At 46.8% G+C, this 92,084-nt stretch carries 85 protein-coding genes, 7 pseudogenes and 1 riboswitch; of the genes and pseudogenes, 83 read left to right on the forward strand and 9 right to left on the reverse strand.

From position 1 onward, the window contains the following. The 4 genes and pseudogenes from D5281_RS26930 to mobQ (D5281_RS11895) form a co-directional block, all read left to right on the forward strand. A pseudogene (locus D5281_RS26930) lies at positions 1 to 168 on the forward strand (DUF4368 domain-containing protein); the annotation flags it as partial. 98 nt (positions 169 to 266) lie between these two features. Continuing rightward, a complete protein-coding gene (locus tag D5281_RS11885; protein WP_120400136.1) occupies positions 267 to 434 on the forward strand; it encodes a transposon-encoded TnpW family protein in 168 nt (55 codons plus the stop codon). An 88-nt stretch (positions 435 to 522) separates the two neighbouring features. Beyond that, positions 523 to 918 carry a DUF3847 domain-containing protein gene (locus tag D5281_RS11890; protein ID WP_330584989.1) on the forward strand — a complete coding sequence of 132 codons (396 nt, stop codon included), beginning with the start codon at positions 523 to 525 and terminating at the stop codon, positions 916 to 918. 146 nt (positions 919 to 1,064) lie between these two features. Further along, positions 1,065 to 2,489, forward strand: coding sequence for a MobQ family relaxase (mobQ, locus tag D5281_RS11895; RefSeq protein WP_330584990.1), 1,425 nt, complete (start codon positions 1,065 to 1,067; stop codon positions 2,487 to 2,489). Positions 2,490 to 2,574: 85 nt separating this feature from the next. Here mobQ (D5281_RS11895) and D5281_RS11900 read toward each other — a convergent pair whose 3' ends face one another. Further along, positions 2,575 to 3,360, reverse strand: coding sequence for a CPBP family intramembrane glutamic endopeptidase (locus tag D5281_RS11900; RefSeq protein ID WP_160560421.1), 786 nt, complete (start codon positions 3,358 to 3,360; stop codon positions 2,575 to 2,577). Positions 3,361 to 4,291: 931 nt separating this feature from the next. On the opposite strand from D5281_RS11900, the pseudogene D5281_RS11905 reads away from it, so the two are divergent. The 9 genes and pseudogenes from D5281_RS11905 to D5281_RS11950 all read left to right on the forward strand — a co-directional run. Next, positions 4,292 to 4,693, forward strand: a pseudogene (locus D5281_RS11905) (VirD4-like conjugal transfer protein, CD1115 family); the annotation flags it as partial. A 693-nt stretch (positions 4,694 to 5,386) separates the two neighbouring features. Then, on the forward strand, positions 5,387 to 7,255 hold the full coding sequence (ltrA, locus tag D5281_RS11910; protein ID WP_160560422.1) for a group II intron reverse transcriptase/maturase: 1,869 nt from the start codon (positions 5,387 to 5,389) through the stop codon (positions 7,253 to 7,255). 152 nt (positions 7,256 to 7,407) lie between these two features. Continuing rightward, positions 7,408 to 8,589: pseudogene (locus D5281_RS11915) on the forward strand (VirD4-like conjugal transfer protein, CD1115 family); the annotation flags it as partial. Between the two features lie 117 nt (positions 8,590 to 8,706). After that, positions 8,707 to 9,069, forward strand: a complete 363-nt coding sequence (locus D5281_RS11920; RefSeq protein WP_160560423.1) for a hypothetical protein — start codon at positions 8,707 to 8,709, stop codon at positions 9,067 to 9,069. Between the two features lie 178 nt (positions 9,070 to 9,247). Further along, positions 9,248 to 10,321 (forward strand): DNA cytosine methyltransferase, encoded by a 1,074-nt coding sequence (locus D5281_RS11925; RefSeq protein ID WP_160560424.1) that lies wholly within the window; start codon positions 9,248 to 9,250, stop codon positions 10,319 to 10,321. 340 nt (positions 10,322 to 10,661) lie between these two features. Further along, positions 10,662 to 10,790, forward strand: a pseudogene (locus D5281_RS11930) (Maff2 family mobile element protein); the annotation flags it as partial. Positions 10,791 to 11,933: 1,143 nt separating this feature from the next. After that, positions 11,934 to 12,206, forward strand: a complete 273-nt coding sequence (locus D5281_RS11940; protein WP_160560427.1) for a helix-turn-helix domain-containing protein — start codon at positions 11,934 to 11,936, stop codon at positions 12,204 to 12,206. After that, positions 12,166 to 12,543 (forward strand): TnpV protein, encoded by a 378-nt coding sequence (locus D5281_RS11945; RefSeq protein ID WP_016317502.1) that lies wholly within the window; start codon positions 12,166 to 12,168, stop codon positions 12,541 to 12,543. The genes D5281_RS11940 and D5281_RS11945 overlap by 41 nt, the downstream gene beginning before the upstream one ends. Positions 12,544 to 12,592: 49 nt before the next feature. Further along, positions 12,593 to 12,928 carry a DUF523 domain-containing protein gene (locus D5281_RS11950; RefSeq protein WP_330584991.1) on the forward strand — a complete coding sequence of 112 codons (336 nt, stop codon included), beginning with the start codon at positions 12,593 to 12,595 and terminating at the stop codon, positions 12,926 to 12,928. Between the two features lie 170 nt (positions 12,929 to 13,098). Here D5281_RS11950 and D5281_RS11955 read toward each other — a convergent pair whose 3' ends face one another. After that, entirely contained in the window at positions 13,099 to 13,905 is an 807-nt protein-coding gene (locus D5281_RS11955; RefSeq protein WP_160560428.1) for a helix-turn-helix domain-containing protein, read from the reverse strand. A gap of 483 nt (positions 13,906 to 14,388) precedes the next feature. Between D5281_RS11955 and D5281_RS11960 the strand changes: the two genes are divergently transcribed. The 8 genes from D5281_RS11960 to D5281_RS11995 all read left to right on the forward strand — a co-directional run bounded on the left by D5281_RS11960 (position 14,389) and on the right by D5281_RS11995 (position 20,151). Further along, positions 14,389 to 14,577, forward strand: a complete 189-nt coding sequence (locus D5281_RS11960; RefSeq protein WP_020989947.1) for a hypothetical protein — start codon at positions 14,389 to 14,391, stop codon at positions 14,575 to 14,577. Further along, positions 14,574 to 14,915, forward strand: coding sequence for a DeoR family transcriptional regulator (locus D5281_RS11965; RefSeq protein WP_016317500.1), 342 nt, complete (start codon positions 14,574 to 14,576; stop codon positions 14,913 to 14,915). Before D5281_RS11960 ends, D5281_RS11965 begins: the two co-directional genes overlap by 4 nt. Next, a complete protein-coding gene (locus tag D5281_RS11970) occupies positions 14,908 to 15,195 on the forward strand; it encodes a DUF3847 domain-containing protein (protein WP_016317499.1) in 288 nt (95 codons plus the stop codon). Before D5281_RS11965 ends, D5281_RS11970 begins: the two co-directional genes overlap by 8 nt. A 303-nt stretch (positions 15,196 to 15,498) precedes the next feature. After that, positions 15,499 to 15,819: a TfoX/Sxy family protein gene (locus D5281_RS11975; protein ID WP_016289930.1), complete on the forward strand. Its 321-nt coding sequence runs from the start codon at positions 15,499 to 15,501 to the stop codon at positions 15,817 to 15,819. 31 nt (positions 15,820 to 15,850) lie between these two features. Continuing rightward, positions 15,851 to 16,369 carry a signal peptidase II gene (locus D5281_RS11980; RefSeq protein WP_016218015.1) on the forward strand — a complete coding sequence of 173 codons (519 nt, stop codon included), beginning with the start codon at positions 15,851 to 15,853 and terminating at the stop codon, positions 16,367 to 16,369. A 185-nt stretch (positions 16,370 to 16,554) separates the two neighbouring features. Continuing rightward, the gene (gene mobQ, locus D5281_RS11985) at positions 16,555 to 18,135 is read left to right on the forward strand and encodes a MobQ family relaxase (RefSeq protein WP_160560429.1); all 1,581 of its coding nucleotides are present in this window, start codon (positions 16,555 to 16,557) and stop codon (positions 18,133 to 18,135) included. A 65-nt stretch (positions 18,136 to 18,200) separates the two neighbouring features. Beyond that, positions 18,201 to 18,845 (forward strand): CHC2 zinc finger domain-containing protein, encoded by a 645-nt coding sequence (locus D5281_RS11990; RefSeq protein WP_160560430.1) that lies wholly within the window; start codon positions 18,201 to 18,203, stop codon positions 18,843 to 18,845. Beyond that, positions 18,814 to 20,151: a virulence-associated E family protein gene (locus D5281_RS11995; protein WP_160560457.1), complete on the forward strand. Its 1,338-nt coding sequence runs from the start codon at positions 18,814 to 18,816 to the stop codon at positions 20,149 to 20,151. The genes D5281_RS11990 and D5281_RS11995 overlap by 32 nt, the downstream gene beginning before the upstream one ends. Before the next feature lie 28 nt (positions 20,152 to 20,179). On the opposite strand, the gene D5281_RS26570 is transcribed toward D5281_RS11995, so the two are convergent. Continuing rightward, positions 20,180 to 20,419: a tweety protein gene (locus D5281_RS26570; protein ID WP_081645077.1), complete on the reverse strand. Its 240-nt coding sequence runs from the start codon at positions 20,417 to 20,419 to the stop codon at positions 20,180 to 20,182. Between D5281_RS26570 and D5281_RS12005 the strand changes: the two genes are divergently transcribed. The 29 genes and pseudogenes from D5281_RS12005 (at position 20,393) to D5281_RS12145 (ending at position 52,910) form a co-directional block, all read left to right on the forward strand. Continuing rightward, positions 20,393 to 20,590, forward strand: coding sequence for a hypothetical protein (locus D5281_RS12005; protein WP_009251541.1), 198 nt, complete (start codon positions 20,393 to 20,395; stop codon positions 20,588 to 20,590). The genes D5281_RS26570 and D5281_RS12005 overlap by 27 nt on opposite strands. Then, the gene (locus D5281_RS12010; RefSeq protein ID WP_009251540.1) at positions 20,591 to 22,261 is read left to right on the forward strand and encodes a recombinase family protein; all 1,671 of its coding nucleotides are present in this window, start codon (positions 20,591 to 20,593) and stop codon (positions 22,259 to 22,261) included. 91 nt (positions 22,262 to 22,352) lie between these two features. Further along, positions 22,353 to 22,436, forward strand: a pseudogene (locus D5281_RS12015) (Maff2 family mobile element protein); the annotation flags it as partial. Positions 22,437 to 22,457: 21 nt separating this feature from the next. Beyond that, on the forward strand, positions 22,458 to 23,330 hold the full coding sequence (locus D5281_RS12020) for a VirB6/TrbL-like conjugal transfer protein, CD1112 family (protein WP_160276365.1): 873 nt from the start codon (positions 22,458 to 22,460) through the stop codon (positions 23,328 to 23,330). Positions 23,331 to 23,406: 76 nt separating this feature from the next. After that, a complete protein-coding gene (locus D5281_RS12025; protein ID WP_160560431.1) occupies positions 23,407 to 23,772 on the forward strand; it encodes a PrgI family protein in 366 nt (121 codons plus the stop codon). Positions 23,773 to 23,900: 128 nt separating this feature from the next. Further along, positions 23,901 to 26,327, forward strand: a complete 2,427-nt coding sequence (locus D5281_RS12030; protein ID WP_160560432.1) for a VirB4-like conjugal transfer ATPase, CD1110 family — start codon at positions 23,901 to 23,903, stop codon at positions 26,325 to 26,327. Next, entirely contained in the window at positions 26,324 to 27,118 is a 795-nt protein-coding gene (locus D5281_RS12035; RefSeq protein ID WP_277935331.1) for a DNA-methyltransferase, read from the forward strand. The genes D5281_RS12030 and D5281_RS12035 overlap by 4 nt, the downstream gene beginning before the upstream one ends. Beyond that, a complete protein-coding gene (locus D5281_RS12040; RefSeq protein ID WP_129178886.1) occupies positions 27,108 to 27,725 on the forward strand; it encodes a hypothetical protein in 618 nt (205 codons plus the stop codon). The genes D5281_RS12035 and D5281_RS12040 overlap by 11 nt, the downstream gene beginning before the upstream one ends. Positions 27,726 to 27,761: 36 nt before the next feature. Continuing rightward, positions 27,762 to 30,206 (forward strand): C40 family peptidase, encoded by a 2,445-nt coding sequence (locus tag D5281_RS12045; protein ID WP_277935332.1) that lies wholly within the window; start codon positions 27,762 to 27,764, stop codon positions 30,204 to 30,206. 79 nt (positions 30,207 to 30,285) lie between these two features. Further along, complete coding sequence (locus D5281_RS12050) at positions 30,286 to 30,816, forward strand: sugar-phospahte nucleotidyltransferase (RefSeq protein ID WP_129178888.1); 531 nt, start codon at positions 30,286 to 30,288, stop codon at positions 30,814 to 30,816. An 82-nt stretch (positions 30,817 to 30,898) separates the two neighbouring features. After that, on the forward strand, positions 30,899 to 31,231 hold the full coding sequence (locus tag D5281_RS12055; RefSeq protein WP_160560433.1) for a DUF4315 family protein: 333 nt from the start codon (positions 30,899 to 30,901) through the stop codon (positions 31,229 to 31,231). Next, on the forward strand, positions 31,215 to 31,868 hold the full coding sequence (locus tag D5281_RS12060; RefSeq protein ID WP_160275474.1) for a CD1107 family mobile element protein: 654 nt from the start codon (positions 31,215 to 31,217) through the stop codon (positions 31,866 to 31,868). The genes D5281_RS12055 and D5281_RS12060 overlap by 17 nt, the downstream gene beginning before the upstream one ends. Positions 31,869 to 32,013: 145 nt before the next feature. After that, positions 32,014 to 32,600: pseudogene (locus tag D5281_RS12065) on the forward strand (DUF4317 family protein); the annotation flags it as partial. A 135-nt stretch (positions 32,601 to 32,735) separates the two neighbouring features. Next, positions 32,736 to 33,131, forward strand: a complete 396-nt coding sequence (locus D5281_RS26935; RefSeq protein ID WP_129178892.1) for an iron chaperone — start codon at positions 32,736 to 32,738, stop codon at positions 33,129 to 33,131. Between the two features lie 59 nt (positions 33,132 to 33,190). After that, the gene (locus D5281_RS12075; RefSeq protein WP_160560434.1) at positions 33,191 to 33,649 is read left to right on the forward strand and encodes a hypothetical protein; all 459 of its coding nucleotides are present in this window, start codon (positions 33,191 to 33,193) and stop codon (positions 33,647 to 33,649) included. Further along, positions 33,634 to 33,966, forward strand: a complete 333-nt coding sequence (locus tag D5281_RS12080; protein WP_160560435.1) for an antibiotic biosynthesis monooxygenase family protein — start codon at positions 33,634 to 33,636, stop codon at positions 33,964 to 33,966. The genes D5281_RS12075 and D5281_RS12080 overlap by 16 nt, the downstream gene beginning before the upstream one ends. Before the next feature lie 122 nt (positions 33,967 to 34,088). Beyond that, positions 34,089 to 34,403 (forward strand): annotated as a pseudogene (locus D5281_RS12085) (toprim domain-containing protein); the annotation flags it as partial. A 255-nt stretch (positions 34,404 to 34,658) separates the two neighbouring features. Continuing rightward, the gene (locus D5281_RS12090; protein ID WP_160560436.1) at positions 34,659 to 35,267 is read left to right on the forward strand and encodes a transposon-transfer assisting family protein; all 609 of its coding nucleotides are present in this window, start codon (positions 34,659 to 34,661) and stop codon (positions 35,265 to 35,267) included. Next, entirely contained in the window at positions 35,264 to 35,545 is a 282-nt protein-coding gene (locus D5281_RS12095; RefSeq protein WP_160560437.1) for a hypothetical protein, read from the forward strand. Before D5281_RS12090 ends, D5281_RS12095 begins: the two co-directional genes overlap by 4 nt. A gap of 151 nt (positions 35,546 to 35,696) precedes the next feature. Next, a complete protein-coding gene (locus tag D5281_RS12100) occupies positions 35,697 to 36,296 on the forward strand; it encodes a helix-turn-helix domain-containing protein (RefSeq protein ID WP_160560438.1) in 600 nt (199 codons plus the stop codon). A 15-nt stretch (positions 36,297 to 36,311) separates the two neighbouring features. Beyond that, positions 36,312 to 36,749 carry a pyridoxamine 5'-phosphate oxidase family protein gene (locus tag D5281_RS12105; protein ID WP_160560439.1) on the forward strand — a complete coding sequence of 146 codons (438 nt, stop codon included), beginning with the start codon at positions 36,312 to 36,314 and terminating at the stop codon, positions 36,747 to 36,749. 131 nt (positions 36,750 to 36,880) lie between these two features. Then, the gene (locus D5281_RS12110) at positions 36,881 to 37,222 is read left to right on the forward strand and encodes a hypothetical protein (RefSeq protein ID WP_160560440.1); all 342 of its coding nucleotides are present in this window, start codon (positions 36,881 to 36,883) and stop codon (positions 37,220 to 37,222) included. A 306-nt stretch (positions 37,223 to 37,528) separates the two neighbouring features. Beyond that, positions 37,529 to 39,103, forward strand: coding sequence for a MobA/MobL family protein (locus tag D5281_RS12120; protein ID WP_160560442.1), 1,575 nt, complete (start codon positions 37,529 to 37,531; stop codon positions 39,101 to 39,103). A 78-nt stretch (positions 39,104 to 39,181) separates the two neighbouring features. Then, the gene (locus D5281_RS12125) at positions 39,182 to 39,529 is read left to right on the forward strand and encodes a cupin domain-containing protein (protein ID WP_160560443.1); all 348 of its coding nucleotides are present in this window, start codon (positions 39,182 to 39,184) and stop codon (positions 39,527 to 39,529) included. Positions 39,530 to 39,659: 130 nt separating this feature from the next. Further along, on the forward strand, positions 39,660 to 39,833 hold the full coding sequence (locus tag D5281_RS25690; RefSeq protein ID WP_277935333.1) for a hypothetical protein: 174 nt from the start codon (positions 39,660 to 39,662) through the stop codon (positions 39,831 to 39,833). A gap of 72 nt (positions 39,834 to 39,905) precedes the next feature. Continuing rightward, positions 39,906 to 41,543, forward strand: coding sequence for a recombinase family protein (locus D5281_RS12130; RefSeq protein WP_160560444.1), 1,638 nt, complete (start codon positions 39,906 to 39,908; stop codon positions 41,541 to 41,543). Between the two features lie 128 nt (positions 41,544 to 41,671). After that, positions 41,672 to 43,423, forward strand: a complete 1,752-nt coding sequence (locus D5281_RS12135) for a DNA topoisomerase (RefSeq protein ID WP_160560445.1) — start codon at positions 41,672 to 41,674, stop codon at positions 43,421 to 43,423. Between the two features lie 38 nt (positions 43,424 to 43,461). After that, positions 43,462 to 51,951 carry an LPD16 domain-containing protein gene (locus D5281_RS12140; protein ID WP_160560446.1) on the forward strand — a complete coding sequence of 2,830 codons (8,490 nt, stop codon included), beginning with the start codon at positions 43,462 to 43,464 and terminating at the stop codon, positions 51,949 to 51,951. Continuing rightward, entirely contained in the window at positions 51,948 to 52,910 is a 963-nt protein-coding gene (locus D5281_RS12145; RefSeq protein WP_277935334.1) for a YodL domain-containing protein, read from the forward strand. Before D5281_RS12140 ends, D5281_RS12145 begins: the two co-directional genes overlap by 4 nt. Before the next feature lie 237 nt (positions 52,911 to 53,147). On the opposite strand, the gene D5281_RS12150 is transcribed toward D5281_RS12145, so the two are convergent. Next, positions 53,148 to 53,813, reverse strand: a complete 666-nt coding sequence (locus D5281_RS12150; RefSeq protein ID WP_120472213.1) for a hypothetical protein — start codon at positions 53,811 to 53,813, stop codon at positions 53,148 to 53,150. 117 nt (positions 53,814 to 53,930) lie between these two features. Between D5281_RS12150 and D5281_RS12155 the strand changes: the two genes are divergently transcribed. Beyond that, complete coding sequence (locus D5281_RS12155; RefSeq protein ID WP_160556036.1) at positions 53,931 to 54,095, forward strand: hypothetical protein; 165 nt, start codon at positions 53,931 to 53,933, stop codon at positions 54,093 to 54,095. Positions 54,096 to 54,108: 13 nt separating this feature from the next. Further along, a complete protein-coding gene (locus D5281_RS12160) occupies positions 54,109 to 54,300 on the forward strand; it encodes a hypothetical protein (protein ID WP_129178908.1) in 192 nt (63 codons plus the stop codon). 178 nt (positions 54,301 to 54,478) lie between these two features. Here D5281_RS12160 and D5281_RS12165 read toward each other — a convergent pair whose 3' ends face one another. From D5281_RS12165 to D5281_RS12180, 4 genes are all read right to left on the reverse strand, one after another. Then, positions 54,479 to 54,829 carry a DUF2200 domain-containing protein gene (locus D5281_RS12165; RefSeq protein WP_120472215.1) on the reverse strand — a complete coding sequence of 117 codons (351 nt, stop codon included), beginning with the start codon at positions 54,827 to 54,829 and terminating at the stop codon, positions 54,479 to 54,481. Between the two features lie 15 nt (positions 54,830 to 54,844). Then, positions 54,845 to 55,438, reverse strand: coding sequence for a hypothetical protein (locus D5281_RS12170; protein ID WP_160560447.1), 594 nt, complete (start codon positions 55,436 to 55,438; stop codon positions 54,845 to 54,847). A gap of 78 nt (positions 55,439 to 55,516) precedes the next feature. Next, positions 55,517 to 57,184 (reverse strand): relaxase/mobilization nuclease domain-containing protein, encoded by a 1,668-nt coding sequence (locus D5281_RS12175; protein ID WP_120472217.1) that lies wholly within the window; start codon positions 57,182 to 57,184, stop codon positions 55,517 to 55,519. Beyond that, complete coding sequence (locus tag D5281_RS12180) at positions 57,156 to 57,548, reverse strand: plasmid mobilization protein (RefSeq protein ID WP_120472228.1); 393 nt, start codon at positions 57,546 to 57,548, stop codon at positions 57,156 to 57,158. The genes D5281_RS12175 and D5281_RS12180 overlap by 29 nt, the downstream gene beginning before the upstream one ends. Positions 57,549 to 58,281: 733 nt before the next feature. Here D5281_RS12180 and D5281_RS12185 point away from each other — a divergent pair. From D5281_RS12185 to D5281_RS12295, 23 genes are all read left to right on the forward strand, one after another. After that, positions 58,282 to 58,809 carry a cob(I)yrinic acid a,c-diamide adenosyltransferase gene (locus tag D5281_RS12185; protein ID WP_277935335.1) on the forward strand — a complete coding sequence of 176 codons (528 nt, stop codon included), beginning with the start codon at positions 58,282 to 58,284 and terminating at the stop codon, positions 58,807 to 58,809. A 21-nt stretch (positions 58,810 to 58,830) separates the two neighbouring features. After that, positions 58,831 to 59,523 (forward strand): hypothetical protein, encoded by a 693-nt coding sequence (locus D5281_RS12190; RefSeq protein ID WP_129178911.1) that lies wholly within the window; start codon positions 58,831 to 58,833, stop codon positions 59,521 to 59,523. 50 nt (positions 59,524 to 59,573) lie between these two features. Then, positions 59,574 to 59,782: riboswitch (cobalamin riboswitch) on the forward strand. 200 nt (positions 59,783 to 59,982) lie between these two features. After that, entirely contained in the window at positions 59,983 to 61,272 is a 1,290-nt protein-coding gene (locus tag D5281_RS12195; protein ID WP_277935336.1) for a sirohydrochlorin cobaltochelatase, read from the forward strand. 19 nt (positions 61,273 to 61,291) lie between these two features. Next, complete coding sequence (locus D5281_RS12200; protein WP_160560448.1) at positions 61,292 to 62,254, forward strand: iron transporter; 963 nt, start codon at positions 61,292 to 61,294, stop codon at positions 62,252 to 62,254. A gap of 73 nt (positions 62,255 to 62,327) precedes the next feature. Beyond that, positions 62,328 to 63,530 (forward strand): ABC transporter substrate-binding protein, encoded by a 1,203-nt coding sequence (locus tag D5281_RS12205; protein ID WP_129178913.1) that lies wholly within the window; start codon positions 62,328 to 62,330, stop codon positions 63,528 to 63,530. Between the two features lie 25 nt (positions 63,531 to 63,555). Next, a complete protein-coding gene (locus D5281_RS12210) occupies positions 63,556 to 64,560 on the forward strand; it encodes a FecCD family ABC transporter permease (protein ID WP_129178914.1) in 1,005 nt (334 codons plus the stop codon). Positions 64,561 to 64,664: 104 nt separating this feature from the next. Then, positions 64,665 to 65,456, forward strand: a complete 792-nt coding sequence (locus D5281_RS12215; protein ID WP_129178915.1) for an ABC transporter ATP-binding protein — start codon at positions 64,665 to 64,667, stop codon at positions 65,454 to 65,456. 2 nt (positions 65,457 to 65,458) lie between these two features. Next, on the forward strand, positions 65,459 to 66,931 hold the full coding sequence (locus D5281_RS12220) for a cobyric acid synthase (protein ID WP_129178916.1): 1,473 nt from the start codon (positions 65,459 to 65,461) through the stop codon (positions 66,929 to 66,931). Beyond that, positions 66,900 to 67,991: a nicotinate-nucleotide--dimethylbenzimidazole phosphoribosyltransferase gene (gene cobT / locus D5281_RS12225; RefSeq protein ID WP_129178917.1), complete on the forward strand. Its 1,092-nt coding sequence runs from the start codon at positions 66,900 to 66,902 to the stop codon at positions 67,989 to 67,991. Before D5281_RS12220 ends, cobT begins: the two co-directional genes overlap by 32 nt. Before the next feature lie 5 nt (positions 67,992 to 67,996). After that, positions 67,997 to 68,527: a bifunctional adenosylcobinamide kinase/adenosylcobinamide-phosphate guanylyltransferase gene (locus D5281_RS12230; RefSeq protein WP_160560449.1), complete on the forward strand. Its 531-nt coding sequence runs from the start codon at positions 67,997 to 67,999 to the stop codon at positions 68,525 to 68,527. Positions 68,528 to 68,583: 56 nt separating this feature from the next. Next, the gene (locus tag D5281_RS12235; protein ID WP_129178919.1) at positions 68,584 to 69,354 is read left to right on the forward strand and encodes an adenosylcobinamide-GDP ribazoletransferase; all 771 of its coding nucleotides are present in this window, start codon (positions 68,584 to 68,586) and stop codon (positions 69,352 to 69,354) included. Then, positions 69,351 to 69,734 (forward strand): bifunctional adenosylcobinamide kinase/adenosylcobinamide-phosphate guanylyltransferase, encoded by a 384-nt coding sequence (locus D5281_RS12240; RefSeq protein WP_129178920.1) that lies wholly within the window; start codon positions 69,351 to 69,353, stop codon positions 69,732 to 69,734. Before D5281_RS12235 ends, D5281_RS12240 begins: the two co-directional genes overlap by 4 nt. Next, the gene (locus D5281_RS12245) at positions 69,707 to 70,354 is read left to right on the forward strand and encodes a histidine phosphatase family protein (RefSeq protein ID WP_160560450.1); all 648 of its coding nucleotides are present in this window, start codon (positions 69,707 to 69,709) and stop codon (positions 70,352 to 70,354) included. Before D5281_RS12240 ends, D5281_RS12245 begins: the two co-directional genes overlap by 28 nt. Next, on the forward strand, positions 70,351 to 71,331 hold the full coding sequence (cbiB, locus tag D5281_RS12250) for an adenosylcobinamide-phosphate synthase CbiB (RefSeq protein WP_160560451.1): 981 nt from the start codon (positions 70,351 to 70,353) through the stop codon (positions 71,329 to 71,331). The genes D5281_RS12245 and cbiB overlap by 4 nt, the downstream gene beginning before the upstream one ends. 141 nt (positions 71,332 to 71,472) lie before the next feature. Beyond that, on the forward strand, positions 71,473 to 72,501 hold the full coding sequence (locus D5281_RS12255; protein ID WP_160560452.1) for a pyridoxal phosphate-dependent aminotransferase: 1,029 nt from the start codon (positions 71,473 to 71,475) through the stop codon (positions 72,499 to 72,501). A 5-nt stretch (positions 72,502 to 72,506) separates the two neighbouring features. Next, positions 72,507 to 73,151 (forward strand): precorrin-8X methylmutase, encoded by a 645-nt coding sequence (locus tag D5281_RS12260; RefSeq protein WP_129178924.1) that lies wholly within the window; start codon positions 72,507 to 72,509, stop codon positions 73,149 to 73,151. 15 nt (positions 73,152 to 73,166) lie between these two features. Then, entirely contained in the window at positions 73,167 to 74,300 is a 1,134-nt protein-coding gene (cbiD, locus tag D5281_RS12265; protein WP_129178925.1) for a cobalt-precorrin-5B (C(1))-methyltransferase CbiD, read from the forward strand. After that, on the forward strand, positions 74,264 to 75,043 hold the full coding sequence (gene cobM / locus D5281_RS12270) for a precorrin-4 C(11)-methyltransferase (RefSeq protein ID WP_129178926.1): 780 nt from the start codon (positions 74,264 to 74,266) through the stop codon (positions 75,041 to 75,043). Before cbiD ends, cobM begins: the two co-directional genes overlap by 37 nt. 11 nt (positions 75,044 to 75,054) lie before the next feature. After that, a complete protein-coding gene (locus D5281_RS12275) occupies positions 75,055 to 76,128 on the forward strand; it encodes a cobalt-precorrin 5A hydrolase (protein ID WP_129178927.1) in 1,074 nt (357 codons plus the stop codon). Then, positions 76,118 to 76,879, forward strand: coding sequence for a precorrin-3B C(17)-methyltransferase (gene cobJ, locus D5281_RS12280; RefSeq protein WP_129178928.1), 762 nt, complete (start codon positions 76,118 to 76,120; stop codon positions 76,877 to 76,879). The genes D5281_RS12275 and cobJ overlap by 11 nt, the downstream gene beginning before the upstream one ends. After that, positions 76,845 to 78,902 carry a precorrin-6A reductase gene (gene cobK / locus D5281_RS12285; protein WP_129178929.1) on the forward strand — a complete coding sequence of 686 codons (2,058 nt, stop codon included), beginning with the start codon at positions 76,845 to 76,847 and terminating at the stop codon, positions 78,900 to 78,902. Before cobJ ends, cobK begins: the two co-directional genes overlap by 35 nt. Continuing rightward, positions 78,893 to 80,299, forward strand: a complete 1,407-nt coding sequence (locus D5281_RS12290) for a cobyrinate a,c-diamide synthase (RefSeq protein ID WP_129178930.1) — start codon at positions 78,893 to 78,895, stop codon at positions 80,297 to 80,299. The genes cobK and D5281_RS12290 overlap by 10 nt, the downstream gene beginning before the upstream one ends. A 427-nt stretch (positions 80,300 to 80,726) precedes the next feature. Further along, the gene (locus D5281_RS12295) at positions 80,727 to 81,062 is read left to right on the forward strand and encodes a helix-turn-helix domain-containing protein (protein ID WP_160556035.1); all 336 of its coding nucleotides are present in this window, start codon (positions 80,727 to 80,729) and stop codon (positions 81,060 to 81,062) included. Between the two features lie 263 nt (positions 81,063 to 81,325). Here the strand turns inward: D5281_RS12295 and D5281_RS12300 are convergent, their stop codons facing one another. Then, positions 81,326 to 82,564, reverse strand: coding sequence for an IS110 family RNA-guided transposase (locus D5281_RS12300; protein WP_160560453.1), 1,239 nt, complete (start codon positions 82,562 to 82,564; stop codon positions 81,326 to 81,328). A gap of 442 nt (positions 82,565 to 83,006) precedes the next feature. Between D5281_RS12300 and D5281_RS12305 the strand changes: the two genes are divergently transcribed. The 8 genes from D5281_RS12305 to D5281_RS12340 all read left to right on the forward strand — a co-directional run bounded on the left by D5281_RS12305 (position 83,007) and on the right by D5281_RS12340 (position 91,737). Further along, on the forward strand, positions 83,007 to 83,267 hold the full coding sequence (locus D5281_RS12305; RefSeq protein ID WP_129178931.1) for a hypothetical protein: 261 nt from the start codon (positions 83,007 to 83,009) through the stop codon (positions 83,265 to 83,267). Positions 83,268 to 83,568: 301 nt separating this feature from the next. Further along, entirely contained in the window at positions 83,569 to 83,817 is a 249-nt protein-coding gene (locus D5281_RS12310; RefSeq protein ID WP_129178932.1) for a DUF6870 family protein, read from the forward strand. Between the two features lie 197 nt (positions 83,818 to 84,014). Further along, on the forward strand, positions 84,015 to 85,703 hold the full coding sequence (locus D5281_RS12315; protein WP_160560454.1) for a recombinase family protein: 1,689 nt from the start codon (positions 84,015 to 84,017) through the stop codon (positions 85,701 to 85,703). A 1-nt stretch (position 85,704) separates the two neighbouring features. Continuing rightward, a complete protein-coding gene (locus tag D5281_RS12320) occupies positions 85,705 to 87,402 on the forward strand; it encodes a recombinase family protein (RefSeq protein WP_129178934.1) in 1,698 nt (565 codons plus the stop codon). After that, complete coding sequence (locus D5281_RS12325) at positions 87,392 to 88,987, forward strand: recombinase family protein (RefSeq protein ID WP_160560455.1); 1,596 nt, start codon at positions 87,392 to 87,394, stop codon at positions 88,985 to 88,987. Before D5281_RS12320 ends, D5281_RS12325 begins: the two co-directional genes overlap by 11 nt. Positions 88,988 to 89,082: 95 nt before the next feature. Continuing rightward, positions 89,083 to 89,610: a site-specific integrase gene (locus tag D5281_RS12330; protein WP_330584995.1), complete on the forward strand. Its 528-nt coding sequence runs from the start codon at positions 89,083 to 89,085 to the stop codon at positions 89,608 to 89,610. 152 nt (positions 89,611 to 89,762) lie between these two features. After that, positions 89,763 to 90,446, forward strand: coding sequence for a CHC2 zinc finger domain-containing protein (locus D5281_RS12335; protein ID WP_160560456.1), 684 nt, complete (start codon positions 89,763 to 89,765; stop codon positions 90,444 to 90,446). Then, complete coding sequence (locus tag D5281_RS12340) at positions 90,418 to 91,737, forward strand: VapE domain-containing protein (RefSeq protein ID WP_160560461.1); 1,320 nt, start codon at positions 90,418 to 90,420, stop codon at positions 91,735 to 91,737. The genes D5281_RS12335 and D5281_RS12340 overlap by 29 nt, the downstream gene beginning before the upstream one ends. Positions 91,738 to 92,084 lie beyond the last annotated feature (347 nt).

Below are 92,084 nucleotides of genomic sequence, written 5' to 3' on the forward strand. Positions count from 1 at the left end.
CGGGAGGAAATCGAAGAAGCGAAAAAGGAAAAGAGCCGCGCCTACCACCGGGAATATTCCAGAGCCTACCGCGCTAAAAATATTGAAAAGCAACGGGAGTATGACCGTATCAAAGCGCGGGAATACAGAGCGAGAAAAAAGGCGCAAGCCGCCGCAACCGCACAGTAAAACCAAACAGCCAACAGCTAAGAGGGATTTTCCAATTACGGGAAATCCCTTTTCCCATGTCTGCAAAGCAGACATTGCCCAAAGAAAGGAGCGACCTATTGACAGAAAAGAACAAAACCCCCACCCCGCCCCGAAAGCCGGACGGTATCATCACAACGCAGAGGAACGGGCAGACCATTGTTGCGGAGTTGTTTTTCAACCACAGCGGCACAGAAACATTCCGCGACAAGATTTTGAAAATGATACTTGCCGACAAGCAGGAATAAAACGGGAAAACGGTTATCTGTAAAAATCCATTCCCATCCAATCCTATCCCATCCAATCCATACCAGACATGAAAGGAGCGATTGACCCGTGGCAAAGACCAAAGCCGAAAAAATCACGAGCATTGAGGAAGAAATCCGACAGCTTGAAAACAGGCGCAGACAGCTTGTGCAGGAGCAAAAGGCGCAGGAGCGCAAGGACAGGACAAAACGCCTATGCCGCCGCATGGGGCTTTTTGAAAGCCTTGTCCCCGACACAATACCGCTGACAGAGGAACAATTCAAGACCTTCCTTGAAAAAACTGTAATGACCGACCACGCCCGCCGCATACTGGACGGACTGACCGCCCAGAACGCCCCCACAGCCCCCATACAGGGCGCAGAAACGGCGGCGCAGGGTAACACGCCGCCCACCGCCCATACAGCCCATACAGCCCACGAGGGCGGCGCAGGCGGGAGCATGAACGGGGGCGGCTTGCAAGGGTAACGGCTTATGCCCCTACCCTTGCTTAAAAGCAAGGGCGCACTTATATACCACATGAGATGTGGTATGTGCGGTCTTGCAGACGGCGTTTTGTGCCTGTCGGCACAAAAGAGAACGGCGGGAGTTACCCGCAGAAAGGAGCGCGGCGCGTGGCAATCTACCATTGCAGTATCAAAGTCATATCCCGCGGCAAGGGCAAATCCGCTGTTGCCGCCGCCGCTTACCGGGCGGGGGAAAAAATCACAAATGAGTTTGACGGAATGACCCACGACTACACCCACAAGGGCGGTGTCGTCCACACCGAGATTTTACTCCCCGACCACGCCCCCACCGAGTATGCGGACAGGGCGGTTTTGTGGAACGAAGTGGAGAAAATCGAGAAAGCGAAGAACGCCCAGCTTGCGCGGGAGATTGAAATTTCCTTACCCCGCGAACTGACGAGGGAGCAGAGCATTTCCCTTGTCCGCGAGTATGTGAAACGGCATTTTGTGGCGGCGGGAATGTGCGCCGATGTATGTTTACATGACACAGGCGGCGGCAACCCCCACGCCCATATCATGCTGACAATGCGACCTTTTGACGAGGGCGGCGAGTGGGGAGCGAAGCAGAAAAAGGAGTACATTCTTGATAAAGACGGTAGTAAAATCTATGACCCGAAAAAGCGGCAGTACAAATGCAAATCCATTCCCGCCACCAACTGGAACGAGCAGACCAAAGCGGAGGAATGGAGAGCGGCATGGGCGGGGCTTTGCAATCAGGCATTGGAGCAGTACGGACACGCGGAGCGTATCGACCACCGCAGTTATGAACGGCAAAGGGAAAGCGGCAATCCTGCCGCCGACCAGATACCCACCGTCCATTTAGGCGTTGCCGCTTCCGCTATGGAGAAGCGCGGCATCCGCACCGAGCGCGGCGACCTTAACCGCGAAATCGAAGTTACAAACCAGAAGTTGCGGCAGTTAAAGGCGCGTATCTCCAAACTGCAAAACTGGTTGAAAGAAGAAAGCGAGAACACCGAGCCGACTACCCTTGCCGACTACATTCAAGGCATACTGTCACGCAAGGCACAGACGGAAAAATCGGGATATTCACAATCGCTGTATAACCTCAAAGACGCGGCAAATATGCTGAATTTCCTGCAAGCCAACAACATCATGGATATGACGGGGCTTGATGAAAAATTTAAGACTATGATAGGGGAACAACTGGATATTCAAGGCAAGCTGAAACCCGTTGAACGGCGGTTAGGCACTCTGAAAAAGCACTTAGAGCAAGCCGACATTTATTTCAAGTACAAAGGAAAGAAGCCGCTGACCGAAGCCGAGCAAATCCTATTCACAACGGCGAACGATTATCTTAAAGGCGTGATGAACGGCAAGACCACAATCCCGACAAAGACATGGAAAGAAGAATACACCAAGCTGACCGCCGAGAGAAAAACACTCAATCGGCGGTATCTTGCATTGAAAGAGGAAGTGAAAGAAGCGGAGAAAATCAGAAAGAGCGTTTACAGTATCTTGCGACAGGAACAGCGGGAACAACAGCCCCACAGAAAACAGGATATGGAACGATAACAGACGGGGCGGCGGGATAGTCAATACCTATTACCGCCGCCCTGTTTTGGACTTTTATTAGAGGGATAAACTGGAAGTAGTCACCTCATGTCGAAAATACAGTGCCGAGAGCCATAATAGCCGCATTGTAGAAAGCATGCAAAATGATATTGCTCCACAGGTTTTTATTAGATTTATAGTAGAGAAAGCCATAAGCGCAGCCAGTAAGAACATGTTCCGTCATAATCATTTTGAGTGAATTTATAACGCTCCCTGCCGTATTGCCCCATAGATAATATGCAAACGGAAAATGGTACAACCCAAACAGAATGCCAGTAAGCAGTATGACCAGATATGGCTTTTTTAGTGAATCCATCATAGTTCTTTGCAGAATGCCCCTGAAGAAAAATTCTTCCGTAAATGCTGCTGTAAGTATCATCAGGCAAAAAAATACTGGAAGTTTTACTAATATGTGGAGAATATTCGTTATATTAAAACAAAATCCCCCTAAACCAAAGACAAGGATAATAACACCTTGGTATGCAGCACAAATCAATAGTATCCTTAATACGGTTTTTCTGTCAAAATGTCTTAAGCCTGATTCTTTCAAGGCTTGTATTATTTTCTCTTTTCTGAAAACAGCGATAATCAGGAGGGGAAAGAGAACCAGAAACAACCAGTTTGATAATTCATTTATGATATCGACCTGAAAAGCACAGCTTATGTAAGACAGCATAAAATAGAATACATACCATGCTAAGCCGAGAATGAGTTCCTTTTTATTTTTAGACAAATATTCTATTTCATCCGATTTCTGTTGTCCTGTTTTGTCCATTTTCCGTTTTCTGAATACAATGGCTATCAACAAAATTAATATTACTGAAAATAACATAAAAATTCCTCCGAAAATTTGTATCAGGAACGTGTATAAATCCCGAGTGTCTGTATCGAAAAAATTATACCACTTCCAATCATGAAAAGCAATCTGAACTTTACTCCCGGGAGTTTGACAGTTAGATTTTTAATAAAGCCGTTAAACCCCTTATAATATCTACATTCTCTTCGTCAAGCATTTTGTTTTGTTATATAGTAATGTCTGTTATCTCTTGATATTTTCCTGTTATAGATGTAATATACTCATATACATACAACATGAATGCTTTATCTCAAAACTCCGCATAATATCAGTGTTTCGTAAAAATTCACAAAATAGGAAAAATTACCATATATTAAAACTTGGGCTCAAACTGCTACAATGCTTATAAATCAAGAGTTGTAGCAGTTTTATTTTTTTCAAAGTGTCAAAGATGGGATTATACCACTTCCAATCATGAAAAGCAATCTGAACTTTACTCCGTTCCGACTATCCAGATGGTCAAGGGACGAGTAGTATTTTTTCGCAAAGAGCGCGAAAAAAATCTCCACTCTTAAACCCTTGACCGTCTGGATTTTTGCCGTTTCCATTTCGCCGCCGAAAACGGGGAACAGGATAAAAAAATCCTGCCCCCGTTTTCGTCCGCTTCATTCTAACGGCAAAACCGTCTGCACTACTGCGGCGGCGGGCGGTAGGTTATGCGGTGGCTCTGCCCCCGCGCCCCCGACCTCTCCCAAAGAACAGAATGGAATGTTACGCAATAGGGCTTGAAAAGGCTTTATTTTTAAGGCGTTTCAGACACGAAAAACCACCGGGCAAGGGTTTTATACTACCCACACGCAAAAACAGCTTCTAACCGTCCACAAGCGCATTTTGCGCCCATTCTTCCTGCCCGTTTCCCGCCGCGCTGAAAAGTTTTGCGTCAATAACTCAAAAAAGCACTTGACAAAACGCTTCATGGGGAAATGGGAAAGATATCGCACCGTTTATCGATCCGGTGTTCGACAACAATATCCTTTTTACCCAGACGGAGCGGCTCACCATGAATGGAAGGCCGAAAAAGCCAAAGTACGCAAGGAATAAGAACGTGGTGGTGATTGGCGGCTCCGGTTCCGGCAAGACCCGGTTCTATGTTAAGCCCCAGCTCATGCAGATGCCCTCAAATGTCAGCTTCGTGACCACTGATCCGAAAGGTACCATCCTGCTCGAATGCGGAAAAATGTTAAGCAGGGGCACGCCGAAGATGAAAAACGGGAAACCGGTCAGGGATAAAAACGGGAGGGTGGTTTACGAACCTTACCGGATCAAGGTGCTGAATACCATTAATTTCAAGAAAAGCATGCACTATAACCGTGCGACTTGTTCGTCGCTGAAAAGGCGGCGCACAGCGCTGTTTTTAATCAGTTCTGTGAACTGATAATTCGAGAGGTGGAATGATAGGGTAACGCCTTGAAACGCCTCCCCTGATACTCCGGCATGCGTCATCACTCTGTGATGAGGTGTGAAGCCCGGTAAAGTCGGCAGAAAGGTGCCGTAACAGATAACGCTGACGAAACCTGTCCAGAGGTGGACAGCGCACCCCATATGCCGGGGGTCTATAAAATACCTATGGTTAGAATGGCAGCAATGCCTGACGAAACTCCCGAATGTAAAGGTCTAAAAGTGCCACATACAGAAATGTATGTGTGGGTTCATGCCCAGACAGTGCGGTTTAGTAGGAATGGTTGTTACGAACTACCGTGATGTGTTACAGGCACATGCAAGCTGTCAGGCTTAGAGGGAACACCTAAGGGTATATATGCACAGATAGAATTATCGGAACAAGGAAAGGCAGAGAATCCTATGGATAATCCGGCGAAGAATAATAAGCGGATGAATCTCTGCTGAAAGGTCGTGGTCGAACTGTCGATGTTGCCTGCGAAAAAGAGGGTGACGGAGGAATGGCCACAAGTCAGGCAGAAAATCAGCAGTACACTCTCTCTAATCATGCAGTCGAGTAAGAATAAGAAATTGTCACTCGAATCAATGAAACGGGGTGATGTACATGACACGGAAAGCTAAAAAAAGAAGTAAACTGCGCCATGCGGAATACTATGACATGCAGAACATCTTTGATGAACTGTATGCAAAAAGCAGAGATGGAGAGATATTTAATAATCTCGTAGAAATCATAGTGGCACCAAATAACATCATGCTTGCTTTCAGAAATATTAAAAGCAATGATGGGAGCCATACCGCCGGTACAGACGGGAGAACGATAGAATCCCTGGCAGATATGCCGGAAGAAGATTTTGTCTCCCTTATTCAAAAACAGTTTACAAGGTATGTGCCAAAAACAGTAAGGAGGGTAGAGATTCCCAAACCAAACGGGAAATTAAGACCGTTAGGTATACCGTGTATCATAGACCGGATTGTACAGCAATGCATATTACAAGTCATGGAGCCAATCTGTGAAGCAAAGTTCTATGAACATTCATACGGCTTCAGACCTTGCAGGAGCGCTGAAAACGCTGTCTCCTACGCTTATGGACTGGCTCAAAGGAATAAACTCCACTATGTGGTGGACGTGGATATAAAGGGTTTCTTTGACAACGTAAATCATAGAAAGCTGTTACAGCAGATATGGACGCTGGGTATACGGGATACCAAACTGATTCAGATAATCAAAGCAATGCTGAAAGCGCCAATTCAAATGCCAGATGGAGAAATCCTACACCCAGATAGGGGAACCCCTCAGGGCGGCATACTTTCCCCGCTGTTAGCCAACATTGTCCTGAACGAACTGGACTGGTGGATAGCGTCACAGTGGGAGGGTATGGCAGACCATATGAAGTCTCCTTGTAAGGTCACATATTATCCGAACGGGGCAGAAAAAAAGTGCAACAGCCACACGGCGCTCAAAAAGAGCAACCTCAAGGAAATGCGTATAGTCCGGTATGCAGATGATTTTAAAATCTTTTGCAGGAACCGTAAGGACGCTGACAGAACATACCATGCGGTTGAGGACTGGCTGCTAAAGCGGCTCAAACTGGAAATTTCAGATGAAAAATCAAAGGTCACAAATCTCAGGAAAAGAGATAGTGAATTTCTGGGGTTCCGTATGAGGCTGATAAAGAAACGCAGGACATGGGTAATCAGTTCAAATGTCTGTGACAAGGCAATGTCGCATATGCAGAAAGAACTCTCAAAAGCAATTATAGAGATTCAAAACAGCAAGACAGCAAGCGACATAAAGAGCAACATTCACGAATACAACGCCAAAGTCATAGGTATGCAGAACTATTATTGTATTGCTACGAGGATAAATCTGAATTTTAGCCGAATGGCTCATGTGAATAATGGTCGCTTTCTCCATCGGATAGATGGGTATAAAAAGCAGGGCGAATTAAACAACAAATATATAAAAAAACGGTATGGAAAATCGAAACAAATGCGCTGGATTGGAGATACACCAGTAGTACCTCTGGCATATGTGCAGTTTAAAATACCAATGCGCAAGAGCAGGAAAATCAACCTATATACTCTAGACGGAAGAATGGAAATCCACAGCAATCTGAAACTGAATGTTGAAGATATGCTCTGGCTCATGCGCCACCCGGTAACAGGAGAAACGGTACAGTTCAATGATAACCGAATCTCTCTCTATGCCGGGCAGGAAGGTAAATGTGCAATCACTGGAGAACAACTGGAAGTGATTCACTGTATTTGTTACAGGAAATCAAATGAGTGTAAAAATGGCAGAGACAGTTACCGTAATCTGTTGCTTTTATCGCCTGCCGGATATGAATTTATCTCAACAACAGACAGTATAAAGTTCGCTACACTGACAAAGAAGTATGAATTGAATAAGGCACAAATTACTAAGGTAAACAAACTGCGTGTTACCGCAGGGTTGGCAGAAATGTCAATGTAAATCGTAACAAACTGATTTAGCTAATGTGAAAAAGTGAGTGTGTATCACTGCTGAAACTATGCTTGATGGGGCGCCGGATGCGGTGAAAGTCGCATGTCCGGTGCTAGCCGGGGGAAAAGCTGGAGATAACATCAAAGGCTTACCTATCGGAACCCTTCCGGTATATCCGTTCCGAAAAGGATATTTTAAAGCTGGTGAATACCATTATCGCCAACACGAAAGGGGAAGGGGAAAAATCCGCCGAAGATTTCTGGGTCAAATCCGAAAGGCTCTTATACTGTGCGCTGATCGGGTATATCTACTATGAAGCACCGGAAGAAGAGCAGAATTTCTCTACCCTGCTGGAATTCATTAACGCCTCGGAGACAAGGGAAGATGACGAGGAATTTAAAAATGCGGTGGATGAGCTGTTTGAGGAACTGGAACAGGAGAAGCCGGAACACTTTGCGGTACGCCAATATAAAAAATTTAAGCTTGCGGCGGGCAAAACTTCAAAATCGATCTTAATTAGCTGCGGTGCAAGGCTTGCGCCATTTGACATCGCAGAGCTTCGGGAATTGACTTCCTATGATGAGATGGAGTTGGATATGCTGGGCGACCAAAGGACAGCCATGTTTGTCATTATCTCCGACACGGATGACACTTTCAACTTTATCGTGGCGGTGATGTACAGCCAGCTTTTCAACCTTTTATGCGACAGGGCGGATGACGTACATGGGGGCAGGCTCCCGTACCATGTAAGGCTTTTACTCGATGAATTTGCGAATATCGGGCAGATACCAAAGTTTGACAAGCTGATCGCCACCATCAGGAGCAGGGAAATCTCTGCCTCTATTATTCTGCAGTCGCAGAGCCAGCTAAAGACGATCTACAAGGATGCCAGCGAGACTATTTTAGGGAATTGTGACAGCATGTTATTCCTTGGCGGGAAGGAGAGCACCACCCTGAAGGAGATTTCAGAGACTTTAGGGCGTGAGACCATTGACTTGTACAATACTTCCGACACCAGGGGGCAGAGCCGCTCTTATGGCATAAATTTTCAAAAGGTCGGAAAGGAACTTATGAGCAGGGATGAGCTTGCAGTCATGGACGGGGATAAATGTATCCTGCAGCTCCGCGGGGTGCGTCCATTTTTGAGCAATAAGTTCGACATCACCAGCCACAAGCGGTATAAGGAACTGTCAGACTATGACAGGAAGAACACCTTTGACGTGGAAGGGTACCTGGAACACAGGCTGAAATTGCGGGTAGATGAGGAGTTTGAACTGATTGAGGTGGAAGAAACCGCAGGGGATACGGAAAATACAGGAAATGCGGCGAAAACAGAAGGATAAGGCGGCATGACAGGGCACTCACTGTACAGGAAACAGCGCCCTTTTTTAATGCCGCAAAATAAAATTAATATGAGCAGGGGGTGAGGCAGAATTTTTTTTGCAGACAGGAGGGAGATTATGGCAGGAAACAATGCAAAAAAGGAAAGGGCAGGCACAAAGGGTTTGACTTTTACAGTGGCAGAATGTGGGGAGTTCCACAGCCTTGGGGAATGCCATGAGGGGATCGGTACACTGGAAGAGGCGGTTTCCATCTACCGGAATATCCCGCCGGGGCGTATGAACGGGGTCCCGTCCATTGGAATCAGGATTCATAAGGCGGGGGAGCCGGAAAGTGAGGACTTGGTGCTTGACCTTGTTTCGGGCAGGGCGATTAATACCGGGCTGATCCGCTATGTGCCGGAAGCTGACAGCAATCCTTTCGTGTGGGAGGCGGTACGGGAACTGATAAAAATATTCCCGGAAAAAGAGGTTTTTGACTGAAACATAAAAGACATGACGGTGAAGGGGTGGAAAATGGTAAGGGATAATACTTTTAACCGGATACGCGCGCCTGACAGGGGCGGATGGATAAAGCGTAACTGGATATTGTGTGCTGTAAAAGCAATACAGCATGACAGGCTGCGGCAGGATACCTGCTGCTTTTTTACGGGAGGTGGTTATGGGAGGGATTACATTAGGCTCCCTTTTTGACGGTATAGGGGGCTTCCCTTATGCCGCATCTTTTTATGGCATCCGCACGTTGTGGGCCAGTGAGGTCATGCCGGACTGTGTGTCGGTCACAAGGCGGCATTTCCCGGATATGGAGCATATGGGGGATATTACCTGTCTCCGCGGCGGGAAGCTCCCGCCCGTGGATATTATCACGTTCGGCTCACCCTGCCAGGGGCTGTCCATTGCGGGGCAGCGACGGGGGCTTGCCGACGGGCGGAGCGGATTGTTTAAAGAGGCGGTAAGAATCATTGATGAAATGAGGGAGGCGACAGATGGGAGATACCCGAAATTTGCATTGTGGGAGAACGTCCCCGGCGCATTTTCATCCGCCGGAGGGCGTGACTTTAGGGCGGTGCTCGAAGCGCTCACAGCGGGCGAAGTTCCAATGCCTTGCTCCGGGAAGTGGGCAAACGCCGGGATGGTGCGAGGCGGAGCAGCTGACCTCGCTTGGTGCGTGTACGATGCCCAATATTTCGGAACAGCACAGCGGCGCAGGCGCGTGTTCCTTGTCACAGATTTTAGAGGAAGGAGCGCCGGGGAAATATTATTTGTCCCCAAAAGCCTGCGGGAGTATTTTGAGGCGGGCGGCACTCCTCGGCAGGGCGTTTCCGCCTTTGGTGGAGATGATCCTGAAAAGGCAGGCGGCGGAGATAACGGAGGGCTGACGGGAAACGGTATGCCGGACAAGGAGGTGTACTGCATTGCCGGGAATACCATAGGCCGCAAGCCCGGAAACGGAGGGCATGGCATAGGCTGTCAGAGAGAACTCTCCTATACATTGACAACAGCAGACCGCCATGTGGTGGCAATACCGGAAAACGGACAAAAAATGGCTGGACGGGGGAAAGCTGCGATACTGAATGACCAAGGCGGGAGTTACCTGGCTGTGGAACATTCCGGGCTTTCCCCGACACTGCGGGGCCAGCCCCATGGCAACCTGCCGGTGGTGGCTTTTGACGGTATGGCGCGCCGCCTTACGCCGCTGGAATGTGAGCGTCTGCAGGGGTTCCCGGACGGGTGAACCAGATACCGGCATGACGGGAAAGAGATTGGGGATACAAGACGCTATGAGATGCTGGGGAACAGCATTGCGGTTCCCTGTGCAGCTTATATCATGCAGGGAATGCGTCAGGTACTTGACGGTACATTTTGAAAAACAACTGAATATGGAACTTAAAACCAGAGGCTTTTCGTATATATGGACGCTTCCCAAAGCGGTTCCGGATACAGAGGCTCTCTTTTTTTATCTCAAAAATAAAATAAAAACTTAAGAAAGGAAAAGAACCCGTATCCTGAGATACACAGTTTGTGGTGAAACGACAAAATAGGGCGTTTCGGGGGTTTGGGTTTCGGAGAAAAATATGGCATTTTTTACTTCAGCGATCACAATCTTACAGACACTGGTAGTTGCCCTTGGCGCTGGCCTTGCGGTGTGGGGTGTCATCAACCTGCTTGAGGGTTATGGGAATGATAACCGTGCGACACGTTCGTAACTGAAAAGGTTACGCACTAAGTCGAAAGGCTAAACAGCCTGAAATCTTAGGAGAACTGACAATCCGATGGGTGGAATGACAGGGTAACGCCTTGAAACGCCCACACTGATACTCCGATTGGCGGCGGTATGCAACTGCCTAACCGTCAAAAGCTCGGTGAAGTCGGCAGAGAGTGACCGTAAACGGGATATTCCCGCACGAAACCTGTCCAGAGGTGGATGGCGTCATCTATATGCCGGGTGTCGGATACTCATGGTGAGAATGTATGAAAATACTGGCGTACTTCCGAATGTACGGGTCTAAACGTTTGGATTTGTCGAAAGGCATTTCCCCATTAAATTGGGGTGTCCGTGGATTAGTAAGACTGGTTGTTATGAACGTCCACATACCGTTACAGGCGGTAAGATTCTTTGAATTGGACACAGGCTTAGAGGAAGCACCTAAAAGTATTCAATGATAGGATTGTTGGAACGTGGTAAACCGGGATGTGAATGATAAGGCTGTTGCAGGCTGATGTCACGCTGATAAGGAAAAGCGAAAACCAGCAGGGAATGCTGGTATATCAGTTATGATATTCCACTATCGCTATAACTTATCTTAATCCCGGCGAAAGTGGTGGCACAGTACCTATGAAGCGGGAATAAAAAGCCCGTGGAGGGATAGCCACCAGTCGGATTTAGAAACAAAAACTGAAAACATAACAAACACAGCTTCGAGTATGACAAAGAAAATCCTAACCGAAAGGGGTGGGTGCCTGTGTTGACTTCGGAGCAGCAAAAGCACAAACAATTTTTTAATGCTGTAACGAAGTGTGTAAGTTATGTTTAAAACGTAAAATTTCTAAATTCGATGGGGCGCCGTGTGCGGTGAAAGTCGCACGCACGGTGCTAAGCGGGGGAAAAGCCGGAAACATTTGAAACTGTAGGCTTACCTATCGCAATCGGGCGCAAAATCACAAGGGATCAAGCAGTTCATGGCTAATTAAAGGGAACAAAAAGAAAGGAAAAGCACAATCCAGACGGTATCAGCGGCAAGATACAAGAATAAATTGTGATTACACAAGATTGGTGTTATAATAAGAGAAAAGTTCCTGCCGGGGCAGCCGCCCCGGTGGTATGGGTAGAAAGGCAGGAAAACAATATGCACATCAGCTATAAACCACTCTGGCACACACTGTTAGAGCGTGATATGAGAAAAGAGGATTTAAGGCTTGCCGCTGGTATGACAACAAATATGATTGCCAACATGAGTAAAGAGGGAAAGCACATCAGTATGGATACATTAGCCCGTATCTGCGAAACGCTGAATTGTGAGATTACCGATGTGATTGAGTTAGTACCAGACGAGCCTGCTTCCACAGGAGATAAGGAACATGAGCGAATTGAAACCAAGAATAACGGAAAACGGAATTGATTATATCCTTGTTGGAGATTACTATATCCCGGATTTGAAGCTGCCGGAGGAACACCGCCCTATCGGAAAGTACGGACGGATACACCGGGAATATTTAAGAGAAGCCCACCCAGCCAGATTGAACACATTGATACTGACCGGAGAATTGTGGACATATCTTGCAGACCTGAACGAACAGGCACAGGAACGGTTAGACACTATCATGGAACAGCTGAAAGCTACCGAGGGCGTGACAGAGGAATTAAAGCGTACCTGTCAAATGGAATGGGTACAACGATGTAATAACATCCATAACCGGGCAGAAGAAATTGTTTTGCATGAGATGATTTATTCATAACGGTGTGGTAGAATGATTATGTAAATAAATTTGATTTGGGGTGATAAATATGAAGGTATTAGTTAGTGCCTGTATTATGGGAACAAACTGTAAATATAACGGAAAAAACAATAAAAATTTAGCAGTTATCAATTTCTTAAAGGATAAAGAAGTTATTTCTATTTGCCCAGAAATATTAGCTGGCATGAAAATTCCTAGACCTTGTGCAGAAATTGTGAATGGGATTGTAGTAGATGAAAATGGAAATGATGTTAATTCTGAATATAATAAAGCAGTGTCAATGGCATTATCAAAAATTCAAAATGAAGATATTGATTTGGTTATATTACAATCCAGAAGTCCTACTTGTGGTGTAAATCAAATATACGATGGTAGCTTTACTTGAAAACTAATTTCTGGAATGGGATTTTTTGCGAAGGCATTAAAGCAAAGAGGATATAATGTTATTGATGTTGAAGAAGTTTAAGTTTGTCACTTTGAAATTTTAATTGAATAACCACAGCATAAACCGCTGCTACATGGGAGCCAACAAACCATGCAACAGCGGTTTTTTCTTTACCGTTTTTTCCTCTGGCTGATAGGCGTTCCCATTTTCTTTGATTTTTTGAGAATCCGAATCAGCCAGCGAAATTCTTCGTCTGACAGATTTTTATAGTTGATACCGAGCTGCTTGCAGTAAAGAACAACCAGCTTTTCATCCCGGCTGCCCTTGAAATTTTCGACCGCTTCCAGATTTTCTTTCAGTTCATCGGCAACGGTGGTCTGGGGAGCACTTTCGCTGTCTTTTTTGTGAGCTTCCCGAATATCCCGGATAATGAGGTTGAGGTCATCCAGAACCATGTGACTGAAATATTCATCATCGCTGATATGGGCGGCTTGCAGCACTTTCAAATGCGGGTCATCTTCGCCGGGGCGATACCGTTCAATGATTTCATGCCGGACGGTATCGACAAGAGCGTTGAGATTTTGAATCTGCATGGTGGCAATCCCGTCCACATAAATCTCAATGTCTGCAAGAAACTTGATAAAATCTTTATGTGTGGCAAGTTCGCAGAGCAGACGGTTGTTAATCCGACCGCTTTTCAGAAGTGCAACCATTTCATCGTTTAAATGCAGTTCCGTCAATGGCGTGTTGATCTGCTCCTTGTTCTCTGTCCGGCATAGCAGATAATCGACGGAAACCTCATAGAAGTCTGCCAGCGTGATAAGGTTGCCATGATTGATTTCCTTATAATCCTCTTTTTCATAACTTCCAAGAGCTGATTTGGAAATGCCCGTCAGCCTTGATAGTTCTTCCAGATTTAAGCCTTTGTCCTTGCGGAGTTCCCAAAGGCGTTCCTGTATGCTTGTTGCTCCTTTCATGGGCACACGCTCCTTTCCGGCGGTTTCATTACTGCCGTTTAACTGGATTATATCATACTTTCCGCAATCGTGGAAATTTCTGATTTTTACCCCTAATTCCTACTTTGTGGACATACGGCACAGGGCACAAAAATGTTCTATGATACAGGTAGTTCATCGATGGATTATTCCAATCGAATGACCAGCCTGTGTGGGATATGCTTCCCCGGCGATGTAGTGCCATGACTTTTGGCAGGGATGTGGAGGAACCCTGACCGAAACGAGCATACCAAAGGGAGCGATACGCCGCTGTGAGATTCAGGGGAGGAACGACACCGGGGAGAACTGGCGAACTGACACCGAAATGATACCGAAACACGACAATCTGATAGTGGGATAGTCTACCCTATCGCTGATACTTCGGGAGATTTTAAGCGGCTCTATGACCGTAATTTTGCCGAAAATCGCCCCGAAACCATACACTAAAACGGGAGGAAGCGCAATATGCCGAGAATGAGCAAAAAGAGGAAGTATGAGCTTTCCTTTTACCTCAATGACCGGGGGCGTGTCACTTACAACGAATTATGCCGGAAATGCCAGCATGGGTGCAAGCAGAGCTTCCGGGCGGTTGTGATTGACTGCCCCCGTTATTTATCCAAACGAGCAAAGAAAAAGGAGGAACACACCGAATGAATTTTGAATTTATGACGATAGACACACCATTGCCACCCTGTATGCCATTTCCAAGAGCGTTGACAGGATTTCCAGTCAGCAGCACCGCAAAGGTCATGTACTGCCGGATGCTGGATGCTATGCTCTCTAAAGGTCAGGAGGACGAGAACGGAATCCTGTTTGTCTGCTTCCCTGTCACAGCCATTGCCACTGTCCTGTCCCGCAGCCCCATGACGGTCAAGCGTTCTCTGAATGAACTGGAAACCGCCGGACTTATCATGCGGGTGCGTCAGGGCGTGGGAGAACCAAACCGGATTTATGTGCTGATACCGGGAAAGGAGGACGCTGCCCTTGCCTGATACCTCAAAGCTGGAAAAGCTCAACCGGGAGCTGGAAAAAAGCGAAAAGAAACTGCGGAAAGCCATCAATGATGAAAAGGCATTGCAGCACCAGTTAAAGCAGCTTACCCGAAAGGAACGGACACACCGGCTCTGTACTCGTGGCGGCATGCTGGAAAGTTATCTGCAAGAGCCGGAACGCCTGACCGATGATGATGTCATGCTGTTGTTGAAACTCATTTTTCACAGGCAGGACACGCAGGAACTATTGAAAAAACTTCTGGAACGAGAGAAGCCGTAAACCCCTTAGTTTACTAAGGGCGCAATTATACACCACCCAGAGGTTGGTGCATTGCGTTCTCCGAAGGCTCCTCGCCGGAGGGCTGTGATTTTCCGCAGTCAAGGTCTGCTCCAAATCAAACAGGGGACGCTACGCTTCCCCTGCGCTGGCTGCCGCCAGCTACCCTTTTGTGGACTTGCCATCTGGGGACACCTTGCAATGCAAGCTGTTCCCAGCCGACAAGTTTCATAAAATATGCTATCTTTTCGATAAGCAATAAAGTATAATGAAGTCAGTAATAAATTTAGAAATTGAGGTAAAGTTATGGCATCCAGCAAAGAATATTTAGAATTTATTTTAGGTCAGTTATCTGGCTTGAATGAAATTACCTATCGAGCTATGATGGGCGAATTTGTCATTTATTATCGTGGTAAGATTGTAGGCGGTATCTATGATGATAGATTACTTGTTAAACCAGTAAAATCAGCAATAAGTTATATGCCAACGGTTTCGTATGAGTTACCTTACGAGGGAGCAAAAGAAATGTTGTTGGTAGATGAAGTTGATAATAAAGAGTTTTTGACAGGATTGTTTAATGCTATGTATGAGGAATTGCCTACCCCTAAATCGAAAAAGAAGAAATAATAAAATAATAATTTGAGAGGAAGTGTTACTGATGGAAAAGTTTAAGCCGTTTATTATACCTGTGGCATTATTGGTTTTAATTGACCAGACGGTTAAAATAGTAATTTCAAAAGTATTTATGAAATGCGAATTTGATATAATAGCCAAAGTTTTAAGATTTAATCCAGAACTAAATACTCGTTTATCTTATGCTGGAAATTTCTTCGAATTATTATCAAGTCCGTTTGTTACCATTTTATTGAATGTGTTTGTTTTGTTCCTCTTTTTTTCAGGATATATGCTATATCAGGCAAAAAGAGCACATATAAGTTTTTGGGTAAAAATAATAATGATTTGTGGCATATCGGGATGTTTATGTAGCTTGATTGATAAGCTGTTTTGGGGTGGAAGTTTAGATTTTTTGCAGATACCTACCCTTTTTATTTTTGATTTGAAAGACTGCTATCTTACAGTTGCAGAAGTTATATTTGTTGCTATTGGAATTTTGAATAGCAAAGAAATATCGGTTAAAGAGTATTTACATTTTTGTTGTAACAAATTTAGCTTGTAAACTTCTGGTTTATTATTTCTTATACATCGGGTCAACTTGCCCCGAACTTTTACAACTAAATACCCGCCGCCCACACAGCGGCACACCGAGCAGGAAATCTGAAAAGGTCTCCTGCTTTTTTTCTGCCCCAAATGAGGTGGTAAAACGCCACCCCATCCACCAATTACCGAAAGGAGGGACACGAAATGCCCTGTCCACACAACGAAATCACGATTGTTCAGCGCAGCCAGCGGCAGTCTGCGGTTGCCGCCGCTGCTTACCAGAGTGGCGAAAAGCTGTTCTGTGAATACGACCAGCAAGTGAAGCACTACCCAGAAAAGCGTGGTATCGTCCACAATGAAATCCTGCTCCCGGCAAATGCCCCACAGGAATATGCAGACCGCAATACCTTATGGAACGCCGCCGAAGCGGTGGAGAAGCAATGGAACTCTCAGCTTGCAAGGCGGTGGGTGCTTACCATCCCCAGAGAAATACCGCCCGACCAGTACGCTGTCCTTGTCCGGGAGTTTTGCCAGAAGCAGTTTGTTTCCAAAGGCATGATTGCTGATTTTGCTATCCATGACCCCCATCCGCCGGGACATAATCCCCACGCCCATGTCCTGCTGACCATGCGGGCAATGGACGAACATGGGAAATGGCTTCCCAAGAGCCGCAAAGTTTATGACCTTGACGAAAACGGGGAACGGATCAAACTTCCGTCTGGCAGGTGGAAAAGCCACAAGGAGGATACGGTGGACTGGAACGACCAGAAGTATTGCGAAATCTGGCGGCATGAATGGGAGGTCATCCAGAACCGCTATCTGGAAGCCAATGACCGCCCGGAGCGTGTGGACTTGCGTTCCTATGCCAGACAGGGGCTTGATATTATCCCTACTGTCCATGAGGGGGCTGCTGTCCGTCAGATGGAAAAGCGTGGTATTCAGACGAATATCGGCAATCTGAACCGGGAAATCAAAGCCGCCAACAATCTGATGAAGTCTATCCGGCAGCTTATCCAAAACCTCAAAGGCTGGATTACCGAGCTGGGCGAAAAACGGAAAGAGCTGCTTGCACAAAAGGCGGCGGAGGAGGCAACACTTCTTCCCAATCTGCTGATGAAGTATATGGAGATACGAAAGGAAGAACGGAAGGACTGGACAAGGGCTGGACAGAACCGGGGGACTTCACAGGACTTAAAGGCAGTCAGCGAAGCCCTGTCCTATCTCCGGCAAAAGGGGCTTTCCACTGTGGAGGACTTAGAAGCGTTTCTGGAATCTTCCGGGAAATCAGCCGCCGATTACCGCAGTCAGATGAAGCCAAAGGAAGCCCGCAGCAAAGTGATTGATAGGATTCTTGCCAGCCGGACAGACTGCAAGGAATGTAAGCCTGTCTATGAGAAGTACCAGAAGATATTTTTCAAGAAAACAAAGGAGAAATTCAAACAGGAACACCCGGAGGTTGCCCGATATGCGAAAGCCGCCGCCTACCTTGCCAAGCACCCAGACGATAAGGACAGCACCCAAAAGGAGCTGCAACAGGAGCAGGAAACGCTTCTTAGCGAAATCGCAGAGCTGAAAGTACCGCTGACCGAGGTACAGGAGGATTTGAAGAAGCTGCGGGACATCCGCTACTGGGTACGGAAAGCTACCCCCGGCACAGAGGAAAGCAAAGAGCCGCCCAAGAAGCAGCCCATCAAGGAAGTCTTGCAGGATAAGGCAGACGAGAAAAAGGCTCAAAGAACCGCCCCGGCACAGGCGAAACACAGACAACAGGATATGGAACTTTAACAGGCACTTGCCATTTTCAATCAGAGAATGTCAGGTGCTTTTCTTATTTTCAAGGAGGGATAGATTTGAATGTATTTGAAGCTGTGAAGCAGTCCGCCACAACAAGACAGGCTGCGGAGCATTATGGAATCCATGTAGGGCGGAACGGGATGGCTTGCTGCCCGTTTCATAACGATAAAACCCCAAGCATGAAGCTGGATCGGCGTTACCACTGCTTCGGCTGCGGTGCGGATGGGGATGTGATTGATTTTGCCGCCGCCCTGTATGGGCTGGGAAAGAAAGAAGCCGCCGTACAACTGGCACAGAACTTCGGGCTTTCCTATGAGGACTGGAAACCGCCGGGAAAGGCAAAAAAGCCCAAGCCCCGGCAGAAATCCCCGGAGGAACAGTTTCAGGAAGCAAAGAGCCGCTGCTTCCGTACCCTTGCCGATTATCTTCACTTGCTGATGGCATGGAGAATGGACTACGCCCCGCACTCCCCGGAGGAAGCCTTTCATCCCCGGTTTGTGGAAGCCTTACAGAAGCAAGCCCATGTGGAATATCTGCTGGATGTGCTGCTGTTTGGGGAGACGGAGGAAAAAGCGGCTTTGATTACGGACTACGGAAAGGATGTGATACAGCTTGAACAGCGAATGGCAGAGCTTGCAGCCACAGACGCAGCAAGAACTAAAAAACACCATGAACGCCATGCAGCCGCCCCAGAGCATTGAGGAAATCAAGGCGGGGCTGGAAACCACCGAGAAAGGCGGTGTCCGTCAGAGCATACGGAACTGCCTGACCGTATTCCAGCGTGACCCGCTGCTTTCCGGGGCTATCGCATACAACATCCTGACTGACCGCAAGGACATCATAAAGCCTATCGGTTTTCACAGGGAAAGCACCGCCCTGAACGATACGGACATGAAGTATCTGCTTCTTTATCTGGAAGAAACCTACGGGCTTACCAATGAGAAAAAGATTGATAACGCCATTGGGATTGTGGCGAATGAAAACAAGTACCATCCCATCCGGGACTATTTAAGTGCCCTTGTGTGGGACGGGACAGAACGAATCCGTTTCTGCCTGCGGCACTTTCTGGGGGCTGACGCAGACGATTACACCTATGAAGCGTTGAAGCTGTTCCTGCTGGGTGCAATCTCACGAACCTTTCAGCCGGGGTGCAAGTTTGAAATCATGCTTTGTCTGGTAGGCGGTCAGGGGGCGGGAAAGTCCACATTCTTCCGTCTGCTGGCAGTCCGGGACGAGTGGTTCTCCGATGATTTGCGGAAGCTGGACGATGACAATGTGTACCGCAAGCTGCAAGGTCACTGGATTATTGAAATGTCGGAAATGATGGCAACCGCCAACGCCAAGAGCATTGAGGAAATCAAGTCATTTTTAAGCCGGCAGAAAGAGGTTTACAAGATACCCTATGAAACCCATCCGGCAGACCGCCCCCGTCAGTGCGTGTTTGGCGGCACTTCCAATGCCCTTGACTTCCTGCCCCTTGACCGTTCCGGCAACCGCCGCTTTATCCCCGTCATGGTGTACCCAGAGCAAGCCGAGGTTCACATTTTGGAGGACGAAGCCGCTTCCAGAGCCTATATCGAGCAGATGTGGGCGGAAGCGATGGAGATTTACCGAAGCGGCAGGTTCAAGCTGGCTTTCAGCCCCGCCATGCAGCGGTATCTCAAAGAACACCAGCGGGATTTTATGCCGGAGGACACCAAAGCCGGGATGATACAGGCGTATCTTGATAAGTACACCGGGAGCATGGTCTGCTCCAAGCAGCTCTACAAGGAAGCCTTGAACCATGCCTTTGACGAACCGAAGCAATGGGAAATCCGGGAAATCAACGAGATTATGAACCAGTGCATTTCCGGCTGGCGGTACTTCCCGAACCCAAGAATGTTTTCAGAATATGGCAGACAAAAGGGCTGGGAGCGTGAAAACCCGGCAACGGACTCCGGCAACCCGTCTGAAAAAACGATGGACGGTTTTGTGGAGGTCACAGAACAGATGGAGCTTCCATTCTGAGAATGACAGCCCGTTGCACCTCCTGTTGCTATCCCGTTGCCGAGCCGGTTGCCGGGGAAAATCCCTTATTTCCGGGCTTTTCTCCCTTATAACAACCAAAACAACAGAAAAATAAAAGAAAAGTATAAATAGTAAGTAGTGCCAGATTGAGATTGTTTGCAAGGTCTTTTGAAGCCCGTTGCCGGACTTCGTTGCCGACACCCTCTGTCTGGCTATTTTCATGTATGGAGGATAACTGCCTATGGCAAAAAACAAAACAGAGATTCATGTGACTACTGTGTTTGACGGAGAACTGGACGCCACTGATGTGTTCGTCAGCCTGATTTCCCAGAAATACGGAAAGATAAATACGAAAGAATATCTTGCTAAAAAGAAAGATATGGGCTATAATGAAGATGAGGTTCAAAAGAGCCAGATACCGTCTGGATTGTGTGGGTAAATGGCTATGATGAACGAAATGGAATACAGAACAATCGGAAAGGCACTTGCCGGGGGCTATCGTGCGGCGGTCTATTGCAGGCTGTCAAAGGACGATGACCTGCAAGGCGAAAGTGCCAGTATCGCAAACCAGCGTGATATGCTGGAAAAATACTGCGAAAAGCAGGGATGGGAGGTTGTGGCAGTCTATCAGGACGATGGCTTCACAGGTCTTAACATGGAGCGTCCTGATTTACAGAGGATGTTGAGAGCCATTGAGCGCAGGCAAATCAACCTTGTTATCACGAAAGACCTCAGCCGACTGGGGCGGAACTATCTGCAAACCGGGCATTTGATTGAGGACTTTTTCCCAAGAAACGGTGTCCGCTATATCGCCATGAATGATGGTATCGACACCCTGCGGGATAACAACGACATCGCCCCGTTCAAAAATATCCTGAACGAGATGTACAGCAAGGATATTTCCAAGAAAGTCCATTCCTCTTATCTTCTGAAAGCGCAGAAAGGGCAGTTTACCGGGTGTCTTGCCCCGTTTGGGTATCGGAAAGACCCGGAGGACAAAAACCATCTGCTCATTGACGAGGAAACCGCCCCGATTGTGCGGCTGATTTTCGGATATGCCCTGAACGGTCATGGTCCGAACTATATCCGCAGACGGCTGGAGGAAGAAAAAATCCCCTGCCCCACATGGTGGAATCGGGAACGGGGGCTTCGCAATACCCGCACCAAATGGGAAAAGAAAGACCCGGAAAACGGGCGGTATATGTGGGACTTCTCCGTTATCAAAGACCTTTTGATGAATCCCGTCTACACCGGGGCGATTGCTTCCCAGAAAAAAGACTACCGCTTCAAAATCGGCACGATTGGGGAAAAGAAGCCGGAGGACTGGATTGTGGTGGAGGGACAGCATGAACCGCTGATTGACCGCATGAGTTTTGACATTGTGCAGAACAAGCTGAAATCCCGCCAGCGTCCGGGGCAGACCAATGAAATCAGCCTGTTTGCCGGACTGCTAAAATGCGGCGAGTGTGGGAAGTCGCTGACGATACGCTACACAAACGCAAAACATCCCCAGCGGATATACTCCTGCAAGACCTACAATGCCTTTGGAAAGAACCACTGCACCCAGCACCGGATTGATTATGACACCCTTTACAGCCATGTGCTGCGGAAAATACGGGAATGTGCCAGAGCTGCCCTGATGGACGGGGAAGCGGTTGCCGACCGCCTGACCAATACCTGTGAAGCCGAGCAGCGGGAACAGCGGGAAGCAATGGAACGCTCCCTTACAAGGGACGAGGAACGGATTGAGGTTCTGGACAAAATGGTAATGCGGCTTTATGAGGATATGATTGCAGGGCGTATCAGTGAGCAGAACTTCAACACCATGCTGGAAAGGACACAGACCGAGCAGACGGAGCTTAAAACAAAAGTGTCCGAGGGCAGGAAGCGGCTGTCCGATGAAGTCCAGCTTGCCAATGACGCAAAACAATGGGTGGAAGCCATTCAGGAATACGCCAACATCACAGAGCTGGACGCAGCCACCCTCAACCGCTTAATCAAAGAAATCGTCGTGCATGAGCGCATTGACGAAAATAAAACAAGACACATTTCTATCGAAATTCATTTTAATCTCAAACCCATCCCGGAGGTGGAACAGGTCACTGCCTGACCTGTCCCGCCGGGACGGTTCTCTTAACAACACCATATAGATTTTTTGTACGCCGCCGCCCGCCATAGAGCAGAGTTTTTACACCTAATTGGGGATAAAACAGTTAATGGCAGGCGGAGGGGTGGCGCTCATCGGCACCCAGCTTGTGCCGCTCCTTTCGGGCCTGTTTGGATAAGATGGGAAAGGGGGCTTGCCCATGTTTGATAACATTTTCGAGGCGATCGAGCAGTGGATGCGGGAGCTTCTCTCCGGCATGATCAGCTCCAACTTATCTACCATGTTCACGGATGTCAATGAGAAGACTGGGGAGATTGCCGCACAGGTGGGGCAGACGCCGCAGGGGTGGAACGGGAATATTTTCAGCCTGATACGTAACCTGTCGGATTCGGTCATTATGCCCATAGCCGGTATGGTTATCACTTTTGTGCTGTGCTATGAGCTGATTACCATGCTGACGGAGAAAAACAACATGCATGAGATAGATACATGGATGTTCTTCAAATACTTCTTTAAGATGTGGGTGGCGGTCTATCTTGTGGGACATACCTTTGAGATTACCATGGCGGTGTTTGACGTGGGGCAGTATGTGGTCAGTGCCGCCGGCGGGGCGATCAGCGGGCAGACTTCCATCAACGTGGATTCCCTGATAACCCAGATGGATGCCGCCATGGTGTCCATGGGGATCGGGGAACTGGCGGTGCTGGCCCTTGAGACCATGCTGGTGAGCCTTGGCATGAAGATCATGTCAGTGATTATCACGGTCATCCTGTTTGTCAGGATGATTGAGATTTATCTCTATACATCAGTCGCGCCGATTCCTTTTGCAACCCTGTCCAACAGGGAATGGGGGCAGGTGGGGAACAACTACTTCCGGGGGCTTTTTGCCCTCGGGTTCCAGGGCTTTTTTATGATGATATGCATAGGTATCTACAGTGTGCTGGTGTCTTCCATCCAGATATCGGGGGATATGCACTCCGCCCTGTTCGGGGTGGCGGCATATACGGTGGTGCTGTGCTTCGGGCTGACAAAGACAGGGGGACTGTCAAAAGCCATTTTCGGGGCGCATTAAGGGGAAATGGAAAGAAAGGATAAGCGGCGGAAAGGGGCGTTCCCCTGCCGGAAGGGTTTCTGCCGCAGGTATCAAAATGGCATATGTGAGTGTGCCGAAGGACCTGACAAAAGTAAAGAGCAAGGTCATGTTCAACCTGACGAAAAGACAGGCGGTGTGCCTTGGGATTGCGGCGGCCCTGGGGCTGCCTTTTTATTTTTTCACCAAAGGGCATATCGGGACAAGCAATGCGGCGACAGGCATGGTGCTGATCATGCTCCCAGCATTTTTCTTTGCCATGTATGAGAAAGACGGGCTTCCCTTTGAAAAGATACTGATGAACATGGTCAGGGTGAAGCTGCTGCGCCCGGCTATTCGGAGATATGAGGTGGAAAATTTATATGGAGCGGGAGAGGAAATACCGCATTTAAAACCAGGGGAAGGGGGAAAGAAGGTTGAATAAATTCTCTGATGAGCAATTCCTTCAACCAAGAATTTGTGCCGAAGCGTCACAAATTCTGTTGACCGCAGAGCAGAATATGAAATTCTGCTCGCGTCCTCAGCGTAAAACGCTTCGGAATGGAGGTAAAAATGGGAAGAAAAAGCAGAGACAAAAGTAACATCCCGGCGGATACCGGGGATAAAAGCAGGAACGGGCATTACAGCAAAAGAGGCAGGAACGGTCACGGGGCGGAAAAGAAGGAGAAGGAGAAGCGTATCTCCGCCCAGCAGTCCATCCCTTACCGGGAAATGGCAAAGGACGGGATATGCCGGGTGCAGGATAAATATTATTCCAAGACCATCCGTTTTTATGATATCAACTATCAGCTGGCGCAGAATGAGGACAAGAATGCCATTTTCGAGAACTGGTGCGACTTCCTCAATTACTTTGACAGCTCCATCCATTTCCAGCTTTCCTTCATCAACCGAAGGAGCAGTATGGAGGAATATGAATCCGTGATCAGGATCATGCCGCAGAACGATGCTTTTGATGATGTGCGTATGGAGTATGCACAGATGTTAAAGAACCAGCTTGCCAAGGGAAATAACGGGCTGGTACGGACGAAATATATCACTTTCGGCATCGGGGCGGAAAATTTCCGGGAGGCAAAGCCGAAGCTTGAGAGGATTGAGGCGGATATCCTGAATAATTTCAAGGTCCTTGGCGTACAGGCGTACCCTTTAAACGGGGAGGAGCGGCTGCAGATTTTATATGAGACATTCAATCAGGAGGAAAATGAGCCTTTCCGGTTTTCCTATAATCAGGTGCTGCGCTCCGGCATGAACACGAAGGATTTTGTCGCGCCGCCCAGCTTTGTGTTTAAAAGCGGGAAGGATTTCCAGATGGGCAGCACCCTTGGGGCGGTGTCCTACTTACAGATACTTGCGCCGGAGCTGACGGACCGGATGCTTGCAGAATTTCTGGATATGGACAGGAACCTTGTGGTAAACCTGCACGTCCAGTCCTTAGACCAGCTGAAAGCCATTAAAACGGTAAAGGGGAAAGTGACGGACATTGACCGGATGAAGCTGGAAGAGCAGAAAAAAGCGGTAAGGTCAGGGTACGATATGGATATCATCCCTTCTGATTTAAATACTTACGGAGGGGAGGCAAAGCGGCTTTTAGAAGACTTACAGCAGAGGAATGAGCGGCTTTTCCTTGTGACAGCGCTTTTCATGAACACTGCAGGGACGAAACAGGAGCTGGATAATGGGATTTTCCAGACTGCAGGGATCGCGCAGAAGTACAACTGCTCCCTGCGGCGGCTGGACTATATGCAGGAGCAGGGGCTGATGAGCAGCCTGCCTTTAGGCTTAAATTTAATCCCCATCCAGAGGGCGCTCACCACCACTTCAACTGCCATTTTTGTACCGTTCACCACGCAGGAGCTTTTCATGCCGGGAGAATCGCTGTATTACGGGCTGAATGCCTTAAGCAATAACATGATCATGGTAGACAGGAAAAAGCTGAAGAACCCTAACGGCCTGATTCTGGGAACGCCCGGTTCGGGTAAATCTTTTTCCGCAAAGAGGGAGATCACCAACGCTTTCTTTGCCACCCGGGATGACATCATCATCGGAGATCCGGAAGGGGAGTATTATCCACTTGTAAATGCACTTGGCGGGCAGGTGGTCCATATATCTGCCACCAGCCATGACTATATCAACCCCATGGACATCAACATGGACTATTCGGAGGACGACAACCCGCTGGGGGTAAAGAGCGATTTTATCTTATCCCTGTGTGAGCTGATCATGGGGAACAGGAACGGGATTGAGGCGGAGGAAAAATCGGTCATTGACAGGTGCCTTCCCATTGTGTACCGGAAGTATTTTGAGAACCCCGTGCCGGAAAATATGCCGGTGCTCGGGGATTTATACCAGTGCCTGCGGGAGCAGAAGGAAGTACAGGCACAGCGGATCGCCACTGCGCTGGAAATCTATGTGAATGGTTCCCTGAAGGTGTTCAACCACCAGACGAATGTGCAGCTGGACAACCGGATAGTCTGTTTCGACATCAAAGACCTTGGGAAGCAGTTAAAGAAGCTGGGTATGCTCATCGTGCAGGACCAGGTCTGGAACCGGGTGACAATAAACAGGTATTCAAACAAATCAACACGGTATTACATAGATGAATTCCATCTCCTGTTGAAAGAGGAGCAGACGGCAGCCTATTCCGTGGAGATATGGAAGCGTTTCAGAAAATGGGGCGGCATCCCGACCGGGATCACGCAGAATATTAAAGATTTGCTTGCCAGCCGGGAGATAGAGAATATCTTTGAAAATTCGGACTTCATCTATATGCTGAACCAGGCGGCAGGGGACCGGCAGATACTGGCGAAGCAGCTGAACATTTCCCCGCACCAGCTTTCCTATGTGACCAACAGCGGGGAAGGGGAAGGGCTGATTTTTTATGGCAGCACGATTATTCCGTTTAAAGACAAATTTGACCGTTCGCTGCGCCTGTATAAGCTGATGACGACTAAGCCCTCGGAAATGGGGGAAAGGAAGGAATGACAGCAGAAAAACTGTATAACGGGATTTATTGCATGGACTGCATGGAACTTCTCGCGCAGATTCCAGACGGGTATGTATCCATGATACTCACTGACCCGCCCTATGGAATCTCCTACCGGAATAATTTCACTAAGAGAAAACACCGGGTGCTTGCAGGGGATGAAGGGATTGACTATGAAAGGTTTGCAAGGGAGAGCTACCGGATATTGAAGGAGGATTCCCATGCATATTTTTTTACCCGGTTCGATTGTTACCCCTATCATTATGGATGCTTACGCCGGGCAGGGTTCTTCATAAAAAACTGCATGGTGGTGGAGAAAGGGACGGTAGGGGGCATCGGGGACCTGGAAGGCAGCTATGCAGGCAATGCGGAATGGGTAATTTTCTGCCAGAAGGGGCGGCGTCCGTTCAACCATACCACGCTGCTGGAGAACAGGAAAAAAGAGGGCACTGTCTGCTGCGCGGGAAGGAAGCCCGGAAAGAAGTATAAGACAAGGTTCAATGCCTGCTGGTTCGGGCCGGAATACCCAAAGGCGACTTACAATTCCGTCTGGCAGAAACAGCATGGTATCTACCATCCTACCATAAAGAATGTGGAGTTCCTCTCATGGCTCATACAGATTTCCAGCCAGCCGGGGGAGCTTATATTTGACGGTTTTATGGGAAGCGGCAGTACGGCGGCAGCGGCGGCGCTGACGGGAAGGAGATATCTTGGGGCGGAGATTGACAGGGGATATTTTGCCATTGCGGAAAAACGGGCAGGGGAGGCGGTGTCAGTTTATGGAGGGTAGCATGCCCATGGAGGAAGCGCTTATGGCGTTTGCTGAAATTGATATATCCAGAATGAAAAATTTTACTTCAGAAAAAGAAAAAGGGATACCATTTATTTCTTTTGTCATGAAGGAAAAGGAGGGTGCAGTTTTTACAGGGCCGCATCCTCTTTTTATAGCCGACAGCCTTTTAAGGGAACAGAAAGCGGAGGGCAGGGAGATCCTGTACCGGGCAGATTACATACGGAGCGGTACGGATAAATTTGCAACAGGCGTCCTGTCTGCCGGGGAAAAACAGGAAACTTTTCTTAAGCTGCTTAAAAATAACATCAGCTCCGGCAATGCAAAGGCGGACATTATGGGGATTTACAGCTATCTGGAAATCCATTTTACCCTGTGCGGGCTGGAGCGGCTGGCGGAGGAAGAGACTGCATTTACGGGAAAGGAAGAGGCAGGGACGGAAGATTACAGGGAAGCAAACTGTGCCTACTATAAGGAAGTTCTTTCTTATGTGGCGACCTGCCGGAGACATTTAAACAGGGGGGCTTCCGGGATTCTCCTGCCGCCTTTCCCAGAGCGGAATGTATTTATGGCCGGGTGGTATCGGGAGCATAAGGGCGGCCGGTAAGAACGTCTGTGGAACAGGACAGGAAGGAGTTAAAATATGCGTGGACAGCATTACAGGGCAAGGGATAAAACGGTACGGAAGATGAACAGGGACGGGCTTACGGAGGAGAACCTCCGGAGCGGCGAAACAGTCAGGATAAGCAGAAGGGAAGCTGATTGCCAGGCGCCTCCGGCGGCAGCAGATGACTCCATGAATTTTCAGGACAGGCGCAGCCGCAGGGCGGAGGATCAGAAAGCAGGAGACAGACGGAGAAACGGATTTTCACCGGATTTCAAAAGGCCGGATTGCGGAGAAGATGACGGTGCGCAGGCCGGCCTTTACCAGACCGGCGTGGAGAAGGCAGATTTTTATGCAGAAGATACTGTACCGGCAGAGGCTTATGGGGAAAATGTGCAGGGAATCTATCCGGATACGGGAAAAATGCCGGGAACGGACAGTGGGATAAGGAAAGTAAGCATCAGGCAGGTTCCGGCAGATCATTCTTACAGCCATTCCGGAAAAAGGAAAAATTATATCCCGGAGCCTCTGGCGGCACGTTACCGCAGGGACGGGAAAGGAGCGGTGCAGGGAAAAGATTTCCATAGGGAGGCGGGATTCCCGGACAGTCCGGCGGAAAATGCTTCTGGTATGGGAGAAGATACTGTGGTGGGTAACACGCCGGTTTCCGGTAATGCAGATACGGGAGCAATACAGAATCCGCAGGCAGCCCCTTCCCATATGGAGAATATCAGGGCAAAGCCCCTAATGAGTGGGGAGGCTTCCGGTACAGGTACTGCGCCGGATCAGGGCGGAGGCCATAACAGGAAGAAAAAACAGGTGTACGCCCACTGCCAGAGGGAAAAAGAACAGAAGAAAGCGCAGGAGGGAAAGGAAAATACAGCCCACCGGGAAGAGGCAAGACATACAGGGAACCGGCTTTCGGCAGGGGAGGCATTGCAGGTTTCCCAAAAGGACACAGAAAAGAAGAACGGGCATGGGCGTCTGCGCCAGGAACGGAAAGAGAAGGCTTCCCGCCTTTCTTTCGGGGAAGAGAAAGGCATGGCGCGTAGCGCAGGGATGCGGCTGGCAGGAAGGGCGGCATGGAAAGCTACGGGGCTTGCCGCCTCCGCCCTTTCAGATGACGGTGCGGACAGGCAGCAGGAAAATATGGAAGCGGAAGTGCTGTGCGGCATGGAGCAGGCAGGGGAGCGGACGCTTCGTTTTGCCTTGCGCCAGTCCAGCCGCCGGATGCAGAAAAGGGGCCATCCGGAAGGAAATCAGATGCCGGGGGCGGACAGGGAAAAGCTGAGGAAATTTTACCAGAAGCGGCGGATTAAAAAAGCCTGTGCAGAAGCAAAGCGGGGAGGAAAGACATCGGAAGAAGCTGAAAAAGCAGCGAACGGACTTTTTGGGAAAGCGAAAAGCATTGCTGCGGAGATTTTCAGGAATAAAAAAGGCCTGCTGATAGCGGCGTCCTTCCTTCTGATGATATTTTTATTCTTCTCCGCAGGGCTTTCCAGCTGCAGCGCCATGGTGCAGGGGGCGTCTTCCACTTTTATCGGGACTACATACCCCAGCGAGGATGAAGATATCTATGATGCTGAGGCAGGCTACAAGGAACTGGAGGAGGCACTGGACGAACAGATAAATACCATGGAAAGCACCCATCCGGGCTATGACGAATACCGCTATCAGGTAGACGAGATCACTCACAATCCTTACCAGCTTATCTCTTTTCTCACTGTATTATATGAGGAATTTACCTACAATCAGGTAAAAGATATCCTTCCAGAGTTGTTTGAAGAGCAGTACCGGCTTACGGTGGAAGAAATCACGGAGATACGGACGAGGACGGAGACACAGACTGTAACAGATCCCATGACGGGGGAAGAAACGGAAACAGAGGTGGAAGTGGAGTATGAATGGCATGTGCTTTGTATCTGCCTGACCAACAAAGGGTTTGACACGGTGGCAAGGGGGCGTATGACGCAGGAACAGACGGAGCTTTATACCGCCTACAACCTGACTTATGGGAACAGGAGTTATCTGTTTGATATAGCAGGGATTCCGAATGAAAGCATTGGCGGGGCCGGATATGAAATCCCTGAGGAAGCCTTATCGGACGAGCAGTTTGCCCGCATGATACGGGAAGCGGAAAAGTACCTCGGCATGGCTTATGTGTGGGGCGGCGCTTCGCCGGAGACGGGCTTTGACTGCTCCGGTTTTGTGAGCTGGGTCATCAACAACAGCGGGAATGGCTGGGACGTAGGAAGGCAGACTGCGGAAGGGCTTCGGGGAAGCTGTGCGGCAGTGCCTGCTTCGGAGGCAAGGCCGGGAGACCTTGTATTCTTCCAGGGAACCTACAACACCTCCGGTGCAAGCCATGTGGGCATTTATGCCGGGAACGGGATGATGATCCACGCGGGCAATCCGGTGAAATATTCCAACATCAGAACCCCGTACTGGGAGGGGCATCTACTCTCCTATGGGCGGATACCCTGAAAAGCGGTTACGGGAGTGGCAATTATAACTGATAAAGTGACAAAAAAGATTGATAAAAAGTGCAGGGGAGGAGGAATGTATGGCGCAGCTGCAGTACCAGTTCAAAAAAAATGATGAATATTACACGCCGCCTTATGCGGTCTACCCGATCATGGAACGCCTGAGGGCAGGGGCGGCGGTATGGTGCCCTTTTGATACGGAAGAGAGCGCGTTTGTCAGGGTGCTTTCAGAAAATGGCTTCCGCGTCCTGTACGGGCATATCCGGACGGGGCAGGATTTTTTCCATGCGGAAGTGCCGGAATGCGACTATATCGTCAGCAACCCGCCTTACAGCTTAAAGGGCAAAATTTTAAAGCGGCTGTATGAGATCGGGAAGCCTTTCGCCATGCTGGTCAATTTCCAGGGGATTTTCGACAGCAGGGAACGCTTCCGCATGTTCAGGGAAAACAGGGTGGAAATGCTCTGGTTAAGCCCGAGGGTTTATTACATGACCGGGGACGGGAAGCTCCCTATGAGGGCGCCTTTCCAGAGCGGCTACCTGTGCAGCGGGATATGTGAGCGGCAGCTTGAGTTTGCATACCTTGACGTTGATTACAGGCGGGGCAGTTAGGCATACGCTGCCATGTCCTGGCGGATATCCGTAAAGGGTATGGCAGAAAACGGGACTATATTCCACAGATTGGAGGCGTGGCATGAATGCAAAATTAAACAGGGTTTTAGATGAGATTAAGCGGACGGAGGATAAGATTGCCGCATGGCAGGAACATTTGGAGGAACTGAATATCAGGAAAAACCAGCTGGAAGACGCGGAGATCATAAAGAGCATCCGCTCCATGAAGCTGGGCAGCCGGGAGATGCTTGCCTTCCTGGAAAATATCAGGAACGGGGCGGTGCCTGCACAGCAGGGACAGCACATAGGGGAGGCACGGCAGGAAGAAATCATGCCGGGAGAGGCAGAAAATATCAGGGAGCCGGAAGAAGCGCCGGCAGAAAGAGAGGACAGGGAAGATGAAGAAAACGGTTAGGAATTTGGCGGCAATGCTTGTGATGGCTGCGGCAGTCCTTTTATCAGGGAAAATGACAGCATATGCCTATGTGGACGAGACAGCGGAGGCGGTACCGGAGCCGGTCATTTCGGAGGAAACGCCGGAGGAGACGGAGACCACGCCTTTTTCGGTGGCGGGGAACGGGCAGCTTTTAGATGACATCAGCGATGATGAAACGAAGCAGTTCCTTACCGTCCAGACAAAGAACGGGAACACCTTTTTCATGGTCATAGACCGTTCCAGAAATTCGGAGAATGTGTATATGCTCTCCCTGATTGACGAGAATGACCTTGCAGAATTTCTTGGGGAAGATGAAACGGAACTAGAGGAGGAAAAGCCTGCGGTGGCGGTGGAAGAGCCCCGGCTGGAGCCTGTACAGGAAGAACCCCGGACGGAGCCGGAAAAAGGCGGCATGGGAATGGGGGCGGTGCTTACCATGATTCTTCTGGGCGCTGGCAGCATCGGCGCCTATTATTATTTCAAAATATGGAAGCCGAAGCGCGAGGAAGAGGAGGCGGAGAGCGAAGACCTTGAATTTTATGACGGGGGAGCTTATGTCAATGAGGACCGGGAAAACGGAAAGGAAGAGGGGGAAAGCGAAGAACCGGAGGACTGAAAGGGGGTACATATCCGGACAGAGAGTATGGGCAGGCATTGCCCTCCGGCAGAAAATACGCTATAATTTTCCATAGCAGAAAAAAGGGAAGCACTGCCGCATGCCCTTCCGGGGTGCGGCAGTATGCAGCAGAGGGGTAGCGGATATGGGAAAGATCAACCGTGAGGATATGCTGGAGCTGACAAGGCGCATGACATTAAAGCGGAACTGCTTTGACAGGATTGCCGGGGCATATCTGGACGAAGAGGGATTTGTGGACGGGACTTTCAACAAGCATTTCCAGAAACTGTCACAGAAAGACCAGCAGGACAACCTCAATATTGCAAAGGCCATTCCCTTTTCCGATACAAACGTGCAGCTGAAAGAGTATGTTTTCACTGAGACGGACCGGAGGCCGGGGAGCATCTGGCAGCTTCTTATGGCACTGAATGAGTGCGGTCTGAAAAATGACGCGATGCTGGATACCTTTTATGAGGAATTCGGGCAGAGATACCGGAAAGGAAAAGCTATGCCATTTATTTTTTTCATGGCAGCTATGACGTCCCGCTGAAAGCAAACGATAAGGAAAGCCTGTGGGAATCGGAGGAGGTCTACCGGTTCCTGGTCTGTGCGGTCTGCCCGGTGGGCGGCGATTACGAGCCGGGAGAGCCGGAGTGCGGGTTCCTGTTCCCGGCATTCAAGGATAGGAGCAGCGATACGGAGAGGGTCAATGTTTTTGCGGCGGATGGGAATTTCGGGAAAGCCGGGGGAGTGGGGGAAATCCTGTTTTCCGGGGATATAGATGTTTCTCTGATAAACAGGCAGCTGCAGAAGAAAGACTGCGGGGACGGAGAGAGAGGAAAACCGGGATTTACGGAGGAAACGGATATGTGGATATGCCCAAAGTGCGGGAGAGAATTTAAAAGAACCAATCAAGGCCATTACTGCGGGAAAGCACCCGGAACAGTATTGGAATATATAGATTCGCAGCCTATAGAAACACGCCCCCGCTTAACGGAAATGATGGTTTTATTACAAAACAGCGTTCCGTGTGTAAAGGAACGTATATCCTGGAGCATGCCGTATTATGAGAAAGAAGGAAAATCTATCACATTTTCTGCCTGTAAAAAGCACATCAGTTTTTATGCAGGGGCTGAAGCCATTGGAAAATTTGCATCGGAGTTAAACGGATATGCCACTAATAAAAATGCAATATATTTTCCTTATGATAAAGCATTGCCTGCAGAATTGATTGAAAATATCGCAAGATGGTGTTTAAGCTGATCTGACAGCTTTCTGTTCACAGGGAGCGTGATAATGCTCATAACTGTATGGGGGAACCAATGGAGGAACTGTTTGTATATGCATTGCTATATAGTGAAGGCTTTGATGTGTGGCCTTTGTATGTAGATAAACTTGACCGGCTCTTTATGGAAGATATGGAAAATGAGGCCTATCTTACTCTGGAAGGAATGGCACCCAAAGAGGCTGTTTTGCATACCCTCTCTATTATGGAGGGGAGCAGCTTCGACACAGAATATTTCGGGAAGATATTGATGCGGTCACTCCTGCGGATATATGAAGATACGGATATTGCGGTTTTTGCAGGGAAGATGTATTCCCTGTGGAATAAACTGCCACGGGATACAGGGCGGGAGGAACCGTTTTTAACGTTATGTTATGCAGATGACTGTCTGTCTTACCATGATGAGGCGCAGTGCAGGAAGCTATATGAAAAAGCAATGCGTTATTATGACCAGACAATGGATTTACGGAGGGAAACACAATGGCGGTTACAGTGAACATCTATTACAGCGGCGAGAATGGAAATGCAAGGAAATTTGCGGAGGAAATGGTCTCAAGCGGCGTGGCTGATGATATCCGTGCGGAAGCCGGGAACATCAGGTATGAATATTTTTTCCCGATGGAGGATGCAGAGACAGTGCTTTTGATTGACAGCTGGGAAGACCAGCATTCCATAGATGCCCACCATGCATCCCCAATGATGGCAAAGATCATTGGGCTCAGGGAAAAATACGGCCTGCATATGAAAGTGGAGCGGTATGTGTCTGATGAAGACGGAGTCCCGGAAGCAGATAAAGCATTTATAAAAGAATAATCATGCAGGAGATTTTAAAAGAAAGATAAAGATATTTGTGTAACAGGGAACGGAAAGATATTTTATTAACCAGGGCAATCAGGATTGGTTGCTCTTTTTTTGCGCAAAAAAGGAGGAAACATATGTTTTTAGTCATCGGTGAGAAGCCCAGCGTCTCGCAGGCGCTGGCAAAGATATTGAAAGCGGGGAAGAAGGAGGACGGGTACCTTTCCGGGGAAGACTGCCTTGTAAGCTGGTGTTTCGGGCACCTTGCGGAATACGCTCCCCCGGAAAGCTATGACGGGCGGTATGCAAAGTGGACATTTTCGGATTTACCCATTATCCCGGAGGAATGGAAGCTTACTGTGGCAAAGGATAAGAAGGCACAGCTTGCAGTCTTAAAGAAGCTGCTTAACAGGAAGGATTTGGAATACGTGGTCAATGCCTGTGATGTTGGATAGCGCGGAGGGGCGACAAACAAATACAAATAAAAAAGGGACTTCCTCAATCCTTAAAAGGCTATGACAGTGACGGTTATAGTCTTTTTTCATGCGGTAATTACCGTATGAAGTGAACCACTATTCCCCCAAGTGTAGAAATACCCGTCAATGATATTCCGCAATTCAAACTCCCAACAAGTAACGAGAAAAAATCATATATAAACACCGAAACTAATCAATCATATCAATCCATATCACAGGAGGGCAAAGACCATGAATAAAAAGCAGGAACAACAGATTTTGGACTATTACAGTACCGCCGACAAATATATCCGTAGCAAGACACACTCCAATGCGCATCAGACTGTATTTACCAAAGAAAGCGATAAATACCAGTGGCTTGTTTTGGAGCAGAAAAGCCAGTGCGAAGTTGAGGTAAGGCAGACCGACAGTCATGGAACAATCACAGCGAGGGATAATTACGAACTGACAAGAAATCTCCCTAAGTGCGTGGGCGTGGAGCGTTTATGTGAGGGCGCAAATTTTCAGATACCTTTCAACGCTGATGAAATCAATCTAATCTATCAGTTCGGGGAGCAGAGCAAAGCGGAAACGTGCGCTAGTCTGTCCGCTATTCTTCCGCAGATAAAGGACAGCGACACCAAGCAGATAGTAAGCGACACTTTGAAGAAATTAAATGCCCTGTCAGAAGAAACGTGTGCGGAACTGACCGCAACCACCAAAAGACGGAAAATGACCGAGCGTGACCATTCCGTAATGGCAAGGTTAGCCAGAGCAAAGGAACAGGCAAAACAGCCGACAGTTGCCGAGGGAAAAAAGCAAAGAACCCACAGTAAGGGAAAGGGGGATATGGCACTATGAAACTTTCACGATACGAGCAGGAAACGATTGTAAACTACAATGCAGGAGAACAGACCGCCACTGTCTACACAAGGGATAAGACGGTCATGCGGAAACTTGACACGCTTGTTGCCGATTTCCCCGACACATACAAGTTGACAGGACAGGACGAAATATCTAAGACCTATTCCTTTCCAAAATCATACGTCAGCTACCGCAAGCCGAGAGCAGTCAGCATAGAGCAAAAGGAACGGGCAAGGCAGATGATGATTGCAAAGAATAAGACAAAGGGAGATTAAGCAAAATCTAATGGAATTGTGTGTGTGGTTGTGGTAAAATATCCACATTGGGATAGTTTGACAAGTTTATTAAAAAGCACTCAAAAATTTACATTCAGCAATCCTAACTTGCTATACATATTGTTAATAAAAAGATATAATAGGTGAGAAAATGACAACAGGTGAAAAATTAGCATTGCTACGTGAGAAAAAGGGTATTACACAAGAAAAATTGTCTGAAATATTAAATGTGTCTCGTCAGTCTGTTTCAAGATGGGAAACTGATATAAGTTTTCCTGAAACGGATAAACTTATTAAGTTAAGCAAATTATTTGAATGTAGCACTGATTTTCTGTTAAATGAAGATATTCAAGGAAATGAAGAAAGCAGTATTGATGTATCTATTGATAATTGTTATAAGTTTATACGCGAGTGCGGATATTTCTTTTTGGCAACATCATTTAATAATCAACCCAAATTAAGACCTTTTGGTATGATATATTCAAATAAAAAGGCATTATACTTTGCTACGGATAAACGGAAAAATGTTTATTCTGATTTAGTCGGAAATCCACAGATTGAAATGGCAAGCTATAATGTGAACACACGCAAATGGATAAGGGTTAATGGAAAAGCAGAAGTTGAAAATTCCATTATGATTAGGGACGAAATGATAAACAAATACCCTTTGCTAAAACAAAAATTTTTTGATGAAACAGAAATGTTTCTTGTCATTTTCAGATTGCTTATTCACGAAATTAGTATTTATTAAACATGGAGGATTAAAATGGAAAAACTAACTTTGGAAACAGAGAAAATACTGAACGAGCGATTTAACAAGGACAATATAATTGCTCTGGCAACCGTGCAAGACGGTATGCCATATGTCCGTAATGTGAATGGATTTTATGAGGATAGTTCATTCTATGTGATTACATATGCACTTTCCAATAAAATGAAACAAATAGAAAAAAGCCCATATGTGGCAATTAGTGGCGATTGGTTTACGGCACATGGAAAGGGAGTAAACTTAGGTTGGTTTTGTGCAGACAAAAATAGACACATTGCCAAGAAACTAAGAGAGGCTTTTAAGGAGTGGATTGACAATGGACACAACAATTTTGATGATGAAAATACTTGTATTCTTCGCATTGAATTGACGGACGGTGTTTTGTTCTCACATGGAACAAGATACAATATAGATTTTTGTGATAAAAGTTGTTGATGAATTAAGAAACTGTTGTTTGAAAACAGAATATTGCTTATCTATGGTGGCGATTTACCCTAATGGAAAATCAGCCACCTTTTTATTTGCAGAAACTATAAAAACAGCACAGAAAGAATGAGGTATCAGAAATGATTGAAAACAAGAATGACGCAAGCAGAAACTTAGAAAAAGCATTGCAGGCATTGGAACAGGCAAAACAGCGTGTAGCCAATGAGAAGAAAAAACAGAACGAGAAGAAACGCAAAGCCGAGAACCACCACAAGTATATCATGGGCGGTATTATTGTGAAATATTTTCCCGATTGTTACAGCTATGACGAGGGCGAGTTAAACCGTATCTTGTCGGTTGCATTGCAGACAAGGGAATGTCAGCAGATTATCTCTAAAATCAAATCGGAAAGCCGAGAAAGCACTCCCCCACAATCCACTCTCCCCAATGCCGAAAATGAAAGCGAGGGCGATACGGAATGACAAAGGCGAGGACACTGGAAAGCCGAGGTAACCTATCCACCCTGTTTACAGGGTGCGCACAGATATACCACCGGAGGTGGTATGTGCGCTCTCCGAGGGGCAAGTTTCACTTGCATGGACTCCTGCGGAGGGCGTTGTCTGTCTTGCGACAGCCAAAAGGGGAAACGACAATTCCCCTTCGCAAGCTGCGCTTGCTACCCTTTAGTGAACTTTGCGTTCAGACAAAAGCCAAAGTGCGGCTTTTATCTGCCCACAAAGTCTATGGGTGCGCCCCACTACCTTATCGGCAGAATGTAGGTGTTGCGTATGGGTAATGTCACGAAACAGGCAAGCACACGTTTCTCCATAGTTAAGCGGAGCAAGGGGCAGTCGGCAGTTGAAAAAGCGTCCTACATCAGCAGGAGTATTCTTGTCAGCGAATATGACGGGCAGACCTACCGCCCGAAATACCATGAAGATTTAGTCCACAGCGAAATCACTCTCCCACCCAATGCACCTAAAGAATATGCAGACCGAGCCACTTTATGGAACGCTGTTGAACTGTCCGAAAAAGGACAGAAATCACAGCTTGCGAGAATGTTAAAAGCGTCACTCCCCAACGAATGGAGTTATGAACTTGCAGAGGAAGTTGTGAGGGATTACGTTCAGAGGAATTTTGTTGATAAAGGTATGTGCGCTGACTGGGCAATCCATGACAGCGAGAACGATAAAGGACAGCGCAATCTCCATATCCATGTTTTACTCACTATGCGCCCTATCACTGAAAACGGGGAATGGGGAGCAAAACAAAAGAAGATTTATGACCTTGACGAAAACGGCGAAAAGATACCAGTGATTGATAAAAAGACAGGACAGCAGAAAGTTGACAAGCGGAACAGGAAACAGTGGAAATGCCACACCGCCGACAGCACCGACTGGAACAGCAAGGAAAACGCCAAGATGTGGCGTAAGGATTTAGCCGACACAATCAATGCCACCAATGAGCAGTTGGGGATTGCGGTACATTGGGAACACCGCTCTTTTAAGGAACAGGGCATTGATAAAGAGCCGACAATCCATATCGGGGCGGTTGCCAATGCTTTAGAGCGCAAGGGAATACAGACCGAGCGGGGAAATATCAATCGAGAAATCATTAAGAACAATATGCTGTTGGAACAGGCGAAAGAAATGCTCATGCTTGCCAAGCAGGAACTTCACAGCGCACAGTATGCCAAGATTAAGAATACAGCGGTCAGCGTGAAGAATGAAGTCATGGAGATGATTGCAAAAGTGAGGGAGCGCAAAGGCAGATTAGACTTGCCGATTGTCAGCGGAAAACACCTAAGAAGAATATCCGACAGAACCGCCTTGCAGTCAGCCGGCAATGCGGAGAAATTCATCACGACAAGGAAGATAGACAGCTTTGAGAGCCTTGCGAAATTCACAGCAGATAAGGAACAGAGATACCAACAGCTTGAAACGGTACATCTTTCAAAGGGGCAGAAACTAAACCGATTAAAGGAACTGTCAAAAATGTATGCCCTCTATGCGCCAATCCAAGCCACCTATAAGGAGAGCCAATCACTAAAAGGGTATGCGAAAATGAAATACGATAAGGAGCATAAGGACAGCTTATCAAAGTACCCCGAATTAAAAGAGCGTATGCAGAGCCTTTTACAGAATGGCGAGAAGATAACGCCGAAACAGTGGAAAGCGGAAATACAGTCTTTGCAATCGGAGTATGACAGTATCGGCAAAGAGCAGACCAAGACCGCCACAGAATTAGCATACGCCGAGGTAATCAGCTACAACAAAAAGAACTTTGAGAGGGAACTTCAGAACGAGAGCCGACAGCATAACAGACAGCAAAGCAGGACTAAGCGGAGGGAGGAAGAAATTTAATGAAAATGTGATAGAAATATGCGTGTGATTGTGGTATTCTATTGGAGGTACAAATTGAGATTTGAATAGGAGAAACATATGATACAAAAAGTAAATTTGAAAGAGAATGTAAATGCGATTGATGAACTGTTCCTCTATAAGAGAGTGGGTACATTAAATAATCATATGTTAAATGTATTGCAAGCAGAACATAGAACTTTAGATTTTCATATACACGAAAATTCTGATGAACTTTTCTACTGTATTGAGGGAGAATTTGATATTGAGTTTGAGGACGGATTAACACATTTATGTGAGGGAGATTTTATAATAATTCCTAAAGGAACAAAACATCGTCCAATATGTAACGAATTGGTCAAATGCCTGTTGATTGAAGTTGAGGGAACTCTCAATCAAGAAAATACGGGTGGAACATATACAGGGTAAGCAAATATAATAGCGACAAATTTTAGTTTTTTAATAACCATTACAACAATCGCATCTAAATAGGTAACACAGCGTCAGAGCGCATAGAAACCAGTCTATGCGCTCTATTTTCATGTAAAGGAGCAGATTTATGAGCAAAGACAGCAACACACAGCATAGAGCCAGCCGACAGCACCCACCCACAAAAATAATTGTGGAAAGGCATTATGTAGGCACTGAAAAAATGGAAACAGTATTCAAGCGGATAGCCGAGGAACAGATAACAAAAAAGGTTAAGGAAATAGCGGAAAACAGCGTAAATTAGCACTGGAAACGGAAAAGGGAATATAGTATAATATGAGTTGAGAGGAAGTCCCTTTTCATCAAGGAGGACAAAATGAAAAGGGCAAAACTGAATAACGACAAAATCACTGCTTTATATTGCAGGCTTTCCAAAGATGACGGCACGAACAATGAGAGCATGAGTATCAGCACACAGAAAACCATGCTGAAAGATTATGCAAAGCGCAACGGTTTTCTGAACTGCCAGTTCTATGTTGATGACGGTTACAGCGGTACAAACTACGACCGCCCCGCTTTCCGACAGCTTATTGAGGACATACAGGACGGGGAAGTGTCAACGCTCATTACAAAAGACCTGTCACGTTTGGGGAGGAATTATCTTGAAACGGGTACATATATCGAGGTGTTTTTCCCTAACCATAATGTACGTTACATTGCTATCAATGACGGCGTGGACTCCATAGACAACGCACAAATGGACATTACACCGTTCCGCAACATCATCAATGAAATGTACGCAAAGGACACGTCAAGGAAAATCAAGAGCGCACTCCATGCGAGGAGAATGCAGGGCAAGTATATGGCTACTACCGCCCCATTCGGTTATCAGAAAGACGAGAAAGACCATAACCACCTTGTCATTGATGAAGTGACCGCCCCCGTTGTGGAACTGATTTTCTCAATCGCCGAGGAGGGCGTGGGGCTTCACACTATCTGTAACCGCTTGCGTAAGGCGAAAGTTATGAAACCGAGTTTCTACAAGAAAGAACTGTTTGAGCGGTTTATGGACGAGGAAAAAATGTATGACTGGGACACCGCCTATGTCAGCCAAATACTGCACAATCCCGTCTATGCAGGAAACCTTACTGTTGCGGACAAACCAACTAAGACCATGCGTTCCAAGAAAAGACAGTATATCCCGTATGCGGAGCGTGAAATCATCTATGGCACACACGAACCGATTATCGAGCAGAGCCGTTGGAACACAGTTCAGAAGATTTTGCAGAGCAGACCGCCCGTTATCGGGGAAAGTTCAAGCGGATATGATAACATTTTCCGAGGGATTATCAAATGTGCTGATTGTGGGAGTGCCATGCTTGCCAAAGTCGAGCAGAAAAGAAAGCGTAACAACGTATTAGACAAGACTTTCTACTGCTGTACCAAGTACCGTAAGTTTGGGAAAGAGGGTTGTTCATCACACACCATTGAGGCGAGGACGGTTCACGAAGTTGTGCTTGCGGACATTCAGAAACACGCAGGACAGGCACTGACGGACAGGAAAGCAATGGTAACGGATATTGCGGAGCGTCTTAATCTCCAACTGTCAGCGGACAAGGAACAGCAGAAAAAGGAACTAAGGCAATGTAAACAGCGAGTGTCGGAAATAGAAAACCTGTATGCCAAACTGTACGAGGATTTGACAAGGGAACTGATAACGGAAAAGCGTTTCCAAATGTTGTCGGCACGATTTGACAGCGAGCAGGAAGAACTGACAGCCAAGATAAAGGAACTTGAAAAAAGTGCCATAGCAGACAAAGAACAGTTATCTTCCATTGAGCAGTTTGCGGAGCAGATAAGCGGTTATGCAGGAATAACGGAACTCAATTTCAAGATAATCAATCAACTTATAGAAAAAATTCTTGTTTCTGAACCCGTAGAGATAGACGGGCAGAAAATTCAACGACTTACTATCCATTACAAATTCATAGGGGCACTGGAAACCCTTGAATAATGGATATTTTCTAAGTCACCTATTCCAACTATCCAACAGACGCAGGCCGGGAAGGGGAGCTTATATTTAAGCATGTATACGACCTGTCCGGAAGCACCCTCCCAGTAAAGCGTTTGTGGATCAGTTCCATGGAGGATTCCGCAATCCGTGAAGGCTTTACAAACCTGAAGGACGGAAAGGAGTACCGGGATATCTGCGAGGCCTCCGTCTGCCGGGTGAAGGCGGACTGGCTGGTGGGCATGAACGCCACGCGGGCGTATACTACGAAATACTTTAAGAAGCTGGCGGTGGGCAGGGTGCAGACGCCCACCCTCGCCATGCTTGTGGAGCGTGAGGAAAAAATCAGGGGTTTTAAGAAAGAAAAGTATTTTACAGTCCATATTTCCAACGGCGGGATGGAGGCAGTGTCAGGGCGCATGGATAACAGGAAAGAAGCACAGAAAATGCTGGAAGAATGCAACGGCGGGCAGGCACAGATGGTATCCGTGATAAAAGAGGAAAAGACGGTACCGCCGCCAAAACTCTATGACCTTACCACCTTACAGCGCGACGCCAACCGCATTTTCGGCTTTACCGCAAAGGAAACGCTGGAATACCTGCAGGGACTTTATGAGAAAAAGCTGGCGACCTATCCCCGGACGGACAGCCAGTTTTTGTCTGACGACATGGGGCAGACAGTGGGGAAGGTAATAGAAGCAGTCCTCCATTCCGGCTTATTTGGGGAAAATATTTTATCAGGCATGGAGATGCCGGTTCCGGATATTAGCAGGGTGTTGGACAGTAAAAGGGTCACTGACCACCATGCAGTTATCCCCACTGCAAGGATCGGGGAAGCGGACCTTCCAGCCCTGCCGGAAGCGGAGCGGAAAGTGCTGGCGCTTACTGCATGCCGCCTCCTGTGCGCGACAGGGGAGAAGCATATCTATGGAACAGTGAAGGCAGAACTTTCCTGCAGCGGCCATATTTTTGCCGCCTTCGGAAAGACCGTCACACACAATGGCTGGAAAGACTTTGAGGATATGCTGAAAAGCGCTTTTAAGACTGCGGAAGATGCAGGTGACCAGGGACTGCCGGAACCTGCCGGGAGCCGGAAGGAAGGTAAGCTTCCGGAACTGGCAGAGGGGCAGGTATTTGAAAACATTCAGGCAGAAATCAGCGAACATTTTACCTCCGCCCCGAAGCACTTTACGGAAGACCAGCTCCTGCTTTCCATGGAGACAGCGGGCAGGGGGGATTTTGAGCGGGATACGGAGAAAAAAGGCCTTGGCACCCCGGCGACACGGGCGGGGATCATTGAAAAGCTGGTATCCTCCGGCTATGCGGCAAGGAAAGGGCGGCAGATTATCCCCACGCCGGAGGGAATGGAGCTGGTAGCAGTCATGCCGGAATATCTAAAGTCGGCGCTCATGACCGCAGAATGGGAGAATGGCCTGCTGTGCATGGAGAAGGGGGAGCTGGACAGTAAGGATTTTACGGAAGGCATTACGGAACTGGTGGGGGAGATACTGGAAGGGTGCAGGAAAATCCCGGAAAGTGAACTTGGCCGGTTCCGCCGGAAAGAAAGCATAGGCAGCTGCCCCTTATGCGGGGCGGAGGTCTATGAGGGAAAGAAGAACTTTTACTGTAACAACTGCGAGTGTCCGTTTACCCTCTGGAAAGAGAACCGCTACCTTTCCGGCATGAAAAAGAAAATTGAAAAAAAGATGGCAAAAGAGCTTTTAAAAACCGGGCGCAGCCATGCAAAGGATCTGTATTCTGCAAAAAGGGACCAGACTTTTGCGGCGGATATCGTGATGAAGGCGGAGGACGGGCGGATTGATTTCAGCCTTGATTTCCCGAAGGGGGAAGAGGGGAAGCAGGAAGGGAAGAAAGGAAAATAAAAGCCAGATAACAGCATTTCAGAGAGGGGGACTTTACAATGGACAGACTGCAGAAAATCCAGCAGCTTGCCAGGAAGGAGGCAAAAAAGATCAGCAGCTCCCCAAGGGACTGGATGGGGTACCTTGGCACGGCGGCAAAACTGTACCGTTATCCGTTTCCAGACACCATGCTGGTCCATGCCCAGCGCCCGGACGCCACTGCCTGTGTGTCGCTGGAGGACTGGAACGGGAAAGTAGGGCGGTGGGTAAGGAGGGGCGCAAAGGGGATTGCGCTGTTGGATGACAGCAGGGCGAAGATGAAGCTGAAATATGTGTTTGACGTTTCCGATACCCGTCTGGTGCAGGGCGGATGGACGCCTGTCCTCTGGAAGATGGAAGAGCGGCATGAAGCGGAAGTGCTTTCTTATGTGTCGGATACCTACGGGCTCAAGGGGAAGGAAGCGGCAGGCATAGGCCCGGCGCTCATGGCGGTTTCTTCCCGCATTGCGGAAGATAACTTAAAAGAAGCCATGCAGGGGCTGGACTATGAAGTGGAAGGGACATATCTGGAAGGGCTTGGGGAGGATGCTGTCAGGGTAACTTTCAGGGAGCTTTTGAAAAACAGCATCTTTTACGCGGCAGCCCTCCGGTGCGGCTTAGACCCCATGGAATACCTTGAGGAGGGGGATTTTGTGGGGATCACGGACTTCAATACCCCTGCGGCGCTGGCTGTATTGGGAAATGCCATAAGCAGCCTTACGGAGCCGCTCCTTCGGGGCATCGGCCGGACAGTGAAAGAAATTTGTCTGAAAGAAGAACAGAAAGCCCTTGAAAACCGTACAGGAATCGGTTACAATAAATTTAGCACTTTAAAGCATGAAACTGAAAGCGGGAAGGGAGGGAGTGCGGATGGAACTGACATACCACTGGGAGGGGGACTACCTGATCCCGGACCTGACAATAGAGGAGGAGCAGAGGCCCATCGGGAAATACGGGATGCTGCGGAAGACATTCTTAAAGGAGAACCGGGTGGGCTGGTACCAGGGCATGATGCTGGAAGGGAAGCTGGACAGCCACCTGGCGGATATAGAGGAAGCGGCAGCGGAGAGGATGGAAGCCTTAGTGGAAAGGCTTCTGGAGAAATATCCGGCGCCGGACAAGGGGAAGGACCCGCTGGCGTGGGCGGCGCATATGAACAGCCTGACGGCCATGGCGGAGGAGAGCGTCCTGCAGGAACTGGTGTACAGCTAGAGGGAGAAGGAAACGGACAGGATATGGAGAAAGCGGGGGAAACCAAAGCCCCTGCTTTTTCTGCGCATAGCGGAAGGTTCCCTTCCGTGGAGCAGCAGATACGGCAGATTGAGGAGCGTGTGCAGGCGCTGTATGCCGGGGAGATCACTATCCCCGCAGACGTAGTGGACGGGGTGCTCCGGGCAGGCGGGAACCGGAAGGGAAGCCTGCCGCATATTATTTATCATTTCATGGCTTCCCGGACGGAGGAGGAATCTGCGGAATTTATCCGTAAGGAATACGGGACCGGCGGCAGGGGCATTATCGTCGGCGGCAGGAAATATTCCGTCTGGCATGACGAGCTGGGGATGCAGATCGCCGCCGGGGATTCCGTGCATGGGGCGGTGCTGTATAAGGCATTCCTGACATGGGAAGAGGTAAGCGGGCGCATCCACCAGCTCCTTAGGCAGGGGGAATATGCCCCACAGGAGGTATTGGACGCGGCAGGTTCCAATGCAGATACGGAACATACGGACATATCAGCGCCTGTGGAAAAGGATATGGCGGAGGGTGTAGCGGCAGAGGGCAAGGAGTCTTTGCAGGAGGCAGTCCCGTACCGGGCAAGGGAGGGCTTTTCATGGGAGGAATCCCCGGCATTTATTACGCAGGACGAGATTGACGCTTATCTTACAAAGGGAAAAGCCCCAGACTGGCGGCTGGGCATTTATTCTTATTTTCTACAGGACAGGACGGATAAAGAGAAAGCAGCTTTCCTCTGGAAAGAATACGGGATCGGGGGCGGCGGGACTATCTACGATAACGCAGAGGATTCCGGTGTATGGCATGATGGGAAGGGACTGCTCCTCACCAGGGGGAGGCTTGAGGATGTAAAAGCGGAAGCCCTGCTGAAATGGCCGGCCGTGGCGAAGCGGATAAAATATCTGATTGGGCATGACAGATATTTAAGCACGGCGGATATTTCCCGTATGCCGGAGTATGAAAAAGAGAGGATTGTTTCCCAGGCCGCAAATTTTTACAGCCGCATCCCGGCAGCTGTTACACGCCCGTGGGACGGAACGCCGTCCCCGTATGAACACAGGAAAGAGATTGCCGGCCTTTTGGGAACCCCGGAGGGAGGGGATATTCTCGTTAAAAACATGGAACAGGCGCTGGCGGCGCTCCCGGCGGATTTTGAGGGCTATGATGAAAAGGAGCGTCTTCTGGAAAAGGTACGGGGATATGTGGAAGGCACTTATACCATTTTCCCGGAAAAGAAAAAAGGCATACAGGAAGGGATACGGATCGGGGACAGCGTGCAGCTGTCCTTATTTGATTTCATGGATATGAACGCCGCGCCTGTGGAGAAAAAAGCGCCTTCAGAGGAAGCACCAAAAGAATTTCCGCAAAAAGAATTTTTCCAAAACGAGCCTTCACAAAAGGAAAGTACGGGGGAACAGGCAGGAGACGTTTTGCATTCCGAAGATTCACTGGAAGCAGAAGGGACAGCAGAAGGGAAAAATCTTGAAGGACAGGGAAATGCAGAAGGACAGAAACATTCAGGAGAACCGGAAAATCCGGAAGGACAGAAAAACCTCCCCGCTCCGGCCAATTTCCGTATTACCTATGATGACTTGGGCGCAGGCGGGCCAAAGCAGAAATTCCGTGCCAACATGGAAGCTATTATTACTTTGAAAAAGATAGAAGGGGAAAACCGCACAGCCACGCCGGAAGAACGGGATATTTTGTCCCGGTATGTGGGCTGGGGCGGCATCCCGGCAGCTTTCGGGGAAGGTAACGGGGCATGGGCGACGGAATATATGCAGTTAAAACAGGCACTGACAGAGGAGGAATACCGACAGGCAAGGGCTTCCACCTTAAATGCGTTTTATACGCCGCCTGTGGTCATAAAGGCCATGTATGAAGCCCTTGGAAATATGGGATTGAAGCAGGGAAACATATTGGAGCCTTCCTGCGGCACCGGGAACTTCATGGGGCTTGTGCCGGAGGGAATGGGAGGCCTTAAGATGTATGGCGTGGAGCTCGACAGCATTTCCGGCAGGATTGCGGGGCAGCTTTACCCGGAGAACCGTATCTCCATACAAGGGTTTGAACACGCACAGTACCCGGACAGTTTTTTCGACTGCGTAATCGGGAACGTGCCTTTCGGCGCATACAAGGTGGCGGACAGGCGGTATGACCGATTCAATTTCCTGATCCATGACTATTTTATCGCAAAGTCCCTTGACCTTGTGCGCCCCGGCGGGGTGGTGGCGGTGGTCACGTCGAGCGGCACCATGGACAAGCAGAACCCTTCCGTGCGCCAGTATATCGCAAACCGCGCGGATTTATTGGGTGCCATAAGGCTCCCGGAGAATGCGTTCTTAAAAAATGCGGGGACGGAAGTGGTGGCGGATATCCTGTTTTTCCAGAGAAGGGACAGGGCGGCCCTGGAACAGCCAGAATGGGTAAGCCTTGACACTACGCCGGAGGGATATTCTGTAAACAGCTACTTTGCCGCCCACCCGGAAATGGTGCTGGGGAAATTTGCCATGGAAAGCACACAGTTCGGGAAGCAGGCGCTCACAGTAAAGCCCATGGAGGGCACAGCCCTGTCGGAACAGCTGAAGGAGGCAGTAAGCCATATTCAGGGAGATATCACGGACAGGGAGCCGGAGGAACTCCTGCCGGACCAGGCGGGCGCTTCCATACCCGCCGACCCTTCCGTGAAGAATTTCAGTTTTGCGGAAGTAAACGGGAAGGTATATTACCGGGAGAATGCAAGGATGAACCCGGTGGAGATCCCGGCAAAGACCACGGAGCGTGTCCTTGGCATGGTAAAACTGCGGGATATTACGCAGGAACTGATCCGCTGCCAGATGGAAGATAAAAGTGATACGGAAGTGGAAGCACTGCAGAAAAAGCTGGACACAGAGTATGACAGTTTTACTAAGAAATACGGCCTGATCAGCAGCAACGCCAACCGCAGGGCTTTCTCACAGGATTCCAGCTACTGCCTTCTGGCGGCGCTGGAGGTGGTTGACGAGAACGGGAATTTAGAGCGCAAGGCGGATATCTTTACCAAGCGCACCATACGGAAAGCGGAACCCGTCACCAGCGTGGATACCGCCAGTGAAGCCCTTGCGGTCTCCATCGGGGAAAAAGCAAGGGTAGACATACCGTTTATGGCGGAACTATGCGGGAAAACGGAGGAGGAAGCCACAAGGGAACTTACCGGGGTAATCTTTAAAAACCCGGTGACAGAAAAGTGGGAGGCGGCGGACGAATATCTTTCCGGCAATGTAAGGGAAAAGCTGCGCACAGCAGAATATTATGCAGAAAGCCTCCCGGAGTATGCGCCTAACGTGGAGTATCTTAAGAAAGTGCAGCCTAAAGACCTTGACGCTCCGGAGATAGAGGTGCGGCTGGGTGCTGCATGGGTGGAGGATACTTATATTACACAGTTCATGGGGGAACTGTTCCAGACACCGGGGAATTATCTTGGTAGAAAGATTGCGGCAAGGTATGCGAAAGAAACCGGGCGGTGGCATATTTCAGAGAAGAACCTTGATACCCGCGGAAATTTCCTCGTCACTTCCACTTACGGGACGGGCAGGGCAAACGCCTACCGACTTTTGGAAGACGCCCTGAACTTACGGGATACGAAGATATACGACAAGATAACAACGGAAGACGGGAAAGAAAAGCGGGTACTTAACAAGACGGAAACTATGGTCGCCCAGCAGAAGCAGGAGGTGATCCGGGAAGCCTTTAAGGAGTGGGTGTTTAAAGATCTTGATCGGCGGGAGGCATTGTGTCGGACCTATAATGAGCTTTTCAACAGCATCCGCCCCCGTGAGTATGATGGGAGTCATATCCGATTTGTGGGCATGAACCCGGAGATTACCATGATGCAGCACCAGAAAAATGCGGTGGCACATATCCTATATGGGGGAAATACCCTGCTTGCCCACTGCGTGGGTGCGGGGAAGACCTTTGAGATGGTGGCAGCAGGTATGGAGAGCAGGCGGCTGGGGCTTTCCCATAAGAATCTTTATGTTGTGCCTAACCATTTGACAGAGCAGTGGGGCAGTGATTTTCTGCGCCTGTATCCGGGTGCAAATATTCTAGTGGCAACGAAAAAGGATTTTGAGCCTGCAAACAGGAAAAAGTTCTGCTCCCGCATTGCCACCGGGGATTATGACGGTATCATTATCGGCCACAGCCAGTTTGAGAAGATCCCCCTTTCCATAGAGCGCCAGATTGCGGCCATAGAGCGGCAGATTGATGACATCATCCTTGCAATCTCAGACGCAAAGGCGGCGGAGGGGGAGCGCTATACCATTAAAGAAATGGAAAAGACAAAGAAGCTGCTGGACGCAAGGCTGGAAAAATTAAACAAGCAGGAGCGGAAAGACAATGTAGTGACTTTTGAGGAGCTTGGCGTGGATCGGCTGTTTGTGGATGAGAGCCATTTTTATAAAAATCTCTTCTTATACACGAAAATGCGTAATGTTGCAGGAATATCACAGACGGACGCGCAGAAAAGCTCCGATATGTTTATGAAATGTCAGTACATGGACGAAATCACGGGAGGTAGAGGGATCACCTTTGCCACCGGTACGCCCATAACCAACAGTATGGTGGAATTATATACTATTATGCGTTATTTGCAGTATGCCATTTTACAGAAGCTGGGGCTGGTGCATTTTGACGCATGGGCGGCGGCATTCGGGGAGACAGTCACCGGCATAGAGCTTTCTCCGGAAGGGACAGGATACCGGGCAAAGACACGTTTCGCCCGGTTCTATAATCTGCCGGAATTAATGGCTTTGTTTAAGGAATGTGCGGATATCCAGACTGCTGACCTTTTAAATCTGCCCGTGCCGGAGGCGGAATATGTCAATGAAGTGTTAAAGCCAAGCACGGAGCAGCAGGAGATGGTGAAGACGTTTGCACAGCGGGCGGAAGCTGTACGGGCAGGGGGCGTTGATCCGGCTAAGGACAACATGCTGCGGATCACCAATGACGGGAGAAAATGTGCGCTGGACCAGCGGCTCTTAAATGACATGCTGCCGGACGCGGAAGAGAGCAAGGCAAACCGCTGTGTGGAAAATGCTTTTGAAATATGGGAAAGAACCAGGCAGGATAAATCCGCGCAAATGATATTCTGTGACCTTTCCACGCCGAAAGCGGGTGTTTTCAATGTATATGATGACGTGCGGGAGAAGCTTGTGGCGGTGGGGATACCGAAAGAGCAGATTGCTTTTATCCATGAGGCGGCTACAGAGATAAAAAAGGCGGAGCTGTTTGCGAAAGTCCGTTCCGGACAGGTGCGTATCCTGTTAGGCTCTACGCCCAAGTTAGGTGCAGGAACCAACGTGCAGGACCGGCTCATTGCGCTCCACCACCTGGACTGCCCGTGGAAGCCTGCGGAACTGGAACAGCAGGAAGGGCGCATCCTGCGGCAGGGGAACAGGAATAAGAAGGTGTGGATATACCGGTACGTGACGGAATCAACATTTGATGCGTACCTATGGCAGATTTTGGAAAATAAGCAGAAGTTCATCTCCCAGATCATGACCAGCAAATCCCCGGTGCGCTCCTGCGAGGACGTGGACGATACCGCCCTGTCCTATGCGGAGATCAAGTCCCTTGCCACCGGGAATGTTTACATAAAAGAAAAGATGGAGCTGGATATCCAGGTAAGTAAGTTAAAGCTGTTAAAGGCGGAGCATGTCAGCCAGAAATACCGGCTGGAGGCAGATATCGCAAGGAATTACCCGGCGGAGATTGCTGAATTGAAAGAACGTGTCGCCGGGCTTTTGGCGGACGTTAAAATGGCAGCCCCTGTTCTGGAAAAGGCGGAGGGGAAAGATAATTTTGCCATGGAGATAAAAGGCAGGGTATATACGGACCGGAAAGAAGCCGGGGAGGCATTTATCTATGCCTGCCAGGGGCTGCGGGCCACGGACGATGCAAGGCCGGTGGGGAGCTTTAGCGGGTTTGGGCTGGCAGTCTTTTACAATGCCTTAAGCCAGCAGTATATGGCCAGAATTGGGGGAAAGTGCAGCTACCGGGTGGAGGTCGGCAGGGACGCCCTTGGCAATATGCAGCGCATCAGCAACGCCCTTGCAAGGATACCGGAGGAGCTGAAAGAGACAAAGCAGAAGCTGGAAAACGTGCAGCGCCAGCTTGCCATTGCGAAGGAGGAAGTGGAGAAGCCTTTTGTGAAGGAAGCGGAGCTTCAGGAAAAGTTAGAGCGACTGGCAGAGCTGAACGTACTTCTCAATATGGACGAAAAAAGCCCTGCGGAGGCAGTGGGGCTGGATGATGAGGACAGGGAGGCGGATGATATTCAGGATATTCCGGAGAGAGATATGGAAGAAGATATAGAGAAAAAAACTGCCGGAAACAGCAGGGAAAATAATCCGGGAATTTCCCCGGTTGTGGAAGAGACCGGGGAAGGACGGACAGAGGAACCGGAAGACCTGTGGGAAGATGAGGAAGGGTATGCCTGTGAAACAGGGAACGGATATTTTTCGATCCAGGAGACGGAAGGGGGATATGACTATACTTTTTACGGGGAAGATTACCGGATACTGGACGGTGGAATATATGAGAACCCGGCTGTGACGGTCAGGGAAGCAGCAGAGGATATCCTTGCAGATGAAGGGCTGTCCGCAGAAGGAATGATGACGGTAGATTATGGCTGGCTTATGGAGAAAGCGGAGGAAGCGGGGCAGACGGAAATACAGAAGCTTCCGCTTATATCGGGCAATACGGAGCCGGAAAAGGCGCTGAATGGATTAAGCCGGGCAGAAGTTGAGGAAATGGCGCTCTGCTATGCACAGGCACAGATTGAGCATGCAGGATTTGAGGAGGAAGTGAAGCTGCTGGGCGCAAGGGTATATGGGAGCAGAACCAGGGATGGGCTGTACCGGGAAGGCTCCGACATTGACGTTGTGATCTCCTATGCAGGGGATATCCGTGAGGATGACTTTTTTAACCTTCTGCATGGAGAGGATTTTGGCATGGCAGGGCTTCTCATTGACATGAACCCCATATCTCTGGAAAAAACAGGAACACTGGAAGAATATTTTGAAAATGCGGAAAAGTATCTGGACGGTAAAGAGGTACAGTTAAAATCCGCCAGGTCTGCACCAGAGGATCCCGACAGAATGGAAACGGGGCAGACATCAGAAAACAGGGAAAGGAAGTCGGTGCTGGCGGCACTGAAAGAGCGGCAGTCGGCCATAGAAAAGCGGGAAAACAGGGCGGAAAATTTAAAAGAATATAAGAAAAGGGGGCAGGAATTATGACTATGGAAAACCAGTTTGAAGTTTACCAGATGCGGCAGACGCCGGAGACAAGGCATATTCGTTTTCGTGCCTATCAAACGCTGCTGGAAAAAGGAATACGGGTCAGGAAGGAAGATTATGAACGGGTCTATACGGGAGCCCTGTGTCCGCAGGATACCCCGGAGGGAGTAAAGGAGCAGCTTGACAGACAGCCGCCCCGTTCCTTTGTAGGGCATTCCGTCAGCGTCAGCGATGTGCTGGTATTTTACAGGGAAGGCACAGTCATCTCTTACTATGTGGAAAAGACCGGGTTTACCGTGATAGAAAATTTTGTTGATAAAGAAAGCGGTTCATCTGGAACAGCAGTTTCCATTGATACAATAAATTTCCATATAGAAGGGAAAGCCGGGAGCTGGCTTGCCTTTGACAGTATCAGGCTGGAAGGACGGGAGTTTTTTCTGATGGAGCATGAAACTTACGGGAAGGAAGCCGCATGGGTAGTGGTGGACGGAACAGGGCGGCTGGCGGTGGATCATGTCAGGAACGGTTTTGACGGGGAAGTGAGGGGGAAGCTGGAAGAGTACATCCGCTCATCACAGCCGGAAGCGGAAGGGTGCAGCAAGGAAGAAACCCGGCGAAAGCCTGTTCCGGCAGAACCGGAAAGAACGCACACCTGTCAAAAGGAAACAAAGCTGCACCAAATAGAATCTGGAACAGATACGCCTACGCCTGACAACTGGCAGAAATATATGGAAAATGGGGAATACTTAAGAAGCGCAGAGAGCAGCGGAGAGCAGAATTATAATCTGATTGACGGGCGCAAAAACAATGGGTATAAGTCCCCGTCTGCGGTAAACAGTATGCCACCGAAAAAGAAGCCGCAGGGCAGGCCTTCAGTACTGGCAAAGCTCCACAAAAAGCAGGCGGAGATTGCAAAGCGCAGTGGGGAAAAAAGAGCGGCAGGCGGCGGTAGAAAATGATGCGGGGCGTGAACAGAAATAGAAAAAGGAGTGTCTGGCATTGTGCCGGGCACTTCTTTTTTTGGAATATAATTTAGTCTACAATTTAAGAATCCAGTTTTTAAAGAATTCTCGATTAGCATTCTGAATGCAGGTGTAAAATATTTAGTCTACACGCTATACGTGAAATTGCTGATAACATGGGCAGTTTGTCATGTAGACTGAAGAATAGTCGGGAATTAAGGATAAAAAACTGATTTATTGCCTGACTGAGTTGTGCCAGTCTATCAGGAAACGGATATAGTCCCCACTGGGTCCTTTGACAACCTGGTCAAACTTCACGCTGCGGATGTTTGTAAGGTTAGGGGTTTTTCCGAGAATCTGGTCAGTTTCATTCTGACGGAACAGGAGTAGCAGGCTTGCGGCAGAACCTTTTTCCGTATAGGCTGCGACTTCCACGGCATCGTTGCAGCCGGTCTCCCGCCGTTCCCTGCCAAGCTCCGATGTAAAATGTTTCTGAGCCTGAAGATATAAATTCCCAGCGGCTGTCTCCGCCATTTTGTTTTCGATAAAGGAGTTCCTCCCGCAAAGAAGATCATTCAAATGCATGGAAGTAATTTCTTTCGGAGCGGACTTGAAATAGAAGAGGAGCATCAGGGCTGTGTGATATTCATCATTGGTAAGGGTATAACCGGTGAGATTTTTCACACGTTCAAGGAATGATTTTGTTGCTGATTCCCCTGTTTCAGCCAGTCTGCTCTGCTCCATTTCTGTTTCGGTAGAAAACCGGACAGCAGGAATTTTGAATTTTTTGCTGTTATTGTTTTGCGCAATAATCGAGGATGCACTGCAGGCCGGGCAGGAAGAGGGCATATCATCCGCATGGAATATGTAATGGCATGCATCACAGGTGAAATAGTTCATGGCATGGCCTCCTTATGGCAACCGGTCAGACGGTTCCGAGCCGCCAGACACTTCTTATCATTGACAGTTACATGTGTACTTTCCATCTGCTGTTCATTGTAACGGTGGGGCGCTTTAGTGTCAATAAATGTGGGAAAGAAATTCTGGGAAATTTCAAGGTGGAACAAGTATTCAAACATCAGAAAAGGTGAGGGCAGATGTATTTATGGTATTTATGAAAAAACAGTTGCAAACTGGAAAAAAATATTTATAATAGAACATATGTTTGAAGTGAATGGGTAGGCGAAGAAGGATAATGGGGGTAGTGATGAAGGAGCAGGATAAACGTGCAATAGAATCGATGTGCCGGTGTGGGCTGGACCTTGAAGGTGTAATTTCTGTTTTTCCTACATTTCCCAAAGAGGACGTTATGGCAATCTATAACGCTGTAAAGGGACTGAATGCAGGGGCTGACGGGGAACTGAGTATAAGCATGAACTGTTCATAATCAGATGTGTATTTTGCAGGGAATTGTTTTAAAGGATATCAAAAAGCTGCATAAGAAACAGGCGTAGATTATACAGGGCAGTGGGAAAAGGATATTGGCAGGCGGCGAAAATGGCATGGAGCGTGAACGGAAGTGGAAGAGGGAGTGTCTGGCACTCCCGCCGGATGCCCTTTTTCATTTATGTACGCATGATTTTTGGGAGTGCCTTGCCTTTCGCAAGTTCATCCACCAGTTTATCCAGATAGCGGATCTCCTGCATTAAAGGTTCTTCAATGTCCTCCACGCGGACACCGCACACCACGCCTTTTATCAGCCTGCGGTTTGGATTTAATTCCGGTGCCTGTAAAAAGAAGTCTCCGTAAGTAATATCACTTCCCATAAGTCCATTCAGATTTTCTATGCTGTATCCGGTCAGCCAGCAGGTGATTTCATCAACTTCTTTTCTGGTGCGCCCTTTTTTCTCTGCTTTTGCAATCAGCATCGGGTATAGCTTCGCAAAGGGCATGCTGTATATTTTTTCGTTTGCCATGGCAGTATTTCCTTTCTAAAAACCGTCCAAATATTTTTTGCGTTTTGTTATTACTTCAACAACATGCTTAAGAGACTTAGGATAAGTGTCTTCATTCATATTGTCTAAAAATATTTTAGTGTTATCCGTTGAAAATTCATTATCAATAATTCCATCTAAACATGAGTGGGGATATAGCTGTCTCATCGCTGAAAACCATTTTTCATATTTTTTAAAATAAATATCGGGAATATCAAAGCAATATGACCTTTTACCTTTATCAGTATTTCCACCGGGCCATATAGGTATGACATTACCGAAAGAATCTATGTATTGTATAAAATTTGAGTCTATAATGGTCTTATTTAATTTCTCGTATTTTTTAAATTCCGCTGTTAAATATTCTAAAGAAAAATATTCACCTGCTTCGTTTTTTATAGTGTAATTTGTCCTTTTACATTTATCTGGATAAAAAACATAGATTCCTATTTGATAAATACCTATAAACGAATATAGCACATCTGTTTTTTTCCACTGAGAAATAATCATATGATTTTCATATTTTTTTTCGATTGATGGCTCTTTTGGATTAGTTTTCCATTGAAAATAATTTTCTATTGTATTTACCATATAACTTCCTCATGAATTTTTGATTTGTTTATTTATCCTATCATACCAGTCAGTCCTTAGCAAGATTCGAGATGGAAATCAGGATATGCTGTCTCGTTCCTGTTTTCGTGCTGGTCTGTTTTGTGATTGCCCCAGGGCAGAGCGGATATTAGTACAGACGGTATCCAATTCTTTCTGATAATCCCGGTAGTAATAGTATTTCTCCTGTGATTCTTTTTTCTGCATCAGTAGTTTTTCCTTTTCTGCTTTCAGCGTCTGTAAGGTAGGGAGCTTTCCGCCACCGGCTTTTTCCTTCAGGAATTTTACAGCGGCTTCATAAAGGGCAAGCTCTGAAGAATATTCCTGACGGAACTGCCTTTTGTTCTTTGACTTAAGGAACTGTGAATAAACAGATTTATTGGCAAGGTACTGTCCGGTATAGTGGATCTGCTCATTGACCTGCCGGAGCCTGCCTTCAATATCTTTCAGTTCTTTTCTGGAAGAGGAAGCAAGTTTTTTTATTTCGGCAAGTCTGCCCTCTGCATCTTCTACAGTGTTATATCCATGTTCCTGTACATAGGAAAGTGTTTTTGCCATGGCCTGCAGGTTGGAGAGTTTTACTTTTCCAGCGTAGGCTTTGCTCTGCTGGGCTTTAATACAGCGCTGTAAGTCTGTTACCAGACGAAGCCCGGATTTCTCAAATGAGGCTGTAGGTGTATCTGTCTTGGTTTGTATCTCCTGCTGATGTGCAGGGTGCTCCGGGGTATGGATTTTTTCTTTTGGCAAAATTTCTTTTTGCACAGTCCGGTCTTTCCCTGTATTTTCAAGATGGGAATTATTTTCAATCACTCCCATAAGGTAATCTTTTTCATAGTGAGTCCCAAGGTTTCTTCCGGTGATCGGTTTCTCACGGTCAGGGTGGAGATAGCTGAACCTGCCCCGGCTGATTTTAAATTTGACGTTGAATTTTTCTGAAAGTATCTGCTCAAATTCTTTGAGATCATGCGCGGAGGCGGCAGCTTCGTCAATAGAAGTGCGCAGGTATTCCTTCTGTGTCTGGAATACGGTAGTGCGTGGTGTAATACCTTCTGAGATCATCTGCCGGTTACGTTCTTCCAATTTTTTCTGGCCGCTGCGTCTGGCATGGTATTCTTTTTCTGTTATTTTCCGTTCTGCTTTCGTGAGTAAGTCTACCTGATGCAGATTTTCCCGCAGGCACAAATCCATAAGCGACTGCTTCAAATAAACAAGGTAATCGTTAGTTAAATGGTGCTTGTTTCCGGCGCGGGAATCGCAGTCACGCTCCATAAAATTCTGACGCTCCACATCATTTTTGCGGAGGCTGTTGATGACAATATGTACATGGATGTTGCCGCTCCCGTTATGCCCGTCCGTGTGTGTGCAGACAAGGGTCTGATGTCCGGGAAAGTTCTTTTTGCAGTATTCAAGCCCAAGCTGCTGTGCCTGTTCCCCGGTCAGCCCGCACTCGTCCCTGTCTTTCGGGTCGAAGCTGATGATGTAGTGGTGGGATTTGATTTCGTCATATTTTTGATTTTTATGGAATCGGGCATTCAGTTCCCTGCATTCCATATCAAAACTGAACGGATCGCACTCTACACCGTCAAGATAATATTCTTCCCGGAGCTGCATTTTTCCATTTTCATCAAGAACCGGTTTTCCAGTGTATTCATCATGTTGGAAAATGAGATATCTTTGTGCCTCACCATAGTCCGCATTCTTACTTGCTATGTGTTTCAGTATCGCCATGAAAATCACCTGCCATCTTTATTACTTCCTGTTGCATTTCGTGAATTTCTGCAAGACACCTGCCTATTGCCTGACGCATTTCCTGTGAATGGATTCCGCCCTGATTAAAGTGGCGGGCAATCTGGTTCAGGTTGCTTCCAATCTTGCCAAACTCTGCAACCAGTTTTTTTAGTTCCGGCACGTCTGCCACAATTTCATATTTTGCAATTACCTTTCCTTTCATTACCTGTCTGCGTAGAAATTCTGCAAGGGGAAGTCCTGCTCCGTTAGCATTTTCCATAATAATTTCGTATTCGGTGTCATTGAAGCGGAGCATGGCACAGTGGCTGCGTTTCAGTTCTTTTTCTTTTTTCGGTCTTGCCATATCATATCCTTTCCCGTGATAAAGCTGGATGGCTCTGCCATCGTGCTTTATCACGCTGCGAGAGTGTAACGGGAGCCAGTTCTGCATATCCGGAGGATATGCCAACCGAGGGTATGGGGCGCGGAAGCCCCATCAAGTAAGCCGGAGTGGCTCAAAATCCACGAAGTGGGTTTTGAGTTACGCAGGCGAAACTTGCTCTTCGAGAACTGAAAGCCCCTCTATAATAAAAGCCGATTTGAGAGAACGTATGCTACCGCATGGAAAAGAAAATTTTGAGAAAAAGTAAATGGGAAGAGAAGGGAAATGTAGAGGTAGCGGGCAAGGGTTGCAAAGCAACGCTTGCGTAAGAACGCTCCCGGAGCGAAGCGGAGGGATACGGTATGTGCGGAGGAACGGAGCACATTCCGTAAGCGACTGTGTGGAGAAAGCGTGGTGGGAGTGAAGCAAGGATACCGAAGGTATGCTTGCCCTGTGTGTGGAGAGAGAGGAAACGGAAAATCAGGTGCATGATGGAGCGGAGAGCGGAGCCGGAGCGACATGATGCAACTTGGTGGAAAATTAAAATATATATATTTGGGTACGGTTGTCGAGTCTGTAGAAAACAGAGTTTGAGGATATAGATAATCATTTACAATAGATGGTCGTATACGATACAATAAACCCATGCATATTTTCATTGGCAGTCAATGAAGGTTAAAGAATTAGTATGTATATATGGAAAGGGCAGGGCATTATGATACATTTATATACAGGTAATGGGAAAGGGAAAACAACCGCGGCTATAGGGCTTTGCATTAGGGCTTTGGGATGGAATATGCAAGTATGTTTTGCTCAATTTATGAAAGGTAATGATACGGGGGAATTGCATATACTAAAAAATCTGCCGGGAGTTAGTATTTTACGCAGTGAGAAAAATTTTGGCTTTTATAGTTCCATGTCAGAATCGGACAAGGAAGAACTTACAGAAATACATAATCGCATTTTGGACAAGATTTTAGAGCTTGCGGAAAGTGGAAATTGCCAATTAGTAATTTTGGATGAGATTACATATCCGCTTAATTGGGGATTGCTGGATATGGAAAAACTGAAGCGGCTTCTGACATTTGGAAAACAGGAAGCGGATAAGGAAATAGAACTTGTGCTTACCGGGCGCAGTGCCCAGGTATTTTTGAGCGATATGGCTGATTATGTCACAGAGATGGAATGTGTGAGCCACCCTTATGAAAAAGGGATAGGGGCAAGAAAAGGGATTGAATTTTAAAATAGAGAAAGGGCAGGTAAAATGGCAGATTTTTTTCCTGATTTGTTGGAACGTTTTTTGGGAAAGGCTTTTTTGAAAGGCGTGTGTAGAAAATATCATTACGGAGAAAGGCAAGAAGTAGAACTTCGGGCAGTGGCAGAGGAGATGCTTCCATTGATGCAAAGAGAGGCATTTTGGGAAAGCAGGGAATCTGGTTCATTTAATAGAAAGCAGAAAGAAACAGCAGGAGCAGAGTATGAAGATGTTATTATGTCATTAGGCAGTAGTCTGGACAGTCTGCAGGAGAGCTACCATGAGAAGGAACAATTATCTGAAAGCTATATGCTGGAAGCATTGGCCAGTGAATTGTTACTTATGGGCTACGGGGCATATAACCGTTATGTGAGAGGAAAAAGGAACTGGCATGTTGCACGGTACCATTTTCCCGGAAGTGAGGAGAACTTTCCACTTAAGATGGTGCCGGAACTGTTAAAAGGTTTTCAATATCAGATTACCTGCAATACTGCTTTCTGCATTATTCCGAAAAAGAGTGTGGTATTTGTGGCGGAACTGACACGAGATGAGCAGATTCAATGTGAGAGTATATGTGCAGGCTGCCGTAATGTGCAGTGTCCGAACCGGGTAGAAAGAGATTTTCCCAAAGGAGGTATGCTGGCAAGGGTGGCAGATATGTCGTTGAATTATGGATATAGCAGAATTTTTGGAAAATTGTAAAAAAGGAAGCAGTATTGACATAAGAAAAAAATATGATATACTTTGAACAATTGAATAGATAACATACAGGTGTCAAAACAATGTATTCTGCATTGGTTTTGGTGAAAAGGGAAACAGGTGCGAATCCTGTACGAACTCGTCACCGTAATTAGGGAGTAGAAGCCGATATATCACTGGGAAATAAGCAAATTCATTCCTGGGAAGATGGCCGATGTGATGATCTATAAGCCGGGAGACCTGCCTGTATGTTGTACGGAAACTTTGTTTCAGGCCACGAGTAATTGGTTGTACGTTGAACTTGCAAAAAGCATAACAGGTTTTTGCTTACCTAGGTATGTCTTGCAGGCTTATTTTGTGTACAAATCCTTTACCGTAGTTGAATTGAAACTATGGTAAAGGATTTTTTTATATAATTTTATACCCTTATAGCAATGCAGGGAGAAAAGAGGAGACAAAAAGATGAAAAAGAAAGTAGTTACAGCATTTTTAATCGGAGCTACAGCTTATTCACTGGCATTGACAGGCTGCTCGAAAGGAGCTTCGGAGACTGGCGGAAATACCGTACAGACGGAAGGAAGTAGTGAGACTGCTACAGAGGCGCAGACGGAAAATGAGAATGATGAGAGTCAAACAGAGAATCAGGCTGATACAGATGATGCGGAGGGCGGAGCGGATTCTGATCAGGCAGCTGCCGATGAGGTTGCCGCGTTGATTGATGCAATTTACGTGCAGACGAGGACGGAGAATACTGATGAGCAGTGTGCACAGGCGAAAGCAGCATGGGACGCACTTACAGATGCCCAGAAGGAGCTTGTAGAAGGTGAAGAGGCAGATCCTGATTATTTTGGAAGGGATACTGGTGACGCTTCTAAGGATGATCCAAGGAATCAGGATGATATTGGAGAAAATGAGATTCTGGTAGTTAGCTTTGGCACTTCTTTTAATGACAGCCGTGTGGACGATATTAAGGGAATTGAAGATGCCATACAGGCGGCAAATCCGGACTGGTCGGTGAGAAGGGCATTTACAGCACAGATTATTATTAACCATGTACAGGCGCGAGATGGAGAGTTTATTGACAATGTGGATCAGGCATTGGAGCGCGCAGTGACAAACGGAGTGAAGAATTTAGTGGTACAGCCTACCCATCTTATGCATGGCGCGGAATATGATGAACTGATGGAGACTCTGGAGAATTATCAGGATCAGTTTGAAACAGTGAAAGTTGCAGAGCCGCTTCTTGGAGAGGTTGGTGCAGATGCATCTGTTGTTAATGAGGATAAGGCTGTGGTAGCGGAGGCGATCCTTGCGGCAGCTGTGGCGGACGCAGGTTATGGGAGTCTGGCAGAAGCACAGGAAGATGGAGCAGCGTTCGTATTTCTGGGACATGGCACTTCCCATGCAGCAAAGGTGAGCTACAGCCAGATGCAGACACAATTGACGGATATCGGTTGTGTCAATGCATTTATCGGAACAGTAGAAGGAGAACCGGAGGAAACATCCTGTGAGGCAGTAATAGAGGCTGTGACACAGGCAGGCTATAAGAAAGTAATCTTACGTCCCCTTATGGTGGTAGCAGGTGATCATGCCAATAATGATATGGCAGGCGAGGAGGAAGATTCATGGCTTAGTATGTTTAATGCCTCCGGCAGTTTTGACAGCGTGGAGGTTCAGGTTATTGGTCTTGGTTCGATTGAGGATATTCAGAAACTTTATGTAGAGCATACAGCAAAAGTAATGAGTGAGTAACAGACAGGAGCAGAAAACTATGAGGAAGAAAAATGTGGCAGCTGCCGTGATAGTTCTTTTGGCTGTGTTGCTGGGAGGCTGTGGCAATAAAGGTGATGTGCAGGAGACTGATCCTGTTATTGACGCAGCAGCTCTTACAGAAGAGGAACAGGGAGAAGTGGCTGAATCTGTGTCAGAGACGACATCTGAAGCATCAAAAGAAGAAAATCTTGAGAGCAGTGAAAGTTCTGAATCTGAACAGTCGGTGACAGAGCTTGCTGACGGAATATATACCGCAGATTTTACAACAGACAGCAGTATGTTCCGGGTAAATGAAACCTGTGAGGGGAAAGGGACACTGACTGTAGAAAATGGTAAGATGACGATCCATATTTCCCTGGGGTCAAAAAAGATTATAAATCTTTATCCCGGACTGGCGGAAGATGCGGAAAAAGAAGGGGCAAAGCTGCTTATGCCCACAGAGGATACGGTTACATACAGTGATGGGCTGACGGAAGAAGTCTATGGTTTTGATGTGCCGGTTCCTTATCTTGGGGAAGAATTTGACCTGGCTCTGATTGGGACAAAGGGAAAATGGTATGACCATAAAGTCAGCGTTTCTAACCCAGTTTTGTCAGAAGAAAATGCACAGACCGGGAGTGCGGATACCAAAGGTACAACTGCTTTGGAGGATGGCACATACAGCATAGAAATTACGTTTGAAGGAGGGAGCGGGAAAGCTGAAATCCTGTCTCCTGTAGAAATGACAGTAACTGACGGACAGGCAATAGCAACGCTAAAGTGGAGCAGCCCCAATTATGATTATATGATCGTGGACGGGGAAAAGTATCTTCCGGTAAATACGGAGGGGGATTCAGTTTTTGAAGTTCCTGTTCTTATGTTTGATGAACCGGTGGTTGTGATTGGGGACACTGTGGCAATGAGCAAACCTCATGAAGTGGAATATACGCTTACATTCCATTCAGACACAATAAAAGAGTGAATAAGAGATATAGATTTTCTAAGGCGTCAAAAAACATCGCCTAAGAAAATCTAAGTTATCTCTGGAGATGAAGATGAGAGGAAGAAAAAAGACGGTCATTTTTCTTTTGATAGGATTGCTGTGGCTTTATGGCTGCAGCAGTCCTTCTTCCGATTCTGCCTCCCTGTATGAGGGCAGGGAGGAAATAGAAGCGGATTCGGGATTGGAGGCAAAGCTGGTTTATGAAAGAAGCATGGAAATCCGGTATGCCGAAAATTTTAAAGTGGATTATTATGAAGGGGGATATACCCTTCTGACAACAACAATAGACGGGGCGCGTTATCTGATTGTACCTGAAGATAAAGAAGTGCCGCAGAATTTAGAGAAAGAAATTCCCGGTGGAGATATTCCAGATAGCAAAGTAGTAGTGCTGAAATGTCCGGTAAAGGATATTTATTTGGTTGCATCTTCCGCCATGGATGCGTTTAGTGAACTGGATGGGCTGGGAGCAATTGCATTTTCAGGACAAAAGGAAGATGGATGGTACATTGAAGCAGCAAAGGAAGCTATGGCAAATGGAGATATCCTTTATGCGGGCAAATATAATAAGCCGGACTACGAACTGATAGTTTCAAAAAATTGTACACTGGCCATAGAAAACATGATGATTTCCCATTCCCCTGAAGTGATAGAAAAACTGGATGATTTTGGAATTCCTGTTATGATAGAGTATTCAAGCTATGAGTCTCATCCGCTTGGCAGGGTAGAATGGGTTAAATTTTACGGAGCACTGCTCGGAAAGGAAGAGGAAGCGGAAGAGATTTTTGAGGAACAAGTGGCGATTCTTGAGAGAGTGGGCGCGGATGAAAAAAAAGATAAGACAGTAGCTTTCTTTTTTATTACCTCTAATGGTCTGGTGCAGGTAAGGCAGTCATCGGATTATGTTCCTAAGATGATAGAGCTTGCAGGTGGAAACTATATTTTTGAAGACTTGGGCGATTCGGAAACAAGGCGTTCTACCATGAATATGCAGATAGAGGAGTTTTACTCCGGGGCGAAAGATGCAGATTTTTTAATTTATAACAGTTCCATAGACGGCGGTATTTCCAGCGTGGAAGAACTCCTTGATAAATGTGAGGTATTGGCGGATTTTAAGGCGGTTAAGGAAGGAAATGTCTGGTGTACGACAAATGATATGTACCAGCAGTCTCTTTCCATTGGTTATCTGATAGAAGATATTCATGGGATGCTCCGGGGAGAGAAAGAAGATATGCATTATCTTTTTCATATAGATTGATAAAGGGAAAGGTATCGTGAATTAAATGCAGGAAAACAAAAAGAACAGATACATGACAGTGTTTCTTTTGCTTGGAATATGTACTGCTGTCTTTGTTATTTTGAATATCTGTATTGGGAGTGTCCGGATTACGCTGCCTGATATGATAAAAATATTTGCCGGAAGTGGGGATGATGAAACCCTTAAAAAGATTTTGGTGGACATCAGGTTTCCAAGGGCAGTGGCGGTTTTGATCCTGGGGGGAGCATTGTCACTTGCGGGATATCTTTTGCAGACATTTTTCAACAATCCTATTGCTGGTCCGTTTGTCCTGGGGATTTCTTCTGGTGCAAAAATGGTAGTGGCGCTTATCATGGTTTTTCTTCTGGGAAGATCGGTCAGGGTGACATCAGGAACTATGATTTTTGGGGCATTTATCGGCGCTATGCTTTCCATGGGATTTGTACTTTTGCTCTCAAACAGGGTCAGCAGTATGTCAATGCTGGTGGTAAGCGGCGTTATGATTGGCTATATCTGTTCTGCAATAACGGAATTGGTTGTCACTTTTGCAGATGATGCAGATATTGTAAATCTGCATAACTGGTCAAGGGGAAGTTTTTCCGGAATGACATGGGAGAATGTGGAAGTTATGGCAGTGGTGGTTTTCATGACATTCCTTGCAGTTTTTCTTATGTCAAAACCCCTTGATGCTTACAGGCTGGGAGACGCTTATGCCCGGAACGCAGGTGTAAACATACGTCTGCTTCGGGTATGTATCGTGATTTTCTCCAGTATTTTATCTGCGTGTATTGTAGCATTTGCAGGTCCGATTTCCTTTGTAGGAATTGCAGCGCCGCATCTGATCAAAAGGCTTCTTCATACAGCAGACCCCATCTGGATGATACCGTCCTGTTTTCTGGGAGGGAGTGTTTTCTGCCTGCTTTGCGATCTGCTGGCGAGAACGATGTTGGCACCTACGGAACTTAGTATCAGTACGGTAACAGCTATCTTTGGAGCTCCTGTGGTGCTTTGGGTGGTAGCAAAGAGATGAAGATATTCTAAGACGTCAAAATACGCCGTCTAAGAATATCTAAGTCATCTCTCAAAGAATCGCTGGGACGATTCTTCTGGTATGGTGTAAATAGGGATGGTGATATGAAAAATTATTATTTTTCCACAAAAAAAATGTGTGTAGGGTATGATGGGAAACCGTTGATAAAAGACATTGAAATTAATCTTCCCAGAGGGGAAATCTTGACGCTGATCGGTCCGAATGGCGCAGGAAAATCCACAGTTTTAAAAAGCATTGCCGGACAACTGCGGTTGCTGGGTGGAAAGGTATATTTGGAACAAAATAATCTGGCAGAAATGAAAGCGGGAGAACTGGCAAAAAAAATGTCAGTGGTATTTACCGAGAAGCTAAGGGCAGAAATGAAAAGCTGCCGGGACGTGGTGGCAACGGGAAGATACCCATATACAGGCTGGTTTGGCGTACTGTCAAAGGAGGATGAGCGTATTGTTGATGAAGTCATGGAACTTACGCATATTACAGATATTTGTGGACAGGAATTTGAAAGGATCAGCGACGGGCAAAGGCAAAGGGTAATGCTGGCAAGGGCAATCTGTCAGGAGCCGGAAATTGTGATCTTAGATGAGCCGACCTCTTATTTGGATATCAGATATAAGTTGGAATTTTTATCCATACTACAGGAAATGAGGGAAAAAAAGGGACTTACGGTTATTATGTCTTTGCATGAGTTAGAGCTTGCAAAGATTATTTCTGATAAGATACTTTGCCTCAGGGGAGAGTATGCGGAAAGGTTCGGTACACCGGAGGAAATTTTTAAAGCCGACTTTATGGAGCAGCTTTTTGGTATGAATGAAAGCAGTTTTCCGGGAAATCCAAAACTCCTTGCCTATATCAGGCAGATGATGGAATGGAGGTAAATATGGCAAAGGTAATCATGGCTCAGGGAACAATGTCCGGTGCAGGAAAAAGTCTTCTGGTGGCGGGGCTTTGCAGAATTATAAAGCGGGACGGATACAGGGTAGCTCCTTTTAAATCCCAAAATATGGCACTCAATTCTTTTGTGACAGCAGAAGGGCTTGAAATGGGGAGAGCGCAGGTCATGCAGGCAGAAGCTGCAGGGATTAGCCCACTGGTTTGTATGAATCCGATTTTGTTAAAACCTACAAACCATACAGGTTCCCAGGTGATCGTAAACGGAAAAGTCCTTGGAAATATGAGTGCAAGGGAGTATTTTTCTTATAAGCGAAAACTGATTCCGGATATTATAAAAGCATTCCGGAAGCTTAATGAGATAGCAGATATTATTGTCATCGAGGGAGCGGGAAGCCCGGCGGAGATCAATCTGCGGGAGAATGATATTGTCAATATGGGGCTGGCAGAGATTGTTGATGCACCGGTACTTCTGGTGGGAGACATTGACAGAGGCGGTGTATTTGCACAGCTTCTTGGAACATTGCTCTTGCTTACAAAAGAAGAAAAAGAAAGGGTAAAAGGGCTTATCATCAATAAATTCAGGGGAGATGCGTCGCTCCTTGATTCCGGGATTGAAATATTGGAAGAGAAGGGAGGTATTCCGGTAACCGGAATTGTTCCTTATATGGAAATAGATCTGGAAGATGAGGATTCCCTGACAGAACGATTTGATAGAAAGGAAAAGGGAAAGGTTGACCTGGCGGTCATCCGGTATCCCAGAATCTCTAATTTTACGGATTTCAATGTATTTGAACAGATACCGGAGGTGTCTGTCCGCTATGTCACATCTGTGGGGGCATTAGGAAATCCGGATCTGGTCTTTTTGCCCGGCAGTAAAAATACCATGGGTGATTTGGAATGGATGTATCAAAACGGGCTGGCAGATGCGGTAAGATGGCTGGCGGAAAAAATACCGGTCTGCGGTATCTGTGGGGGATATCAGATGCTGGGAGAAGAAATTTCCGATCCGGAACGGATGGAGATGGGAGGAACCATGCGAGGGATGGGCTTGTTGCCTGTCACTACCCGGCTGCATCGTGAAAAGGTGCGCCGTCAGGTACATGGAACCATAAACCGGATGGATGGAATCTTTTCCGTACTCACAGGGCTTGATTTTGAAGGGTATGAGATCCATATGGGAAGCAGCGGAGAAAGGGAAGCGGTATTTGTGACCGGTGAAAATAAAAATGTGTACGGAACTTATGTTCATGGGATATTTGACAGAGGCGTGATTGCATCTGCCCTTGTAAATACACTGGCTGAGAAAAAGGGTATTACCCTCACCGGTACAGAGAATGGAAACTGTATGGATTACAGGGATTATAAAGAAAAGCAATATGATAAGCTGGCGGATATCTTATCGAAATATCTGAATATGGAGGAAATCTATGGAATGCTCAGAGAAGCGCATATCGGGTAACTATACGGAAGAAGATTTGGATAAGCTGTTGATAGAGCAGCCGGATAAAGAAATCTATCAAAAAGTATTGGAGAATTGGGACCAGATAGCGAAGCCGCTTGACGGAATGGGCAGATTCGAAACTCTTATAGCACAGATTGGCGCTATTTTGGGTACGGAGGAAATAGATATCTCAAAAAAAGCGGTCATTATCATGTGTGCGGATAATGGTATTGTGGAGGAAGGTGTCAGCCAGTCCGGCCAGGAGGTTACGGCAGCTGTTGCAAAGCAGATGGCAAAGGGCGCTTCCTCAGTGGGGAAAATGGCAGCAGTTATTGGGGCGGATACGGTTCCGATTGATATTGGAATAAATACAAAGGAACAGATTGCAGGAGTATCAGATCGGAAGATTCGCTGCGGCACCCGGAATTTCAGGGCTGAACCTGCTATGACAGGCGGGGAAGCCATTGGTGCAATTTTTACTGGTATAGAAATAGTAGAAGATTGTAAGCAGAAAGGCTATCACATTCTTGCCACAGGTGAGATGGGAATTGGAAATACTACCACAAGCAGCGCCATGGCAGCGTCGCTCTTAGGATGCAAAGCAGATGAAGTGACAGGAAGAGGCGCAGGGCTTTGTGATGAGAAGTTGCGCCATAAAAGGCAGATTATTACTGAAGCAATCGAAAAGTATAAACTATATGAGGCAAAGCCCTTAAAGATACTGGAAACGGTGGGAGGGTTGGATATTGCAGGGCTTGCGGGTGTCTGTATTGGCGGTGGAATCTTCCATGTACCGGTGGTTCTGGACGGGTTAATCAGTATGACAGCGGCATTACTTGCCGAAAGGCTTGTGCCAGGAACTGTACAGTATTTGATTCCTTCCCATAAAGGGAAAGAGCCGGCAGTGGAAAGGCTGATGAGGGAACTGCGCCTGGAGCCTGTGATAGATGCAGGTATGGCTTTGGGAGAAGGAACGGGCGCGGTTATGATGTTCCCGCTTCTGGACATGGCGCTTCGTGTTTATCGGGGAAGAACGCTGTTTTCGGATATTCAGGTAAAACCATATGAAAGGTATTGATAGCTATGATGATTCTGGTCATTGGAGGGAGCGGAAGCGGAAAATCTTCTTATGCGGAGGAAGTTGTCTGCTCTGTTTCTGAGGAAGACATGAAAAAATATTATCTGGCGACCATGCAGGTTTTTGACGAGGAAGGCCAAAAGAAAATTGAGAGGCATAGGAAACTCAGAAGTGGAAAAGGTTTTCTTACCATTGAGCAGCCCAGGTCAATAGGAAGATCTCTTGAAAAGATGGATGGAGGGAAGAAAACGGTTTTATTGGAGTGTATTTCAAACCTGACTGCCAATGAGATGTTTGCAGGAGAGAGGCCCCGGTTGGAAATGCAGGTGGTAGAAAACGTTGTCAGTGGCCTTAGAAAGCTAAAGGAAAATACAACAAATTTGGTGGTGGTCAGCAACAACGTATTTGAGGACGGAATCGTCTATGACCAGACGACCATGGACTATATTCATGCAATGGGAGAAATCAATCAAAGGCTGGCAGCTATGGCAGATCGGGTAGTGGAAGTAGTGGCCGGGATTCCGGTAGTCATATAGTGAACGCCAAAAACAAAAATTTTTGTCGTTCACTATAAAACAGTAAGGAGAGAGAAATGCAAGTAATCAAATCCTTTTTCATAGCAGTTTCCATGTATTCTAAAATTCCGGTTCCTCAGTTTGAATGGAAGGAAGAGGATATGAAGTACATTTTCTGTTTCTTCCCATGGGTTGGGGCACTGATTGGTGGATGTATTTATTTCTGGAATGAACTGTGTAACTACTGTCATATTGGTATTTTGTGCCGAACTGCGGTAGATGCGGCAATCCCGCTTTTCATTACAGGAGGGATTCATGTGGATGGCTTTATGGATACGATGGATGCCCTGCATTCCTACAGCCCGAAGGAAAGAAAACTGGAAATTTTGAAGGATTCCCATATTGGAGCCTTTGCGGTTATTATGCTGGCGGTCTATGGGTTAGTTTATCTGGGGGCGTTTTCAGAAGTAGAAAGTAATGTGATGTTAAAAATCGTATGCAGCAGCTTTTTCCTCTCTCGGTGTCTATGCGGCATCAGCGCAGTTTCCTTTCCGCTGGCCAAAAAAGACGGAACGCTTTACCTCTTTGCAGACAGTTCCCAGAAGAGGATTGTGAAAGGTTCACTGTATTTACAGAGCGCAGCATGCATCGGATTCATGCTTTTCTGGTCGCCTTCGGCAGGTTTGATCGTTGCGGCAGCGGCTATGATAGCGCTTATCTATTATTTTTGCCGGAGCAAAAAAGAGTTTGGCGGAATCACAGGTGATACAGCCGGGTATTTTGTTTTGATCTGTGAGGTCTGCATGATTGTGATAGCAGCAATGCTTTCATTATGGAGGTTAAGATGAAACTGGTAATAGGCGGTTATGCACAGGGGAAGCTTTCGTATGTACTGGAAAAATACGGGTTACAGAAAGACGAGGTGTGGGATGGGATTTTGCCGGATCATACAGTATCAGAACAGAAAACGGTGGTAATTGATCATCTCCATCATTGGGTTAAGAACCGTATTTTGGATGGAGGATACCCGGAAAAGGAAATAGAGACATTTTTAAATGAATTTGAGGATTGTATCCTGATCAGCGATGAGATTGGAAACGGTATCATTCCGTTAGAGGCCTTTGAAAGGGAATACAGGGAACGTATGGGGAGGATTCTCATTTTGCTTGCGAAGAGGGCAGAGGAGGTAGAGCGGGTAATATGCGGGATTGGTCAGAAAATCAAATAACGCTTGCTGTAATACGGCATGGGGAAACACAGGCTAATAAAGAGCACCGGTATTTGGGAAAAACAGACGAACCCTTAAGTAAAAACGGAATGGAAGCGCTGCTGTCGTATCAAAAGCAGAATATCTATCCGGATGTGGATTATCTGTTTACCAGCCCCATGAAAAGATGTATCGAAACTGCTGAAATTCTATATCCAAAGTTAACTCCAGCAATCATTCCGGAATGGGAGGAAATGGATTTCGGGCAATTTGAATACAGGAATTATGAGGAACTGAAAGACAACGCACGGTATCAGGCATGGATAGACAGCGGCGGCATACTGGCTTTCCCGGAGGGAGAAAGCAGGGGAAATTTTATTATACGGTGCAAAAAAGGACTGCTTAGAATGTGTGGTGAATTGCGTAAGATGACAGAACTGGAAACCTCCGTTCCCTTGAGGGTGGGGATGGTGGTTCATGGCGGTACGGTCATGGCATTGCTTAGCACGTATAGTAAAAAGTCATACTTTGATTATCAGGTATCTAACGGAAGAGGATATTTATGCAGAATGGAAAACAGGTACAGTGAAAGGATATCAGAAAAAAATAATTTGCGGATAGAGGTAATAAGAGAAATATGAAATACCATATGATTGCTTTTTTCATGGGTTTTCTGCTGGATCAGCTTTTGGGGGACCCCTACTTTCTCCCACATCCAATCAGGCTGATTGGAAAGCTGATTTCCGGGACAGAGAAGAGGCTTCGGAGGAAAATAGCAATAAATGAAACAGATAAGAGCAGAAGTGAACTCAGGCAGGGAGCAGCCATGGTACTGATTGTACTTGCCAGTGTGGTTATGGCCTCAGGTTTTCTTTTATTTGCTGCATACCGTATTCATCCTTATGTGGGAATGGCAATAGAGAGCCTTATGACTTACCAGATCCTTGCGATGAAATGCCTGAGGGTAGAGAGCATGAAGGTTTATCATTGTCTAAGAAAAGGCAGTTTAGAAAAGGCAAGAACTGCGGTTTCCATGATCGTGGGCAGAGATACGGAACATCTGGACGAAGAAGACGTCGCGAAAGCGGCGATAGAAACGGTGGCGGAGAATACCTCTGATGGAGTGATTGCACCGATGCTGTATCTGGCAATCGGAGGTCCGATACTTGGATTCTTATATAAAGCAATAAACACAATGGATTCGATGATTGGATATAAAAATGAAAAGTACCTGTATTTCGGAAGAGCAGCGGCAAAGCTTGACGATTTTGTGAATTATCTTCCGGCAAGGATCAGCGCCCTTCTGATGATAGCAGCCTCCTATTTGTCAGGAAGTGATTTTTCAGGGAAAGGCGCATGGAAAATTTACAGGAGGGACCGCAGAAAACATGCAAGTCCAAACTCGGCGCAGACAGAATCCGTGTGCGCCGGTGCGCTTTCTATCAGGCTTGCGGGAGATGCCAGCTATTTTGGTAAAACCGTTAAAAAACCATATATCGGGGATGCATTACGCAAGGTGGAATATGAAGATATTAAGCGGGCGAACCATTTAATGTATGTCACTGCATGGTTGTGTGAAGTGCTGTGTCTGTCAGTCATGTTGTTGTTATTCATCTGAGTGGAACTGAAAAGCAAAAAAAAAGTATCAGCCCGGACGATGCCCAGAGCATTTACAGACGCATGTTTTTGGCGGCTGGAAATGTCTCTGCCATAAATGGTATCGGAGGGCAGATGCGGAACTGGAATGGAGGAAGCGTAAATGGGAATTCATGGCGGAGATATTTACCGGAATGAAGTAAAGCTGGATTTTTCGGTTAATGTAAATCCTTTAGGTACGCCGGAAAGTGTGGTGGCGGCACTGCATGGGGCAGTGGAAAGGTGCGGCAATTATCCGGATATGAAAGCTGAAAAACTGAAAAGAGCGGTCAGCAGTCAGCTTAACGTACCGGAAGAATACCTGCTGTTTGGAAATGGAGCCTCAGAACTGTTTATGGCGGTAGTACATGGAATAAAGCCTGAGAAAACTGTGATACCGGTTCCGTCCTTTTATGGATATGAATATGCGGCAAAAGCGGCGGGGGGAGAGATTATTTATTATGAGATGAAGCGGGAAAACAGCTTTTGTCCGGGAGAGGATATTGATGCTGTCCTGGCGGAAGACGTGCAGCTTCTTTTTCTTGCCAATCCCAACAATCCTGTGGGAAATCTTTTGGGAAGGGAAGCGCTTCTGGCTCTTTTACAGCATTGCCAGGAAAAAGGGATCTATGTGGTGCTGGACGAAAGTTTTATTGAATTTTGCGGCGTCCGGTTTTCCATGCTTGAAGAAATAGAAACTTTGGACCGCCTGATACTGATCAGGACATTCACAAAGATTTTTTCAATTCCCGGAGTCCGGCTGGGATATCTGATATGCAGCAATCCGGAAACACGTATGAAAATAGCTGCGCAGCTTCCGGAATGGAACCTGTCAGGCTTTGCACAGGAAGCCGGATGTGTCTGTGCAGGGCAGAGGGAGTTTATCATGGAAACGGAAAACTACATAAATACAGAGAGGCAGCTTTTGGAGAAAGAGCTGAAGAAAAAAGGATTTCAGGTGTTTCCGTCATGTGCAAATTTTATCATGTTTTATAGTGATGAAGCTTTGTATGAAAAACTGCTGGAAAAAGGAATCTTGATCAGGGATTGCAGAAATTTCAGAGGATTGGGTAAGGGATTTTACCGGATAGCCGTTAAGACAAGAAAAGAAAATGAAATTTTGCTGGAGGCAATCGGGGATATACGTGGGTGATATTGATGGAAAATACAGAACAACATAAAATTGAATATTTGCTGCCGGAAGAGATTGAAAAGCGGAGTTTTGAAATTATCAGTGAGGAACTTGTGCAAAGGGGCATTCAGATTCCGGCTGAGGAGGAATTCATTACAAAGCGGGTCATACATACCAGTGCGGATTTTGATTATGTCCAAACACTCTGTTTCTCGAATGGAGCGGTAACAATCATGAAAGACCTGATCAGAAAAGGCGCTGATATTGTAACGGATACCAATATGGCGCTTTCCGGGATCAATAAACGGGCGCTTTCGAAATTTGGCGGCATGGCACACTGTTTTATGGCGGATGAAGAGGTTGCATTGCTGGCGAAGCAAAGGAATATGACGCGGGCGGCTGTCAGTATGGAAAAAGCGTCAGCCATTGAAAAGCCGGTTATTTTTGCAATCGGTAATGCGCCCACGGCGCTTATCAAACTGTATGAATTATTCAGGGAAACGGGTTATAAGCCTGCTTTTGTCATTGGTGCCCCGGTGGGATTTGTCAACGTGGAGGCGGCGAAAGAACTGATACTGGGAACGGATATTCCATACATTATAAACCGGGGAAGAAAAGGCGGGAGCAACATTGCTGCCGCAATCTGTAATGCGGTTATTTACCAACTTTAAGAAAGGAAACCAGGAATGCGATACGGTTTTACCACCGGAAGCTGTGCGGCAGCAGCAGCAAAAGCCGCAGCCTACATGCTTTTGACGGGACAAAGAAAGACGGAAATTGCGATAGAAACACCGAAAGGGATTCCATACAATGCAAAGATCATGGATATCCGATGTGGAGAAAACGCGGTAAGCTGCGGTGTGGAAAAGGACGGAGGAGATGATCCGGACGTTACAACAGGCGCGTGGATCTATGCAAAAGTTTCCCGTCTTGAAAAGGTATCTTGTGAGGAAGAAAACCGGGAGCAGGAAATTGTCATTGATGGCGGAGCTGGTGTTGGCAGGGTGACAAGGCCGGGACTGGATCAGCCTGTGGGCAATGCAGCAATCAACCATGTTCCAAGGGAAATGATAAAAAGGGAAGTGCTGGAGGTTTGCAGGTGTGTGGACTATCAGGGAAGCCTGCAGGTTGAAATCTCTGTGCCGCAGGGAGAAGAACTGTGCCAGCGCACCTTTAATCCAAGACTTGGAATTGTGGGTGGAATTTCTATATTGGGAACAAGCGGCATTGTGGAGCCTATGAGCAGTCAGGCGCTTTTGGACACGATTAAGCTTGAACTGCGCCAGAGGAGAGAATTAGGGTTTGATTATGTTGCAATATCACCGGGAAACTACGGTCTGGATTTTATGAGGGAGACTTATGGGTATGATTTGGACAGGAGTGTGAAGTGCAGCAATTTCATAGGGGAAACCATTGATATGGCAGTGGAGCTTGGATTTTGCAAAATACTCCTGACCGGCCATATCGGAAAACTGATCAAGGTTGCCGGTGGGATTATGAATACGCATTCTAAAGAAGCGGATTGCAGAATGGAACTTCTGGCAGCGTTTTCCATAAAGGAGCAGATGGATTCCTCAAAAGTCAGAGAGATACTGGATTGTGTGACAACAGAAGAAGCAATCCCAATGATAGAGGAAAGCGGGAAATTGCATCAGATCATGGACAGAATTGCCGAGCGTATCTGTTATTACATGGAAACGCGTTCAGGAGGAAAGCTGAAAACAGATTGTATTTTATATGCTAATGGGTTTGGAGAGCTGGCAAAAAGCAAGGGGGCAGAAGAATGGTTTACTTTGTTGGGGCAGGAACAGGGGCGGTAGATTTGATTACGGTCAGAGGTATGCGTTTATTGGAACAGGCGGATGTGATTATTTATGCCGGTTCTCTGGTAAATCCGGAATTGCTTGTGTATGCAAAGAATGATTGCGAGATGTATAACAGCGCAAAACTGACACTGGAGGAAGTAGTCCGAATCATGGATGAAGCGGAGAAGGAAGGGAAGCTGACCATTCGCCTTCACACAGGGGATCCCAGTATTTATGGGGCAGTCAGGGAGCAGATGGATGAACTGGACAGACTGGGCATTTCTTATGAGAGCTGTCCGGGGGTAAGCGCCTGCTTTGGGGCGGCGTCATCCTTAAATCTGGAATATACCCTGCCGGGAATTTCACAGTCTCTGATCATCACAAGAATGGAAGGCAGGACGGGAGTGCCGGAGAAAGAAAGTATTGAAAGCATGGCAGCGCATCAGGCATCTATGGCAATCTATCTAAGCGCGGGAATGATTCAGGAATTGTGCAGGCGGCTTGTTTTGGGAGGATATAAAAAGACCACGCCGGCAGCCCTTGTCTATAAGGCAACGTGGGACGAGGAAGAGGCATATATCGGTACAATTGATACCCTGTATGATATATCTGTGGAGCATGGCATTACAAAAACAGCGTTAATTTTGGTGGGAGATGCGATTGCCCACCAGCATTATCAAAAATCAAGACTGTATGCTGCTGACTTTTCAACAGGATTCCGCGAAAAAAACAGTGATGTTCCTGAAAAGCCGCTTTGAAAGGATAAGTCATGAGATTAAGTATTATCAGTTTTACGGAAAATGGAAAAAGGCTTTCGGAACGTATTGCGGATCTGTTGAAAGAAGATAAAACAGAAGCACATTTATTTACGAGATGTGAGGCATGTAGAAAGAATAGTGCTGTTTCTCCAGTTTTGTTTGTGGAAAAATCGGTAGGAGACTGGGCAAAAGAACAAATGCAGGAGAAAAATGCACTGCTGTTTATCGGCGCCTGTGGAATTGCGGTCAGGGCAATCGCCCCTTCCCTTACGGATAAGCTGCATGATGTTCCTGTGTTGGTAATGGACGAGAGGGGCAGATATGTGATTCCGCTCATCTCCGGTCATGTGGGCGGCGCAAATGAACTGGCATATGATCTTGCCGGAAAAACAGGAGCGGAGCCGGTAATCACTACAGCAACAGATATCAATAAAAAGTTTGCGGTGGATTTGTTTGCCAAAAGAAACAATTTCTTTATTGAGAATAAGGAAGGAATTGTTAAAGTATCGTCAAAAGTGCTGGCGGGGGAAGCAATAAATATCTCCATAGAGCCGGGACACGGAGATGGGAAAAGCTGTCTTCACCCAGACGTCCGCCTCGCAGTTTATCCGCCGGAAGGATTTGTTGATGTTTTGATTACTTCAAAAGAAGGTAAATTTGATGCAGCTCTTGTGCTCAGGCCCAGGGAGTATGTGATAGGGCTGGGCTGTAAAAAGGGAAAGGGTATAGAGGAAATTAATGCTTTTGTTACAAAGAAAATGGAAGAATTGGGTATCACTGCCGCCCGGGTTTATGCAGTTGCTTCCATTTCATTAAAAAGCGGGGAACAGGGAATCGTTTGCTGGTGCGATAAGGAGGGGCTTCCCTTTCTGACTTATACCGCAGAAGAATTGCAGGAGGTAAAAGGAAACTTTACAGGTTCTTCTTTTGTCAGGGAAAAGACAGGGATCGATAATGTGTGTGAAAGAGCGGCGTTGAAAGCCTGTGGGGGCAAAGGGAAACTCATCACTCCAAAGTACGCGGAAAATGGAATGACCATTGCGGTGGCAAAAAGAGAGTGGGAGGTGCGTTTCGATGAAGAATGAAATCTATATTGTAGGAATGGGGCCGGGTAGGGAAGAAATGATGACAGGGGAGGCAGTCTATGCGCTTGAACAGGCAGATGTCATTGTCGGCTATACTACCTATCTGAAGCTGCTTGGACAGCGTTTTCAGGGGAAAGAACTGTTATCTACCCCTATGCGTCAGGAAAAGGAGCGGTGCAGGCTGTGTTTTGAGGAAGCGGAAAAAGGGAAAAAAGCAGCGCTTGTCTGCAGCGGAGACGCAGGGATTTATGGACTGGCATCGTTGATGTACGAGATTGGAAGAGAATATCCGGAAACAGAACTTTTCGTTATTGCAGGAATTACGGCGGCAAGCAGCGGTGCAGCAGTCCTGGGAGCGCCTCTTAATCATGATTTTTGTGTGGTCAGCTTAAGCGATTTGCTGACACCATGGGAGAAGATTGAAAAAAGGCTTGAAGCAGCCGCAGCAGGTGATTTTGTCATTGTGCTTTATAACCCCTCCAGCCATAAAAGAAAAGATTATCTGATGCGGGCCTGTGATATCCTGCTTCGCCGCATAGAGGAGGAACGTATCTGCGGTTATGTTGAGAATATTGGAAGAGAAGGGACGAGGGCAAATATCTGTACCTTAAAGCAGTTAAAAGAGAGGGAAGTAAATATGTTTACCACGGTATTTATTGGAAGTTCCGGCTCGGAGAACATAAATGGGAAATTTGTCACAAGGAGAGGCTATAAGATTGAAAAAAATACTGATATTTGCGGGAACAACTGAAGGGAGAAGATTATCAGAATGCCTTGTGGAGGCAGGGATAAGCCATACGCTCTGTGTGGCAACAGAATATGGGGAGCATGTATTGAACCCAAATCCCCTTGTAACAGTGCAGCAAGGGAGAATGGCACAGGAAGAAATCAGGGAATTTCTTTTCAAAGAGAACTATGAGGCGGTAATAGATGCAACACACCCTTATGCTGAGATTGTTACCCGGAATATCAAAGAGGCTGTAAAAGAGCTTAAGGATATGGGAAAAACAATATCTTATCTGCGGCTGAAAAGAGAGGAAGAGAAAATGCCGGAGGGCGGCGACCTGACCTTTTTTGAGACAAGCAGGGACTGCGCAATGGCGCTGAAAGATACGGAGGGAAATATTCTTCTTACTACAGGAAGCAAGGAACTGTCAGATTTTTGTGTGTTTGAGGAAATAAAAAACAGGCTTTACGTCAGGGTGCTTCCCAGCATGGAGAGCCTTTCTGCGTGCATGGAGCAGGGAATATGCGGAAAACAGATTATTGCTATGCAAGGACCATTTTCAGCATTGATGAATGAGGCAATGATCCATCAATACCATATTTCTTATCTGGTCACAAAAGAAAGCGGAGTGTCCGGCGGATACGGGGAAAAGCTGGAAGCAGCCAGGAGAGCAGGAATACAGGTATTTGTGATAGGACGTCCAGAAGGAGAAGAAGGGTATTCTTTCTTTGAGGTTGGAAGAGAACTGGAAAAAATCTGCGGACAAAGGATTCCTTTCAGGGGGCAGATGCGGATTATTCTTGCCGGTATAGGCATGGGCAGTGAAAGCGGAGTGACAGGAGAAGTCCGTGAGGCAATAAAGGAAGCTGATATTCTGTTAGGTGCGGAAAGAATGCTGTCACGTTATCAGCCAAAGATTGAAAAACATCCTTTTTATCAGGCTGAGCAGATTATTCCATATCTGGAAGGACTACAGAGGGAAACAGTTCTCTCAGAAAATAGAAATATTGTGATTCTTATGTCCGGCGACAGTGGTTTTTATAGTGGGTGCAGGCGGCTGTATGAGGCACTGGACAGGGAAATCAGGGACGGAAGGCTTAGGGCTTTTCTGCATATTATGCCGGGGGTTTCTTCGGTATCTTATCTGGCTGCTTGTATTGGGGAAAGCTATCATGATGCGTCCGTTTACAGTATGCACGGAAAGGAGCTGTGTAATCTGGAACGGAAGATCAAAAACAGCCCGAAAACTTTTCTGCTGACTTCCGGAGTGAAAGATGTGAACCGGCTGGGGAAACTGCTTATGGAAGCAGAACTGACAGAATGTGAGGTCATAACCGGATATCAGTTGTCTTATGAAGCGCAGCGGATTGAAAGGCACACACCGTCTGAATGCAGCAAGCTGAGGGAAGAGGGGCTGTATACGTGTTTTGTGAAAAATCCCTGTGCAGAAAAAAGGAGGCTTACGCATGGGATTATGGATGAAGCGTTTATCAGAGATAATGTCCCTATGACGAAAGAGGAGGTAAGGGAAGTTGCCATCTGTAAACTGCGGCTTTTGGAAAATGCAGTGGTTTATGATATTGGTAGCGGCACCGGTTCGGTTGCGGTGGAGATCGCGGGGCTTTCTGATGAGATACAGGTATATGCCCTGGAGAAAAAGCGGGAAGCGGTTTCCCTGATCGAAAAAAACAAAGTGAAACATGGGCTGCAGAACATAACAGTAATCGAAGGGACAGCACCGGAAGGTCTTGTGGGACTTCCGGCAGCGACACATGCGTTTATAGGAGGAAGCGGAGGAAGAATGAAAGAAATACTGCAATCATTATATCGGCTTAATCCGTGGATGCGTATTGTGATAAGCGCAGTCAGCCTGGAAACAATCTGTGAAATATGGGAAGTGCTGTCAAGCTTTCCGGTAAAGGGAGAAGAAATTGTGCAGTTACAGGTAAGCCGGGCAAGAGAGGTAGGAAATTATCATTTAATGCAGGCGGAAAATCCTATCTGGCTCTGTTCCTTTGGCTTTGGCGGAGGTGCATCATGCAATTAAGGAGAGCCATGATTGCCGCACCAAAGAGTGGAAGCGGAAAAACGATGATTACCTGTGCCCTGTTACAGGCCTTAAAGAACAGGGGAGAAAAAGTGCTTTCTTATAAATGCGGCCCGGATTATATTGATCCTATGTTCCATGAAAAAGCGTTGGGTGTACCAGCAGGAAATCTGGATACATTTTTTACAGGGGAAGAAGAAACCAAAGGGATTTTGGCAGGCAGCGCAAAAGAAGAAAATATTGCAGTCTTGGAAGGAGTTATGGGACTGTTTGATGGATTGGGTGGAAGCCGGGAAGAGGGTTCCTCCTATCATCTGGCAAAAGTGACGAAAACACCCATTGTACTTGTGACAGATGTGAAAGGAATGGGAGTCCGGTCTATGATTCCTCTGCTTGCCGGATTTTTACTTTATGATAAGGAGCGGCTGATCAAAGGGGTACTATTGAACAGGATATCAGAAAGGTATTATAAGACGGTAAAACCGCTGATAGAAGAGGAATTACAGATTCCTGTTTTAGGCTTTATTCCGGAAGCAAAGGATTTATGTATTGAGAGCCGACATTTGGGACTGGTCATGCCGCAGGAACTTAACGGGATAAAGGAAAAACTGCAAAAGATGGCTGAAAGACTGGAAAATACAGTCTCTGTTTCCACAATCATGGAAATAGCGGAAAGCGCGGAAGAATTAGACATTGACAAAGAGCATACGGAAGATATTTATCTTCCGGAAGAAATAGCCCTTCCAAAAGATAAGCCTGTAATTGCAGTAGCAAAAGATGAGGCATTTTGTTTTTATTACAGAGAAAATCTCTTGCTGCTTGAGAAAAGCGGAGCAGAAATAAAATATTTTTCTCCCATTTGGGATCAGGAATTGCCGCAAGAATGCCATGGTATTTTACTTGGAGGCGGTTATCCGGAACTGTATGCAGAAAAACTGAGTTTAAATCATAGTATGCACAAGGCAATTCGGCAGGCAGTGGAAAAGGGAATGCCCATAGTGGCAGAGTGTGGTGGTTTTATGTATCTGCATTCTTCCCTGACAGGTAAAGATGGAATAAGTTATGCCATGGCAGGGGTAATACCGGGAAAGTGTGTTTACACGGACAGACTGGTACGCTTTGGCTATATTGAAATACAGGAAGAGGTAAGCTTTTTTCTGTCAAAGGGGAAAAGAATCAAAGGCCACGAGTTTCACTATTTTGACAGTACGGATAATGGAAATGGGGCAGTGGCTGTAAAACCGGTAACGGGCAAGAGTTATTCCTGTATTATGGCAGGAGAAAATTACTGGATAGGTTTTCCGCATTTGTATTATCCATCCAATCCGGAATTTGCCTGGTCATTTGTTGAAAAAGCATCATGGTATAAAAGAACAATGGAAGCAGGATATAAATGATTTGCTTTTTGTAAATATCAGTACTATGTAGTATCTATTGCATAGACATATCAGAGTAGATTAATCATTAGAAAATGTGATTACTGACCTGGGCGTTTAAAGATTCACTTTGATGCAATGAATGAAGTCGCATACAGACAGCACAGATTGGAAGATAAATAAGTCATAGTTTGATGAGGAGGCGTTTATTGGAAGACACCAATAGACGCCTTTGTTGTATATAGAAGTAAAAATCGTTCGACATAATTAGGGAAACGTCTGCGGAAATAAGCAAATAATGTTGACAAAGGGCGGATGGTGTAAGCGAAAAAGAGCGGAAACAGTTGAAAGGCTTGAACTGTCCCGTTTACGAAAAAAGGACACAACCAGTCCCTTTTCAAATAACAATTACAACTTTATAATGGACACACCAGTCAGGAGGGACAGGATGATAAGTATGGAAGGTACAAACTTGGGGATTACAGTTAAAAAGCTGCGTGAAACAAAGGGTATGAGCAGGATGGAACTGTCAGAGGCAGTTGGCATAAGTGAATCCCATCTGAAAAAGATTGAGGCCGGGAACCGGCAGCCCGGAATCCAGACATACCGGAAGATGATAGCAGCGCTGGAGGCGGATATTGTCATAAGGGATATGACAGGAAGCGTAAAGGGGGACTGCACAGCAAGGGCACAGAAGGTATTTCTGGAAAGCACAGAGTCGCAGGCGGTGTTTTTGGTGCAGGTTCTGGAGTACATGGCACAGAACATAAAAGCGATAAAATAGGGGGAAACCGGCTGTTGCCGGTCTGCCTGAATATATTCTTTTCATAGAGTGGCTTTGGGCAGGTCTGTAACCGCAGGCTGAAAATTTACCATGAAGATAAATTCTATAAACATATAGACAGACAGCGGACCTTGCTACGAAAATAAAACTCGTAGCCAAGAACTGAACCTTGACAACAAATGTTTTCAACAATCATAGAAGCATCACAATAAAGCAGTCGTAAAAATGGCTGCCGACAGTGAAATATTGGTATTACAAAAAAATCAGGCTTGTGCTTCCACATGGTAGCCATGCTTCTCTAATTCACGTATGTATCGGGAAAGCTGTTTTTGTTCGCAGCTTTTACGTCTGGCTTCAAAACAGGATTCATCGAAAAGAGTGCCTTGCTTTAGCATGGTGTAAATAATTACAAGAAGTTTTCTTGCAAGGGCAACAATAGCTTTTTTAGCCCCTTTCTTCTGTTTGATTCTCCAATACCAGGCGGACAGATAGGTATTGCGTTTTCCGGCGATTACCCAGGCAATTTCGCAAAGCATACTTTTTATGTAAGGGTTGCCTTTGGTGACGGATGTGCTTTTACGTTTCCCTGCGCTTTCATTATTGCCCGGGCACAGACCTGCCCATGAGCAGATATGCTCCGCAGTTTTGAACGGCTTCATGTCAATGCCGATCTCAGCAATGATTGCGCAGGAAGCCGTTGTGCTGATTCCATAAATGCTGCTTAACTGCTCCACCTGCAAGGCAAATGGGGACATGTCCGCCTCAAGGCTCTTCTCGATTTCGGCAAGATGTTCTTTTAAGGAATCATAATGGTCCATAAGAATCTTCAGGAAGGCTTTTTGATGTTCTGACAGGGTTCCATTTACGGACATGAGGATTTCATCTATACGGTTTCTTGTCTTTGTTTTTAAGCAGGAATCCAAAGCAGACCGATCAATCTGTCCATGCTCAGTGAGATGCCGGATGATGTTCCTGCCGGAAGCGCCAAAGATATCAGAAATAAAAGAGGAAAGGCGAAAGCCAGAGCTTTGCAGGAACTTCTCAACCCTGTTTTTCTGGGATGTGATATCACGGATGACGCTCTTACGATAACGGTTTAAATCACGGAACTCCCGGATTCTTTTTTCTGGAATAAAGCTGCCATTCAATAGCCCGGCACGTAGCAGGGTGGAAATCCATTCGGAATCCCGCATGTCTGTTTTCTTGCCAGGGACGTTCTTCATATGGCGTGCGTTTACAACCAGCAAAGTAATATCGCCGCCAAACGCTTCTTCGAGTATTTCATAAATAGGCATCCAGTAAATACCTGTGCTTTCCATAGCAACATGATGGCAGTTTTGAGAAACAATCCAGTCCCGTAAAGCAATCATATCCGGTATTAAGGTGGTAAACTCCCGGATTTCAGAGTTTGTCGGCTTACCCAAAGGGCCAGTCAGGATACAGGCAACAATTTTATCTTTGTGGACATCCAGCCCACAAGAAATTTCCAGAAGGTCTTTCATACAGAGTATCTCCTTTGCAATAGAATGGGCAGGAGATTTGCCCGAGGTAATACGGACTTTGCTACTCGTGCTAACCATATAAGGCGCGACAATATGCTGTGCTCAAGGGCAAAACATTTACGTTGACAAACGGGGTGCAGATCCTCCAAGGTGCGTCCAAACTTAATCCTGCCTAAAACTATTATAAATCAAGACAGGAAGCTAAAACAGTAGTGGAGCCAGCCCCTCCTATTTTCATTATAGGCTATGATAACACTTCATGATTCGTTGACAATAAATGTTCTGGCAGTTTTTATCTGCCGGAACGGAATATCAGTATGTAAGGACACAAAACATCCGGGACATTGGAAGATGATGAGGGGAGAGCTTCGCGGAGAAATATTTGCCTGCTTAAGAGTATGTGGCAGGACTTTGATGCAGGTGGAACGAGGGATCGTAACAGATGAAGGAAAAATATGAGCGGCATTCCCGGCATGGGGCAGCGCTGGCAGGCTGTCTTGAAATCCGGGTGATAATGATACCTCTGCCGGAGAACACGGCAGCCGGGGCGGCGTCCGGGGATAGCTGTGGCGTGAAAGGGGGCTGCAGGGTATTCAGGCAGCCATGCCGGGCGGTCCTGCATATTCCGTCCCACACCGGGGGAGAGAAAATGAAAAAACATGGCAGGGGATGTGCTGTATGTATATGCAGCATGGTTTCCTGAATGGCGTGTGGGAATTACTTTGCGGATAAAGTAAGATTTGGATACAGATTTTAGAGAAAAGGTAAGGTGCATACATATTTTTACGGTACCGGATTGCAGAGGCATTAGGCATCAGGGCAGGGAAACACCAGATAAAAGGATATATCAGACAGGACAAAATACATTGTGTCAGATAAGATACAGCATCAGGGGATGGATTCTATTAACATAAGGATAGTCCGCAAAGCGTGCTATCTGTTGTTTAACATAAGGACAACCCGCGAAGCGTGGTGTCCGTTGTTTTTTATCGGGAGGTGTCTGCATGACTGCGGAGGAGCACAGGAAATTTTTGGGACAGGATTTTGACAACGTAAAGATAGAGGAGTTAAAGGACATAAGCAAAATAAGGATCGACCGGGGAAAGACAGTGGAGGAAAAAAAGAAACAGTACCTTGGGAAAGTCGGCAACCCCTACCTTGTAAAGGTTGGCTCTACGATGGTCAGGATACGGTTTGCAAATAACGGGGTGAGCTTCGAGGATGCCTTTGAGGGGCTGCTCCTAATGGGATGACGGAAGGCTAATATAGAAGTTGATGAAATTTTGTAAAAAGCAGTGGAAAAATGCAGCAGTTTATGGTAAGATTTAATCTGAGGAAAGGCAGAGGGGTGTCCCGCGGGAAGGGCGCACCCATATCAGCATCAAATCTAATATATGTTTACTGGCGTTTGTCCTGCTTAACAGTTTAAGGTTTAAGGAGGATTACGCATATGGGTAAGACAGTAGACAGAATCTACCATGCAGCCATCTATGTAAGGCTTTCCAAGGAAGATGGCGATGTTGCCGGCACAGCAAAGGCGGAGAGCAACAGCATTTCCAACCAGAAGGATCTCATCAGGGATTTCCTGAAAGACAAAGATGACATTATAGTGGTTTCCGAGCGTGTGGACGACGGTTACAGCGGCTCTAATTTTGAGCGTCCCGGTTTCCAGATGATGATGGAGGACATCAGAAAGGGAGCGGTTGACTGTGTGGTCGTAAAAGACCTGTCACGTTTCGGGAGGGAGTATATTGATTCCGGGAAGTATATCGAAAGGCTGTTCCCGGCCCTTGGCGTGCGCTTTATTGCGGTCAATGACCATATTGACAGTAAGGAAGAAAGCGGGAGGGATGACATTGTCGTCCCATTCAAAAATTTAATGAATGACGCCTACTGCCGGGACATTTCCATAAAAATACGCAGCCATCTGGAAGTGAAGCGGAAAAATGGCGAATATACAGGCGCATTTACACCCTATGGCTACAAAAAGGATGAAAATGACCGGAACAGGCTGGTTCCTGATTTATATGCAGCGGGTGTGGTAAAGGATATATTCCGCATGAAGCTCAGTGGAATGAGCCAGGCTGCCATTGCGGAGCGCCTGAACGGGAAAGGCATATTGTCACCAATGGAATACAAGCACAGCCTCGGCATCCGTATCCAGGACAATTTTAAGACGCATGAGCAGGCAGAGTGGAGTTCCATGTCTGTCCGCAGGATACTTGAAAATGAGGTCTATGTTGGGACACTGGTGCAGGGCAGGTATTCCACGCCAAACCATAAGATCAAGAAGATTGTGGATAAGCCCAAAGAGGAATGGATCAGGATAGAGGACAGCCATGAGCCTATCGTAAGTAAAAGGGAATTTGCCATTGTCCAGAGGCTCCTCGGGATGGACACAAGGACATCGCCGAATGAGGATGAAGTCTATGTACTGTCGGGACTGGCAGTGTGTGCAGGCTGCGGTGCAGCCATGATCAAACGGAATGTCCCGGCAGGCGGGAAGGTTTATTCCTATTATATCTGCTCCAAAAATGCGGCGACAAAGGAGTGCGGGACACACCGAATCCCGAAGGAAAAGCTGGAAAGCCTTGTTTTTGAGGTGCTTAAGGCGCATATTGCAAACGTCCTTGATACCGGGAGAATCCTGGAATATATCGACACAGTGCCATTTCAGGAACTGGAGATAAAGGAACTGGAAAGACAGAAGGAGGCAAAAGAACAGGAGATAAGGCGGTGCCGGGAACTCCGGGACATGCTGTATGAGGACCTGAAGGACGGGATTGTTTCCAAAGAAGATTATGCGGAACTGTATGAAGGCTACAACAGCAGGAGAAAGAAAGCAGAGGAGGCAGTCTGGAAAATCCGCCACGCAATACAGGATGTGATGGAGGCTAAGACGGATAAATATGAATGGCTCCATTATTTTAAGGAGTACCAGAACATCAGCGGATTAAGCAGGATGGCAGCAGTGGAACTGATCGACAGGGTAAGGGTGTTTGATAAGGACCATATTGAGATAGATTTTAATTTTCAGGACTGTTTCCAGTCTGCGCTCCGCCGGATACAGTCCGCCGGGTGTACGGTATGCACGGGGGAAAACGGGAGGGTAACTATCCAGGAAAGGGAGGTCGTGTGATATGGCAAGGAAATCAAGGAAAGCCGGTTTTGTCAATATGGGGAAAGCAGAAGTGACACCGGCTGTAAAGGAAGAAAAGCCCGTATTCAGGGCAGGGCTGTACGCGCGGCTCTCCCTTGAAAGCGGGGCAGATAAGGAACGGGGGACCATAGAGAACCAGATGGGGCTTTTAAAAAATTTCGTGGAGGGTGCAGATGATATTGTAGTGGAATGTGAATATATGGATGTTTCCAAGACAGGGACAAATTTTGAAAGGGACGGATTTGAGGAAATGATGCGTGACATCAGGGACGGGCGCATCAACTGCGTGGTCGTAAAGGACCTGTCCCGGCTGGGGAGGAACTATGTGGAGGCCGGCAATTATGTGGAGAGGGTATTCCCGTTCTTTGAGGTGCGGTTTATTGCTGTGACGGACGGTTATGATTCCATCAGGGAGGGCGCAGACCTTTCCGTGTGCATGGCCAATATCTTCAACGAGTTCTACTCAAAGGATCTGGCGAAAAAGATCAGGGCGTCTTACCGTTCCCACTGGAAAAAGGGCAGCAATGTCTGTGGGAACCTTGCCTACGGGCTTATGAGTGACCCGATGGACAGGCACCATATCATAGCTGACCCGGATACTGCCCCTGTGGTGGCACGCATTTTTGAGATGTTTGTGAATGAGGGGATGGGATATGCGCAGATAGCAAAAACCCTGAATGAGGACGGCGTGGTCGGGCCGAAAGCATACAAGCATTTCAAAAGGACAAAGGAACTGCCCCGGAATTATGACGCCATCTGGAAAGGGCATACCATCGCGCGGATGCTCTGCAACCCTTATTATGCAGGTGACAGCAGGCATAACGAGCATGGCAGGGATGGCTTCGCGGAAAAAAAGCAGTGGAGGGAGCCGGAAGAAAACTGGATCATCGTGGAGGACACCCATGAACCAGTCGTGCCGAGGGCACTGTACCTCAAAGCGCAGGAAAGGTTAAAGAAGATACATGAAAATTCCCCGAAGTATGGGAAGAAAAACCAGGGCGAGCTTGCCTGCCGGAACTTCTATAAAAAGAAAATCGTGTGCGGCGACTGCGGGGCAACCATGTACCTTATTAAAAACCCGAACGGGACAGCCTGCTTTGTATGCGGGGGACACCAGACAAAAAAAGGATGCAGCAGGAAAAGTGTTTATGAAAGTGCGGTCAATGATGAAGTCCTCCGTGTAATCCGTGTCCATATGAATATATATGTTGACAGCATGGAAATGTTAAGGCGGATGAACCGGAAAACGGAGAGCATGAAAAAGTATGATGTGCTGACAAAAGAGATACAGAGCCTGCACCATGAAATGGAAAAGGTGGCGGCACACAGGCAGCATTTATATGAAGATTATGCGGAGCGGCTGATTGATGCGCAGCAGTATGAAGCCTTTGCAGATAAAGATGCAGCCAGGGAAACGGAACTGAGGAAAAGGACAAATGAAGTTACAGAATACCAGAAAAAATATGACAGGAATTACTGTGCAGACCAGGACTGGGAAGCAGCAATTGAAAAGTACCGGAATATCCGGCACCTGACAAAAAAGATGGTGGATGCGTTTGTGGAAAAGATTGAAATTTTTTCAGCAGGGAAAGCAACCGTGCATCTGGTTTATGACGATATGCTGGAGGAACTGGTGGCATATACAAAGGAAAGGGAGGCTGCAGATAATGGGCAATAAAAAGACTGCAATCTATATCCGCCTTTCTGATGAAGATAACAATGTTGACGGTATTGTAAAAGCAGAGAGCAACAGCGTGGCAGCGCAGAGGATTCTGATCAGGGATTATATGCAGCGGAATAATCTTCCCGCCCCGACAGATGCACTGGAGTATGTGGATGACGGATTCTCCGGCACAAATTTCCAAAGGCCGGCTTTCCGGAGGATGATGGATGACGCAAAAAGCGGGAAGATAGGCTGCATCATCGTCAAAGATTTTTCAAGGTTTGGCAGGGACCATTTGGAGACAGGCAATTACCTTGAACGGATATTCCCGCTGCTTGGGATACGGTTCATTTCCGTAAACGACCAGTTTGACAGTGAGGACTGCATGGGGATGACAGGGGGGATGAGCGTTGCACTGAAAAACATCATCAATTCCATGTACAGCCGGGATTTATCAAAAAAGGTTACGAGCGCAATGGGGACAAGAGCCGCCCGTGGTGAATATATGGGTGCGTTTGCACCTTACGGTTACTTAAAGAACCCGGAAAATGTGCACCAACTCATCCCTGATAAAGAAGCAGCGGAAGTTGTGCGGATGATATTCACAATGGCAGCGGAAGGGAAGAAGAAGCCGGAGATTGCACGGTTCCTGAATGAGCAGGGGATACCCACCTGTATGGAGCATTTCCAGAAGATAGGACTGAAAAGGAAAAGCCATAAGGAAAAAGAGAAGAAACTGTGGACCATTACCACTATTGGCGATATGCTGAAGAACGAGGTCTATCTTGGAAAGACCATCTGGAATAAAACAAGGCAGGCGGCAGTCGGTTCAAAGCGGCAGGTTAAAAATGACAGGTCTGAATGGACCATCATGGAAGGTACGCATAAACCTCTTGTATCACAGGAGCTTTTTGACATGGCAAATGCAAAGGCGTTCACGCATGAGAAGAAAAATGTACCGGCAGGACGGAAGCCCCAGCCGATCCTTATCTGCCCGTATTGTGGGAGGCGGCTTACGCTGACCAGCTGGGGAAACGCCTACCGGTGCGGGCAGGCTGCATTTTCAGGCATTGCGGAATGCAGGACAATCCATGTGGACAGGGAGCGGCTGGAAAATGCTGTATTGTCCTGTACCCGCACTATGGCAGGAATGGTGGCGGCAGAGGTGTCCAGGAAGAAAAAGGAATGGGCAGAGACAGCGGCTATTGAGGAAGAAACAGGGAAGCTGGAAGCAGAGAAAAAGAGACTGTCATCAAGAAAACTCAGGCTTTATGAAGATTACCGTTCTGGAAGGATCACAAAGGAACAGTACCGGAAGGAATATGAAAACACAGCCAGCCGGATTCTGGAAATAGAAAAAAGGATACCGGAGCTGAAAGAGGAGATCATGAAGGTCAGGGAACAGATGCTGCATATGAAAGAGAGGGAGGCGGAGCTGGAAGGTTTGGAATCGCTTGAAACTTTCGATAAAGGTAGATTGGTTACTGTGATAGACAGTGTGCAGGTTTACAGCGAGGAGAGGATAGAGATTGTATGGAAGATGGATGACTGGTTCTTTCCTGAAATAGCCAGGGAGAAAGAAGTGGTTACGCTGGAATAAAGTAGTGTAGGAAATAATGTGGGAAAGACATCATGGAGCTGGTTCTGTGGTGTCTTTTCTGTTGAAAAATAAAATATTATTTTTTTAGATTTTGCTTGACAAAAGCAGAAATGCTTGCGTTGTCTATGGAAGATATTGATTTGGAAAACTGTCAAATTCATATTACCAAAACCTATTACCGTATGAACAGGACAGATATTATTACAGAGCCTAAGACAGATGATTCTGTGCGGACAATAGAAATACCTGTATTTCTTGTGAATGAAATTAAAGACTATTGGAACAGGCTGTATCAGTATCCCAAAAATGAAAGGCTGTTTCCAGTGGTTGCAGAGGCAGTGCAGCATACCATGAAAAGACATATTGATAAGGCAGGGGTGAAAAAAATTGATGTGCATTCCCTTAGGCACAGCCATTGCGCATATTTAATCAAGCAGGGGGTCCAGCCGCTGATTATTAAAGAACGGTTAGGGCATAAGGATATTAAGATTACGCTCAATACATATGGTCATTTATATCCAAGTGAGCAGAAAAAAGTTGCTTCACTGTTGGATAAGCTGATTGCAGATGACAGTGATGATAAGGAAAATGCCCCTGCTGGTAACAAGGGCATATCTGAGTAGTGAAAGCATAGCTTTAGCCAAGCTTTACTGTACTCTATCTAGCAAATATAGTATAGCAAAGCTTCGGTCTTTCGACAATGGTGCAAATGTAATTTCCATAGATTTTTGTGGATTGCTTTTGATACCTAAAATCAAAGGAAGGAGCTTTTATTTTGTCCATTTTTAGTGAAGTAAAGGAATATCTGACAGCAAGGCAGGCAGCGGAATATTATGGTCTGAAAGTCAGGAGAAAAGGGATTGCTTGTTGTCCTTTCCATGATGATAAGCGCCCAAGCATGAAGATTGATAAGAATTATTACTGCTTTGCCTGCGGTGTCGGTGGAGATGTGATTGATTATGTTTTGCGTATGCATGGACTGTCACAGTATGATGCGGTGTTAAAGCTGATAGAGGATTTTCAACTGCCAATATCAGTTAGAGGCAAAGTGATGTTCAACGAACAGGAGAAAGCACGGATTAAAAAAGAAAAGGCGGAAAGAGAACGAATTATACATATCAAAGAGCGTTTTAAGAAGTGGTGTAATCAAAGTATTGATATATTAAGGGATTGTTTGCTGGAAGTAGAGAAGGCAGAAAATTTCTTACGGAATAAACCGCCAGATAATGTTTTTTCGGACGATTATGCGCAGATACTTCATGCGGTGCCGATTATAAATTACTGGATGGATATTCTGTGTATAGGAGAAACAGCAGAAAAGCAGGAATTATTTATGAAAAACAGGAGGGAGGTGGAGAAACTTGTCCAAAGAGTCAGAAGCAGTGGAAAGCGAATCATGGAAGAAAGTCGGGGAAGTGTTGGATGCCGAGATGAGCAGCGTGGAAGATGTGCGCTTTGACTTGGCGAAAAGTGAGAAAGGATATATTTGTCAGACAATTAATAACTGCATGATAGTGTTCCATCGTGATCCGGTTTTAAAGGGCACAATCCGCAAGAATGAATTATCAGGGAAGATTGATGTTGTCGGCAGTCTGGGATGGCAGCGGACATCTTCCAGTGTGACAGATACAGATGTTTATCAGATTCAATGGTATTTGGACAAGAACTATGGACTCAAAAATGACCGTATCATCAATAAGGCATTAAATATTGTGGCAAGCGAGAACAGGTATCATCCGATTCGTGACTGTCTGGAAAGATTGGAGTGGGACGGAGAGCAGCGTATAGATAAGCTTCTGCCGCGTTACTTGGGAGCAGATAATGATAGTTACACAAAAGAAATTATGCGGCTTCTGATGCTGGCGGCAATCCATAGAGTATATGAGCCGGGATGTAAGTTTGAAATTATGGTATGTCTTGTAGGAGGGCAGGGAGCAGGTAAATCCACGTTTTTTCGTTTTCTTGCTATGAATGATGAATGGTTTACAGACGACTTAAAGCGTATGGAGGATGATAACGTTTACCGGAAAATGCAGGGGCATTGGATTATTGAAATGTCGGAGATGATTGCAACGGTAAATGCTAAAAGTATTGAAGATATCAAGTCATTTATCAGCAGACAGAAAGAAACATATAAAATTCCCTACGAAACACACCCAGAGGACAGACCAAGACAGTGTTTGTTTGTAGGAACTTCTAACAGTATGGATTTTCTGCCACTTGACAGAACAGGGAACCGCCGCTTCGCGCCAGTGCTGGTACACCCTGAAAGAGTGGAGAAACATATTCTTGCGAATGAAAAAGAAGCAAGGGACTATATCCGACAGGCATGGGCAGAAGCGATGGTATTATATCGGAATGGTTTTCACGAGTTGAAATTATCAAGGGGCACAGAGGAATATCTGAAAGAAATGCAGAAGGAATTCATGCCAGAGGATGCAAAAGTAGGAATTATCCAGTTATGGCTGGACGAGTTGTTGGAAGATTATGTGTGCAGCATTATGATTTATAAAGAAGCATTTCATCATGAGTACGATACGCCGAAAGATTGGGAACTGAAAGAGATTAATAATGTTATGAACCATAGTATTGTCGGCTGGGAAAAAGTTTCTTCCCACAGGTTTGCCGGATATGGTACGCAGAGAGGATGGCGGAGAGTGACGGATAAGAATGGATTTCAGAAATTACCGGAAGGCACAACAACTCCATTTGAAAAATCAAAAGGGCAGAATCATATCAAAACAAATTAAGCTGGAAAACAAGAAAAAAGTTTTTTAGGCTTCGTTTACAAATTCTGTTTACAAGCTTTTGTTGACAGGAAAGTAAACAAATCGGTTTACAGGAAAAGTCAGTAAACATAAGGCTTTGGGGACTTGTAAACAGTGTAAACGAAAAATTTTTAAAAGAGTATTTGTAAACAAAACGTGTAAACGGACAGGTAAACAGAGCATTTAAGGAGGGCATTTTATATGCAGAAATTTAACAGCAGCACAAAAATAATTATCGGAGTGGATCATGGATATGGGAATATGTTATGCAAAGGAAAATATAATCCTGACATTTTCCAGGACACTGCCCAATATAAATGAAATTCCTA

It is taken from the genome of Parablautia muri (genome assembly GCF_009917485.1).
In the GTDB taxonomy this organism is placed as follows: domain Bacteria; phylum Bacillota; class Clostridia; order Lachnospirales; family Lachnospiraceae; genus Suilimivivens; species Suilimivivens muri.

Excerpts from the sequence above, each read along its gene's own strand:
- D5281_RS12060 (WP_160275474.1), top strand. The coding sequence starts at position 31,215 with ATGAAGAAAACGGTTAGGAATTTGGCGGCAATGCTTGTGATGGCTGCG.
- D5281_RS12235 (WP_129178919.1), top strand. The coding sequence starts at position 68,584 with ATGCAAGTAATCAAATCCTTTTTCATAGCAGTTTCCATGTATTCTAAA.
- D5281_RS12180 (WP_120472228.1), bottom strand. The coding sequence starts at position 57,548 with ATGGCAAGACCGAAAAAAGAAAAAGAACTGAAACGCAGCCACTGTGCC.
- D5281_RS12205 (WP_129178913.1), top strand. The coding sequence starts at position 62,328 with ATGAGAGGAAGAAAAAAGACGGTCATTTTTCTTTTGATAGGATTGCTG.
- D5281_RS12165 (WP_120472215.1), bottom strand. The coding sequence starts at position 54,829 with ATGGCAAACGAAAAAATATACAGCATGCCCTTTGCGAAGCTATACCCG.
- D5281_RS12055 (WP_160560433.1), top strand. The coding sequence starts at position 30,899 with ATGAATGCAAAATTAAACAGGGTTTTAGATGAGATTAAGCGGACGGAG.
- D5281_RS11980 (WP_016218015.1), top strand. The coding sequence starts at position 15,851 with ATGGAAAAGTTTAAGCCGTTTATTATACCTGTGGCATTATTGGTTTTA.
- D5281_RS12020 (WP_160276365.1), top strand. The coding sequence starts at position 22,458 with ATGTTTGATAACATTTTCGAGGCGATCGAGCAGTGGATGCGGGAGCTT.
- D5281_RS11945 (WP_016317502.1), top strand. The coding sequence starts at position 12,166 with ATGAGCGAATTGAAACCAAGAATAACGGAAAACGGAATTGATTATATC.
- ltrA (WP_160560422.1), top strand. The coding sequence starts at position 5,387 with ATGACACGGAAAGCTAAAAAAAGAAGTAAACTGCGCCATGCGGAATAC.
- D5281_RS12260 (WP_129178924.1), top strand. The coding sequence starts at position 72,507 with ATGGAAAATACAGAACAACATAAAATTGAATATTTGCTGCCGGAAGAG.
- D5281_RS12275 (WP_129178927.1), top strand. The coding sequence starts at position 75,055 with ATGAGATTAAGTATTATCAGTTTTACGGAAAATGGAAAAAGGCTTTCG.
- D5281_RS12220 (WP_129178916.1), top strand. The coding sequence starts at position 65,459 with ATGGCAAAGGTAATCATGGCTCAGGGAACAATGTCCGGTGCAGGAAAA.
- D5281_RS12210 (WP_129178914.1), top strand. The coding sequence starts at position 63,556 with ATGCAGGAAAACAAAAAGAACAGATACATGACAGTGTTTCTTTTGCTT.
- D5281_RS12320 (WP_129178934.1), top strand. The coding sequence starts at position 85,705 with ATGGCAAGGAAATCAAGGAAAGCCGGTTTTGTCAATATGGGGAAAGCA.
- D5281_RS12325 (WP_160560455.1), top strand. The coding sequence starts at position 87,392 with ATGGGCAATAAAAAGACTGCAATCTATATCCGCCTTTCTGATGAAGAT.
- D5281_RS12290 (WP_129178930.1), top strand. The coding sequence starts at position 78,893 with ATGCAATTAAGGAGAGCCATGATTGCCGCACCAAAGAGTGGAAGCGGA.
- D5281_RS12045 (WP_277935332.1), top strand. The coding sequence starts at position 27,762 with ATGCGTGGACAGCATTACAGGGCAAGGGATAAAACGGTACGGAAGATG.
- D5281_RS12120 (WP_160560442.1), top strand. The coding sequence starts at position 37,529 with ATGGGTAATGTCACGAAACAGGCAAGCACACGTTTCTCCATAGTTAAG.
- D5281_RS12100 (WP_160560438.1), top strand. The coding sequence starts at position 35,697 with ATGACAACAGGTGAAAAATTAGCATTGCTACGTGAGAAAAAGGGTATT.
- D5281_RS12030 (WP_160560432.1), top strand. The coding sequence starts at position 23,901 with ATGGGAAGAAAAAGCAGAGACAAAAGTAACATCCCGGCGGATACCGGG.
- D5281_RS12130 (WP_160560444.1), top strand. The coding sequence starts at position 39,906 with ATGAAAAGGGCAAAACTGAATAACGACAAAATCACTGCTTTATATTGC.
- mobQ (WP_160560429.1), top strand. The coding sequence starts at position 16,555 with ATGCCCTGTCCACACAACGAAATCACGATTGTTCAGCGCAGCCAGCGG.
- D5281_RS25690 (WP_277935333.1), top strand. The coding sequence starts at position 39,660 with ATGAGCAAAGACAGCAACACACAGCATAGAGCCAGCCGACAGCACCCA.
- D5281_RS12175 (WP_120472217.1), bottom strand. The coding sequence starts at position 57,184 with ATGGCGATACTGAAACACATAGCAAGTAAGAATGCGGACTATGGTGAG.
- cobT (WP_129178917.1), top strand. The coding sequence starts at position 66,900 with ATGGAATGCTCAGAGAAGCGCATATCGGGTAACTATACGGAAGAAGAT.
- D5281_RS12125 (WP_160560443.1), top strand. The coding sequence starts at position 39,182 with ATGATACAAAAAGTAAATTTGAAAGAGAATGTAAATGCGATTGATGAA.
- D5281_RS12050 (WP_129178888.1), top strand. The coding sequence starts at position 30,286 with ATGGCGCAGCTGCAGTACCAGTTCAAAAAAAATGATGAATATTACACG.
- D5281_RS12190 (WP_129178911.1), top strand. The coding sequence starts at position 58,831 with ATGGCAGATTTTTTTCCTGATTTGTTGGAACGTTTTTTGGGAAAGGCT.
- D5281_RS12110 (WP_160560440.1), top strand. The coding sequence starts at position 36,881 with ATGATTGAAAACAAGAATGACGCAAGCAGAAACTTAGAAAAAGCATTG.
- D5281_RS12095 (WP_160560437.1), top strand. The coding sequence starts at position 35,264 with ATGAAACTTTCACGATACGAGCAGGAAACGATTGTAAACTACAATGCA.
- D5281_RS11940 (WP_160560427.1), top strand. The coding sequence starts at position 11,934 with ATGCACATCAGCTATAAACCACTCTGGCACACACTGTTAGAGCGTGAT.
- D5281_RS12185 (WP_277935335.1), top strand. The coding sequence starts at position 58,282 with ATGATACATTTATATACAGGTAATGGGAAAGGGAAAACAACCGCGGCT.
- D5281_RS12090 (WP_160560436.1), top strand. The coding sequence starts at position 34,659 with ATGAATAAAAAGCAGGAACAACAGATTTTGGACTATTACAGTACCGCC.
- cbiB (WP_160560451.1), top strand. The coding sequence starts at position 70,351 with ATGAAATACCATATGATTGCTTTTTTCATGGGTTTTCTGCTGGATCAG.
- D5281_RS12240 (WP_129178920.1), top strand. The coding sequence starts at position 69,351 with ATGAAACTGGTAATAGGCGGTTATGCACAGGGGAAGCTTTCGTATGTA.
- D5281_RS12305 (WP_129178931.1), top strand. The coding sequence starts at position 83,007 with ATGAAGGAAAAATATGAGCGGCATTCCCGGCATGGGGCAGCGCTGGCA.
- D5281_RS11925 (WP_160560424.1), top strand. The coding sequence starts at position 9,248 with ATGGGAGGGATTACATTAGGCTCCCTTTTTGACGGTATAGGGGGCTTC.
- D5281_RS12195 (WP_277935336.1), top strand. The coding sequence starts at position 59,983 with ATGAAAAAGAAAGTAGTTACAGCATTTTTAATCGGAGCTACAGCTTAT.
- D5281_RS12150 (WP_120472213.1), bottom strand. The coding sequence starts at position 53,813 with ATGAACTATTTCACCTGTGATGCATGCCATTACATATTCCATGCGGAT.
- D5281_RS12340 (WP_160560461.1), top strand. The coding sequence starts at position 90,418 with ATGAGCAGCGTGGAAGATGTGCGCTTTGACTTGGCGAAAAGTGAGAAA.
- D5281_RS12300 (WP_160560453.1), bottom strand. The coding sequence starts at position 82,564 with ATGAAAGACCTTCTGGAAATTTCTTGTGGGCTGGATGTCCACAAAGAT.
- D5281_RS26935 (WP_129178892.1), top strand. The coding sequence starts at position 32,736 with ATGTGGATATGCCCAAAGTGCGGGAGAGAATTTAAAAGAACCAATCAA.
- D5281_RS26570 (WP_081645077.1), bottom strand. The coding sequence starts at position 20,419 with ATGAATCTCTGTTTTGTTTTTTGCCATAGGCAGTTATCCTCCATACAT.
- cbiD (WP_129178925.1), top strand. The coding sequence starts at position 73,167 with ATGCGATACGGTTTTACCACCGGAAGCTGTGCGGCAGCAGCAGCAAAA.
- D5281_RS12230 (WP_160560449.1), top strand. The coding sequence starts at position 67,997 with ATGATGATTCTGGTCATTGGAGGGAGCGGAAGCGGAAAATCTTCTTAT.
- D5281_RS12310 (WP_129178932.1), top strand. The coding sequence starts at position 83,569 with ATGACTGCGGAGGAGCACAGGAAATTTTTGGGACAGGATTTTGACAAC.
- cobM (WP_129178926.1), top strand. The coding sequence starts at position 74,264 with ATGGTTTACTTTGTTGGGGCAGGAACAGGGGCGGTAGATTTGATTACG.
- D5281_RS11955 (WP_160560428.1), bottom strand. The coding sequence starts at position 13,905 with ATGAAAGGAGCAACAAGCATACAGGAACGCCTTTGGGAACTCCGCAAG.
- D5281_RS12170 (WP_160560447.1), bottom strand. The coding sequence starts at position 55,438 with ATGGTAAATACAATAGAAAATTATTTTCAATGGAAAACTAATCCAAAA.
- D5281_RS12075 (WP_160560434.1), top strand. The coding sequence starts at position 33,191 with ATGGAGGAACTGTTTGTATATGCATTGCTATATAGTGAAGGCTTTGAT.
- D5281_RS12010 (WP_009251540.1), top strand. The coding sequence starts at position 20,591 with ATGGCTATGATGAACGAAATGGAATACAGAACAATCGGAAAGGCACTT.
- D5281_RS12035 (WP_277935331.1), top strand. The coding sequence starts at position 26,324 with ATGACAGCAGAAAAACTGTATAACGGGATTTATTGCATGGACTGCATG.
- cobJ (WP_129178928.1), top strand. The coding sequence starts at position 76,118 with ATGAAGAATGAAATCTATATTGTAGGAATGGGGCCGGGTAGGGAAGAA.
- D5281_RS11960 (WP_020989947.1), top strand. The coding sequence starts at position 14,389 with ATGCCGAGAATGAGCAAAAAGAGGAAGTATGAGCTTTCCTTTTACCTC.
- D5281_RS12005 (WP_009251541.1), top strand. The coding sequence starts at position 20,393 with ATGGCAAAAAACAAAACAGAGATTCATGTGACTACTGTGTTTGACGGA.
- D5281_RS12200 (WP_160560448.1), top strand. The coding sequence starts at position 61,292 with ATGAGGAAGAAAAATGTGGCAGCTGCCGTGATAGTTCTTTTGGCTGTG.
- D5281_RS12105 (WP_160560439.1), top strand. The coding sequence starts at position 36,312 with ATGGAAAAACTAACTTTGGAAACAGAGAAAATACTGAACGAGCGATTT.
- D5281_RS11965 (WP_016317500.1), top strand. The coding sequence starts at position 14,574 with ATGAATTTTGAATTTATGACGATAGACACACCATTGCCACCCTGTATG.
- D5281_RS12135 (WP_160560445.1), top strand. The coding sequence starts at position 41,672 with ATGGAGGATTCCGCAATCCGTGAAGGCTTTACAAACCTGAAGGACGGA.
- D5281_RS11900 (WP_160560421.1), bottom strand. The coding sequence starts at position 3,360 with ATGTTATTTTCAGTAATATTAATTTTGTTGATAGCCATTGTATTCAGA.
- D5281_RS12255 (WP_160560452.1), top strand. The coding sequence starts at position 71,473 with ATGGGAATTCATGGCGGAGATATTTACCGGAATGAAGTAAAGCTGGAT.
- D5281_RS12315 (WP_160560454.1), top strand. The coding sequence starts at position 84,015 with ATGGGTAAGACAGTAGACAGAATCTACCATGCAGCCATCTATGTAAGG.
- D5281_RS12295 (WP_160556035.1), top strand. The coding sequence starts at position 80,727 with ATGATAAGTATGGAAGGTACAAACTTGGGGATTACAGTTAAAAAGCTG.
- D5281_RS12025 (WP_160560431.1), top strand. The coding sequence starts at position 23,407 with ATGGCATATGTGAGTGTGCCGAAGGACCTGACAAAAGTAAAGAGCAAG.
- D5281_RS11920 (WP_160560423.1), top strand. The coding sequence starts at position 8,707 with ATGGCAGGAAACAATGCAAAAAAGGAAAGGGCAGGCACAAAGGGTTTG.
- D5281_RS12145 (WP_277935334.1), top strand. The coding sequence starts at position 51,948 with ATGACTATGGAAAACCAGTTTGAAGTTTACCAGATGCGGCAGACGCCG.
- D5281_RS12080 (WP_160560435.1), top strand. The coding sequence starts at position 33,634 with ATGGCGGTTACAGTGAACATCTATTACAGCGGCGAGAATGGAAATGCA.
- D5281_RS11975 (WP_016289930.1), top strand. The coding sequence starts at position 15,499 with ATGGCATCCAGCAAAGAATATTTAGAATTTATTTTAGGTCAGTTATCT.
- D5281_RS12140 (WP_160560446.1), top strand. The coding sequence starts at position 43,462 with ATGGACAGACTGCAGAAAATCCAGCAGCTTGCCAGGAAGGAGGCAAAA.
- D5281_RS11950 (WP_330584991.1), top strand. The coding sequence starts at position 12,593 with ATGAAGGTATTAGTTAGTGCCTGTATTATGGGAACAAACTGTAAATAT.
- D5281_RS12245 (WP_160560450.1), top strand. The coding sequence starts at position 69,707 with ATGCGGGATTGGTCAGAAAATCAAATAACGCTTGCTGTAATACGGCAT.
- D5281_RS12215 (WP_129178915.1), top strand. The coding sequence starts at position 64,665 with ATGAAAAATTATTATTTTTCCACAAAAAAAATGTGTGTAGGGTATGAT.
- D5281_RS11995 (WP_160560457.1), top strand. The coding sequence starts at position 18,814 with ATGAACGCCATGCAGCCGCCCCAGAGCATTGAGGAAATCAAGGCGGGG.
- D5281_RS12040 (WP_129178886.1), top strand. The coding sequence starts at position 27,108 with ATGGAGGGTAGCATGCCCATGGAGGAAGCGCTTATGGCGTTTGCTGAA.
- D5281_RS12160 (WP_129178908.1), top strand. The coding sequence starts at position 54,109 with ATGGGGGTAGTGATGAAGGAGCAGGATAAACGTGCAATAGAATCGATG.